A 114,617-nucleotide genomic window follows, 5' to 3' on the forward strand; every position below is an offset into this window, starting at 1 on the left:
CCCGACCAGGCGCGCCGAACGCGTTGACCAGCGCCGGTGGTCGGGTACGGAACCCCGTTCCCGTACCCGCCCACCGGGTCTCACCAACCAGCGGCTCACCGCCATGCGTGGCTGCTCGGAGAACGTGCGGCGTCCGAGCAGCCACGGGATCTTCCTGCCGAGAAGCCCCGCTGGGGAGCCTCAACCTTGGTAGGTCAGTCGCGTTCGACCCTCGCCAATGACTGGGCATGACGTAGCTCAGCTCCGACGGAGGGCAGATTCTAGAGTGGCTTCGCTTTCTCAGTCTCGGGATCGGCTGAGCGAGTGTTTGGCTGCCGTTCTCTCGTCACTATGAGGCCATGGTGACGAGAGAACGCAGGAAGCTTCCCTCATGGGTGCGGGAGGTTGTCCTGGCCGCCAACGGCGGCTTCTGTACGTACTGTGGGAGCTCAGGAACCCGCGCTGAGGTCGTCGACCATGTCGACCCGGTGCGCGCTGCCGGACGGGACGACATCACGAACCTCGTCCCGGCGTGCCGTTCGTGCAACAGCAGCAAGGGCTCACGAGCGCCGCTGGAGTGGAAGGCCGCACAGGAGGAGTTGGTCCGCAACACTCCGGAGTGGAAGTGGGACTCGCTCGATGCACGGACTCCGTGCTTTCCCGAATACGTCCTTTCTCTGACGGAGGCAGGGCTGCTGGAGATCGTTTCGGACGTTCAAGCGGAGGTTCTGGAGGCCGCGAAGGCATTCCAAGCCAGGGCCGCTGAGACCTCGATGGCCCATGCCCGCAGTTTCATTGCCAGCCTGGGCAACGTGGTTGACTCGACCACGCGTGTGAGACTACTGGGCTTCATGAGGCGCCATCTGGACGCCCTTGATGGGACCGGCCAGAGTGCGGCGGCTGGGCAGATGGCTGGCAGGCAGCTGATTTGAACGGGCTGGGGCCACATCCGAGGTCTTCCCCGGCCCCTCATTGCGGTTTGACTACTTACCAGAGAAGCGAATCAGCACTATGTGGCGAGGCGCCAATCCAAGGCGGGTACTGGGGGCCGCACCGAGACGCTGATGTTCCCGGCCCACCGGTGGTTGTTAGCCCTGGTCCGCGGGAGCGAAGTAGTCCCGGAGCATGACGGTGGTCCACTCCGCCTGGCGATGCTCACCGCGCGGGCCCATCTCGCTGAACCAGGGCTTCACTTCGAGGACCGGGGTGCCGTCGACGGCGTCGAGGTCTTCGACGTGGAGGTCCAGGCCGTCGACCTTGAGCAGGCGGCAGCGGGAGACGCCGAGCCAGTTCAGGCGGCGCATGTTGCGGTGGCCGAAGATGCCGACCTCGGGCCAGTCGGGGTTGTCGCGGGGGCGGCGGGCGCCGAGGTTGAGGTCGGTGGGGTCGGTGAGGTGGAAGCGGAAGACGATCTCCAGGTGGGAGAAGTCTTCGAGGCCCTTGGTCGCGTCGGGGGTGAAGAGGGAGTCGTCGAGCCGGATGATGGCCCGGGTGCCGCCCCAGAAGTCGTCCGTGGGTTCGGTCCGGCCGCCCACGACGTGGCCGAGGGCCTCGACTTCGAACGTCTCGCGGTCTGCCATCAGTGACTCCTCATCAGGCGGTTTCGGACAGGTAGGCGGCGGCGCGGGCATCGATCTCGCTCGCAGTCGTGGTTCCGCGCCGGCGGTAGGGGGAGAGCAGGGAGCGCATGTCGGCGGCGGCCTGGCGGGTGCGGCCGGAGCGGATGCCGTCCATGGCGTCGAGGGCCTGCGACCAGGTGGCGCAGGCCTGTTCGATGTTGTTGAGCTGGGAGTGTACGGACCCGAGGTACCCGAGGGTCACGGCGTGGGTGCGGGTGAAGGCGGTCGCTTTGCGGGTGCGGACGCTGCGCTGGAACTCCCGCACCGAGCCGCCCAGGTCTCCTATGTCCCGCAGGGCACAGGCGGTTTCGTGGGCCAGGCTTGCCTCGCCGAAGAAGAACACCCGGTCCGGCTCCTCGATACCGCTGTCGGCGGCGGCGAGGTCGTCTTCGGCCCGCAGCAGCGCCTTGGAGGCGGCGTTCCGGCGTCCGGAGACGGCCAGGCTGCGGGCATGGACGACGCCGAGGAGGGCCCGTTCGCGCGGCGAGGCGAGGGCGTAGCGGTCGCCTTCGACGGATGCGGTGGCGAGGTTCAGAGCCTGCTGGTGGTGGCCGAGGTCGATCGCCTGGTGGGCCATGGCTCGCAGGACGTGGGCGGCCATCGGGGCGTCGCCCGCTTCGGCGGCGAGCTTGACCGCCTCGGTGAAGTAGCGCTGGGCGGTTGGGTGCCGGCCGCCGTCGAAGGCCATCCAGCCGGTGAGGTAGGCGAGTTCGCTGGCCGCCGAGAAGAGTTCGCGGCGGATCCGCTCGTCGGTGAACTTCCCTTGCAGGTAGGCGGTGACATCGGTGGTCAGGTACTGCACCACGGATGTCCAGGCGTGGCCACCGCCGCGCCGCTGGTCGACCTGGGAGAACAGGGTGGTCATCTCGCGGACCGCCGCGAGGTCCCCGCGGCCGACCCGCCGGGTCGCGGTGGCACCACGGGTGGTGCCGCGGTTGGCCATCCGAGGCCACCAGTCATCACTGGGCAGCGATAGGGCGGCCACCGAGTAGACCGCCGTGCCCAGCGCCTGCCTGCGTTCCACGTCCACGTCGGATCTCCCGAGTTCGGCCAGCGCACTCAGGGTATCGGCGTCCCAGTCGGGGGCGCGGGTGGCAGGGGCGGTCAGGCCGATCTCTTCGAGCGTGATGACCTGGTTTCCGAGGGCACGGCTCAGCGCCTCAGCCAAGTAGACGCCGACGTTCCCGGCCGGCTGGACGCCGTTCTTCCACTGTGTGATGCCCGACTTGTTGGTCTCCAGCACCTCACCGTGCTCAGCCGCCACCCTTCTGACCAGGCGTGCGATCGCGTCACCCGGGAGCTTGGTCTCGGTGATGACTGCCCGCAGCTTCTGGTTCGGTTCTCGCCCTGGTGCCAACGCCCACCTCCTGACGGGACGTTAAACCGGATAAACCACTTTGGGTGTCCAGCATCGTACTCCTGGTAGCGGTTCGGCAGTTCACTAACTGCATGCCGCTCCAGTGACTGGCCGCACCGGCCGAGTGGTGGGGGCAGTCCACGCCGTATGGATCTGCTCCCGTTCACCAGCCGCGCGGTGGTCCCCATGTCGAGGGTGCGTGCCGGGACGCTCCGGCCGCGCGGGTCTCGGAGCACCTAAGCCGAGGAGATGATGATGACCGCAGGGACGTTCACCCCGTCGGCCACGACCGACCGGGTGGCGCGGAGGATGCCGTGCCGGTTGGAGACCGTGAAGGCCGCCCGGAGACTGGTCGACGAGACGCTGCGGGGCTGGGGGCTGGGCGAACTCACCGACAGCACGAGGTTGTTGGTTAGCGAGTTGGTCACCAATGCGGTCCGGCACACCGGCTGCACGCGGATCGTCGTGCGGCTCGCGCGGGATGAGCGGACCGTTCGGGTGAGCGTGCAGGACTTCTCCTGTGAGCTCCCCCTCCTCATCCAGGCCGGCCTGAACGAGGAGCGCGGCCGGGGGATGGCGCTGGTCGACAGCATGTCCGATCGGTGGGGCGTGGACCTGAAGCCCTTCGGCAAGGTCGTGTGGGCGCAGGTCACGGCCCGCACGAGACCGGCACGAGCGATGTGACCACGTCCGGTGATCCCGGAGAGCTCCCGCCAACTGGCCGGCGACCGGCCGTGGCGGGGACAGACGGCTCCTGCTGGAGCCATTCCTCGTACTCGCTCAGGAGTGGGAGGAGGTGAACCACATGTCGCACCGCACCGGGGTGGCCGGCTGGCAGGCCCCGCAGCCTCCGCCGCCACCACCTCCCGCGCCCCCGCCGCCCCCGATCCCGGAGCCGCCGTTCCCGGGCCGGTAGGTCGTCAACACCTTGGTGCGGGTCCGCCGAGCGCAATTCGGCGGACCCGCACCAAGCATCCGTACCCCGTCAGGAGAGAGGTCGATCATGTTCCTACCCGTGACCGCTGGTCACGACGATCGAATCGTCGTCCTCGGCGCCGGCCCCTGCGGGCTCGCGTGCGCCGATGCCCTGCGGCAGCTCGGGCACCGCAACTGGGTGGTGCTGGAGGCCCGCGATACCGTCGGCGGCCTTGCCTCCTCCGTAGTAGATGAGGAGGGCTTCACCTGGGACCTCGGAGGGCACGTCGTCTTCTCGCACTTCGGGGAGTTCGACCGGCTGCTGGCAGAACTCTTCAGCAGCGACGAGCTGTTGGTCCACGACCGCTCGTCGTACGTCCGGTTCGGCAACCGCTGGGTGCCTTACCCCTTTCAGCAGCACCTCGGCGCTCTCCCGTCGTTGGACGCGCTCGCCTGCCTGGCCGGGCTCGCTGCCGTGCGGCTGCGTGGCAGGGCTGACCACCAGCGGGCCGCGGACGACTTCGAGAGCTGGCTGCAAGCCGCCTACGGGACGCCGATGGTGGAGCGGTTTTTCGGCCCGTACAACACGAAGGTCTGGTCCGTGGCGCCCAGGGAGATGAGCGCGGGCTGGGTCGCGGAACGAGTTGCGCCGGCCAGCCTCGGTGGAGCCCTTGCCACCGTCCTGGGGCTGCGTCGCCCGCACAGCACGTGGGGCCCGAACGCCACCTTTGCCTTCCCCACCCACGGAGGCACCGGAGAGGTGTGGCGGCGACTGGCCGCCCGGCTCGGCGACCGGGTCCATACACGCGCCCGAGCCGTGGCGATCGATGCGGAGGAGCGCCGCGTCGTCCTGGCCGGCCGGGAGGTCGTCGACTACGACCACCTGGTCACCACGATGCCGCTCGACCAGCTCGTCGCCTGCACCGCCAGCGCGCCGGACCAGGTCCGCAGGGCGGCAGCCCGACTGCGGCACAACACAGTGGCGATGGTGGGCCTCGGGTACCGCGCTCCCACGATGGACCGGCGCTCGTGGCTCTACTTCCCGCACGCCGACGTGCCGTTCTACCGGGCCACCAACTTCAGCAAGTACGCCCCGGCCAACGTGCCCGGCGGCGACACCTCGGCCTACTGCTCGTGGATGACGGAGACCTCGTTCCCAGCCGACCAGTCCTTCGAGCCGGAGGCATTGACACGGTCCTGCGACGAGGCGTTGCGCCGCCACGGCCTGGTGCCCGAGCAAGCACCGCTGGCCAGCGCGCACGTGGAAGTCATCCCGTACGCCTACCCGGTGCCGACACTGGCTCGCGACCAGGCGCTCGCCGAGATCACGCCTTGGCTTGAGGCGCACGGCATCCACTCCCGCGGCCGGTTCGGCACCTGGCGCTACGAAATCGGCAACATGGACCACGCCGTGAAGATGGGCATCGACATCGCCCACCGCCTGGTTACGGGGGCTGCCGAGGAGCTGGTTCCCACGCCGCACAGGGACGCCGCGATGGTCGGCAGTCGGTCATGACAGGACTTCAGGAAGTCCGCTTCGGCGGGCACCGCTTCGCCTTGGACGTCGACCGCTCCTTCGCGGCCGACCAGCTCGCTCACCTGGCGGACTTCTCCGCCACCCTCGGTCGTGTCGGGGAGTGCGAACACCCGCGCATGTCGATTACGGTCCGCCACGATACCGGGCTGTTCAACGACCGTCTGGAGCGCCTGGCCGCGCTGCCGTATCGAACGGTCATTCCGTTCCGTGGAGAGCCGTACCACCTCGCCCAGATCGGCGACGTCACGTGGTGGCGCCAGCCCCACGGCGCGGGCCGGTGTGAGGACCACCTCTACGCCAGGGACCAGGGTGGACGCATTCATATCCTGCTCCGCCCCGGTGCCGAGCGCGGTGAGCGCTATCTGATGCGCGTTATCCGCGAGGCCGCCTTGCGGTGCGCGCAGGAGCGCGGCTGGGCGGTCTTCCACGCGGCGGCCGCTGCAGTTGGCGGCCGCGGTGTGTTGCTCGCGGGTACTTCAGGCGCGGGCAAGACGACCGTGCTGAGCGCCCTTGCCGCGTACGCCGGCGCGGATCTGATTGCCGCCGACCGCGCGGCCGTCGACGAGGAGGCGACCCACGTGCTCGGCGTTCCGCTGTCGGTGCGGATCGGCTCCGGCACCATCGGCGCGCTGCCGCCGGCGATCACAGCAGACCGCCGACTCGCCGTCCCTGATCACCTCGGCCCCGCCGGGAAGGCGGCGCTCACTCCAGCCGAGTTCGCCGGGGCCTTCGGCGTCGCGGTACGGGAGAGCGCCCCGCTCGCACTGGTCGTCATGCCCCAGCTCACCGCCGACCAGCAGCCGCCCACAGCGCGTCCCTTCGACCGGTGCACCGCCCGGCGCCAACTGGCCACCGCCTGCTGCACGCCGTACGACGAAGACTGGCTGGAGCCTTGGCTCACGCCGCAGTCCACCAGCATCGACGCTCTGCAGCAGCAGGCGGACCAGCTGCTTGACTCGCTCGCTGACAGCGTCCCTGTCCTGCACGTGACTGCCGGAGTGCAATGCCCTGACCTGCTCCACCGCCTGGCGGACTGCGTCCTTGGGAGGCTGGGATGAGACCGCAGAGGATCGCACTCGTTGGACCGGTTGCATCCGGCAAGTCCACCCTGGCCGCTGCCATCGCCCACCACACCGGCCTGCCTCACATCGACCTCGACCTACTGTTCTGGGGGCCGCGCTGGACCCCCGTGCCGACCGACGTCTTCCACGACCGAGTTCACCAGGCGATCGCCCAGGACCGGTGGATCACGGACGGCAACTACGGCGGCGATGTCGGCGGAACGATCACCAACTGCGCCGAGCTCACCATCTGGCTCGACCTGCCGCTGCGCACCTGCCTGCCCCGTCTGCTCAACCGCTCGCTGCGACGCGCCTGGCACGGCCACGAACTCTTCGCCGGCAACCGCGAGACCTGGAGCCACCTCATCGCCCGCGACTCGATCCTCTGGTGGGGACCGGTCCACCACCACCGGCACCGTCGCCGCTGGAGGGACGACCTCGCCGCCTCCGGGCGCCCGGTCCTGCACCTGCGCGAGGCCGCGACCCTGGCCCCGGCCCTGCACCACCTCGACCTGCTGCCCGAACGCTGGGAGGCCCGATGCCCCGCGAAGTGATCGCCTCCGTCGTCCGCGTCCCGTGGCACAGCACCCACGGCGGCTACGACCGCCTCCTCGACTACCTCCCTGAGACCCGCCGCATCGGCCCGCCCAGTACCCCGCTCGCCCGGAGCCTGGCCAGCGTCGGACACCTGGTCGGCCGCCGCTTGTGCCCGCTGCCGTTCTATCCGGCCAGGCACTTCGCCACCGACATCCGCATCCTGGCGGACCCCAGGCCCGCCCATGTCCTCTACGGCGACGAGCAGTTCTGGTTCTCCCAACACCGCACCGCCCCAACCGCGGTCACCTACCACCAGCCCGCCCGGCACCTGGCCCGCCTCTTGCCGTCGGCCACGTGGCGCAGCCTCCTCCCGCGAGCGGCCCACGTCATCACCCTGGACCCCACGCAACAGGCGTTCTTCGCCGACCACCTCCCGGAGCAGCGCGTCCACCTCGTGCCCCACGGCATCGACACTGCAGCCTTCAGACCCGGCCAACCACTCCAACCCGGCAATCGGCCAATGGTGTTGACCGTCGGCTGGTGGCTCCGCGATTGGGACGTCTTGGATGCCGTGCACTGGCGCCTGCACCGGCGCTATGGCGACGAAGTCGACCTCGTTGTCGTCACCCGTGAGGCCGCCGCCCACCGCTGGCACCCGGCTGTCCGCGTGCTGGAGAACGTCGCTGAGCCAGTACTCGTCGACCTCTACCAGCGCGCCGCCGCCGTGCTCCTGCCGCTCATCGACGCCACCGCCAACAATGCCCTGCTCGAAGCGATGGCTTGCGGCGCCCCGGTCGTCGCCACCGACGTCGGCGGCATCAGCTCCTACACCGGCTCCGCAGCGCTCCTCACGGAACCGGGCGACCCCGTTGCGGCCACCGAAGCCGTCGAGAGCCTGCTCGCCGAGACCGGCACCGCCGCCGACCGAGCCCGTCGGGCAGCTGCACGAGCCCGTGCCGAGCAGTTCGCATGGCCCGCCGTTGCGGAGCAAGTCCGAGACGTCTACCGAAAGTTGGTGGCTGACCAGTGACACTCTGGTTCGACTTCGCCGTCCCCGTGTTGGTCACCGTCATCCTCGCCCGAGCGATCTGGGCCTACCTCGCCACTGAGAGCAGCGCTCGCTGGCTCCTGACCGTCGCCCGCCGCCACGACCACGCCGCCGCGCCCGCCCCCTGGCTGGTCGTCCTGCTCCCTATGCTCCGGGAACAGGCCGTCGCGCCCGAGACCATCGCGGCCTTCACCTCGCTCGACTACCCACCGGGCCGTGCCGCGGTCGTTGTCATCACCACCGAACGCGAAACCATCGCCCGCGATCAACGCCTGGCCGAAGCCACAGAGTTGGCCAGGCAGCGGCCACTCACTACCGCGGACCTGCGCGGCCTACTCCCAGCCGCCCGCTGCGAACCGGCCGCCCAGGAGCTCACCGCCGCACTCGCCACCGATCGCGGTACCGCGCTCACCGCCCTGGTGAACTCCGAACCCACCACCGCCCAGATCGTCGAAGCCACCCGCCCAACCGCCGGGCCGCTCCCGCTCATCCACCTGCACCAACCGAACCAAGGTGGCCGCAAGGCTGGCCAGCTCAACTACGCCGTGAGCCAACTCGATTCGATCCTCCACGAGTACGGATGGAACCCCGTCGAGGACGCTGCCCAGACCTATCTGGCCGTCTACGACGCCGACGCCATCCCCGACGCCCGCACCCTGCACGCCTTCGCCGAAGCCGCCCACCAGCACCGCGCCCGCACCGGCCGCGCCCCTGAGGCGATCCAGCAACAACGCCTCCCACTCCTCGGCCGCCGACCCTTCCCCGCCGGCGCCACCGGGGCCCTCCTCACCGGCGAGTGGATCTACCAGCTGCGCCGCTCGCTCGGCATCGAGCTGGCCCGCATCTGGCTGCACCACTACCTGACCACCGCGCCCCTTCCCGCCTTCGTGCGGACCGCACTGCGCCCGATGATCTACGGCGTCGGCTGCGGCCTGGCCGTGCAACTGCCCGCCCTCGAAGCCATCGGAGGCTTCCCCGAACCTATGGAAGACCTCGGCGCTGGCCATCGCCTCTCCCTGCTCGGTGCCGCATTCGCTCCGAGCACGGTGGCAGTCCTGGACGAGCCCTACGTGGAGCCTGCCGGGCTGACCAACCTCCATGCCCTGGCCTTCACCGCATCCAGCCGCCCCGACTTGCACGCACGCGCCATTGCCCACAAGGCCTCGACGCTCTCCCGCACTGCCAAGGCCGTTCTGGTCCTACGTGAATGGGCAGACGAGGCCGCCTGGCTGCTGGGCGCCCCGCTCGCCGCTGCCGCCACCGCCAGCGCCTGGTGGGCAGGACCCATCTGGACCGTGATCGCCGCCGCCGGACTCGTACTCCATGGCCCGCTCCTCACCGCCCGGCTCCTCCGCCTCGCGCCCGCCTTGCACGACGCCGTCACCCCGCCTGCCTCGGCCACCCGGCCGCCGACGCCAGGACCGGTGCGCCCAGCCCTACTCATCGCAGCCAGCCCGCTGCAGCCATTCGTACGACTTGTTGGCCCCTGGCGACTCATCCTTCGCAAACTCGCCGGTCGGCCTGCCAAGTTCGGCAAGACTGAGCGCTGATAGATCATCAGGTCACAGGAGAGCACGATGTCCGAGCCCGTCACCGTCACCATCCGCACCGCTGCCAAGGCCGTGGTCCTCCACGCCGGCCAGGTCCTCCTCCAGGCCGCCAACTGGGAGGGCCAGGACTGCTACTTCCTCCCCGGCGGCGGTCAGAACCCCGGCGAGGCCCTCGCCGACACCGCCCGCCGCGAAGTCGAGGAGGAGACCGGCCTCACCATCCAGGTCGAGAAGCTGCTGTGGCTGCGCGAGTACATCGGCGCCAACCACGACCACGCCGACACGGAGGCCGGCACCCACCGCATCGAAGCGATCTTCAAGTGCACCCCGACCAGTGACCCCGGCCGCCTCGGCGGCCACCAGGCCGACGACCTGCAGACCGGCCTCGAATGGGTCCCGCTCGACAAGGTCACCACCGTCAACCTGCTGCCCCACGCCCTCCGCGCTCCCATCGCCGGCCTTGCGATCGGAGACCCGGACACCCCCTACCTCGGCGACGTCGCCTGAGCTCACATGTACCTTGATGGCCGCGTCCCGTCCGGCGCCCGCGAAATCACCACCGGCCAGGCCAACCGCGTCTGGTACGTCGACCAGCCTGCCCCCTACGTCCTCAAGCACTACGGCGACCCTGCCCGAGCCGCCAATGAGGCCGCCGCCCTCCGCCTGCTCGCCGCCCACCACATCCCCGCCCCACGCCTACTCGCCACCGCCCCCGACGACCACCCGGGGTGGACCGCCCAGACCGCGGTCCACCCCGACCCCATACCGGCCGAGCACTTGCTCGACGAACTCGCCGAACCCCTCGTCGCCATCCACCAGATTTCCGGCACCCACTTCGGCCGCCTCGCCGGCGCCCGCCGCTACCCGACCTGGCCCAGCTACCTCCACGACCGCCTCGCCCACTACACCTCCGCAGCACCCCATCTGGCCCCCGAGGCTGCCAAACTCCACGACCAACTCGACGCCCTCGCACCCAACCCAGAACCCCGGCTCCTCCACCACGACCTGCAACTCGGCCACCTGGTCCGCCAACCCGACGGCACCCGCCTCCTCCTCGACTGGGAACTCGCCGCCTTCGGAGACCCCCTCTCCGACCTGGCCCGCCTCGCGGTCCGCCTGCGCCACATCGACACGGCGACGGTCGCGGGCCAGGCGGCCAGCCAAGGCCCGGGCGCGGAGGACCGGCTCGATCTCTACTGGCGGATCCACCGCCTTGCCGACCGAGCCTTGGCGCTTGGTAGCAGGCCCCAGTTCCGGGGGCGTTCGTGACCGCAGCTGCTCCCCTGCGGGCCAATCAGAGCCGCTGGAGCCGCTCCACCGCGTCAGCGAGCACTTCATCGCGCTTGCAGAATGTGAACCGGACCAGCGAGCGGCCGGCTTCGGCGTTGTCGTAGAAGACCACGTTTGGAATGGCGACGACGCCGCAGCGCTCGGGCAGGGTGCGGCAGAACTCCAATCCATCCTTCTCACCGAGTGGGGTGATGTCGGTGGTGATGAAGTACGTGCCCTCGGGGACGACGACCTGGAAGCCGGCGGCTGCAAGGCCGTTGGCCAGCAGATCGCGCTTGCGGAGTAGATCGGCGCGGAAGCCGGTGAAGTAGCTGTCGGGCAGGCGAAGCGCCTCGGCGACGGCGTACTGGAAGGGGCCGGCGCTGACGTACGTGAGGTACTGCTTGGCCGTTCGTACTGCTGCGACCAGCGGAGCGCTCGCTGTTACCCATCCAACCTTCCAACCCGTGAAGGAGAAGGTCTTCCCGGCTGAGGAGATCGAGACTGTGCGCTCACGCATGCCGGGGAGGGCGGCGATGGGGTGGTGGCCAGTAGCGAAGACGAGGTGCTCGTAAACCTCGTCCGTGATTACCAGCAGATCGTGCTCGACGGCGATCTCCGCGATGGTGGCGAGTTCCTCGGGGGTGAGAACGGTGCCGGTGGGGTTGTGCGGGGTGTTGATCAGCAGCAGTCGGGTGCGCGGGGTGATGAGGGAGCGTAGCTCGTCGAGGTCGGGGCGGAACTCGGGCTGCCGCAGGGTCAGCGGTACCCGCACGGCGCCGGCCATGGCGATGCAGGCGGCGTAGGAGTCGTAGAACGGCTCGAAGGCGATGACCTCGTCGCCGGGCTCCAGCAGGGCGAGGAGCGAGGCTGCGATGGCTTCGGTGGCGCCGGCGGTGACCAGGACCTCGGTGTCGGGGTCGTAGGACAGCCCGTAGAACCGCTGCTGGTGCTCGGTGATCGCGGTCCGTAGCTCGGGGATCCCGGGCCCGGGCGGGTACTGGTTGCCACGGCCGGAGAGCACCGCATCAGCGGCGGCTTGGGCGATCTCGTGCGGTCCGTCGGTGTCTGGGAAACCCTGCCCGAGGTTGATGGAGCCGGTGGCCGTGGCCAGCGCGGACATCTCGGCGAAGATCGTCGTTCCCATGCCCGCCAGCCGGCGGTTCAACAGCGGCCTTGCACCCATTGCAGCTCCTCACGACTTGTCGTCAGGCCAATCCTCTGACGGTTGAAGAGCGATGGACAAGCTTTGGTGCCTCTTGTTCGAGCAGCGAGCTCACAAACGCCGCAGTCGGCTTGATGCTCATATGACCTATAGGATCGCGGCCGCGGTCGCTCAACGGCCGCTGGGGCGGGAGAGCTTGGGGGGAACACGTGGACCAGTGCACGGCGATGACCAAGGCGGGCAACCGCTGTCGTCTCCAGCAGATGTCCTGGTACGGCGTCGGCCCGCACCCAGGAGTGTGCACCCGGCACGCCACCCCCGAGCAGACCGCCGCGTCCACCGCACTGCTCGACCGGCCCCTCGACATCGCTACCGCCGATCCCGCGGCCCCGTTCCCCGAGGTGTCCATCACGCCCGAGCGTGTCACTTGCGACGCCATGGGCGGTTGGGTGGCCAAGATCCGCGGTACGAACGAGCGGTACGTGTACGCGCGCACGTTCCTCAACCGAAGCAGTCCGCCGCACGGTTGGCAGCTCAGCGGCAAGGGCCTGTACGAGTGCCGCGAGATCGGCCCGCGCAGCAAGTTCTCGTGCTTCTTCGTGGTCAAGGGGGTGTTCCGTCGTCGGGTGGAGTTGGTGGCGCCGGAAACAGCTGCGCGTATGGCCCGCAGGATGGGCCGACAGAGCGCCGAGTCTTAACGCTCTATCAGCAGCGGCGGGCTTGGTCGGCGCTGGCAGGACTGGTTCATGGCGGTGCAGCCGCTGGGGTGACGGGATCCTGCCCGTCATCCCAGCCCGGAGACCCTTGGGGGCTGGTCGGTGACCAGTTACAACGAGATCAGCGGCGGTCACACGGGCGCCGTCGTTCAGGCCGGAGTCATCCACGGTGGCGTCCAGATCAGCAGCGGGCCTGCTGTGCAGACAGCCTCATTGGTCACGGCTTGGACTGGGCCGAATATCATGAACTGCCCGATGAAGCGGTCCAGCGAGCCTGGTGGCCATCACTTCCACGCTGTGGTCGCGTACAACGCCGGGATCGAGCCGGTCCATGGTGCCAGCGTGTGTGTTCCCGCGCCTGACGCAAACCTTCTCCCCGGGGAGCAGCCGCTGATGCTGGTCCCGGTCGGACTAATTCCGCCTGGCGCGCGACTCGAGGTGGAGATCGGAGACCAAGGCCAGTTCGAGCCGCAGTTTGCTGTGCCGTTGGAGATCCACTTCACGGATGCACACGGCGTCTCCTGGTCTCGCGACGATCAGAGCCGACTCCGCTCCTACCCGGATCAGTAAGGATGCCGTCGCCATTGACAGGGCGGTGGCCCGACCAGCGGGGAGGATCTGAGTGTGCCCCTCAGGACGGGCACGGATGCGAGGGCAACTTAGCGTTTGCGCTTGCTACTTGCCCGTCGTTGCTGTCGTCGGGGACGTGCAGCGGGGATTTTCGGGCCAGCCCAGAGGACGATCGCGGAGGCGAGAGTGCCGGCCCGGCAGGCTGCTTGGTATCGCATGAGGGTGGCGGTGGGGGAGGACAGGATCTCCCGGCCGCTGACGGGGTCCTCGAGATCGAATCCGTAGCTGAACAACACCAGGACGGTCCCACGGCGTTGGGCGGCCTCGCGCCAGGCGGGGGTGGGCAGCGCGGGAATGCGGGCAAGGACGGTGCCGTCGGCGGCTTGAAGGATGAGTGTGGAGCCGTCGGGGCGTAGGCGCAGGTCTTCGACAACGGGGAAGACGGACCCGGGGCCCCACATCCGCCGTAGTCCATGGGCGCAGACCCGGTGCAACTGCGCGTCGATGACGGCATCGCCATCGGCGGAACGGACCAACATGTATGTGTCGGGTTGGATGATGGCGATCGCGCGGGGACCGGAGAAGGCACGGAAGCGATGGGGAAGGAGATCAACGTTGCTGGCGAAGCCAAGCGCAGCGAACCCGGGGTCGGTCGACAATGCCAGGTGTCCGAACATGCCGGCACTCTGCAGCGCCGTGTGCAGCTCTGTCGCTGTGTCAGGTGGTAGCGCGGCCAGCGCGGCGTGACCTTCGGCATGGGTCCTATCGTGGAGGACTTCCCTGAACCGGGCACCGAGGCGGCCGGGCAGGCCATTGCAGATCAGTTCCCATGCTGCCGCCTGTTCCGGGTTATCGGCGAACGGCATGGGCGCGAGCTGGGCCATGAGTGCTTCGAACTCGTGAGCCTCTGTCGGGTCAGTGGCAAGGCTGACACGGGCGCCAATGTGGACCACGCGCAGCATTAGGAACCGGGCGTGGTCGAAGTCGTTGTCCGCGAGCTGGTCAAGGTACGGGCCAGTGTCGTCCATGAGACGGTCGAGCAGTGCCAGCGGCTCATCCTCGCCGGTGAGCACCCACTGCATGGCGCAGACCTGACCGAGGTTGTGAACCAGGTGGTTGACGGAGAACCGATGCAGGGTCCGCGGTCCCAGGTAACGGCGGAACAGGGTGTACTGGGCGTCGGCTTGCTCCCATTTGTGCTGATGGGCAAGTGCTTCGATCAGTAGGCGCTGGACTTCGGCCGACGGGGCACTTGGCGAGTCAGTGATCAGATCGAGGATGGCTGCGGCGGCCTGTTCGGCTTCTCTGGCCTGGCCTTCTTCCATGAGCTGGCCGACTGCTGCGGTTTGGTACATGACGCGGATCTGCGGGCTCTGCGGCAGTTGTGCGGCAAGGAGCTGGAACCGCTCTAGAAGGCTTTCGAGTTCCTGGTGCCTGGGTGCGCGGCGGGAACGGATCTGCAGGATGAGCACGCTCTCGGTGACCAGCCTGACTGCGCGTAGTTGGTGTTCGGATGGCAGCGCGGTCAGGTAGTTGAGGACGTGGGTGAGTTGCCGGCAGATCTGCTCGGAGGCGTCGGCGGCATCCGTGAGCTCGAAAAGGGAGGCGAGCCGGATTCGGGCCTGCGCGGCGATCAGGTCCTCCCGGTCAGGGCTAGCAGTGAGCCAAGCCAGTTCCTGCTCAAGCAGGTTCCGGGCATGGTCGTAGCGGCCGTGGTCGTGGTGGAAGCCAGCAAGGTTGCCCAGCAGGAGCGCGGTGTGGCTAGTAATGACCTCAAGCCGCTCAAGGTGCCCTGCCAGCACTGTGGCGTGCTGAGCCAACTCCCAAGCGCGCTCGCTCTGTCGATGATCGACCGCGGTACATAGCCAGGCGTTGGTGTGGGTGGCAGCCTGCTGCAGCACCGCGCCCGGGTCTGCTTGTTGCTCGAACAGGCGGCGCAAGATCAGCTGCAGCACGGTGTTCATCGACAGCGTGTCGTCGCTCCCGGGCACGGGTACCTGATCTTGGCCGACGGGGAGAGGTGCGTCGGGGCGGACGAACGATACGCCGAACAGCTCCCGCAAGATCTCCCGCAGCGGACTGCTGGCCTCGTCAATCAGGACGACGGACTTGCTGTGGCGGAGCGCCTCGCTGGGCACGAACGCGCTGGCGAACGCGAGATGAAGCGGGATGCGCTGCGGAGCGAAGTAGCAAAGGGCAGACAGCAGCCCAGAGCAGCCCCCCAGCACCTCGGGGCGGTCGCGAGCGCCAGTGTGCAACCGCTCCAGACTCAGATTGACTGCGGCGACCAGGGTCTTCGGATAGCCAACTGGTAGTGCTTTGTCGTCATCCAATGCTGATGACAGCAACCGGGACCGATACTCGCCGATACGTGTCGGATCGATCCCGCATGTCACCAAGTAGCCGGCAGCCAGTTCGATCGCCAGCGGCCATCGCCCCAATGCCTCTACCAGCTCCACCAAGTCCGACCGATGTTGCACGGCCTGCGTGGCGTCAAGTTCCAGACGCAGCACGAGCAGTTGCAGTGCCTCTTCTGCAAGCAGGGCTTCCGTCTCGATGTGCTCATGGACGCCACGCCAGCTCCGTGACAGGGATGTCACCAGTACTTGGCCGCGCCCGAGCCGGGGGAACCAGGCCTGAATCGGTCCGGGGGCGGCGTCGTCGAACACCAGCAGCCACGAGCCTGGTAGCTGCTGCAAGAGCGTGTGGACCTTCTCCCGGATCAGCACGGCATCCGCGGCCTGTTCTCCGGGGGAGTCGCCCAGGTGCGCAAGTAGCCGCGTGAATGATCCGGTGAGCGCCTCCACCGAAGAGGCATCGAGCCAGAACACCAGGTCGTACCGGTAGGCCTCCGAAGCGACATAGGCTGCGGCCAGGCTCGACTTCCCGATGCCGGACAGCCCGCTGATCACGCTCACGGATACGCCTGCCTGGGCCGGAGTACCGTTCAACGCCGCGGTTACCTGTTCGAGCAAGCGAGGCCGGGTGATCTCCGGGATGGGTGGGATCGGCCCAACCACGACCCCGAAGTCCTGTCGACCCAAGGCCGTGACCAAGACCTCATCATCGACCAGCACGCACTTGCGGAAGTGCTCCAAGGTCCATGACGCCGATGCCGGGTCCGCCGCACGCCGCAGCACCTCGGCTACCAAGAACCCCAGCACCAGGCCGCCCGAGCGCGCAGACAGCCCACGGCGGTTCTGCCGTCGTAGATCACGCAGCTGCTCGTTCAAGTCCCCGCGCAGCCCTGCATCGTCCCGCGCGTCGAACACGATGCGGGCCGTTGCCAACCGCGACCACTGCCCCTCCGTCAGCGCCTCAAGGCGCCGCGAGGACACCGGTGCCCCTGCGAAGATCTCTTCCAGCTCGGAGCGAAGTCGAATCGGATCATCACGCAGCACTTGCAGGGCGTCGGCAAGACGCGCACAGCCGCGGTCCGGGGTTGCGTTGGTGACCAACTCGTAGTGTTGTGAGGAGAAGCTGGACACCAGATGCAGGAGTACCTCCATCGCCCGCGGCGCGCTCACGGTCCGACCCGAGGCGGCGCTCTTGACCTGCACCGCCACCAGCGAGTTGCCGTCGGCGTCGACAAGGTCGAAGTCGACCGAGTCCACGTTCTGCGCCGACGTCGCCTCGCCGGGACCCTCAATCCGGCACGCTGCCGCCGGCGAGCTGTCTGATAACGCGAGCAGAGCCTCCAAGGTCCGCAGGTACTGGTACTGATATCCCCGGGCCGCGATCCGGCCTCCGTCGACGCTCATCGTCGCTCTCCCTACCCCAGCGCATGCAGTCTAGGCACCCGCGCAGGCATCGTCCCTCCCTCAAAGCACCCACCACGTCGGTCTTGAGTGCCATGCTGATCAGATGGGGATCGAAGATGAAGAGGCATGGGAGAACGACCAGGTTCTCGGCCAGACCGTCGCCTTGTTCGACCAGCGGGGAGACCAGGAAGCTTTCCAACTGCTCCTAGACGTCACCGCCCTCGACTTTGAGCGCGCGCCGGGTTCAGATTGGACCAACCCGATCGTGAGCGCAGTCCTGTCGGTCGAGAGTCATGTGGTTCCTCTGTTCACAGAGGAGCTGTTCGGGCGCATCAGCGAGACGCTCATGGATGTCGCGCGGCGGAGAGGCCACCATCACACCAGCCGAGTCGAGATCCGGGAAGCCCTTCCGGAGGTTGGTCCGGACTGGCGTACCTACTACGCGGACCGCGTCGGGGCTCGCCCGTCCAACCAGGCTCGCCGTGAACGCACTGCGTCGACTGTCCCAACAGAGGACGGCCTGGCACTGGCGAGCCAACAGGAGCGCATTGTCTACCTGGCACTGAAGGACATCCAGGCTGCCACCCCGGAGGACAAGACCATCGCCATCGCGCCCTTGCCTGGGGTGCGTCTGCGGGCTGGGCACACCTGGTCCCCCGACATCACGGTTTTCGGCAACGGCAGGGTCGTCATCTTCGAAGTTGACGGGCCGCACCACCGCGATGCCCGCCGGTATGCCGACGACCGCAACCGTGACCTCCAGTGGCAGCGGTGTGGCGTGCCCGTCGTGCGGCTGCCGGTTGAAGACCTGGCTGATCGCGATCAGCTTGCTAAGCGGCTCAAGGAAGAACTGATTCGCCACCTTTGGCCGCGCTGAGTCTTCCCGTGCGGACGTGTGGCGGTCTCAGCCGGCGGCACGTCAGGTTGTTGTCAGGGATTGCTGATGAAAAGTCAGACTGGGATCTCGCCGTCATTGCCAGCTCGTCTGATCGAGCGAAGGAGACACGGAGAAGTTGGCGAAGCACCCGATGGACCGCGCCGCTGAAAGGAAGGCGGCAGCGGAGGCACGCATCGTCCAGGAACGAGAGGAGATTCAGGCGCGCGCTGCCAGCCGACGCCAGACCGAGCCGCTCGAGCGTGCGAGCGGCCTGACCCAGGCGCAGCTCGATGCGAACATTGAGGCCGCGCGTGAGACCAGCGAGGGGCACCTGAGAGATCTCATTCCCGATGCGATGCCGTTTCAGAGCGCGCGCCCCGTTTACATCATCAAGCACGCGGTTCACAACGTCCTGAAGATCGGTGTCGGCGGCAGCTTACGCATCCAGCAGCATATAGGCCGGGGATGGCTCCTCCAGCACCTCACAGCCCCAACTCTATTGTCCCGAGAGATCGAGCAGAACGTCTTAGCGGGAATACGAGCCATGGGAATTCCCCGGGCAATGACTGGAGCGGAAATGCCGCAGGGAGGAGCGAGCGAGACCATGAGTGGCGACCGGATCAGCATCAGCGAAGTATGGGAGCTGGTCCAGCAGGAATACCAGCGGCTGACTGAACTTCTTGCCGTTACGATGGGTGCGCACCCGGAACGGCTAGAGATCGTCGCGAGCGTAGACGATCATCTTAGTATTTATGGCCTCGGGCATAGCCTCCCGGAACTCCTCGATCGAATCGATAGTGGCAAGCCGACGATCCTCCACCAGTACGGTCGCAAGGTCGCCGCAATTGTCCCGATCCACGACTTCTACGCCTTGCATGACGCCACCGACGAGATGGCTGCCCGTGACGCGGAAGCCCACCGCAACGACCCGGATACCGACATGGTCGATGTCCTCGCTGTCCTGCTGGGCGAGTCCGCGCGCCGCACTGTCGCCCCTGCGGCAGAGCGTAGACGCGCGCTTTCCCGTTCCCGGCTGACGGAAAATGGCCACGTATGAGTTCATACCACTTCGTGTACCGCTGGCCATATAACTTTCCGCCATACCATCCTGGGAAGAGGCTGCATAATCGTTTCCGTGTTGCGGAGAGCGCGCGCCAAGCTCTCCTTACTATCCCGCAGGAAGATGCCGCCATGCTGCTGCGGACGCTGCTTGGTCGCGACCGGGGCCCGAGATTCAACGGGATAGACGCCACACAGTTCCCGGGGCGCCCGGGACTGTACCGTTTGCGAGTCGAAAGGTACCGGCTCGTGTATTGGTGCCATAATGATCCCAAGAATCCTGCCCGCTCGATAGTTATCCTTGCATCTGTCGTTGACGACCGCACCCGTTACAGGCGCGCGGAGGGCTAGCGGTGGTAGCGGGCGGTGAGCTGGGCGAAAAAGTCGTCGAGTAGGGCTGATGCGCTGGCCCTATTCACGAGTTCCGCACCGCCGAAGCGGTAGACCTCGTAGCCGCGGAGCCGCAACTGCCGGTCTTCGGCGACCAGCTCGGCGTACCGATCGGGGTCGGCACGCTTAGTCTCCAAGTCGGAGTAGTGCTGTGCTCCGTCCAGCTCGATCACGATCCGAATCCGGTTGGGGAACAGCAGGAGGAAGTCCATCCGCTGGCGGCGTAGGGTCGACCCCTTCGGCCCGAGCTCTCGCCGGGTGTAGGGGTCGTAGTGTAGGTACACCTGCGGGATCAGGGCGGGGATGTCAGGCCCGTTGTCGACGTAGCGCTGGCTATAGCGGCGGAGGATCAGCTTCTCCGCATCGTTGTCGAGCGACTGTGCCAGCCGCGCGTAGAGGTTCTGTGAGACCGCAGTCTCGGTCCACGCTTCCAAGCCTTCACGCGCGGCCCACCACTCGGTTAGCTGACGCCAAGTCAGACCGCCTGCATCGAGTGGCCGGTCGTAGACTAGACAGAACTGATCGTTTGCGACGACCTCGATGTCGTTGTTGATTGCATCGCTGAGCACCAACTGATGCTTCGGCCCATCGGCGGCGAATATGAGGTTTTTCGGCTGGCCGGCCACACCAACCGGACCTACCTGGGCTATCAGTTCCCGCAACTCGGGAGCATCGTGCTCCTCGTCTACCCGCATGGCAAACGTCACCAGGTCCGCGAGCTGCTGCCCCTGCAGCCTTTCGACCACGTAGGCGCGCTTGCTCTTGAAAGCGACGTCGTCCGGTGGTTCCGGAGGCCTCAAGCCCATCTCCACACAGATCTCTTCAACCGCATCGGAGTTGAAGCGATCCCTAAAGAACACCCCGATGGCCTCGCGTAGGACACGTACCGTGATCGTCGGCATAGCCATTCCCTTCCCATAGGGCGTCGACTGCATGCTAGGAGTCCAGTAACGGCGGGCCAGGCCCTGGCTGTTGATGTGCGCAAGTTGCGATAGAGCCGGTCGAGTTTTCGGGCTCAGCCCGGAGCCCGGTGACTGTGTCAAGGCCGCCAGCGAGAGATAAGAGGTGGGCACGTTCGGTGAGTCGCGGTGGCTACCGCGAGCGGCTTGGATCAGCTCGCCAGCGAGTAGGTAGACGAACAAGTCGTTACCTAAGCAGCCTTCGGCGCCAGAGGCGCTTCCACCACGGCAGAAGCTCGTGCAGGTGGGTGTGAACGGCATCGAGGTAGGCAGTCTCGTACTGGGCGAGCTCGCTGAGGTCGATGACAGTCGGCGGGACGTTCATCTGTCTATCAGTGGTGATGGCGGGCGCCTCCCAGGCGTCGTGCATTGCGGTGCCAGCCGTCCGGCGGAGGTGTTGGACGAGGTTCTTGTAGGCGCGGCCGACTGCTGGTGACTCGAGGGCGGTCCAAGCGAGATGGTAGGCGAGTTGGGCTTGAATCTCGCGCAGGATCTCCGAGAGACGGACACGTTCGTCCGCAGCCTGATCAGCGTGTCGGCGGCGGATGGCGTACGGCAGTTCCTTGTATGTGGTGTACGCGACGAATGCTTCCGCGAACGCCCTTCGCAGGCGCGCGCGTTCTTCTTCTCGGGATCGGCTCCGGGCAAGCCACAGGTTGATGGTCGCAGTGATGGCGGCCGCGAGGACGGCGCCGGAAACTACTGCGGATGTCAGCGCCCCGGCCCCGGTAGCTGCGGATGCGGGGGCTGAAGCCAGGGAAGATGGGGTTGCCGTCGCGGTGGTTGTCACCGCTGTCGTGGTTGGGGCGAGAGAGGGCGATTCCTGGGTCGGCAAGGTCATGCTGCCCTCCTGGTTCGGTTACATGTTGGCTCGGGTACGTGGTGTGGGGCTTCCTGGCCGGGCCACTCGCCGGTTCGGCGCCACCAGTCCTCCTTGAGAAGGTGCGCGACGATCAGGCCGAGTAGGACCGCGGGTCCGTCCCGAAGTACCCATCGCTGCGCGGCCGGGTCGTACGGATACCAGATGCACAGAGAGCCGTCGTTGTACCGGTGCGGTGACTCGCTCGGGCCGTCGCTATAGATGCGCGGCGTCTGCGGAGAATAGCGGCCGAACACGACGGTGATGGTCTGTCGGGGAATGTCTGGCAGGACGAGACATACTGCAAGGGCAAAGCCTCCGCGGTACCGATGGGGAGGCGTCACTGCTCTGGTGGTCACGCCGCAGGCTTCGACACCATGCTGGAAGGCGAAACGGAGCGCCGGCCTGGCGAACCAGGCCGGTTCCTGCCACGCCGTCCGCCGGCTCACCGGCCCTCAGACACGATGCCGTACGAGCGGACGGTGGGGATGGCTGCGGAAGGGCCGCCGAGCCCAAGAGCTGCGGTGGAGAGGGGGCCGGGCTGCCGCAGCGCACTGATCTTTTGGGCGAGGCTGCTGGGGGACGGATCGTCGATGTACTTGTAGAAGACCTTGGATAGGGCGGAGAGAACGGCATCGCGATCGTCGTCGTGTGCGATTGCCTCCTCCAGTCCAGCGGCTGCTGTACGCAGCCTGCGGGAGGCAGTGTCGCGCGGGACGAGTAGCCGCACGTTCGGCGATACCCCGGCCGGATCGACCGTGGCGTTGCCAGAGTCGACCCGTCGGGCCGCCTTCGTGAGGACCGTGTTCAGCGCGACGGCCATGCCCATCCCGGGCTCGCTGAACTCCCAGGCCCAGACGGTCAGGTTGTGGGAGGAGAAGCCGGGGATCGAGTACTGCTTGTTCCACGCTTTCAGCAGGCGCACGACCCGGCGTCGGGTGCGCTGGAGGGAGGCCCCTCCCGAGGTGAACAGCTTGACATGGCGCTCGGGGTCGGAGGCCTCCCACGTGTCGTTCTTGAGGTTGGGGATCCACAGCCCCGGTGCATCCTTGCGGGTCAGCGCAACGACCAGGTCCACGGTGGGGTCCTGGCCGTCCACGGGCTGGCCGAACGTCAGCTTAGGGCCGCGCTTGGAGGTTCCGCACCGGGCATTGGGGTACACCTCGCGGACTGCAGGGCCCAGCAGCCCGCAGAGCTCGGCCGAGATGTCGGCAGGGGTCTCACCACCGCCGTCGGGTCCGAGCCCAGGGTAGACACGGCGATCGAGGACGAGGCCGCCGTCTCCGTCGCCGACCGGGTGGATGAAGGTGTGCTGTGCCAGTGATCCACTGGCGTAGGTCCGCAGGGCTCCAGGGAACGCCTCGGCCGTGGAGCGGACCAGGGCCAGTCGCTCTCGGGCCTGCGCGAGCGGCTCGGCGTGGGCGTCGATCTGAGAGCGGATATCGTCCAGGATGTCGTGGGTGTGTCCCATCGGTTTCTCGATTCTTGCTACGGGGCGTCAGGGCCCGGCTTCAGACCCGCCACAGCGGGCCGAGCAACCGTGTAGCTGCTCACCAGTACCTGACGTCACATCGCAAGAATCGTCCGACCGAGGGTCCGCGGAAGTACCGGGAGGGCGGTCAGGCGCAGTCGCGGCAGGTGCCGCTGGTGCCGTCGAACCGGCTCGGCGCCAGAACGAGGAAACATCGGTCGCAGACGCGATCCTTGCTCATGCGGGCGCTGACGCAGCCGCAGTGCCCGTCGGGGCATGCGGCGACGCCGCACTGTTCACACGGCGCGGTGCTGACCTCGAACGCCTCCCCGCATGTCTCGCAGACCCACGGTGTGTCGTACAAGGAAGCGCCGGTGCCCGGCCGCGGGACGGAGTACCTGAGCCAGGGGGCGTTGTCCGGGACGAAGACCGCGACCAGGTACTCCTCATCGCACCAGGCAGCCTGTCCGTATAGGAGCTCACTCTGCTTGCCCGAGCGATACTCCACGTAGGCCTTGTCGTGCTGCGCAGTGGTCCCGGTCCGCAGCGCCCTCTCGACAAGGGGGTTGCCGGACTGATCGGTACCCCGGGCCGGGGGGATCAGGCTGCGGGAGACACTGAAGATCGCCGTGCCGTCGCCGTCGAGCAGGACCACCGCACCACTCGCGAGATATTCCGCCGCCCGGACGCAGCACGCCTCACGCGACGCCTGGGAGTAGTGGAACATTTCGACCACATCCGTTGCGGACGGCCCCCGTAGCCGCACGTTCGCGGGAATCTCACTGTCTGGAATCAGTACCCGGGCTGCGAACGCGTCGCATGCAGCATCCTCGAAGGCTTCCGAGTCCTGCCAAGCAAACAGAGCCTGGCCGAGGCTGGGGTCGGTCTGCTGCAGATGGTGCCCCAGTTCGTGCAACGCAGTGAACCCGCGGCGCCGATACGACCGTGAGGTGCCAACCACAAGGGTCGGCGGATCGGTCCGATCTATGTAGCTGCCGGCAACCGAGCATCGGCCTTCCCCGTCCTCGGGAGCCATCAGGATCTGGACGTCCGACCAGCAGCTCAGCTCGGTCAGTGGATCTTCGTGTAGCGCTGCAAGAGAGCCTGGGTGGATTCTCTCGACTGCGGCGAGCATGGCTTGTGCCTGCTGCGGTGCCTCCTCTACGAAGCGGCGCCGCATTACGCACCTGATCCGGCAAGGTCTTCACCGCGCATGAACTGCCGGAGCCGACCTTCCCAGTCTGGTTCTGCGCCGCCGGTTTCGCGGGCAGCCAGCGCGAACGCTTCGTAGCCACCCGTGAGGCGCGCATCCTCTTCACTGACACTCAGCCGCTGAGCCCTACGCCTCCACGCCTGCCGCCAGCGGGGATGTTCCGCTGCTGTCACCAGAGCCGGCGGGAGAGGGCGCACCGTGGCGGCGATGGCTTCAACCGATAGTCCGGTCACTTTCGCGACTGCCTCCACTTGTCCCGGCGCCACGGGTGCCGAACCCCGCAAGATCCTCATCACTTGCGGCTGAGAGAGCCCCAACGCTGTGCCCAGTGCTGGCAGGTCGGGGAGGCTGCCCTTCAAGAGTTCTTTGAGTGAGACGACCTTTGCCGATCCCTCCGCCGCAGGCAGACCGGGCACCGCTCGCAGGGCTTCGAGATCATCTTCAAGGTCAGCTCGTACGTCTTCGGAAGCGCCGAAGACAGGCACAGGAGCGACGCCTTTCCGGGCTCCCGCTGGCACGGATGGTGCTCCGCCGGCCGCCATCTCCGCAGCCCATGCCACGAGATCAGGTTCCCAAGAATCCACTACGCGGTCGAGGACACGCATAGGAATTGGTCCAGACAGCCCCGCCCAAACAGTTGCTTCTACCCCGAACGCAGTGCGGGTGCCGTCTACGACCAGGCTTGCTGCATCTTCGCCTGGAGGGTCGATGGTCACCGGCACAGCCTGCACCTCGCGGGTCGCGAGTGCCAGGATCAGTACGAGGAGACTGGTCTCCTCCCAGCACGCACGCCATACCTGGCCTGCCGCGAGGCGTACTTCCTCCGGAAAGCCGAACCTGGCCAGAAGCCCTTCGTCCGACAACTGCTGTGGCGCCATGGCCGCAGCGGCCAGTTCAAGGAAGCGCTGGGGCACACCTGGTTCACTCATGGAGTCCTCCCGGCTGACATGGCTGAACGGTTCCACCCATGTTTGACGTCACAACCATCGGGGTGTCCGAGGGGCCACAGGTCACTCCACGTCGTGAGTATCGGCGCACAGCCTGATCACCTCCAGTCCCACACCGTGAACGTCCTGCTCTCCAAGCAACTGCTTTAGCTTTTCTCGAAGGCGCTTTACCTTTAGGGACGCCTGGCTTCTGCCGCATCCCAACAGCTCCTGGACCCTAGCTTGCTGGTCGGCGATGGGCAGAAGCAGGCGCTCTTCCGGTGACAACATCCCCACGATTTCCGCTGCGGTGACGGCGTTGTGGAGTTCTTCTTCGGCGGCAACCACAACCTCTTCGGGTGATAGAGCCTCGTCTCGGTGAACGCCCTCGAAGTCGTCCCCCGTGGTAACGATCACCGGGTCGAGCACGGTCGGGAACCGCGCAGCGAAGACCGCGACCAGCTGAGCGATCTCCATCGATCCACCAGCTGCGCTGAGGACAGCAGCGGCCACGGCCACGAGCGAAGCCTTGTCGGCGATTGGCGCCCGACGCGCCGTGCTGGACCACTTCGGTACCTTCACCGCCTGGACCGCGTGCGCGGCAGAGATCAGTTCATCGGTGGCGCCCGACCATGGAGCCCATCCGCTTCCCGTCAGCCTCCATCGCTTGGCGCCGGACTCCCCTTCGGGTACCTGCTCGAAGTTAGGTTCGGAGGACAACACTGCCTCCAGGCGGCGGCGTAGGGCGCCCAAGCCCGTCTGGCGGGCCCTGTCGATCAACCAGTTCCGAATCGACCTACGCAGGATCCGACCCATCGAAGCGTCGTCGGTTGCGCGGCTCAGCAGGTCGGCAGTGAGGGCCTGGACCCGGTCCGCAAGCAAGTCGCCGAGTAAGTCCTCCCAGTCGGCCACCTGCCACCCTGACGCAGGAGTCAGTACGGGAAACCGTCGGCCTTCCTCCCGCATCAACCTGTAGATCAGCTCCAGCCCTTCATGGCCCAGATGGCCAAGACGATGAAGCTCTTCGAACTCGGAGATGGCTGACCTCCCTCCACGGCTGACGGACACGGTACGCCCATGGGCGAGCCTTTGTCCCGATTTCAACTGTCCTGGTGGGGGAGAACTTGCTGGGCGCGGGCGACCTTCGTTGATGAACCTCGGCGGCAGCTGCGCTTGCCAACCTGCTCGGCCTCAGCTCGCCAGCGAATAGGTAGGTGAACAGGGCTTGACCCAGCCGACCTTCCAGCCGGTGAAGGAGAAGGTCTTGCCGGCGGAGGAGATGGCGACGGTGCGCTCGCGCATGCCGGGGAGGGCGGCGAGGGGGTGGTGGGTGCCGGCGAAGACCAGGTGCTCGTAGACCTCGTCGGTGATCACCAACAGGTCGTGCTCGATCGCGAGTTGGGCGATGGCGGCGAGCTCGTCGCGGTTGAGGACGAGGCCGGTCGGGTTGTGCGGGGTGTTGATCAGCAGCAGCCGGGTGCGCGGGCTGATGAGCGAGCGCAGCTCGTCCAGGTCGGGGCGGAAGTCTGGTTGACGCAGCGTCAGCGGGACGCGGATGGCGCCGGCCATGGCGATGCAGGCGGCGTAGGAGTCGTAGAACGGCTCGAAGGCGATCACCTCGTCGCCGGGTTCGAGCAGGGCGAGCAGCGAGGCGGCGATGGCCTCGGTGGCGCCGGCGGTGACCAGCACCTCGCGCTCGGGGTCGTAGGAGAGCCCGTAGAACCGCTGCTGGTGCTCGGCGATGGCCGCCCGCAGCTCGGGGATCCCGGGCCCGGGCGGGTACTGGTTGCCGTGCCCCTCCCGAAGCGCCCGCACCGCAGCCTCGCGGACCTCCTCGGGCCCGTCGGTGTCCGGGAACCCCTGCCCCAGGTTGATCGACCCGGTAGCCGTGGCCAGCGCGGACATCTCCGCGAAGATCGTCGTCCCCATGCCCGCCAGCCGGCGGTTCAACAGCGGCCTCGCGCTCATCGCAGCTCCCCAGGTTCGGTCGTCAGCTCATCCTCCGGTCCGGAAGCGGGTGGCCGCAAGCATGGCCTCGCCAGACGATGGGCAGCCCATCAGCCGGTTGGGCCAATGGGCAGTCAGGCTGGGTATAGAACCGCCGTGTTGGCGCTTGAGTTGGAGCGCGAGCCTGATCCGTTCAACGTCGCTGGCCGCAGTCGTCACCCGCACCGTCTCCGCGGCGGGGGATGCGGTAACTCCCTCGGTGTGCATCCGAGTTATCAGTCGACGGGTTTGTCGATTCGGCACACCGGCCGGCGCGGAATCGGCATAGTGGCACTCGCATACGCATCGCCTAGCCGTTCGAATGCCGACTGTGGAGGGCGGATGGATCCGATCGTGCCGAGCACAGGACCAGCGGGGGTTGGAGAGGGCCGGGGTCCCCACGGCCCCGCTGAGCGATGAGATCCGCCAGTATGCCGCCCTCGGAGGGGAACGAGCCGGTCGAGCTCAGCGCTCAGGCATCCGGCGATGCTCGTGTCTATCAAGCGGGCAGAGACCAGATCATCTCGGAGGGAGACGCCCACCACTACTACCAGGACGGTGTGCGTCATGCGCACCAGGTGGAGGCGAGTTCCTGGGAGGGGGACTGCCCGTACCCGGGACTCGCCGCGTTCGGGCCGGAGCAGTCGCAGTGGTTCTTCGGGCGGGACGAGTTGACCTCGCAGCTGATCGCCCGGCTCGACGAACGCGTTGACCGGGGCGGCCCGTTGGCTGTGGTGGCGCCGTCGGGGGCGGGGAAGTCGTCGCTGCTGAGGGCGGGGGTACTGCCGGCGATCGGCCGCGGCTCGCTGCCGGCGGCAGGCTCGTCGCGGTGGCCGTGCCTGTTGTTCACCCCAACGGCCCATCCACTCACGGCGTTGGCGGATCAACTGGCGCCACTGACCGGAGACAGTGCAGAGCAACTGCTCGCGATCCTGCGGGCCGGGCCGGACGCTGGCGCTGAGCACCTGCGGACTTCGCTGGCCGCCGAAGGCGAAGCGACGTCGCGCATCGTGATGGTCGTGGACCAGGCCGAGGAGCTGTTCACGCTGTGCCTCGACGGCCAGGAGCGAAGCGCCTTCCTGGACGTGGTCGCCCGGCTGGCCGAGGCGCGGCCAGGCGGCAGTGGCCCGAGCGCGCTGGTCGTGTACGGGCTGCGGTCCGACTTCTACACCCAGTGCGTCGCCTACCCTCAGCTCCAGACGGTCCTGCAGGACGGGCAAGTCCTGGTCGGCGCACTGTCCGAGAGCGGGGTCCGGGAGGCGATCCTCTTTCCGGCCCGGGCCGTGCGGCTACGGGTCGAGCCGGGTCTGGTGGACCTGTTGCTGCGCGATCTCGGCACACCGGTCAACGGCGCCCTGGCGGGCGGTCGTCGGCCTGGACAGGAGAGCTACGAGGCGGGGCGGCTTCCACTGCTCGCGCACGCCCTGCGGACGACCTGGCAGAACCGGCACGGCGCCACCCTCACGGTCGACGGTTACCGCGCCACCGGCGGCATTCCGCACGCCGTGGCTACCACCGCCGAGCGCGTCTTCGAACACCTCGGCCCCGAGGCCCAGCAGGCGGCCCGACTGGTCTTCCTGAGGCTGGTCCGGCTCGGCCAGGACACCGAGGACACCCGCCGCCGCATGCCTGCCGCCCGCCTGGGCGCAGGCCCTGACGGGGCTGGCCCCGTGGCCGCGGTCGTGGACGCGTTCGCCCGGGCCCGGCTGCTGACCAGGGAGCGGGAAACGATCGAGATCACCCACGAGGCGTTGTTGCACGCCTGGCCGCGGCTGTCCGGGTGGATCGAGGCGGACCGCGTCGGCAACCTCGTCCGCCAACAGCTCGACGAGGCCGCCGCGGACTGGATCCGCGATCGCCGGGACCCCGGCCTGCTGTACCGCGGCAGCCGCCTGGCGGAGGCCCGCACGTGGGCCGCCGCCGTGCACGACGGGCCGGCCAGCCCCGAAGCCCAGTCGTTCCTCGCCACCTCCCTGGCGCAGGAACGCCGCGCCACCGTCCGGCGCCGACTGGTGGTCACCGTGCTGTCCCTGCTGCTCGTCATCGCCTCCCTGGCCGCCGTGGCGGTCTTCCAGGAGAGCCGCACTGTGCGCGCCCAGCGAAATACCGCCATCTTCGAACAGCTCACCGCCGAGGCCGATCAGCTCCGCGGAACCGACCAGCCCCTGGCGGCCCAACTCGACCTCGCCGCCTACCGGATGCGCCCCGACGACCCGAGTGTCCGCACCAACCTCTTCAGTGACGCGAACGCGGGCCCGGTGACGACCCTGACCGGACACACCGGTCCGGTGGACGGGGTGGCGTTCAGCCCGGACGGCCACACCCTCGCCAGCGCGGGCGAGGACAAGACCATCCGGCTGTGGGACGTCACCGACCCCGACCACCCCAGGCCCCGGAGCGGACCCCTCACCGGCGCCGCGGTTGGCGTCGCCGTGCTGGCGTTCAGCCCCGACAGCCACACGCTCGCTGGCGTCAGCCGCGACAACACCATCCGACTGTGGGACGTCACCGACCCCGACCATCCTGAGTCCCGCGGCCAGATCGTCATCCACAATGACGCCATCGTCACGCCGTTGGCGTTCAGCCCCGACAGCAGAATGCTTGTCACCGACGGCACCGACTCCACGGTCCAGCTGTGGGACGTCACCGACCCCAACCATCCGGTCGAGATCGGGCAGCCAATCACCGGCCACACGAAGGTCGTCTACTCAGCGGCGTTCATCGACCAGCACACCCTCGTAACAGTCGGCAAGGACCGCACCGTCCTGTGGTGGGACATCACCGACCGGAACCATCCGACGCCCAGCGGGCGGCTGCCCCTCAATCTGTCCGGCCCCCTCTGGGCGCCACAGTTCAGTCCCGACGGCCACCTCCTCGCCATCGCGACGAGCGGGTCCGTCCAGCTGTGGAACATCGCCGACCCGAAGCACCCCACGTCCGTGGGGCAGCCGCTTCCCGCTTCGAGTGACTACATCAACTCCCTCGCCTTCAGCCCCGATGAGCACTTCCTCGCCGCCAGCGGCAGTGATCCAACGGTCTGGCTCTGGAACACCACCGACCCCGAGCACACGGATGTCGTCGACCACCCGCCGACCGGCCATAGCGGGGCAGTCTCCGCAGTGGCTCTCAGCCCGGGCGGCCAGGTCATCGCCACCGCAGGCAGCGACGGAACCGTCCGGCTGTTGCAGCAGCCACCGTCCCGTCTGCTCGGCCACACCGGAAAGGTGTACGACGTGGCCTTCAGTCCCGATGGCCACCTGCTTGCCAGCGCCAGTACTGACGGCACACTCCGCTTGTGGAACACTACCGACCCCGAGCACCCGCAACCCGTCGGCCAGCCGCTTGACCCGAAGAGCGGGCAGCTCTATGCGGTGGCGTTCAGCCCCAAGGGCACACCCTCGTCAGTGGCGGAAGCACGGTCCGCTTGTGGGACGTCACCGACCCCACCAAGCCGCAGCAGATCGGTCAGCCGCTCACCGGGCCCACCACCCCGGTCAACTACGTCGCTTTCAGCCCCAACGGGTCCACCCTGGTGATCGGCGGCAGTGCCGACGCGAGCACCTACCTGTGGGATGTCACCGACCCCAACCAGCCGAGATCGCTGGGGCACGTGTCGAGCATCACGTCGGACATCATCACCGCGGTGGCCTTCAGTCCGGACGGCAAGACGCTCGCCACCAGCGACGTGTCCGAATCCACCGCGCTGTGGGACGTCAGCGACCCCACCAAGATCAGGTTCCTGAACTGGAAGCGGAGCAGCCAGAGTGGCGTGATCGACTTCGAGGTGTTCAGCCCCGACTCCCATACCTTGGCCACTGGCAGCTCGGACGGCAGCGTCCAGCTGTTGAACACGGCCGACCTCGATCCCCCGACGACCATCGGCCAGCCGTTGCGGGGTGCCAGCGGTTCGATCACCTCGATCGCATTCAGCCCCGACGGCCACACACTCGTCGTCGCGAGCGCCGACCACACCATCCGACTGTGGGACGTCACCGTCCTCGCACGGCCCACGGTGATCGGCCAGCCGCTCACCGGTCACACCGACATCGTGGAGTCCGTCGCCGTCGGGCCCGGTACACAGAGCCTGACGATCGCCAGCTCCAGCGACGACAAGACCATCCGGCTCTGGACACTGGACGTGCAGCAGGCGATCCAACAGATCTGCGCCACCTCCAGCGACTTCCTGACGGGTCAGCTGCACCAGCGCGCCCCGATCCTGCCAGGTGGCCCACCATGTCGCTGACGGATGATCACCTGCCAGTGATTGCGGTCCCCAGCAGCCCGAGGACATGGGCACTCCTCCACCGCCGGCCCGGCTGTCCGCCGGACCCCGGTCGTCCCGTCCTCGAAGTGGACGATCAGATCCCGCTCCGCAACGAACTGGCAGCCCGACGCGATGGTGACCCGTGAGTCGCCACTTGCTCCGGCCCGTATCGAGGCATGGGGCTCGGCCGGGCGTTCCGTCGCCGGTGACTCCTCCTCCGGGAGGTCATCGATCGCCGCGCTCGGTGATGTGCTGGTCCCGGCCCGCCTGGTACACCCGACCGTGTCCGGATGCCTTCGCGTGCATCTCGATCGGCGTGGCCCGGCTGCCCTCGGCCGCGGTCTCGCGGGCCCGGAGGTCCTCCTCGACCAAGCGCCGCAGCTCCGCCGCGAGCCAGGGTTCAGCGGCCAGCAAGGTGCTCAGCCGCTGACGCCAGTCATCTTCCAGCGCTCGAACGACCTGATCGTCGTCCGCGTCCTGAGCGGCTATCACCATCGATCGCTGGGCGACCAGTTCGGCCTCCACCGCACCGGCGAGGTCCGGATGTACGCGCCGCCATAACGACCCCATCGCCGTCTTGACCTGCTCCCACCCGTCCGTTGCCAGCAGCGTCACCACCGTGGTGGCTGCGGACGAGGCCAGGGTCACGAACTCCGAGTCCATCTGCTCTCCAGATTCGCGCAGTTGTGCCCAACTCTAGGCAGTGCTTCGCCACGCAGTGGCAGAGATCCGAAAGATCCGCGGTACGAACGAGCGGTACGTGTATGCGCGCACGTTCCTCAGTCGAGGCGGCCGGCCGTACGGCCGGCCGCCTCGCGGTAACGGCCGGAGCGCCGACTCCTCGCTGCCCTGTGGGGAGGCCGCCGAGCCAGTCCGGCCCGAGGAGGCCGGGCCGGACTGGCTCGGCGGTGTCAGTGCGACCAGTAGGGGTCGTCGAATATCGCGCACGAGGCGGCGTAGTTCTGCGGCCCCTGGGCGAACCCGCCCTCCATGTTGTTGTCGCTGGTGTCGGTGACATCGCTGATGGTGGCCTCCACGTCGGCGCAACCCTCCCCATCCACTATGAACCTAAGAGTGAACCCCGAGCCGTCCACCTTTACGGACCAGCCTTCAGTCTGGACCGCGTATCCCTTGGCGGACCAGAGCGCCCGGACAATGTCGAGTGCCTCGTGATCCCGCTCCGAGGCGATCCGGACTCGGGCCGCCTGATCGGCGATCATCACCGCCCGGCCCGTCTTCTTGCAGCCGGACGTGCCGCAGAAGCCCGTCAACTCCGGTTCGGTGTAGTAGCTGGCCTCGGCCCACTGGAGCCCCGGGTGGAAGGCTTCCGCGAGATCGGTGAGCTCGGTCTCGATCTGGTGGTGTGCCTGCTCGACCGGCATGGTGGGCTTGTCGGGCTCCGGCCAGACGTACCAGCCGACCAGGAGCGCCAGCAGTACCCCCGGCACGGTCATGCGCCATACCGCGGCCCTCACCACGGAGCTTCCCGGGTGATCGTGTTCCCGTGGCCGCTCACGATCTTCCCGACGTTGGAGAGTGAGTCGCCGCCCTTGTGGTCCTTGCCGAAGTAGTTGTCATGGGAGTCGGTGGTTGACCCGTCGGCCACCGAGAAGCGCTCCGCGCCGAAGTCTTGGCTTGCCGGGTCCGTGCCGAACCACGACCCGGTGTAGTCAGGCCCAGCAACCCCCTGCCCGACGGCCGGCGGCAGCTCGACGGGATCATTTTTGGCCGTGCCGACGTACACGTGATCCGCACCGACCCCGAGCTGCGATGCCTTGTCCACCCCGACGCCCGGGCTGCCGACCAGCACGATGTCGTCGACGGGGAGGCCACCGGGCTGCTGGGTCGCTTTCCCGACCACCAGGGAGCCGTAGCTGTGCCCTATCGCGGTCATGTGTGCTGGCGTGCCCTGGTGGGTGTCCCGGAGTCCGGTGAGGAACTTGTCGTACGCGGGCCCGGCCTGGTCTGCCCGCTCCTCCGTGAGCACCGAGGTGCCGTCCAACTGAGGGGCGTCGTACCCCAGCCAGAACACCGACGCGACGCTCGGCGTGTCGTGGTTGCCCCTCGCACTCTGCACTGCGGAGTCGTAGATGCTCTTCGCCGTCATGGCATCGCCCGCTCCGACGCCGGCCAGGCTGCTGTTCAGCCCGGGCACCAACGACGAGACGTTCCGGGCCGTGTCCGGGTCGCCCCAGGACAGGATCGCGCGGCCCTGCCCCTGGTCACCGATCCCCAGCAACAGCAGCGGCGGGTAGGAGCCCGGCCCGCCACCGCCGGGCAGTTTGCCGTCGAGCCGGTCCTGAATGGTCTGGAAGCCGGAGAGCTGCTCCGTCAGGGCGTCGTGCTTCGTCTGCCATGCGGTGTACTGCGGGTTCTGGATCCCGCGGGCGGCGTTGTACGGTCCGGTGAACTGCGGCGGCTGCGGGCCGAGGCCGGTGAGCTGGGTCTGGCGGTCCTGGATCAGGTTCTTCAGGTTGATGCGGTTGGCCTGGTCCCGGTCGGCGGAGGGGATGCCGTCGAGGTTGCCGATGTCCTGCGGGCGGTTGTTGATCAGGTCGTGCTGCTCCTGGGGCGTCAGGCTGTCCCACCAGGCCTTGACCTGCTTCGGGTCACTGCCCTTCGCGGGGATGTTCTCCCGGTTGTTCTCGGTCTGCTGGTCCGCCCCCGAGGTGGCGGTGTCCAGGCCCTTGCCGCTGGTGGCGTTGTCGGTGAAGTGCTTCAGCCGCGAGGAGATCAACTGGTCGGCCTGGGCAGCTTCGGAGAGCGCCGCACTGACCCGGCCGCCGATGTCGGCGGCCTTGACGTCCGCCTGGTCGCCCGCGTAGGTCGGCGACGACTTGTCCTTGTCCCAGGTCATGCTGCCATCGGGGTTGACGGTGATCTTCGCGGCCTGGGCGTCGTCCAGTGCCTGGATGAGCTTCGCCTGGGCCAGCGCGAACGACTTCTCCGCGTCGTCCAGGGTCGAGCTGATCAGGTTCAGCTCGTCATGGGCGGCCTGCAGCTTGCTGTTGAAGGCGGTGAGGTCACCGTGCACCTGCACGGCGGTGCTACCAGTCCACTCGCCCAGCGGGCTCGTCACTTGGGAACGCCAGTCGTCGATGTGATGACCGAACGAAGTCACCAGCTGCGCATAGGCGAGTTGCGCCCCCGACAGTGACACCAGGTCAGCGTTCTTGAGCGTGGCTATGTCCATGCTCACCTTCCCCCGTCTCTCGTCGCGATCCGTGTCCCCCACGTCGCGCCCCGTACCCTAGTCCGCCGAGTGAGTTCGTGGGCGCATAGGTCTGCAACACCTTGGTGACGAGCGACCTGGCCCCTCCGGCCCCGCTAGCTCGGCTCGTACACCGTCAGCCCCGCGCCCTCCAGGGCCAGTGCCGTGAGGCCGGTGTCGCTGCCCGAGGTGTGCTGCTCGCCGGTGGACCAGAGGACGCCGGTGCCCGCGGTGATGGGGTGGGGGACGCCGTCGGGGCCGCTGACCCAGCCCTCGCCGGCGATGGCCAGGAAGAGCTGGTCGCAGGGGGCCGGGTGGGTGCCGATCGCGCCGCCGGGCTCGATGGTCAGGCAGGTCAGGTGGACCGCGCCGTCCTCGCTGCCGATGGCGACCCGGGTGGCGTGGGCGCCGGTGCTGGCGTAGCGGGCGATCAGCCGCTCGGCGCGGTCGAAGGTGAAGAACTGCAAGGGCGGTCCCGGGGGAGACGGACCTGGCCCGGCCCGCTGGGAGGGCGGGCCGGGCCAGGAATCACAGGTGCGGGCGGGAGGTCAGTCCTCGGCCGGGCCGTCGCCGTCGCCGTCACCCTCGCCGTCGATCTCCTCGATGTCCTCCTGGAGGCCGAGGCGCTCCACGATCCACTGCTCGAAGCCGACCGCCGCCTGGGTCCAGTTGGCGGTGGTGGTGATGAAGTAGTCGATGTTGACGCCGGTGCCGATGATCATCTGGCACTCGCCGATCAGCCGGACGACGCCGTCCTCGTGGGTGTGGGTGTAGACCTTGGGCCAGAGGGTCTCGCGGTTCCACTCGTCGATGAGGTCGAGGATCTCGCCCTTCTGCTCCAGCGTGTACGGCCGGTCGTAGAAGGCGCGGACCGCGAAGAGCTCCTTCTGGTCGCCGCGGAACATGTAGTAGACGCGGAAGCCGTCCCACGGGGCGACGAGGTCACCCTCCTCGTCCACCACGTGCTTGAGCTGCATCTGGTCCAGCAGCTGCGTCACCAGGTTCTGGTCCGGGACCACGATCGGCGGCGGACCGGCCGGACGGCCGCCACCGCCCGCGGGCGGCTGAGGAACGCCGAAGGACGGGATCGACGACGGGTCAATGCTCACGGGGGAGGTCCCTTCAACAGTGCACGAGGGTGGCTGGTGGTGTTCGGGGCCGCCCTTCCAACTGCCTCCCATCCTGCCTCATCCGGGGCCCCGGGCACAGGCACTCAGGGCCCCAGGTCGAGGTCGGACAGCAAGATCGGCTCACCGGGTTGACGACGGCGCTCCGGGGCGGCCGCCCAGTGCGCGACCGGCACCGCTCAGTGCCCGGCCCGCACCGTCAACCGGTCGCCCGCCTCGTCCCGCTCGACCACCACGGTGTCGCCGTCGCGGACGTCGCCGGACAGGATCGCCCGGGCCAGCTGGTCGCCGATCGCGGACTGCACCAGGCGGCGCAGCGGCCGGGCGCCGTACGCCGGGTCGTAGCCGGTGAGCGACAGCCAGTCGCGAGCCGCGTCGGTGACGTCCAGGGTGAGCCGGCGGTCGCGCAGCCGCTGGGCGAGCTTGGCCACCTGGAGGTCGACGATCCGGCTCAGCTCCGCGGAGCCCAGCGGGTCGAAGACCACGATGTCGTCCAGCCGGTTGAGGAACTCCGGCTTGAAGTTGCCGCGCACCGCGTCGAGCACCAGCTCCTTCTTGGCGGTGTCCGGCACCGTCGGGTCGACCAGGTACTGGCTGCCCAGGTTGGAGGTGAGGATCAGGATGGCGTTGCGGAAGTCCACGGTGCGCCCCTGCCCGTCGGTCAGCCGACCGTCGTCGAGCACCTGGAGCAGCACGTCGAAGACCTCCGGGTGGGCCTTCTCCACCTCGTCGAGCAGCACCACGCTGTACGGGCGGCGGCGGACCGCCTCGGTGAGCTGGCCGCCCTCCTCGTAGCCGACGTACCCGGGCGGGGCGCCGACCAGGCGGGAGACCGAGTGCTTCTCGCCGTACTCGCTCATGTCGATCCGGACCATGGCGCGCTCGTCGTCGAAGAGGAAGTCGGCGAGTGCCTTGGCCAGCTCGGTCTTGCCGACGCCGGTCGGGCCGAGGAAGAGGAACGAGCCGGTCGGGCGGTCCGGGTCGGCGATGCCGGAACGGGTGCGCCGCACCGCGTCCGAGACGGCCTGCACCGCGGTCTGCTGGCCGATCAGCCGGCGGCCGAGCTCCTCCTCCATGCGCAGCAGCTTGGCGCTCTCGCCCTCCAGCAGCCGGCCGGCCGGGATGCCGGTCCAGGAGGCCACCACGTCGGCCACGTCGTCCGGGCCGACCTCCTCCTTGACCATCGAGGCGGTGGCCTCCTCGTCCTGCGCCCTCTCCTGGGCATCCGCCAACTGCTGCTCGGCGGCCGGGATCTCGGCGTACATCAGCTTGGAGGCCTGCTCGAAGTCGCCGTCCCGCTGGGCGCGTTCGAGGGCGCTGTGCAGGCCGTCGAGGCGCTCCTTGAGCTCGCCGACCCGGTTGAGGCTCTTCTTCTCCTGCTCCCAGCGGGCCGTCAGGGCGCTCAACTGCTCCTGCCGGTCGGCCAGATCGCGGCGCAGCCGGGCCAGCCGCTCGACCGAGGCGGCGTCGGACTCCTTCTCCAGGGCCAGCTCCTCCATCCGCAACCGGTCGACGGCGCGCTGGAGTTCGTCGATCTCCACCGGCGAGGAGTCGATCTCCATGCGGAGCCGGGAGGCGGCCTCGTCGATCAGGTCGATGGCCTTGTCGGGCAGGAACCGGGAGGTGATGTAGCGGTCCGACAGCGAGGCGGCGGCGACCAGCGCGGCGTCCGCGATCTGCACCTTGTGGTGCGCCTCGTAGCGGCCCTTGAGCCCGCGCAGGATCGCGATGGTGTCCTCGACGCTGGGCTCGCCGACCAGCACCTGCTGGAAGCGGCGCTCCAGCGCCGGGTCCTTCTCGATCCGCTCGCGGTACTCGTCCAGCGTGGTGGCGCCGACCATCCGCAGCTCGCCGCGGGCCAGCATCGGCTTCAGCATGTTGCCGGCGTCCATCGAGGAGTCGCCGCCGGCACCGGCGCCGACCATGGTGTGCAGCTCGTCGATGAAGGTGATGACCTGGCCGTCGCTCTGCTTGATGTCGTTCAGGACGGCCTTCAGCCGCTCCTCGAACTCGCCGCGGTACTTGGCGCCGGCCACCATCGCGCTCAGGTCGAGCGCGACCAGCCGCTTGCCGCGCAGCGACTCCGGGACGTCGCCGGCGATGATCCGCTGGGCCAGGCCCTCGACCACGGCGGTCTTGCCGACGCCGGGCTCGCCGATCAGCACCGGATTGTTCTTGGTGCGCCGGGAGAGCACCTGGACCACCCGGCGGATCTCCTGGTCGCGGCCGATCACCGGGTCGAGCTTGCCGTCTCGGGCGGCCTGGGTGAGGTCGGTGCCGTACTTCTCCAGCGCCTTGTAGGTGCCCTCCGGGTCCGGCGAGGTGACCCGCCCGGAGCCGCGGACCTCGGTGAACTTGTCGAGCAGCGCGGTCGGGGTCGCGCCCTGGCGGGTCAGCAGCTCGGCGACCGGCCCGCCCTCGGCGGCCAGGCCGACCAGCAGGTGCTCGGTGGAGACGTAGGCGTCGTCGAGCTTCTCGGCCCGGCGCCCGGCGTCCTCCAGCACGGCCAGGGTGTCGCGGCCCAGCTGCGGGGCGGAGACGGTGGAGCCCTGGGCGCTGGGCAGCGCCTTGAACTGCTGCCGGGCGGCGCCGATCAGCTGCGGAACGTCGGCGCCGACCGCCTCCAGCAGCGGACGGGCCAGGCCCTCGGGCTGCTCCAGCAGGGCGAGCAGGATGTGCACCGGCCTGACGTCCGGATTGCCGGCGCTGCCGGCCTGCCGGATGGCGACGGACAGGGCGTCCTGCGTCTTGGTGGTGAACTTGCTCGCGTCCATGGCCACGATGGGGTGCTCCTCCAGGTGCTTATCGGCTACTGCTTACTCACTGCACGGTGCTCATCAGATGCTAAGGCAAGTTGAGTCTAACGCGCTCATGTTTGCTGCCTCAAGTATGCGCGGCCTTGGATCTGGTCAGCGCCAGCAGGTCGCGGGCCGGGCCGCCCGGCCGCTGCCCGGCCGGCCAGACCGCGCGCAGCGGCCGGCGCAGATCCAGCTCGGCCACCGGCACCTCGACCAGCCGCCGGGTGGCCAGCTCGTCGGCCACCGCCAGCTCGCTCAGGCAGACCGGCCCGGCGCCGGCCAGCGCCGCCGCCTTGAGCGCGGTGGTGGAGGCCAGCTCCAGCAGCGGTTCGGCCGGCGAGCCGAGCGCCCGGTCCAGCACCTCCCGGGTGCCCGAACCCGGCTCGCGCAGCACCAGCGGGGTGCCGGCCAGCTCGGCCCGGGTGACCGGGGTGCGCCGCCTGGCCCAGGGGTGCCCGGGCGCCACCACCACGGCCAGCCGGTCGGCCCCACCGCCACCCCGGCCAGGCCCGGCGGGGTCCGGGTGCCCTCCACGAAGCCCAAGTCCGCCTCGCCGGCCAGCACCTGCCCGGCCACCGCCTGGGAGTTGGCGGTGCGCAGCGTCACCGCGGTGTCCGGGCGGACCGCGTGCAGCGCCAGCAGCCAGCCCGGCATCAGGTACTCGGCCACGGTCAGTGAGGCCACCACCCGCAGCCGGGCGTCCCGGTCCTCGCGCAGCGCGGCGATCCCGGCGTCCAGCGCCTGGGCGGCCTCCACCACCTGGCGGGCCCACTCCACCACCAGCCGCCCGGTCGGGGTGGGCCGCGAGCCGCGCGGCGAGCGCTCCAGCAGCGGCACCCCGAGCTGCCGTTCCATGCCCTTGATCCGCGAGCTGGCGGCCGGCTGGCTGATCCCCAGGGCCGCCGCCGCCCGCCCGACACTGCCCTGCCGGGCAACTTCGAGCAGCAGTTCCAGCGCGCCCAGTTCGGGCACCAGGGGGGAGAGGGCCATAGATCCAGGTTATGTCCCCATAGGTCCATGGCGGCTACCGGCGCGGGCTCGGCGGGCCGAGGGTGGAGTCATGACCACCCTGCTCGCCCGCCCCGCCACCGCCGCCGCCCGCGGCCCGCTCGACCTGGCCCAGCTCGGGCCCAACTGGTACGCGGCCGTGATGGGCACGGCGATCACCGCCAACGCCGCCGTGGCGCTGCCCCACCGCGTGCCGGGGCAGCTGGGCTTCGCGCAGGCGGTCTGGGCGCTGTCGCTGGCCATGCTGGCGGTGCTGGCCGCGGCTCGGCTGGTGCACCTGACCAGGCACCGGGCGGCGGCCCGCGAGCAGCTGCTGGACAACCCCGCCACCGCGGTCTTCTACGGCTGCCCGCCGATGGCGCTGCTGGCCGTCGGCTTCGGCACCCTGACGGTCGGCGCGCCGCTGATCGGCACCGGCCCGGCGGTCGCGCTGGACCTGCTGCTGTGGAGCACCGGCACGCTCTACGCCGTGCTGGTCGCCGCCGGCCTCCCGTACCTGATGGTCACCCGGCACCGGCTCTCCGCGCTGACCGCCAACCCCACCTGGCTGCTGCCGGTGGTCGCCCCGATGGTCGCCGCGGCGCTCGGCCCGGCGCTGCTGCCGCACCTGCCGGCCGGTCTGCGCCCGGGGCTGTTCTACGCCTGCTACGGCATGTTCGGCGCCAGCCTGCTGGCCGTCCTGGTGATGCTGCCGGTGGTCTTCGCCGGCCTGGTGCACAGCAAGCTGCCCGCCGTGCTGCTCACCCCGTCGCTCTTCCTGGTGCTCGGCCCGCTCGGGCAGTCCACCACCGCGGTCGGCAACCTGGCGGACGCGGCCCGCACGGTGGCGCCCGCGCTGGCCGCCCCCGCGTTGGGCTTCGCGGTGCTCTACGGGGTGGCGATGACCGGCTTCGCGCTGCTCTGGCTGCTGCTGGCCGGAGCCGCCAACCTGCGGGCGCTGGTGCGGCACCGGATGCCGTTCGGCATGACCTGGTGGGCCTTCACCTTCCCGGTCGGCACCTGCGTCACCGGTACGGCGTCGCTGGCCCGGCACACCGGGTTCGCGGGCTTCGGCTGGCTGGCGGTGGGGCTCTACGGGCTGCTGCTGGCGGCCTGGGCGGTGGCCGGCGCGCGGACCGCGAGCGCGCTGCTGGGCGGCCGGCTGCTGCGCGTGGCGGCGTGACGTGCCCCGGCACGACGGATGCCGACGTGACGGATGGTCGTATGACGTGTGGTCACCTGACGGGAATGAACCACCCCTCGACGGCGTCCCGTCTGACGGAGCGTGTGATGATCTGCATCGCGCGACCGACCGAACGGCCGAACGGTACCCGGTTCTCGCGCCCTGCTCCGCCGACTGGCAAGATGGCGGAGGACAGTCAAGTCGGGGGTGGAGTGCGATGGCGGAGCCGGCCGATCCGGTGGGGCACCGCGAAGGGCCCGGCGCCCTGGATCTCGAGCTGGACCCGGCGGCCCGTGCCTTCTACCTGGCCGTGGTGGCCGGCGGCGGCTGGGTGAAGTCCGACGAGGTCCGGCCCGGGGACGCCGCGGCGCTGGACCGGCTGCTGGCCGTCGGCCTGGTCCGCGGCCTGCCCGGCGGCACCTTCTACTCGGTGGTCAGCCCGCGCGCCTTCCTCGGCCGGGCCGGCGGCGCCCTGCGCGCCCGGGCCGCCGAACTGCTCCGCCAGGCCGACGAGATGCCGGCCCTGCTCGACGAGCTGACCCAGGCCTACGAGGCGGCTCCCCGCAGCTACGGACTGCGCCCCGGCGTCGTGGACACCGTCACCGACCGGGACAACATCCGGCACCGGATCGCCCAGCTGGTGGCCGACACCGAGAGCGAGATCCTCACCGCCCAGCCCGGCGGCGACCGCCCCGCCGACCACCTGGCCTGGGCGATGGCCCAGGACGTGCCGTTCCTGCGCGGCGGCGGCGTGATGCGCACCCTCTACCAGCCGGTGGCCCGCACCGACCCGGCGACCAGCTCCTACGCGGCCGCCGTCACCCCGTACGGCGCCCGGATCCGGGTGCTGGACGAGGACTTCCAGCGGATGCTGATCTTCGACCGCAAGGTGGCGCTGATCCCGGCCTCCGCCGACATGGGCAGCGCCGCGTTCGTCTGCGACCCCACCGCGGTCGAGGTGCTGGTCGAGATGTTCGAGCGCGACTGGCAGCGCGCCGAGCGGGTGGCCTGGGGCTCGGCCCACTCGATGCCGGACACCGGCGCCGTGGCCGACCGGATCGCCCGGCTGCTGGCCTGCGGCCTGAGTCGGCGCGGCATCGCCAGCCGGATCGGCCTGAGCGAGCGCACCGTGGCGGCGCACATCGCCCGGCTGCGCCAGGAGTACGAGGCGGAGACGCTGTTCCAGCTGGGCTGGCTGATGCGCGGCCAGGGGGAGCGGGGCGCCGGCGACTGCTGACCCGCCAACCGATCGGTGCGGCCGGGCGGCTGCAGGAACACGCAGCTGCGGAAACCTGCACCGGTCGGCGCCTTGTCGTGCCGCGGCCACTGCGGCACCCTGGCAGCTCAGCTGATCGTCTGTCAGGAAACCGTCCGGCAAGGGGAATCGGGGGCGCCGAACGGTAGCGCAGCCCCTCGCCGGACGGGTCCGCGGGGGAGGAGTACGCGATGGCCGGGCGTTCGCATGTGCTGGTGGAGAGTCAGGTGGTCTGGGGCAAGCCGGAGGCGGACAGCTTCCTGCGGGAGGCCGTCTCGCTCGCCGAGTCCGGTGACCGGGTGATCCTCTACCTGGTCGAGGACGGGGTGTTCGCCGCCGTCTCGGACGGCATCCCGGAGCTGGCCCGGCTGGTGGAGCTGGGGTCCGAGGTCTGGGCCGACGAGTACTCGCTCGGGCACCGGGCGCTGGTCGCGACCCGGCTCTCCCCGTTCGTCCGGGTCAAGGCCGCCGAGGCGCTGGACCGTGTGGTGCGGCAGGCGGACGGGCGGGTGGCCATCCACTGAGCGATCCACTGAGCGGCTTTCGTCTGCGGTCAGCGGGGAGTGGTCAGCGGGGGCCGAGACCGAACGTTCTTCTCTCATGCTCGTCTCATACCCGCAGCTCAGCTGTGCACGGATGACCACAGCGCCGCGGCATTCTGCACGTTTGTGCAGTTGCGGGAATCTGCAGGAGGAACGCCCTTGTTCCCAGGTCCGCGCTTTGTGAGGCTTGGGATACACGCCAAGCCGCCCGGGTAACCGCAACCCGCTGGTGGTGACTCGTCCACCGTTCTCGCACAGGGGCAGAGGTATCTGTGCGAGGGGCCGGGGGACGCCGGGCGGTCGCTATTTGTGGTGATGGCGACCGCGCCCGGTACCAGCGAGGCGTTGCTGCTCCGCCTCGCTGGAAGCACCTCGGATTTGGCGTCAGTGAAGTGGATCCGCCCGGAGACAGGAGACCGAGAGTCCCTGACTCCGGGCCGGATCCGCCCACGGAGTCGACGTCGGTTGCCCGCTCGGGGGGCGGGCAACCGGACCCTCCTCCGTGCTGCCGGTGGCGCCCGCGGCGTGCCGTGCCCGTTCCTGATGAGATGATGCGCCCGAGGCGGTCGTTCGACCGCTGCCAGTCCGGCGCGCAGGGGGAACGGATGGCCGAGATGCCTGACAAGTCCGAGATGCCAGACAGTCCGTCAGCCGCCGCCCGTCCGCAGCCGGCCGAGCCGTCCCCGGGCGAAGCCGGCGCACTCGACAACCTGGTGGGAGGGCTCCCGCTCCCCGGCTACGCCGCCCGGTCGCTCTACCTGGCCGTCCTCGGCGACGGCGGTCAGCTGCCGATGGCCACCGTGCCCGAGCCCGATCGGCCGGTGGTCGCCGAACTGCTGGAGCTCGGCCTGCTCAAGGCCGACCCGGTGGCCGGCGCCTACACCGTGGTCAACCCGCGTTCGGTGGGCGGTCGGCTCAGCGAGGAACTGCGCTCGGCCGGCACCCGGCTGCTGGTCCAGGCCCAGGAGATGCCCGCCCTGCTGGAGGACCTCACCCGGGCCTACGACCGGACCCCGCGCAAGGTCGACCGCTCCGGCGAGGTGCAGCACGTCCACGGGCACGCGGAGGTCCGGGTCCGGATCGACCGGCTGCGCGACGGCGCCACCGGCGAGCTGCTCTCCGCCCAGCCCGGCGGTGCGCTGAGCCCGCAGCTGCTGGACAACGCGGTCGCCGCCTGCCGCTCGCTGCTGGAGCGCGGCGGCAGCATCCGCACCCTCTACGAGCCGGGCGCCCGGGCCCACGCCCCGACTGCCTCCTTCGTGCTGGACGCCACCGAACTCGGCGTGCGCTTCCGGGTGTTGGGCGAGTCCTTCAAACGGATGATGATCTTCGACCGGTCCACCGTGGCGATCCCGTCCGGTCCCGACTACGCCAGCGCCGCCTTCGTCGAGGACCCGGCGGTGGTCGCCTTCCTGAGCGGCATGTTCGAACGCGACTGGGCCCGCGCCGAACCCGTCCAGTGGAGCGCCGCCACCGCCCCCGAGCCGGTCGGCCAGCCGGTCCACCTCCAGGTCGGCCGCCTGCTCGCCCAGGGCCTCACCCAGCGCATGATCGCGTCCCGGCTCGGCCTCAGCGACCGCACCGTCGCCGGCCACATCTCCCGGTTGCGCGAACTCTACGACGCCGAGACGCTGTTCCAGCTGGGCTGGCTGATGCGCGCCGCGAACGGAGACGGGCGAGGGGAGTAGGGGTGACGGGGGACGGCCCGGACGGCGGGAGAACCGCGCCACCGCAGGTGCCGGACGCCGCGGCGAAGGCGCTCTACCGGCAGCTGCTGGCGGGGGGTGGGCTGTTCCACCCGGCCGACGTGCCGGCCGGGGACGCGGTGGCCCTGGAGCAGCTGCGGGTGGCCGGGCTGGTGGTGCAGCAGCAGGGGTACGAGCTCTGGACGGTGGTCGACCCTCGTGCGGCGGCCGCCCGGATGAGTGCTCAACTGCGCTCTGCCGGAATGGACTTGCTGATCCAAGCCGACGCGCAGCCCGGACCGCTGGCGGATCTGGCGGCGGCGTACGAGGGCATGCCGCGTCCGGCGGCCGGCAACAGCGTGATCCAGCAACTGCACGACCTCACCCAGATCCAGCAACGCGTGGAGCAGGCGGCGGCCGAGAGCAAGTGGGAGATCCTGGTCGCAGGACCGGGACCTCGGCACCAGGTGGCGGCCGACCAGGCGAAGGAGACGGCCAGGGGCCTGGTGAGTCGAGGGGTGGCGTTCCGGGTGCTGTACCAGTCCGCGGCGCGGCAGGTGCCCGCAGTCGTGGAGTACGCGGCCTACGCCAGCCGTCTGGGCGTTCGCTTCCGGGTGCTGGACGAGCCGTTCCTGCAGACGATGATCTTCGACCGCAGGGTGGTGGTGGTCGGCTCCCCCGGCACCTTCCACGCGTCCTTCATCGAGGATCCGGTGCTGGTGGGCCTGGTGGTGGACCAGTTCGAGCGCGACTGGGCACGGGCGGAGCGGGTGCGATGGGATGCGCCGAGGGAGACGGACCCGTTGGTCCCACTGCTCGCCCGAGGGCTGACCCAGCGGGCGATCGCCAAGCGGCTGAGGTTGAGCGAGCGGACGGTGGCGACCCAGATCGCCCGGCTGCGGGAGGAGTACGACGCCGAGACGCTCTTCCAGCTGGGCTGGCAGATCCGGGGCGAGCAGCCCGACTCGTGATCCGCCGAGCTGGGCTGCGTACCTCTGGCCGCCTCCGGCTACTTCTGGCCGGCGAGGCTCAGCCGGTCACCGCACCGGTGCTCGGCCAGCTGCTGTACGGGTTGCGCAGGCTGGAGGCCGGGCTGAACTGCTCGCCCGGGGCGGTCCAGAAGCCGTCGCGCAGCGAGAGCGCCATGCCGGCCCAGTCCAGCGCGGTCTCGACGATGTGGCGCAGGCTCTCCTCGGACCAGGTGTCGTCGAAGACCAGCGGGAGCACCGGGGCGACCTGCTCGATGGTGGCGATCAGCGGGTTGTGGGTGATCGCCTCGTCCACCAGCAGCACGATCGGCTTGCGCAGGGCGGAGCCCCAGCCGAGCTCCAGCGAGACGCCGGCGGAGAGCGGCGAGCCGACGTAGGCGAAGATCAGGTCCGCGCTCTGCATGGCCCGGAAGTCGGAGGGCACCCGCGGCTCCGGGGCGCGCCCCTCGATCGTCCACGCGTCGCTGTGGTGCGCGCTGAAGACCGCGGCGCCGCTGTGCAGCAGCGAGCTGCGCAGGGCGGTCAGGCGGGTCCGGCTGGCCAGCGTCACGACGCTGTCGGCCGGCCCGGTCAGCCGCATCAGCGGGGCGGCGAGGAAGACACGGGCCCGGCGGCCTTCGGGGGCCTGGGCTGCGTGCTGGCGCATGTAGGGCTCAGTCATGGCGATGGCTCCGGGGATGGATGGTCCTGCGCTGTGTGGTGTCAGCGCAGGTGAAGCAGTGCGATTGCTGCTATCGCGTCGGGCCGGCCGCACTGGCGGTGCCCGCTCGCTTGATCGATCGTCACTGCTCCCGGTTCAGGGAGTCCACCGCAATGGTGTGTCATATCGCTGACTGGCATCCGGATGACACTGTTGCACGTGCATCTGCTTGATGCATCTGCTCGGGAAGGTGTCATCTTTCTGCCTGGCAGCACGATGCCAGGCCTTGAATGCAAACTGAGCTTGCCTCAGCTGGAGAATCTGGCTTTGATGTTTAGTTGTCCGTGGCTGTCGCAATATGTGATAGACGGTTACGGAGATGGTGTCTTTATAGCAGGTTCATGACAAGGGAGGCATCAGATGCACCGTTCACCTCGATTCACCATTCGCACGCTGGTGGCGGCCGGTTCGCTCGGCGCAGCCATCCTGGTGCCCGGGGTGGCTCTGGCCGCGTCGCAGGACTCCTCTGCCGTAGCCAGCGCGACGGCCTGGCATCAGCAGAGCGTCACTGTTGCTTCCCCGGCGGACTGGCAGTGGAACACCCACGCCGGTTCGACCGCTGTTCCTGCGGACTGGCAGTGGAGCGTTCGTGCCGGTTCCAGCGCTGTTCCTGCGGACTGGCAGTGGAGCGTTCGTTCCAGCGCTGCTCCTGCCGACTGGCAGTGGAACACTCACGCCGCTTCGACCGCCGTTCCGGCGGACTGGCAGTGGACCCACCGCACCGCTTCGACCGCTGTTCCCGCCGACTGGCAGTGGTAGGAGGCCGCCGCGCCAGTGCGGGGTCAGAGTTGTGAGGCTGACTGCTGCGACTGCGGGCAGTCCTGATCAGCGGCGTCGGCCTCACCGTCCTCCGCGTAGAGGCTCTTGGGAGCATGGAGGGCCATCCGCCAGCCGAGCTGGAAGAGGGTCTCCGAGTTGTACTCCTCGCGGAAGTCGGCGATGTGCCGGGCCAGGGTGCGCTCGCTGATGCCCAGGTTGCGGGCGATGACTCGGTGACCGACACCCTGGATCATCATGCGCAGAATGTTGGTGCGCATCTTGGAGATCACCGCGGGAGGAACCTCGGTGGCTCCCAGGAACGGACTGGACCGTTCCCAGAGCCGCTCGAAGGAGTCCAGCATGTAGGCGACGATGGCCTCGTCACTGATGAGTGCCGCCGCCTGCGTGTCCCCCTGAACGGGTATGACGGCGACTCTGCGATCGATGATGAAGAGTCGGCTGAACGGCTCTTCCAGGGTTCTGACTTCCGCTCCGGCGTCGGTTATCCGCTCGACGTAGTGCCTGGTGGGGGCGGAGTACCTGGTGCTGGGGTGGTAGACGATGCGGCGGGCCACCCCGCGGCGCAGCACGGCGATGTCGGCTTCCAGCGCGGCTTGCACGAGGTACTGCCGCCCTCCGCCGCCCGGTTGCGCGGTGAGCACCTCGAACTGCGCCCCCTCCGCCAGGGCGTTCACGCGCTGGTTGATCTCCACCACGCCTTTGACGTACTCCACCGGGCCGCCAGGGTGGAATTCCTTGTTCAGCGACTGATAGGCGTGGCCCAGGTCCTGCATGGATGTGGGCACCAGCACGGCCTGCGAGAGCAGCAAATAGGCCTGCTTCTGCCAAGTAGAGCTAAGCCGTTGGGCAAGTCGATCGGGGTCCGTCGCGGTGACGGTTGCGGGTTTTCCTTGACTGAAAACCAGTAGACCGAGTTCCACGAGTTCGGCGTATGGCCCGGTCGGGTCGGATTCCTCGACCTCAATGGTCCCGCCCGCCGCGATGACCTGGAGATACAGTGCCTTCGCCGCCTCGGAGACGAACTCGACGTGCTCCTTCTCCCCTTCGGCTCCGCCTGTCGAACCCATCCCCTGGCTCCCCCTCCCGGGAAAACTCGATCACCGACGCGATTTGCCAACACAAGTCGGGCTGCACTCTACGCAAACGCGGGAGCGGGTGACACCCCGCCATTCGATGGGGTGCCAACCGCTCCCGTCAAGAACCCTGCCGTGTTCCTGCGCTCCCGTTAACGCCGCGGCCGCCAGACCACCAGCGCGGCCGACTGCGTCGGCGGCTGGTACGGCACCAGGTCACGGCGGTACGACGCGTGCACCGCGGCCTCCCTCGCCTGGAGCGCCGCACCCGCGCCCTCGACGGCGGCGGCGAGCTCGGCGACCCGGGACTGCAGGGCCGCGACCTGGTTCTCCAGCTCGATGATCCGCTTGATCCCGGCCAGGTTGATGCCCTCGTCCTGGGAGAGCCGCTGCACCTCGCGCAACTGCTGGATGTCGCGGGCCGAGTAGCGCCGCCCGCCGCCGCCGGTGCGGTCCGGGCAGACCAGGCCGAGCCGGTCGTACTGCCGCAGGGTCTGCGGGTGCAGGCCGGACAGCTCGGCGGCCACCGAGATCACGTAGACCGGGGTCTCCTCGGTGAGCGCGTAGCCCGCGCCGGCGGGGGCGGTGCGCCGGCGGCGGGGTGCGCCGCCGGGCAGGCCCTCGCCGATGCCGGCGCCGATGCCGGGGCCATTACCGGAGTCATGGGGGTTCATGTCGGGTCACGCTCCCTCCGCCGCCTTGAACAGAGCGGCTCGCGGGTCCTCGGATGCGGTGGCGTCTCGGTACTGCTCCAGTGCGTTCAGGGCCTCGCCGGAAACCTCCTGCGGGACCGTCACTTCGACGGTGACCAGCAGGTCGCCGCGGGTGCCGTCCTTGCGGGTGGCGCCCTTGCCGCGAGCCCGCAGGGTGAGCCCGTTGGCGCTACCGGCCGGCAGCCGCAGCTTCACGGCCGGGCCGTTGAGGGTGGGGACGTCGATGGTGCCACCAAGAGCCGCCTCGGGGAAGGAGACGGGCACGGTGACGGTGAGGTTGTCGCCCTTGCGCCCGAAGACCGGGTGCGTGGTGACGTGGACCGTGACATACAGGTCGCCGGGCTGACCACCGCGCTCGCCCTGGGCGCCCTTGCCCTTGAGGCGGATCCGCTGGGCGTCCTGGACGCCCGCCGGGATCCGCACCTGCATGGTGCGGGCGGAGCTGGCCCGGCCGCTGCCGTGGCAGTCGGGGCACGGGTCGTCGACGATCATGCCGCGGCCCTTGCAGTCCCGGCACGGCTCGGAGAGCGCGAAGGCCCCCTGGCCCCGGCTGACCGTGCCGGCCCCGACGCAGGTCGGGCAGACCCGCGGCGTGGTGCCGGTCTTGGCGCCGGTGCCGGCGCAGCTGCGGCAGGCCGCCTGGCTGGTCATCCGCAGCGGCACGGTGGCGCCGTCCACGGCCTCGTCGAAGCTGAGGGTCACCTCGGTCTCGACGTCCTGGCCGCGGCGCGGCTGGGGCTGCCGGGTGCGGTTGAACAGCCCGCCGAAGACGTCGCCGATGCCACCGCCGCCGCTGGTCTGGCTGCCGTTGAAGAGGTCGCCGAAGTCGAAGCCGTAGCCGTTGCCGCCGGGGCCGCGCATGCCGCCGGCGCCGAACAGGCTGCGGGCCTCGTCGTACTCCTTGCGGCGCTTCTCGTCGGAGAGGACGTCATACGCCTCGGAGATGTCCTTGAACTTCTCCTCGGCCTTGGCGTCGCCCTTGTTGGCGTCCGGGTGGTACTCCCGGGCGAGCTTGCGGTAGGTCTTCTTGATCTCGGCGGTGGTGGCGTCCTTGGGCACGCCGAGGACCTTGTAGTAGTCCTTCTCCACGTAGTCCTTCGTGCTCATGACTCCCAACCACCTCCCGGGGGCGATACGGCGCTGCGGAGCCGCGCGTCACCGGTGGTGACGCGCGACCCCGCAGCACACAGCGTGTCAGTTCTCGGCAGCACCGTCAGCCTCGGGGCCCGCCGGGCCGTCAGCGTCCGGGCCGGCCGTGGACTGGGTGCCCGGCTGCGGCTCGGCCACCGCCACCATCGCCGGGCGGATGATCCGCTCGCCGATCCGGTAGCCCGGCTGCAGCACCTGCACGCAGGTGTCCTCGGTGACCTCCGAGGAGTAGCTGTGCATCAGGGCCTCGTGCATGTTCGGGTCGAAGGGCTCGCCCTCCTTGCCGAACTGCTGCAGACCGAGCTTGGCCACCACGGTCTCCAGGTTGTCGGAGACCGACTTGAAGCCGCCGGTCACCTCGCCGTGCTCACGGGCCCGGCCGATGTCGTCCAGCACCGGGATCAGGGACTCCAGGATGTTGGAGACCGCGATCTCACGGACCGTCAGCCGGTCGCGCTCGACCCGCTTGCGGTAGTTCTGGTACTCGGCCTGCAGGCGCTGCAGGTCGGCGGTGCGCTCGGAAGCCTCGCGCTTGGCGGTGGCGAGCTCGTCGGACCCGACCTCCCCGGCGGCGGCCTTGACGGCCTCCTCCGCGGCCTTCAGGACCGCCTCGTCGGCGTTGGAGTCGTCGCCGGGCTCCACGCCCTGCGGCTTCTCCGTCATGCGGCACCACCCTTGGGCTTCTCGTCGTCGATGATCTCGGCGTCGACGACGTCGTCCTCCTTGGGCGCCTCGGCACCCGCGGCACCGGCACCGGCACCAGCGGCCTGGGCGTCGGCGTAGAGGGCCTGGCCGAGCTTCTGGGCGGTGGTGGAGACCTTCTCCGAGGCCTCGCGGATCGCCGCGATGTCCTCGCCCTTCAGGGCCTCCTTGAGCTCGCCGATCGCGGTCTCGACCTCGGTCTTGACCTCGGCCGGCAGCTTGTCGGTGTTGTCGGCGATGAACTTCTCGGTCGAGTAGACGAGCTGCTCGGCCTGGTTGCGGGTCTCCACGGCCTCGCGGCGCTTGTGGTCCTCCTCCGCGTACTGCTCGGCCTCGCGGGTCATCCGCTCGATGTCGTCCTTGGGCAGCGAGGAGCCGCCGGTGACGGTCATCCGCTGCTCCTTGCCGGTGCCGAGGTCCTTGGCACCGACGTGCATGATGCCGTTGGCGTCGATGTCGAAGGTGACCTCGATCTGCGGCAGGCCGCGCGGCGCCGGCGGCAGACCGGTCAGCTCGAACATGCCGAGCTTCTTGTTGTACGCCGCGATCTCGCGCTCGCCCTGGTAGACCTGGATCTGCACGGAGGGCTGGTTGTCCTCGGCGGTGGTGAAGATCTCCGAGCGCTTGGTCGGGATCGTGGTGTTGCGCTCGATCAGCTTGGTCATGATGCCGCCCTTGGTCTCGATGCCCAGGGACAGCGGGGTGACGTCGAGCAGCAGGACGTCCTTGACCTCGCCCTTCAGCACACCGGCCTGCAGCGCGGCACCGATGGCCACGACCTCGTCCGGATTGACGCCCTTGTTGGCCTCCTTGCCGCCGGTCAGCTCCTTGACCAGCTCGGAGACGGCGGGCATCCGGGTCGAGCCGCCGACCAGGACCACGTGGTCGATCTCGGACAGCTGGATGCCGGCGTCCTTGATGACGTTGTGGAACGGAACCTTGCAGCGCTCCAGCAGGTCGGAGCTCAGCTGCTGGAACTGGGCCCGGGTGAGCTTCTCGTCCAGGTGCAGCGGGCCCTCGGCGGAGGCCGTGATGTAGGGCAGGTTGATGGAGGTCTCGGAGGACGAGGAGAGCTCGATCTTGGCCTTCTCGGCCGCCTCGCGCAGGCGCTGCAGCGCCATCTTGTCCTTGGAGAGGTCCACACCGTGGCCGGCCTGGAAGGTCTTCACCAGGTGGTCGACGATCCGCTGGTCCCAGTCGTCACCACCGAGGTGGTTGTCACCGTTGGTGGCCTTGACCTCGACCACGCCGTCGCCGATCTCCAGCAGCGACACGTCGAAGGTGCCGCCACCGAGGTCGAAGACCAGGATGGTCTGGTCGTCCTTGTCCAGGCCGTAGGCCAGGGCGGCGGCGGTCGGCTCGTTGACGATGCGCAGGACGTTCAGGCCCGCGATCTCGCCGGCCTCCTTGGTGGCCTGGCGCTCGGAGTCGTTGAAGTAGGCCGGGACGGTGATGACCGCGTCGGTGACGGTCTCGCCCAGGTAGGCCTCGGCGTCCCGCTTCAGCTTCTGCAGGATGAAGGCGCTGATCTGCTGCGGGTTGAAGTCCTTGCCGTCGATGGCGGTCTTCCACCCGGTGCCCATGTGGCGCTTGACCGAGCGGATGGTCCGGTCGACGTTGGTGACGGCCTGGCGCTTGGCGACCTCGCCGACCAGGACCTCACCGTTCTTGGCGAAGGCGACGACGGACGGCGTGGTCCGGGCGCCCTCGGCGTTGGTGATGACGGTGGGCTCACCGCCTTCGAGAACACTGACGACGGAGTTCGTCGTGCCGAGGTCGATACCGACCGCGCGTGCCATCTGGATACCTCCACGAGAGTTGAGCTTTACGCGCTCAAGCATGCATGAGGGGCGGGGATGAGTCAACAGGCATGAGCTGGCTCGACTCAACTTTTCTGCCCCGCCGCGTGACCCCTTCCAATTTGCCCCTCATGGGTGAGTATGGGCTTACGTGACTGCCGCCATACCTTGAGCGTCTTCTGAAAAGGTGCTAATGGGCGGTATGGTCCGGCCGGGTGGGCGCCAAGTTACCCACCAGTACAATTGACCGACATGCCCTCACCGCCGCTGGAGTACGGAGAGCCCGGATGCAGCTAGCAGCGATCGTCATCTCACTAACGACCATCGTGGTCGGCGTGGCGCTGTTCGCTCGCGCCATCGCCAAGATCTACCGATTCGTCAGGCTCGGCCAGCCCGTGCCGAAGGGATCGCGGATCAACGACCCGGTTGCCCGGACCGTCACGCTGGCCCGGGAGTTCCTCGGGCACACCCGGATGAACAAGTGGGGCATCGTCGGCATCGCCCACTGGGCCGTCGCCGTCGGGTTCTACGCGCTGATCTTCACCCTGGTCGGCGCGATCGGTCAGCTCTTCGACCCCAACTGGGTGGTCCCGGTCATCGGTGACTGGGCCCCGTACCTGGTGTTCCAGGAGCTGCTCGGCCTGGTGACCTTCCTCGGCATCGCGGTGCTGACGGTGATCCGCCAGCTGAGCCTGCCGAACAAGTCGGGCCGCAAGTCCCGCTTCGCCGGCTCCAACATGGGCTTCGCGTACTTCATCGAGGCCGTCATCCTGATCATCGGCGCGGCGATCCTGACCCTGCGCGGCATCGAGGGCGCACAGCTCGGCGTCAACCACTACGAGGCCTCCTACGTGGTCTCGTACCCGCTGGTGCAGCTGTTCTCCGGGCTGAGCACCGGTGCCCTGCACAACTGGCTCTTCCTGGTCGCGGGCATCAAGATCTCGGTCTCCTTCATCTGGATGATCACGGTCTCGCTGAACACCGACATGGGTGTCGCCTGGCACCGCTTCCTGGGCTTCCCCAACATCTGGTTCAAGCGCAACGCCGACGGTGAGGTGGCGCTCGGCGCCCTGCAGCCGATGACCAGCGCCGGCCAGCCGATCGACTTCGAGGACCCGGCCGACGACGCCGTCTTCGGCGTCTCCCAGGTCGAGCACTTCTCCTGGAAGGGCATCCTCGACTTCTCCACCTGCACCGAGTGCGGCCGCTGCCAGTCGCAGTGCCCCGCCTGGAACACCGGCAAGCCGCTGTCGCCCAAGCTGCTGATCATGTCGCTGCGCGACCACGCCTACGCCAAGGCCCCTACCTGCTGGCCGGTGGCGGCAAGGACATGGAGGGCGAGGAGAAGGCGACCGCCGAGCAGCTGGCGAACGTGCCGGCCGCCGCGCTCGCCGAGGCCGAGCGCCCGCTGATCGGCACCGCCGAAGAGAACGGCGTCATCGACCCGGACGTGCTGTGGTCCTGCACCACCTGCGGTGCCTGTGTCGAGCAGTGCCCGGTGGACATCGAGCACATCGACCACATCGTCGACATGCGCCGCTACCAGGTGATGATCGAGTCGTCGTTCCCGACCGAGGCCGGGACGATGCTCAAGAACCTGGAGAACAAGGGCAACCCCTGGGGCCTGGCCACCAAGGCCCGGCTGGACTGGGTCAAGGAGCTCAAGAAGGAGACCGGCATCGAGGTGCCGGTCATCGGCCAGGACATCGAGCCCGCCGAGGTCGAGTACCTCTACTGGGTCGGCTGCGCCGGCGCCCTGGAGGACCGCGCCAAGAAGACCACCAAGGCCTTCGCGGAGCTGCTGCACACCGCCGGCGTGAAGTTCGCCATCCTGGGCAAGGAGGAGTCCTGCACCGGTGACTCCGCCCGCCGCCTGGGCAACGAGTTCCTCTTCCAGATGCTCGGCGCGCAGAACGTCGAGACCCTGAACGCGGCCCTCGAGGACGCCCCCAAGAAGCGGATCGTGGCCACCTGCCCGCACTGCTTCAACACCATCGCCAACGAGTACCCGCAGCTCGGCGGCCACTTCGAGGTGATCCACCACACCCAGCTGCTCCAGCACCTGATCGACGAGGGCAGGCTGATCCCGGTCAACCCGGTCGAGGGCCTGATCACCTACCACGACCCCTGCTACCTGGGCCGCCACAACAAGGTCTACAGCCCGCCGCGCGAGATCATGGACAAGGTCCCGGGTCTGCGCCAGCAGGAGATGCACCGCCACAAGGAGCGCGGCTTCTGCTGCGGCGCCGGTGGTGCCCGGATGTGGATGGAGGAGCGGATCGGCAAGCGGATCAACACCGAGCGCGTCGACGAGGCGCTGTCGCTCAACCCCGACATCGTCTCCACCGCCTGCCCGTTCTGCCTGGTGATGCTCTCCGACTCGGTGAACGGCAAGAAGAACGAGGGCGCCGCCAAGGAGCACCTGAAGGTGGTCGACGTGGCCCAGCTGCTGCTCGACTCGGTCAAGGCCGCGCCGGTCGTCGAGGAGCCGGAGCCCGTCGAGGCCTAGGGCGAGGCGCGGGCCCAGGTCTGGAACGTCAGGCCTGGGTCGAGGCAGGCCTGGGCCGAGGCCTAGAACGTCAGGCCTGCCTGAGGACTACGTGAGAACGGATGTTTGGGCCGAGCGCGAATGTGCTTGCGGCTCAACGCCTCACATATGATGCCTGCCCCGGGCCAAACCGCCCGGGGCAGGCTGCGTGGGGCTGCCTTTCGGGTCGTCACCAGGCGCCCGCGAAGTCCCGTTCGAGCGTCCGTCAACTGATCAGCAGTCGGTGAGCGGCGCATACCGAGCACCAAGAACCCAACGACGGTCCTGGCAAATCGACAGGCCAGATCGCTGACCGGAACCAAGGGGAGAAACGCACAGATGACCCAGGCGATCATGCTGGTGGGTGGTCAGGGCACCCGGCTTCGCCCGCTCACCACGCACACCCCGAAGCCCATGCTCCCGGTTGCGGGCGTGCCGTTCATCGCGCACCAGCTCGCCCGGGCGGCCGCGGCGGGCGTCACCCGCGTGGTGCTCGCCACGTCCTACCTGGCCGAGGTCTTCGAGGAGCACTTCGCCGACGGCTCTCCCTACGGCATCGAGCTGGTCTACCTCACCGAGAAGGAGCCGCTGGGCACCGGAGGCGCGATCCGCAACGCCGCCGAGGGCCTGACCTGCGGCCCCGACGAGCCGGTCCTGATCTTCAACGGCGACATCCTCTCCGGCCTGGACATCGCCGCGCTGCGCGACGGCCACGTGGCCGCCGGCGCCGACGTCACCCTGCACCTCACCCGGGTCGAGGACCCGCGGGCGTTCGGCCTGGTGCCGACCGACGAGCAGGGCCGGGTGCTGGAGTTCCTGGAGAAGCCGGAGACCCCCGAGCAGATCGTCACCGACCAGATCAACGCCGGCTGCTACGTCTTCACCCGCTCGGTGATCGACCGCATCCCGGCCGGCCGGGTCGTCTCGGTCGAGCGCGAGACCTTCCCCGGGCTGCTGGAGAGCGGCGCGCTGGTCCGCGGCGTGGTCGACACCTCCTACTGGCTGGACCTGGGCACCCCCGGCGCGTTCGTGCGCGGCTCCGCCGACCTGGTGCTCGGCCGGGTCGACTCCCCGGCGGTCCCCGGTCCCACCGGTGAGGCGCTGCTGCTGCCCGGCGCCACCGTGGACCCGGCCGCCGTGCTCAGCTCCGGCACCGTGGTCTCCGAGGGCGCCTCGATCGCGGCCGGCGCCATCGTCGAGGGCTCCGTGGTGCTGCCCGGCGCGGTGGTCCACGCGGACGCCGTGGTCAAGGACTCGATCGTGGGCGCCTACGCGGTGATCGGCGACCGCACCGTGCTGGACGGCGCGGTGATCGGCGACGGCGCCGTGGTCGAGGCCGACAACGAGCTGCCGAACGGCATCCGGATCGCCTGCGGCGCCCGGCTCGCGGTCGGCGCGGTGCGCACCACCGCCGGCCCCGGCGGCTGCCCGGCCGGCGAGACCTCCGCGGCGGCCGTGCACGGGTCGGTGCTGCAGAAGTAGTCGGCGCTTCCTTCCGGTCGCCCGTTCTTCCGTTCGAGGGGTTGCGGCAGTGCGTCACAGCACTGCTGCAACCCTTCGGCGCATCCGGTCCAGGTACGCCTTTGCGGGTACCTTCGGAGGGTGGCTGGGAACGGATATCAGAGCGGGTGGGGCGGCGACCGGCGGTACGCCGGTGACCAGGCGGGGAACACCCTCCCCGACCAGGGCGGGTACGGGGGGTACGGCTCCGGGTACGGGGCTCGGCCCGACGGCCGCACCATCGACGGCGGCCGGGCTCGGCACGACGAGCCGACCCGGTACGACCTCGATGCCCGCTACGGCGAGGGCGCGGGCGTCGGCGCTGGCAACGACGATGGCGCGGGGCAGCCGTACTACTACGGCTCCGGCGCTGGCTCCGGCGCTGGTTTCGGCTCCCGCTCCGGCGCCGGCTCCCGCTCCCGTGACGACGAGGGTGCCGGGGAGCCGTACTACTACGACGAGCAGGCCGGCGGCCAGGACCGCGTCACCACCTACCGGGCCGGCGGCCGCACCGCACCGCGGACCGGCGGCCCGCGGCTCGCCTGGCGTGACCTGCTGTTCGGCATCTACCGGGCCCCCGCCCGCACTTTCGACCAGATGCGCGACCACCAGGCCTGGCTGCCCGCGATCACCGTCTCGCTGCTCTACGGCGTGCTCGCCGTGCTCGGCTTCGGCGACACCCACAACGAGGTGGTCGGGGCCACCTTCTCGGTGGCCGCCTGGTCGCTCTTCGGGGCGGCGCTGGCCTTCACGGTGGCCGGCCTGATGCTCGGCTCGGTCACCTATGCGCTGGCCCGCCAGTTCGGCGGTGACGGCCCCTATGCGTCGACCGTCGGGCTCGGGGTGCTGATCGGCTGGACCACCGACGTGCCCCGGCTGGTGCTGGCGCTCTTCCTGCCCTCGGCCAGCCCGGTGGTGCAGGCGCTCGGCTGGGTCAGCTGGCTGCTCTGCGCGGCGCTGCTGACCACCCTGGTGCGCAGGGTTCACGACCTGCCCTGGGGCAAGGCGGCGGGCGCGGCGGCCGTTCAGCTGCTGGCGCTGCTGGTGCTGATCAAGCTGCCGACGCTGGGCTGAGCGGGTCGGTGCTGCGGCGCTGAGCGGGGTCGAACCCGGGCCGAATAGGCTGGACCGTCCCAGCCGACCCGTCACCACCTCGGAGACCCCGTATGACCCTCCCCACCACCCGTGTCAGCTTCCCCGGCGGAGCGGTGGCCGGCGAGTCCACCGTGCTCGCCGTCCACCAGCTCGGCCACGGCCGGTACGGGGTCGTCACCGCGGACACCCCGTTCCACCCGCTCGACCACACCTGGCCCGACCAGCCCGCCGACACCGGCACGCTGACCGTGGCGGGCGCCGAGCTGGCCGTGGTGGACTGCCTGACCGCCGCCGTCGGCCCCGAGGACGGCGAGCACGGCGAGCTGCTGGTGGGCGCCGACATCCCGGTGCGGCGCGGCGACGAGGCCTGGTCCTGGCTGGTGCTGCACGTGGTCGAGGAGCAGCCCGCCGAGCTGGTCCCGGGCGCCCCGGTGGCGCTCGCGGTGGACGCTGAGCGCCGGGCCGCGCTGAGCGCCGCTCACACCGGCTGCCACCTGCTGGCGCTGGCCCTCAACGAGGCGCTCGCCGAGCGCTGGCGCAAGGACCCGGGCCGTGCCGACGCCTTCGGCAACCCGGACTTCGACAGCCTGGCGATGGCCTCGTCGGTGATGGACACCGAGGCCAGCACCGACACCTACCGGCTCGGCAAGTCGCTGCGCAAGAAGGGCTTCACCACCGACGCCGCCGACGGCCTGCCGACCCTGGCCGACGCGCTGCCGGCGATCACCGCCGCGGTCAACGAGCGGCTGGCCGGCTGGGTGGCCGCCGACGCCCCGGTGCGGATCGAGGTGCCCGGCCCCGAGCTGACCGCCCGCCGCAACTGGCACTGCGAACTGCCGGCCGGCTCGGCGCGCATCGCCTGCGGCGGTACCCACCTGCACCGCCTGGGCCAACTGTCCGCACTGGAGACCGAGTTGACGCTCTCGGAGGACGGCAGCGAACTGATCGCGGTGACCCGCCCCAAGCGGGTCTGACGACCTTCGCCGAACGTGAACGCTTAGACGTTCGTCCGGTGGAAGTTGAGGTACGAGCGGGACGGCGTCGGTCCGCGCTGCCCCTGGTAGCGCGAGCCGTACCGCTCGGAGCCGTACGGGTGCTCGGAGGGCGAGGAGAGCCGGAACAGGCAGAGCTGCCCGATCTTCATGCCCGGGTAGAGCTTGATCGGCAGCGTGGCCACGTTCGACAGCTCAAGCGTCACATGGCCGCTGAAGCCCGGGTCGATGAAGCCCGCCGTCGAGTGGGTCAGCAGGCCCAGTCGGCCGAGGCTCGACTTGCCCTCCAGGCGCGAGGCCACGTCGTCCGGAAGCGTGATCACCTCGTAGGTGGACGCCAGCACGAACTCGCCGGGGTGCAGGATGAACGCCTCGTCCCCGTCCGGCTCGACCAGCCTGGTCAGGTCCGGCTGCTCCTGCGAGGGGTCGATGTGCGGGTAGCGGTGGTTCTCGAAAACCCGGAAGAACCGGTCCAGCCGCACGTCGATGCTGGACGGCTGGACCATGGCGGGGTCGAACGGGTCGATGACGACCCGGCCCCGGTCGATCTCGGCGCGGATGTCTTTGTCGGAGAGCAGCACGCCACGAGGTTACGTGGTCAGCGGCCGTCTCCCAATTTTCTCCACGCCCCGGCACTGCCGCGGACCCACCCGCAGCCGCCCACCGGCGGCCGCGAGAGGGCCCACCCGGCGCTACACGAGCCGCAGCGCCCTTGCCAGTTGCCCCTCGGACAGCACGCTCGGATCGGCCGGCACCGCACTGCGCAGCCGCCCGCACTGCGGACACCTCAGCAGCCGCTGCGGCCCGAGCCGCCCCGCCCCGAGGTTCCGCATCGGGAACGCGCTGATACTGAACAGGTGCCCCTCGGCACAACGAACAACGGTCCGCCGCTCCATCGATCCCCTTCCCGGACTTCCCCGGCCCGGCCCCCGTACACCGCCGGGCCACGACAGCCGTCACATTAGGGGACCATCCCGACATCCCGCCCCAACTCGCCGCCCCGCCCGCGAACCCTCACGACGCCCACCACCCCTCCACGCCCCACCCCCGGCAACCCGGTACGGAGCCCCCTCGGGGATGGGGTACAGTGGAGCATGATCGAGCCGTTCCTGACGGGTCGTCACGCGGGCGTAGTTTAATGGTAGAACATGAGCTTCCCAAGCTTAGAGCGCGAGTTCGATTCTCGTCGCCCGCTCAGAAGGAAAGCCCCAGGTCAGCGACCTGGGGCTTTCGCATTCAGCCACCACCCCCGTCGCCGGGCGAAGCCCCGGTGATGGCCTGCATCTCCCGCCCGGTGATCTCCTGCAGCGGCAGGCCGTCGCAGTTGCCGAGGACTACACCGACCCAGCCGGTGTACGGGTAGATGTTCCAGTTGGCGCTGACACCGGGGTTGCTACCGCCGCGCCCGAACACCCACTGGCCGTTGACGATATGGACCGGCATGTCGTAGGCCCCGAACGACGAACCGCCGTGGGGGATCTTGGCCCCGGTGAGCAACTCGGCCCAGGGCCGGTCCAACAGCGTGCCGTCGCCCAGCGCGCGTGTGAACCGGACCAGATCCGGCGCGGTGGCGAAGCCGCCGTTCCCGGGGGCGTCGATGAGGCTGCGGCCCGGGTTCTTGCCGAGTACGTCCGTGGACGGGCTGCCCTTGTCCAGATTGCGGACCGCGTCCACCTGGCTGCCGTCGGCCAGCGTCATGTACGGGTGCGCGAGGTGCTCGTCGGTGAGCCACTGCGGCCTGGTGTAGAACGCCGAGCCGGTCATGCCGCAGCGCCCGAAGATGTTCTCCTGCACGTAGTCCCAGTACGTCTTGCCGCTCACGGCCTCCACGATCAACGCGGGGATGCCGACATCGGCGCCGGAGTGGCTGGTGCGAGTGCCGGGGGCAGCCACCAGCTTGGACTGCCGAACCCACTGCTCGTAGTACTCGTGCACCTCCTCCTGGCTCTGGAAGATGCGTTGCACGTCCTCATCCGGGGTGTCCAGCCCGGAGGCGCCGGAGAGCAGGTGGTGGATGGTCACCTGCTCGGCGATGTCCTTGGCGTAGCCCTTCAGGTGGGTGCCCACCGCGTCCGACAGGCTCAGCTTGCCCTGCTGTGCCAGCTGCAAGACGGCCACCGCGCCGAACGGCTGGCCCGCCGAGCTGAGGCTGAACGCGGTGCCTTCGTGATTGCGGATCCCCTTCTCCCTGTCGGCCATGCCGTAGCTGCGGGACAGCACCGTCTGGCCCCGGTGCGACAACAGCACCACGCCGGAGAACTTCCCCTCGGCGGCCAGCTTCGCCACGTACTGGTCGTAGGCTCCGCCAGGACGGGTGGCCGGTGGGATGTCGGAGTCGGTTGGGGCCGGGTCGACTTGGCCGGGTCGAGCGCCCACCAATGGCGCGCCGGCTGCCACCACGCCGACGGCCGCCAATCCGCTCCACCCGAGCAGCCGCCGCCGATTGATACCACGTACGGAATCCGAGTCCATGATCACGGTCCTTTCCTGATCGACAGATCGACCGGTGCAGGTCTACCGGCGACCGCTATCGGCAACCGATCACCCACCCATGTGGTTCTCGTGACTCCACTGAAGTCGGAAGACTGTTGTGATGGCGTGTGCGATTTTCGATACGCCCGCGATACGCCGAATCCCCGGCAGCAAGGAACTGACGCATGCCGGCAGTGCGATGGTCCTGCCGCTGGTGATCGCGACAGCCCGGTTACGGCAGGGGCTGGACGACTCGTCGGTGAATCAGGGTCCAGGGGCCATGCTTGGGGCCGACGCCCGCGGCGTGCCGGGAAGTCGAATCGTGACGAGGAGACCGCCGGTGGGGCGGGGAGCGAGGTCGATGGTCCCGTCGTGTGCCCGGACGATGCTGTGCACGATCGCCAGCCCGAGGCCGACCCCGACATGTTCGTCGGTGCGTGTGCGTTCCGTTCCGCGTTGGAAGGGTTCGGTGAGGGTCGGTAGGAGTTCCAACAGGAGCGGAGGGCCGGTGTTCTCGACCCGCAGCACGCTCGCGTCGTGGTGCGATTCGGTGTGGATCGTGACGGTGCCGCCGCAGGGGAGGTTGTGGACGATGGCGTTCTGGACGAGGTTGGTCACCATCCGCAGAATGAGCGCCGCGGAGCCGAGTGACTGTGCCTTCTCGCCGGTGACGTCGAGCGTGATCTGGCGCTTTTCGGCGAGGGGAAGCAGCGTTTCGGTGGCTTCTTCGGCGATGAGGGACAGGTCGACGGGCTCGCGGGTGAAGCCCTTGCGGTCGGCGCGGCTGAGCAGCAGGAGGGCCTCGGTGAGGTCGATCGCCCGCGTGTTGACGGTGTGGAGGCGTTCGATGAGTTCGCCCTGGTCCCGCGTGGGGTCGTTGCGGGCGAGGTCGAGGAGTGTCTTCGAGATCGCCAGCGGGGTGCGCAGTTCGTGGGAGGCGTTCGCGGCGAATCGTTGCTGTTCGGTGACGTGGGATTCGAGTTGTTCGAGCATGTTGTCGAACACGTCAGCGAGTTCGCGGAATTCGTCTTGGGGACCTTGCATGCGGATCCGGTGGGACAGTGATCCGTTCGCAGCCGTCCGGGCCGCGTCTGCGATCCGTGTGAGTGGTGCGAGCATCCGGCCCGCGAGGATCCATCCTCCCAGGAGGCCGAACGCCAGCAGGAAGGCCAGTGCTATGGCCGCGGCGGGGGCGAACACGCGCACGAGGAGGTAGCGGTTGGGTGCGACCCCGAGAAGGCCCTGGGGGCTGTCGGGTACGTAGCGCAGCAGGAACACCCATACCACGGCCAGCAGGAGAGTGCCGGCGATGAGGAGGAATCCGGCGTAGCTGATGGTGAGTTTCAGGCGGGCGCTGAGCCCTGGGCGCCTATTCACGAGTGCTGCCGGGGTGGATTGTGTCCATGCCGGTGCCGATTCGGTAGCCGACGCCAGGCACCGTGGCGATGAGCCATGGTTCGCCGAGTCGTTTGCGCAGGCCGGAGACGGTGATGCGGACGGCGTTGGTGAAGGGGTCGGCGTTGGCGTCCCAGGCCCGCTCCAAGAGTTCTTCGGCGCTGACGACACCGCCTTCGGCGGCGACGAGGACTTCGAGCACGGCGAACTGCTTCCGGGTGAGTGCGACGTAGCGTCCGTCGCGGAAGACCTGCCGACGGAAGGGGTCCAGCCGCAGGCCCGCGATCTCGCTGACCGGGGGTCGGGCGTGCGCGCGTCTGCGGTCCAGCGCCCGCAGCCGCATGACGAGCTCCCGGAGCTCGAACGGTTTGGTGAGGTAGTCATCGGCGCCGAGCTCGAACCCGGACGCCTTGTCGTCGATCCGGTCGGCAGCGGTGAGCATGAGGATCGGGATGCCGCTGCCGGAGGCGACGATTCGTCGGGCGATCTCGTCGCCGGAGGGGCCGGGGACGTCGCGGTCGAGGACCGCAAGGTCGTAGGAGTTGACGCTGAGCAGTTCCAGAGCGGAGTTGCCGTCGCCGGCGATGTCGGCGGCGATCGCTTCCAGCCGGAGACCGTCCCGGACGGCTTCGGCCAGGTAGGGCTCGTCCTCCACGATCAACACGCGCATACCTGGAGCCTAAGCAGCACGGCATATCGCCGACGTATGCTTCTTCACCCAGCTCGGACCCGGCTTCGCCGTCGTCCGCCGCGACGGCGCCTCCGAACTCGCATCCCGCTCCTTGGACGTCCGCCGGCAGAAGCGCTACCAGCTCGCCGTCGAATGCCGCCACCCGCCCGTGACCGTGCCATCGGCCGGCTGTTCCGGCGCGTGCCAGATCCGTGCCAGAACGGGCGGCGAACGATGGGCAGCGGCGGCCAAGGCCAGGAGTCCCGGAGGGTCGACTTGAGCCGCGTTGTCGCAGGTCAGAGTTGTTTTTCGGCCTGATGACCCAAGGATTCCCAAGCTCAGAGCGCGAGTTCGATTCCCGTTGCCCGCCCAGAAGGAAAGCCCCAGGTCAGCGGCCTGGGGCTTTCGTGTTGTTCGGACCAATTCGAGGCCGTCTCGTGCCAAGGCGCCTCAAATCATGAGGTCAATTGCTAGCGATCCGCGTCAGCTATTGCCGGGCTGGCCGGTCTGTGTAGCCCGCTGACCTCCGGCGAGGAGGTCATCCCCTGCTCAGACCGTCGCTTCGAGGGTGACCGAGATGTTCCCCCGGGTGGCATTCGAGTAGGGGCAGACCTGGTGAGTGGTTTCCATGAGCTGGTCGGCGGTGGCCTGGTCCAGGCCGGGCAGGTGTGCCAGCAGTGCGACGCTCAGTGAGAAGCCTCCGTTGTCCAAGGCGATCAGGCTTACCGTGGACCTGATGGTCGACTCGCCCAGCCTCACCTTCTGCTGGCCTGCTATCAAGCGCAGCCCGTTGTGGAAGCACGCGGCGTAGCCGGCGGCGAAGAGTTGCTCGGGGTTGGTCTTGTCGCCACCGGGGCCGCCCATCTCCTTGGGGACCGCGAGGAGTTCGTCGAGCACCCCGTCGGAGGTGCGGACCTCTCCGTTGCGGCCGTCGCCGGTCGAGAGCGCCTCGGTGGTGTAGAGCACGGACACGGGGTCTCCATTCACAGGCATTCAGAAAGGGTGGAAGGGTTGTCGGTTGCCGGGCGGGTGTGTCCGTCCGGGGTTGTGATTTGGGCGAGCAGGGTCAGCGCGGTCTGTGAGGCAGAACCCGCCATGGCGGTTACTGCGACGAGTCGCTGTCCCTGCTCGTTCGGGACGGGCATGGCCTGCTGGGTGACGTCCATCGGTCCGACGAGCGGATGCCGCATCCGGTAGGCCGCGGTGTCCCAGGCGCGGACCCGGTGCGCGGACCAGAGGTCGGTGAACTCCGGGCTGTGCATGACCAGTTCACCGATCAGCGCGGCCAGCAGCGGATCGTCGGGGTACCGGCCGACGGCGAGGCGCAGTCTGCCCACCGCGTCTCGGGCCTTCTTCGGCCAGTCCTCGTACAGCTCGCGGGTATGGGCGTCCCGGAAGACCAGCCGCGCGGTGTTGGGACGCTGGGCCGGGTCCTGCGGGCTCTTCGGATCGAGGTGCCCGGCGAAGAGCGCATGCCCGGTGCGGTTCCAGGCCAGTACGTCGCTGCGGCGGCCGAGCACGATGACCGGAGTGTCCCCGAAGGCGTCGATCAGCTGCCGGGTCGTCTCGGTGATGCCCTCGGGTGCCGGCGGCTTGCGGGTTCGGTCATTGCCGCCCCTGCGCCCGACATCGGCAAGGTCGTGCAGGTGACGGTGTTCGGTCTCGTCCAGGCGAAGTGCCCTGGCGAGAGCGTCCAGCACCTCCGTCGATGCGCCCCGTGACAGTCCCTGCTCCAGCCTCGTGTAGTACGACTCGCTCACCCCCGCCAACCGGGCAAGCTCGTCCCGGCGCAGTCCCGGCACCCGCCGCCGCTCATCGAACTCCGGCAACCCGACGTCCGACGGCTGCAGTTGTGCCCGACGCGTCCGCAGGAACCGTCCCAACTGCGACTTGCTCTTCATGGACTTGAGTATGGATACGGGCGGCGAGGCGTGCCTGCCCCTGCCAGTGCCAGGCAACGCGGCTTGAGGCGGGGCCGGTCGGCTCAGGAGGTCGCCGCGGGGACGAGGTGGTCGAGTCCCTGTGCACTGCCCGTCGCGGCCTCGGTCGAGCGCGGCAGCATGGTGCTCTCGTAGGCGCGGACGGCGTCGTCGACGCCGGCTTCGGTGACGAGGGCGTGGGCGAGGTCGGAGCCGTCGAGCATGGCGAGGTTGGCGCCCAGCCCGACCGGGGGCATCAGGTGCGCGGCATCGCCGAGCAGCGTGACGCCGGGGACGTGCTCCCAGGTGTGCGGGGCGGGCAGGACGAACAGGGGCCGGTTGGTGAACCCGCTGTCGCTGTTGCGCAGGATGTAGCGCAGGCTCTCGTCCCAGCCGTCGAACATCCTCAGCAGGTGCGTCCGCACGGCCCGTTGGTCGCCGAGGTCGATACCGGCAGCCGCGTGCCAGTCCTGCGGCACGCGGACCGCGATGTAGGCGCGGATGTGGCCGTTGCTGTTGCGCTGGGCGACCAGCGACCTGCCGACGCCCTTCGCCAGCATCGATCCGTTGCCGACCAGCCGCGCGAGGTCGGGATGGCGGGTGTCGCAGTGGTCGAACCCGGTCTCGACGAAGGTGACGCCGGTGTAGCCGGGTGCGGCCTGCGACAGGGCCGGGCGCACGCGCGACCAGGCGCCGTCGGCACCGACCACCAGGTCGAAGTCCTCGGCGGTGCCGTCACCGAAGTGCAGCCGGCAGGTGCCGTCCGTCAGCGGGGTGACCCCGCTGACGGCGCGGTCCCACCGCACCGTGCCCTTGGTGATCGAGTCCAGGAACAGGCCACGCAGTTGGCCTCGGTCTATCTCCGGTCGGCCGCCGGCGGCGGACGGCGGCTGATGCTTCAGGAGGGCGGCGGAGGCGGGGTCGAGCACGCGCCACTCGTCCCTTCGGGGCGGGCGAGGGCGTTGAACCGGTCAAGCAGCCCGGCCGAACGCAGGGCGGCCTGGCCGGTGTCGGGGTGCATGTCGAGCGTGCCGCCCTGCGGGCGGGCGTCGGCGGCGGCCTCGCGTTCGAAGACGGTGACGGAGCGGCCGTGTTGCTGGAGGACGCGGGCGCAGGCGAGGCCACCGAGGCCGGCGCCGACGATCGCGATGCGGGGATCACGAGCAGAGGTCATGGAGTGTCCCTCGGGGGGTGGTTGGGGAGCCGGGAGGTCCGGCATCACCAAGAAAGCACACTCGATAAATAAGTGCAATGGCTAAACTTTCGTAGCGGATGCACTTCGGGGTATGGTGGGCGAGTGACCGAACCGACCGGGCGCCGCGAGCGCAAGAAGGCCCAGACTCGCCAGTCCCTGGCCGACGCCGCACTCGAGCTCTTCCTCGAGCGCGGCTACGACCAGGTCGGCGTCAAGGACGTCGCCGATGCCGCCGACGTCTCGGTGACCACCCTGTTCAAGCACTTCTCCGGCAAGGAAGCCCTGGTCTTCGACCAGGACGACGACTTGGAAGCAGCACTCGTCGCCGCCGTGCGCGACCGCACCCCGGGCCAGTCGATCCCGCAGGCGCTGCGCGAGCACATCCTGCTGAGACAGACCCAGTTCGCCGTCCACACCACGGACCCGCGGTTCGCCGATTTCACGCGCATGGTGCAGGAGACCCCGGCGCTGCGCGACTACGCCCAGCGCATGTGGACGCGCCACGAAGCGGCCCTGGCGCGGGCCATCGCCGAGGCTGTCGGCGCCCCCGAGGACGACGTCAGCTGCGCCGCCCTGGCTCGTTTCGCCCTTGAGGCCCGCGGCCTCATCCTGCGGCACGCCGAGCCGCGCCGTGCCGCCGACGAGGCCTTCGCGTTGCTCGAACACGGCTGGACGGCCTCCCACCCGGGCAACTGACCCGGTCTGCACAGCGCCTTGGCTCGGACGGCCGTGCCATGCGACGGTTCCGCCCGGGTGGTCAGCCCGCAGTGGTTCCGTCCGTTCTCGGCAGCCGCAGGGTGAAGACCGAGCCCTCACCGGGCCGGCTGGCCGCGGTCACCGTGCCGCCGTGGGCGTGCGCGAGCTGGCGCACGATGGCCAGCCCCAGGCCGCTGCCGCCGGTCTGCCGGCTGCGGGACTTCTCGGCACGCCAGAACCGGTCGAAGACGTGGGGCAGTTCATCAGGGCCGATACCCGTGCCGGTGTCCGTCACCTCGATGACCAGCTCCTCGCCCACCGGGCCGGCTGCGACCGTGACGCTCCCACAGCGCGGCGTGTGCCGCACCGCGTTGTCCACCAGGTTCCCGACGGCTTGGCGCAGCCGCACCGGGTCGGCCACCAACTCGGCTTCCCCGTCCGTGGGCAGCACGCTCAGGAGCACGCCGGCGGCCTCGGCCCGGGCTCGGTGGGCCTCGGCGACCTGGTCGAGGAGCTCGGCGATCCGGACCGGCTCGCGGTGCAGGCGGAAGCTGTCCGCGTCGGCCGCCGCCAGGTCTCGCAGATCGTCGATGATGTGCTGAAGCAGAAGCGCCTCCTCCAGCAGCGACGCCATCAGTGCCAGGTCAGGGGTGGCCACGCCGTCCTGGGTGGCCTCCAGCCAGCCGCGGATGTTGCTGAGCGGCGTGCGCAGTTCGTGCGCGACATCGCTGACCATCGCCTTGCGCTGCTCCTCGATCCGCTCGCGGCGCTCCGAGAGGTCGTTGAACGCGGCGGCCAGGTAGCCGATTTCGTCGTTGCCGGTCACCGGGACGCGGGCGTGCGGTTCGGTGGGGTGCTGGGCGGCGTCGGTCAGCGCGCGCAGCGGCCGGACCAGCCGGGTGGCGAGGAGGACCGAGAGCGCCACCGTGAGGGCCAGGACCAGGCCGGTGACGCCGGCGATGCGCAGGGCTCCGGCTCGGGTCAGGTGGAAGGCGGGGATGGTGGTTCCGTTGCTATCGCTGATGAACAGCAGTGCGGCGGGAGCGACATAGGGAGCGAGTTGCTGACGACGGCTGGAGTCGACACAGGCTGCCACGGCCTGATCGGCGCGGTCGGCATCCGGGTTCGGCAGCGGGGTGGGCGTGACCGCGGGAGCGACAGCCGGGCTTGGCGGGATGACGGTACCGGGGGAGGGCGTCCCGGGGCTCTGCACCCGGGGGCTCGGCACCACCCCGCTGGGGCCGATTCCGAGCTTGACCGGCCCCAGCCCCTCGGGCGACAGGCAGGCGTCGACCAACTCGCCGAGCCTGCTCAGAGCCTGCTGCTCGGTCGGGGTGGGAGCGGAGAGCCGAGGGAGGCCGCAGGTCGCGGAGGTGCCGTCGTCGGGGGCGAGCCCGGCGACGGTCACGTTCGGTCGGCCGCTGGGGTCGGTGCCGGTCTCGGCGGCGAATCCGCGCGTGCGCAGGCAGTCGGCGGTCGCGCCGGCCGCAGAGCGCAGCTGGGTGCGTTCTTCGGCGGAGAGGGCGAACGGCCCGACGGCGCGCGGGTCGATGCGGGTGGTGCCGCTGTTGGGTGCCAGCGTCTGGTCCACGTCGAGCGGGTCGATCACCGCCGACGCCTTGGACGGGACCGGCGACGCGTGCGGGGCGGCGGAACCGCCGATGGGTCGGCGGCTCTGGTCGGTCAGCGCGATGTGACGGCCCGTCCGCTTCGTCAGGTCCGCCAGCACGGGGCCGATGCCGTCCCAGTTCTGGTGGGTCGCGGCGAAGCCGAGCAGGGTCTCGTAGATGCCGGCGTCGCCGGAGAGGGTCTGGACCTGTTCCTGCTGGATCTCCTGCGACGTGGTGTTCACCGCCAGCCAGGCGGTGGCGGCGACCGAGCACACGGCGACCAGGATCGAGGCGGCCAGCAGCCGGACCAGCAGGCTCTTGCGCAGCGGTACCCTACGGCGCACAGTGGCGTCCGCCCGTGCCGTCGGTGAGCTTGTAGCCGACTCCGAAGACGGTCAGCAGCCGCACCGGGTGCCTCGGGTCGGGTTCGATCTTCCTGCGCAGGTTCATGATGTGCACGTCGATGGTGCGCTCGGATATGTACTGCCCGAACCCGCCGGTGCCGCCCAGTAGTTGCGCCCGGCTGAAGACCTGCTCGGGGTGTGCGGCCAGGGTGCGGAGCAGCTCGAACTCCCCTGGCGTGCACGGCACCAGGGTGCCGGCGACGCGGACCTCGTGGCGGTCGGGGTCCACCGTGAGCTCGCCGACCCGCAGCACCGGGTCGGCCGGCGCCCTGCGCTGCGCCCGCTGCGAGCGCCGGAGCAGGACACGCACCCGGGCCATGAGCTCACGGGGGCTGAACGGTTTGGTCATGTAGTCGTCGGCGCCCAGGTCGAGTCCGAGCAGCAGGTCGTCCTCGGCGGACCGGGCGGTCAGCACCAGGATCGGGAGTTCGGACTCGCGGCGCAGGATGCGGCACACGTCCAGGCCGTCCACCCGGGGCATCATCACATCGACGATCAGCAGGTCCGGTTCACGTCGCCGGACCTCGTCGATCGCCGCGCGTCCGTCGTGGACGACGGCGGCGGTGTGGCCCTCCAGCTCCAGATAGCGGCGGATGAGCTCGGCCTGTTTCGGGTCGTCCTCGGCCACCAGGACATATGCGCTCACCCTTTCGATCATATGGGGCGTGAGCTGCCATCAGATGGGGCCGGCAGGCCACGTCATCAGAATCGAAAGACATCCTGACAGGTTCCAAACATCCATTGGCGATCATCGCAGCCATGCCGAAGTCAACTGATGATCGCCCCCAGCGTCGGGACCGCCGGCTGCTGCGGACCGCGGTGCTCTCCGCCGTTCTGGTGCTCCCCCTGGGTGCGCTGACGGCGTGCGGTTCCGGCTCGGGTACGCGGAGCAGCGCACCCGGCGCCGGCGTGGCCTCGCTGCCGAGCGCCGCGGCTCCGAGTTCGCCCGCCGCGGGCGCAGCCCCCGCGACCGGCGCGACCGGCGGCGACCCGGCCCCCGCGACCGGCGGCGACCCGGCCCCCGGGGCGAGCGCGGCCTCGGGCGCCCCGTCCCCGCCTCCACCGCCGACCGCCCCCAGGAGCGGCTGGACGACAGCCCTGCGCGCGACGGCCAGCTCTGGGACGCCTACTACGCCTGCCTGGGCGCCAACGGAGTCCCCCTGACGGGCGGGATCGCCCCGGCCGGACAGCCCATGCACAAGATGCCGCCGCCGGGCGCTGCCATCCCCAAGGCCGCTGAGGCGGCCTGCCAGTCCAAGATGCCGCTGCCGCCGCCGCAGACGGATCCGAAACTCAACCCGAACTACGGCGCCGATTTCAGCGCCTGGGTCAACTGCATCAACGGCAAGGGGTTGAAGGTCAAGGCCTATGGCACCCCGGGCAGCGGGGACAGCGGGTGGAGCTACGACGGGCAGCCCACGATGCCCCAGCCGCAACAGGAACAGGTGATACAGACCTGCAAGATGGAGGCATTCAGTGGCAGCGGGCACTGACGCGGGGAACGCCGACATCGACGACGTCCCCGCCACCGATCCACCCCCGCGGCGAACCCGCAGGCGGCGCGTGGCCGTGATCGTCGCCCTTGCCGTGACATTCGGCATCGGAGCAGCGAGCGCGGTGGGGCTGAGCAGCCGGCAGAAGCCGCACGCAGCCGCGAGCAGCGGCGCGCAGGTGCACACGGTCGCCGTGGTCAAGACGGACCTGTCGAACACTCAGACCATGAGCGGCACCCTGGGGTTCGGCACGGCGCAGACCTTGACGGGCGCGAAGCAGGGCATCATCACCGCGCTCCCCGCCGCCGGAACCACCGTGACCAGGGGCCAGCAGCTGTACCGGGTGAACGACCAGCCGGTGCCGCTCTTCTACGGCGGCACCCCGCTGTTCCGGCCCCTCGACAAGCCCGGCCTGGTGGGCCGGGACGTCCAGGTGGTCGCGAGCAACCTGCAGGCTCTCGGCTACGACGTGGGAACGCAGCCGAAAGTCGGCAGCGTGATCACCCAGCCCGCTGCCGACCCGGCACCCGGCGGCAGTGCGCTGTCGCCGAAGGACGGGGGAGGGACGGCGGCTCCGGCCGGCGGGAGCAGCACGGGTGCGCCCAGCGGCGGGCCGACCAGGGCTCCAGCCGCCCCGACTGCTCCGACTGCTCCAACCAGCCCGACCGCCGCAGCCGGTGCGCCGGCCGCGCCGACCCAGACCACGGTGGAATCGGGCGACGGGGTCGTCACCGGTTCCCTGATCGCTGCGATCAAGCGTTGGCAGAAGGCTGTCGGACTGCCGCAGACGGGAAGTCTCGGCATCGGCGATGTGGTGGTGCTGCCCGGCGCGATCCGGATCGGCGCCCTGCAGACCCAGCTCGGTGAGCAGGGGGCGGAGGCACTGATGTCGGTCACGCCGACCGACAAGGTGGTGACCGTGCCCGTGGATCCGGCGAACGTCGGCTCGATCAAGCAGGGCGACAAGGTCACCATCAGCCTGCCCGACAGCTCGACGACACCGGGAACGGTCAGCGGTGTCGGCACCGCCGTCAAAGGAAACGCCGCAAGCAACTCCGCTGCGGGCGCCGGGCCGGGCGGCCCGCCCACGGTCGATGTGACCGTGGCCATCGACGACCCCTCGACGGTGAAGGACTTCGACTCGGCCACCGTCCAGGTGGCCTTCGTGTCGGCGACCGCGACCGGAGTGCTGGCCGTTCCGGTCGGCGCGCTCCTCGCCCTCAGCGGCGGCGGCTACGCCGTGCAACTCACGGGCAGCGGCGGGCTGGTGGCGGTGCAGACCGGCATGTTCGCGAAGGGCATGGTGGCGATCACCGGCAACGGCATCACTGCGGGCACCCAAGTGGTGACCGCCGCATGACGCCGGTGCTAGTGGTGCGCGGGGCCGGGATGGCCTATCCGGGCGGGGTCAAGGCCCTGGACGACGTCTCGCTGACCATCGACGAGGGCGAACTGCTGGCCATCCTCGGACCGTCCGGCTCGGGAAAGTCCACCCTGCTCAACATCATGGGCACCCTGGACCGGCCGACCAGCGGCACCGTGGAGATAGGCGGCCACGATATCGCGCAGCTCTCCGACCGCCGACTGTCCGCGCTGCGCGGACGCTGGCTGGGGTTCGTGTTCCAGCAGTTCCACCTCACGGACGGCCTCAGCGCCGTGGAGAACGTGGCCACCGGGCTGCTCTACGCCGGAGTGCCGCGCCGCCGACGGGGCCCGATGGCACTGGAAGCGCTCGGCCGGGTCGGCCTGGCACACCGTGTCGGGCACCTGCCGCACCAGCTCTCCGGCGGCGAGCGGCAGCGGGTGGCGATCGCCCGGGCGCTGGTCAACGAGCCTGCCCTGGTGCTCGCGGACGAGCCCACCGGCGCCCTGGACACGGCCAACGGCAGAGCGGTCCTGGCGCTGCTGACCAAGCTGAACGACGAGGGAACCACCATCGCGATCATCACCCACGACCGCGGCATAGCTGAACTGATGCCCCGTCAGATCGAGATCCTGGACGGGCGCTTGGTGTCCGACGGCCGTACCGGGGCCGGCGCATGAGCAACGGCGGCACTCATCGCAGCGGTTCTCACCGCGACGGCACTGGCCGCGGCGGCACGCACAAGTCCGTCGCGAACCGGACCAAGCCGGTGCGGTTGGCCCCGGCCGACGTTCTCGGCCTCGGACTGCTGGGCATCCGCACCCGGAAGGCGCGTGCGGCGCTGTCGGCCCTGGGCATCTCCATCGGCATCGCCACGATGATCATCGTCATGGGCATTCCGGCGTCCAGCCAGGAGGCCCTGCTGGAGCGGCTGTCGGCGCTGGGCACCAACATGCTGCAGGCTACGGCCGACCCCGGCCAGAATCCTCCGGTGGTCTTCCCGCCCGAATCGCCGGACATGGTCGCCCGGATCGGCCCGGTGACCGTCGCCAGTGCGGTCGCCAACACCAACACCGTCGTCGCACGCTCTGACAAGGTCGACCCCGACAACGACACCGGCCTCGCCGTACTGGCCGGCAAACTGAACCTGCTGCAGGCGATCAACGGCAAGGTCCAGTCGGGCCGCTTCCTGGACGCGGCCACCGAGCGGTTCCCCACCACGGTGCTGGGCTCCGCGGCCGCCTCCCGACTCGGCATCACCACTCTGCCGACCGATCGACCCGGCCCGCAGGTCTACATCGACAACCACTGGTTCACCGTCATCGGGATCCTCGCTCCCGTGCCGCTGGCTCCGGACATCGACCACTCGGTACTGGTCGGCTGGGACGCCGCGAAGGCCCAGCTGGGCTTCAACGGCAATCCCACCGTGATCTACGTCCAATCCCGGGAGTCACAGATCGAAGCGGTCCGCGCGGTGATGCCCGCCACCATCGATCCACAGCAGCCGGGCCTGGTGCAGGTCAGTCGGCCCTCCGACGCGCTTGCCGCGAAACGGGAGACCCAGACCGCCTTCTCCGCGCTGTTCCTCGGCCTCGCGGGCGTGGCCCTGCTGGTCGGGGGCATCGGCGTGGCCAACACCATGGTCATCTCGGTGCTGGAGCGGCGCAAGGAGATCGGACTGCGCCGGGCACTGGGCGCCAACCGAGGGCAGATCCGTGGTCAGTTCCTCGCCGAGTCGGTGGCGCTGTCCGGGCTCGGCGGTGTCGCCGGCACTGCCATCGGCGCCCTCGTGACCTTCGGCTACGCCACCTCGCAAGGCTGGCCACTGGTCATCCCGCTCCAAGTGCTGCTCGGCGGCATCGGCGGGGCGGTCGTGGTCGGCGTGGTGGCAGGCGTCTACCCGTCGATCCGCGCCTCACGGCTCACCCCTACCGAGGCGCTGGCCTCGACCTGATCGGCCGGCGAGACGGCGGGTGCCAGGCCGAGGGGGTGGGGTTGTGGGAGAGGTCGATGGTGCGCGTGCGGTGGTAGGCGCGGGTGTAGTGGGGGCGGCGAGTGGGTGGGAGAGCGGGGTCGGCGAGGGCGGTGGTGAGGTCGATGGCGCGGATGGGGGTGGTGAGGTCGATGAGGGTGGGGGTGACGGTCAGGTGCCGGATGTGCCAGGAGCCGTCGGCACGGGTGAAACGGGTGCGGGAGAGCAGGCCCTCCTCGGTGGTGCCGCGCGGGGTGCGATGCCGGGCGAGGAGGTTGCCGTGGCCGTAGACCACCCAGGTGCCGTTGACCCGTTCGCATGGCTGGACGGCGTGGGTGTGGTGGCCGAGGATCAGGTCGATCGGGAGTGCGGAGGTCAGTTCCGCGGCCAAGGAGAGTTGGCGCGGGCTGGGTTGGTGATGGTGTTCCCGTCCCCAGTGCAGGCTGAGGATCACCACCTCGGCGCCCGCCCGACGCGCGCGGTGGACCTCGTCGTAGGTGCGGTCGCCGATCAGGTTGGCCAGCCACGGCCGGTCCGTTGGCCGGACCCGGCCGTTGAAGCCGTAGCTGTATGACAGGTGGGCGACCGGGACGCCGTTGACGTCGATGATGTTCGGCCGGTCCGCCTCCGCCTGGCTGCGGGCCGAGCCGCTGTGCCGCAGGCCGGCGGCGTCCAGGGCGTCCAGGGTTCGGCGTACACCGGTTTCGCCCTGGTCCAGCGCGTGGTTGGACGCCGTCGAGCAGCTGTGGAAGCCCAGGTCGGCCAGGGCCGTGGCGAGCTGCGGTGGGGCGGCGAAGCGCGGGAAGCCCAGGAACGGTCCCTCGGCTGCCGCGAGTGGTGTTTCGAGGTGGCAGATCGCGAGGTCGGCCCGGGAGACCGCCGGTCGCAGTCCGGCCAGCATCGGCCCGAAGTCGAATCCGCCGGTGCCGGTGCCGGTGCCGGTGCCGGTGCCGGTGCCGGTGGCCTCGGCGTCGAGGGCGGCCTGCTCGATCAGCGGGGGATGGATCAGGACGTCGCCGCCGGCGACCACGGTGAACTCCATCCCGCCATGGTCAGCCCTCCGGGTAGAGGACGAACAGGGTGCAGCCGGTGGTGGTCTGTGGGACGTGCGAGGAGCCGGCGGGGCAGTGGATGAAGGTGCCGGCGGGGTAGTCGCGGTGGCCGTCGTTGAAGGTGCCGGAGAGGACGAACACCTCCTCGGGGCCCGGCTCGTGGACGTCGGTGCCCTGCCAGCAGGTGTTCGGGTCCATCTCCAGGACGTGGGCCGTCGCGCCGTCGTCCCCGCGCCACAGCGGGCGCAGGCGGATGCCGGGGAACAGCTCCCGGATCGGGGCGTCCTGGACGTGGGACCAGGTGAAGGCGAGTGCGTTCGGTTCCGGGGTGTTGGTGGTCTTGGTCGTCATGAGGTCAGCTTGGCGGACCACGGCTGTGCGGCCGAGTGTCAGGAAAGACATCAGCGAGTACTTTTCTGACAGGGGATCTTGGGGTTTGGGGATCTCAGGACTTGGGACTTGGGGCCTTGGGATCTGGGGATCTGGGGATCTGGCAGGGGGTTTGTGACGTGCATCGAGTGGTGGCACTGGTTCGCCCGCCGCAGTCGACGTTCGAACTAGCCTGCGCGGCCGAGGTGTTCGGGCTGGAGCGCCCTGGGGTGCCGGCGCGGTACGCGTTCAGCGTGTGCACGGAGCAGCCCGGCCCGGTGGCCACGCTCGCGGGCTACGAGATGCTGGTGGCCGAGGGGTTGGACGCGCTGCGACGGGCGGACACCGTGATCGTCCCGGGCTGGCTGCCAGTCGAACGGCCGCCCTCGGACGCGGTGGTCGAGGCGCTGCGGCGTGCGCTGGAGCGCGGGGCGCGAGTGGTGAGCATCTGCTCCGGCGCGTTCGCGTTGGCGCACGCCGGGCTGCTGGACGGGCGGCGGGCGACCACGCACTGGGCCACGGCAGGGAAGTTGGCCGAGGAGTTCCCGGCGGTGCAGGTCGACCCGGATGTGCTGTACGTGGACCACGGTGAGGTGGCCACCAGCGCGGGCGCGGGGGCCGGCATCGACCTGTGCCTGCACCTGGTCCGCGTCGACCAGGGTGCCGGGTACGCGGCCCGGGTCGCGCGGAGCATGGTGATGCCGCCGCACCGCGAGGGCGGGCAGTTGCAGTACTCAGCGCCCCCGAACGCGGGGCAGCTGGACGGCTCGCTCGCGCCGCTGCTGGACTGGGCCACCGGGCGGCTCGGGGAGCCGCTGGCAGTCGCGGACCTGGCGGCGCACGCGGGCGTCTCGGCGCGCACCCTGGCCCGGCGGTTCGACGAGCAGCTCGGCACCAGTCCGGGGCACTGGCTGCTCGTGCAACGGATCACCGCGGCCCGGGAGTTGCTGGAGTCCTCCGACCTCCCGCTGGATGCCGTCGCCCGCCGCGTGGGCCTCTCCTCGGCCACCAACCTCCGCCGGCGCTTCCTGGGGGCGCTGGGGACCACGCCGGGTGCCTACCGCCGAGCGTTCCGGGCGTAGGGCATGCCACTCGGGCGGAATTGGACCGGGACAGCCGGACGGGCCGGTGGCTAGCCTTGGGCCTAGTCGATCTTTGGAGGCCACCCGTGCACCCTGAACTCGCCGCCGATCTCAACCATTTGCCCGCGTTGCTGGAGGAGGTGCGGCAGCAGGCCGTGGCCTTCCTGGCGGGGCTGGACGAGCGGGCGGTGATTCCGGAGGCGGAGCAGGCGGGGAAGCGGGCGGGGGAGCAGGCGGGGGAGCAGGCGGGCTCGGTGCCGCTGGCGGGGAGGGCGGCGGGTTGGGTGGCGGGGTGCGGGCGGCGCTCACGGAGTTCGGCGAGCGCTGGCAGCCGAGGCTCTCGGCGAGTGCCGGGCCGCGCTACTTCGGGTTCGTCACCGGTGGCGCGACCCCGGCGGCGCTGGCCGGCGACTGGCTGACCGCCACCGTCGACCAGAACTCCAACTCCGCGCTGGACCCGGCCGGTCAGCAGCTGGAGCGGGAGACGGTCGGCTGGCTGCGCGAGCTGTTCGGGCTCTCGGAGGCGCACAGCGGCACCTTCGTGAGCGGCGCGACGATGTCCAACACGGTGGGGCTGGCGGTCGCCCGGGAGTGGCTGGGCGAGCGGCTCGGCGTCGATGTGGCCGAGGACGGGGTCGGTGCGCTGGGGCGGGTGCGGGTGCTGTCGGGGAACGCGCACTCCAGCGTCGCCAAAGCGCTGTCGGTGCTGGGGCTGGGGCGCGCGGCGCTGACGCCGGTGGCCGCGCTGCCGGGCCGGGAGGCGGTGGATGTGGCCGCGCTGGAGCGGGCGTTGGCCGAGGCGGGCGGTCCGTGCGTGGTGGTGGCCAACGCCGGCACGGTGAACACGGTGGACTTCGACGACCTGCGGGCGATCGCCGCGCTGCGCGAGCGCTACGACTTCTGGCTGCACGTGGACGCGGCGTTCGGCGCCTTCGCGGCGCTGGTGCCGGAGCACGCGGAGCTGGTGGCCGGGCTGGACCTGGCCGACTCGGTCTGCGTGGACCTGCACAAGTGGCTCAACGTGCCGTATGACAGCGCGGTGCAGTTCACCCGCCGCCGCGACCTGCAGGCGCGGGTGTTCCAGAACGCGGCCGCCTACCTGGGCCCCTGGGCGAGGACCCCGACCTGGTGCATCTGACGCCGGAGAACTCGCACCGACTGCGCGCGCTCGCCGCCTGGTTCACGTTGCGGGCGTACGGGCGGGCCGGCCACGCGGAGATCGTCGAGCGCTGCGTGGCAGGTGCCCGGGCGCTGGGGGAGGCGGTGGCCGGGATGGCGGGGCTGCGGCTGCTCGCGCCGGTGCGGCTGAACGTCGTCTGCTTCACGCTGGCGGCGGACCCCACCGCCGAGCGACTCGCCGCGCTCGCCACGGAGTTGGCCGGGGACGCCTTCGTCACGCCGACCCGGTATGCCGGGCAACCCGCGCTGCGGGCGGCGTTCAGCAACTGGCGGACCACCGAGGCGGACGTCGAGCGGACGGCGGCGGCGCTGGAGCGGGCCGTGGCGCGCTTGGGGGAGGGCGGGTAATGAGGGCGGGTAATGAGGGCGATTAATGCGGGAAATTAATGGATGCGATTAATGAGGGCGATTAGTGGCGGTGGGTGGAGGCTGGTGGCGACTGGGGCGCGATTAATAATGCGCATTAGGTTAATGGGGGGCATTAAGGTGCCTTGAGGTGCCTTGAGGTGCGTTGAGGCTGCACTGAACGGTCAGGCGGCGGGTCTTGGCGGCCGACTGGACCTAATGCGAGCCATTAATCGGGTGCATTACGACGATTCGTCATGTAATGCTCCACCCATGCCGATTGCTGACGTGTCCCCTGGAGTGTCCATCGCCTACGAGACGTTCGGGGACCCGGGGGACGCGGCCGTCCTGCTGGTGATGGGGCTGGGCGCCCAGATGCTCGGGTGGGACGAGGCACTGTGCCGGGAGCTCGCCGGGCGGGGGCGGTATGTGATCCGCTACGACAACCGGGACTGCGGGCTGTCCACCAGGTTCGACGAGCACCCGGTCGATGTCGGGCAGTTCATGGCACTGGTGAGCGCGGGCGAGATCGCGGCCGCGTCCGCCCTGGTGCCGTACACGATCCAGGAGGTGGCCGACGACGGCCTCAACCTGCTGACCGCGCTGGGGATCGAGCGGGCGCATGTGGTGGGGTCGTCGGTGGGCGGGATGCTCGCCCAGGTGATGGCGATCAGTCGGCCGGAGCGGGTGCTGACGCTGACCTCGATGATGTCGTCGACCGGCGAGCCCGAGTACGGCAAGGCCACCCCCGAGGCGCAGGCGGCGATCGCCGCACCGCGGCCGGCGGACCGCGAGGGGTTCATCGCGGCGGCGGAACGCGACCTGGTGTGGGCGTCCAGGCGCTACGGGGACCCGGCGGTCCTGCGCGACCTGGCGGCCCGGAGCTACGACCGCGCGTACTACCCGGCCGGGGTCGGGCGCCAGCTCGGGGCCGCCACGCTCGGCGGCTCGCGGGCGGATGCGCTCCGCGAACTCAAGGTGCCGACGCTGGTGATCCACGGCCTGGACGACAGCCTGATCGACCCGAGCGGCGGCAAGCGCACCGCCGAACTGGTGCCCGGAGCAAAGCTGCTGCTGCTCCCGGACATGGGCCACGACCGCCCCCGCCCGCTCTGGCCGCAGCTCATCGGCGCCATCGAGGCCCACACGGCCTGAGCGGCTCGCGCCGCTTGGGCGACGCCGTGGGCGGTGTGGGCAACGCCCCGGGCGGTGTGGGTGATGGCCCGGGCCGTGGGTGATGCCCCGGTCCGCTTGGGCGGCTCGCGTTGCCTTGGTGAAGCCTACGCATCGCCTGAGTGGCTGCCACCGCCGGGCGGCTCCCACCGTCTGAACGGCTCCCACCGTCAGAACGGCCCGCGCCGGCTGGGCGGCCCGCGCCGGCTGGGCGGCTCACGCCGTCTGAGCGGCGTCCCCGGGCCGTGTGGGTCGTCCCCATAGGGCTGAGCCCCTCGAACGGCGTTTGGGTTGGCAGGTACGGTTTGGCCCATGGATGTTTCCGGAGCAACCGCCGCCGACGCAACCGCCGTCAAGGGCGCGGCACGCCAACTGCTGGCGAAGGTGAGCGCAGCAGGCCTGACCCTGGAAGGCGTTGCCGACGAAGGCGGGTTGACGGTCGCCCAGGTGCGGGACCTCTTCCCGCACCGGGACGAGCTGCTGACCGCCCTGCTGATCGACGCCTACAACGAGTCGGGCGCCGCGATGGAGCACGCCGACCAGGGCGCGGTGGCGGCCGGCGCGTCGGCGGGTGCCCGGCTGCTGGCAGTGACTCGGGCGCTGCGGGCGTGGTCGTTCGCCAACGCGGCCGAGTTCACGCTGGTCTACGGCTCGCCGGTCCCCGGCTACCACGCGCCGCAGGACACCGTGCCGCCCGCCTCCCGGACGCCCGCCGTGCTGGCCGGAATCGTCCGGGCAGCCCTGGAGGCCGGTGAACTGACGCCGCCCAAGCGCCAGTTGACCAAGGATTCGCTGCTGCTGCCGGAGGCCGTGCAGCTCTTCGGCGGGGTGCCCGGGGCGCCGTTCGCGGACGTCGTCGAGCGCGGCATCGTGCTGTGGAGCAGCCTGGTCGGGCTGCTGGTGTTCCAGGTCTTCAGCCGCACCCATGACAGCGTCCGCGACGAGTCCGCCTTCTTCGACTTCGCCATCGCCGTGGCGGCCGAGGGCATCGGCCTCGAGGTCCCGCTCGGCGAGACCGCCACCGGCTGACACCGGCTGACACCGGCTGGCACCGAGCAGCAACACCACCGAGCAGCAACACCACCGATCAGCAGTCCCACCCACTAGCCCCACCCACTAGCCCCACACCGTCCGCCGCACCCCGGCAGTGACGGGGAATCAGGCCGTGAACACCACAAGATCCCTCTGTTTCACCATCTCCGCACTGTCGTCGTACGCCGCGCTCGTCTACCGCCTCTGCCAGGTGCGGGGCAGCCGACGCGACAGTGCCTACCGCACCCTGGTGGTCACCCTGGTGCTGCAGTGCCTCACCTTCACGATGGGTGCCGTCGCCACGGGGAGCAGGAGCTTCCTGGGCGTTGGCAACCTCGCCATCCTGGTGATGCACGTGTCGGCGGTGGCGTTCTGCGTCAGCGCGCAGATCATCCTGCTGCGCTGGGCGAGCGACGCCGAGGTGGCAGCCCGGCAGTCCCGGTACTGGCTGATCGCCGGCAGCGTCGTCTGCGTGCTGCTGGTGGCGCTGTTCTTCGCCGCGGACGGTCCGAACCGGCCGGCCGACGACTTCAACGGCAGCAGCCGCCCGCTGCTGCTCACCTACCTGCTGGTCTTCATCGTGTCGCAGGCGGTGCCGTGCGTGACGATCTTCCGACAGGTCCGCGCCTACGCCGGGGTGGCGGGTTCGCCGTCGCTGCGGCAGGCGCTGCGGCTGCTCTCGGTGGCCGCGGTGCTGCTCTTCCTCTACTGCACGGCCCGGACGGTGAACATCCTCACCCTCGCGTGCGGGGTCGACATCGGCGTCTGGCAGCTGGCCGCTTCGGTGCTCAGCGCGGTGGGGATCGTCATGCTGTCGCTGAGCCTGACGGTCTCCTCGTGGGGCACCGCGGCGGCGAGGCTGCTGGAGTGGGCGCGCAGCTACCGGGCCTACCGGGTGCTCTACCCGCTCTGGCGGGACCTGTACGAGTCGTCGCCGGACATCGCCCTGGAGCCGCCGCGAGTCAGGGTCTCCGACCTCAACTACCGGCTGCACCGCCGGGTGGTGGAGATACGGGACGGCTGGCGGGATCTGCGCCCGTACATCGACCGCGCGACCAACAGCGATATCGACCGCGCGACCAGCGGCAGTGGTGTGACCGACGCCGACGCTGCGACCAACGCCGACGAGTCCCGGCAGGCCTTCGCGGAGGCGGCGCAGATCCATCAGGCGCTGCGGGCCAAGCAGATCGGCAGCATCCCGGATGACAACAAGGACGCCGCCGACTTCGAGGACCGCGACACCGACAACTTCACTGCGGAAGTCGCCTGGTTGAGCAAGGTCGCGGTTGCCTACCGTAAGCTGGGCGGCACAAGTTGAGAGCTCCCGCCCGGTCTGTACCCCCGTCAGACCGGGCGGGTTTCTCATTTCCCAGGGTTTCCCCTGGGCCCCCAGGTTTCCCCGGGTTCCCCCTCGTCCCCCCGTTTTCCTCTGTCGGTCGGACGGGGACGTGCCCCGTCCGACCCGGGCTCGGACCGTCCCCCGACTGCCGAGCGCAGGCCGATGCGACTGACAACCAACTCGGCTACCCCCGTGAGCGGAGTTAGCTGACAGCTATCGGCAAGGTCCACCGTGTCGGAGTCCGGCTTGATTGTCAACTGGCAGTTAATCTGCGAAACTGACGGATAGCCAAGGGCTATACCAGGGAGGTTGACGGGGGAGACCTGGATGTCCGAGTCCGAGACTGACGAGCGCCCGATGCTGGCGGTGCGTCTGGACGACCTCTTCAAGACGGTCCGCCCCAAGGGCAAGCACTGGACCAACGCGGAGGTCGCCGAGGAGCTGAAGCTCCTCAACCCCGATCTCAAGGTCGGCGGCGTCTACCTGTCCCAGCTGCGGACCGGCAAGCGCTGCAACCCCACCCCCGACCTGCTGACCGCCCTGGCGCGGTTCTTCGGCGTGTCGGTGGCCTACTTCTTCGACGACCAGGTTGCCGAGTCGGTGCTCAGCCAGGTCGCCGCCATCGAGGCGCTGCGGCAGGCCGGCGTGCGCGCGGTGGCGATGCGGGCGGCCGGGATGAGGAAGGAGAACCTCCAGGCCATCACGGCGATCATGGACCAGTACCGCGAGATGCAGGGCCTGCCGCCGGTCACCGACGGCGCGGAGCCCGAGTGAGGAGACCGCGGCGGTGATAGGCAGCAGAAGCGGCTGGACGGCCCGCCAGGCCCGCCGCAGCCAGCTCAAGAAGCTCCGCAAGGCCGGTGCCCGGCGGATCGCCGAGCTGGGCCTGCCGGAGGCCGCCGACGTGGCCGAACTCTGCGCCTACCTCGGCGAGATCCGCCAGCGGCCGATCCTGCTGGTCCCGATGCCGATGCCCGCCTCGCACCCGTGCGGCATGTGGGTCGCCGCCCGCGACGAGGACCTCATCTTCTACGACGCCAACACGACCGGCGCGCATCAGGAGCACATCATCTTGCACGAGCTGGGTCACATCATCTGCTGCCATCGCGGGGCGGGCGGGCTGGACGAGGCGAGCGCCCGGCTGCTCTTCCCCGACCTCGACCCCGACCTCGTGCGCGACATGCTGCTGCGCGCGACCTATGACGACGTCCAGGAGCAGGAGGCGGAAATCATCGCCTACCTGCTCTCGCAGCGGATGGGTGCGGACGCGGACGCCCCGGCCGAGCGGACCGGGGACGGTACGGACCCCGGAAGCGACGCCATGCGCAGCCGGATCGAACGAACGCTGATCTAGCGGTTCTGAGGCCCCCGGGCAGACGTCACCCTCGGACTACGTCACCCCCGGACAGACGTCACCGCCGGACCGCCATCACCTCCTGCGCCAGCACCGACACGGCCCGCCGGATGTCCGCCTCGCGGTGCTCACTGGTGACGAAGAAGCGCAGCCGGGCCAGCCCCTCCTCGACAGCGGGGTGGAAGATCGGGTCGGCGATGACGCCCCGCTCGTACAGCCGGTCCGCGACCCGCAGCGTGCGCGCCGAGTCGCCGAGCAGGCACGGCACGATCGGCGTGCCCGCGCTGGCGCCGGTGGCCAGGCCGGCCGCCCCGGCCAGGCCGAGGAAGAACTCCGCATTGCGCCGCAGCGCGGCCACCCGCTCCGGCTCGGCGGTGATCAGTTCGGTGGCGGCCAGCGCGGCGGCCGCGTTGGCGGGGGTCAGGCCCACGCTGTAGACGAAGCCGGGCAGTGTGTGCCGCAGCCACCGCACCATCCGGGCCGAACCGCCCAGGTAGCCGCCGCAGCTGGCGAACGCCTTGGAGAGGGTGCCCATCCAGAGGTCCACGTCCGCCCGGTCGACGTCGAAGAACTCGCCGACGCCGCGCCCGAGTCGGCCCACGGTGCCGATGCTGTGCGCCTCGTCGACCATCAGCAGCGCGCCGTGCCGCTTCTTCAGAGCAATCACGGCGGGTAGGTCCACCAGGTCGCCGTCCATGCTGTAGGCGCCCTCGACGGCGATCAGCACCCGGCGGAACCGGGAGCGGTTGAGTCGCAGCAGGTGCTCCAGCTGCTCCATGTCGTTGTGGGCGAACGGGCGTCGCGCCGCGCCGGACAGGGCGCAGCCCTGCAGGATGCTGTCGTGGGCGAGCGCGTCGTGCAGGACCAGGTCACCGGCGCCGACCAGGTGCCCGATCGCGGTGACGTTGGTGGCGTGGCCGCTCACCAGTGCCAGGCAGTCCGGCACGCCGAGGAACCGGGCCAGCATCTGCTCCAGACGGACGGTCAACTCCCGTTCCCCGGAGAGCACTCGGCTCGCGGAGACCGAGGTGCCGTACCGCTCGACGGCCCGTTGCGCGGCCTCGTTGACGGCCGGGTGGCCGGACAGGCCGAGGTAGTTGTAGCTGCCGAAGGACAGGTAGCCGCGGCCGTCGACCACGGTGGTGTCGCGGATGGTGCCCTGGTGGACCCGGAAGTACGGGAAGTCCGCGCCGCTGCCGGTGATGGCGCTCAGCCGCTCCTCGAACTGCCGCACCTCGGGGAAGTCGTCGACCCGTGCGGTCGCCCTCGCCCACTCGGTGCCGCGCTGTCGGGGCACGGAAACCACGGGGACGAGCGGTGCGGTGTGCCGCGGGTCGGCCAGGGCGATCAGCTGCCCGATGGTGAGCTCGGGGGAGAACAGCTCGGCGGCGTCGACGCCCGGCAGGCGGTTGGTGATGTTGACCTCCAACTCCTGCAGCATCAGGGAGTCGAAGCCGAGGTCACCGACCAGGGTCAGCCGCTCGTCGAGGTCGGAGAGCGGGAAGACGCCGACCCGGGAGATCTCCCGGAGCACGATCTCCGCTGCGGAGGCCCGAGTTGGCGGCACGGTGGCCTGCCGGGGCGCGGTCGCTACGCGGGCCGATTGGCTTGCGGCCTGCCGGGGCACGTTCGCTTCGCGGGCCGAATCGGCGGTGCGTTGGCGGGGTACCGTCGCTTCGCGGGCCGATTCGTCCACCGCCCAGTGGCGGCGCGGGGCGAGCGGGCTCGGCGGCAGGGTGACCGGGGGTATGCGCTCCGGTGACGGACGCAGCCCGGCACCGGTGACCGCCTGCTCGGCGAGCCGGGTCAGCGCGGCCATGCGTTCCGCCTCGGGCAGCGAACTCGGCGCCGGGACAGCGGCCTTGGCCAGCTCACCAAGCCGCGTCAGCTCGCCGAGCCGCCCCGAGCCAACCCACTGCCCCGGCCCGAGCTCGCCGCTGCGGCCCGCCGTCACGGCGTCGGCCGCCGCGGTCAGCTTGGCGATGGCGTCGGCGGCGTCCCGGGCCACCAGGGCGAGCCGCTCGGCCAGCGGTGCCCGGCGCGCCAGGGTGTCGGCGACGGCGGCCAGCGGCAGCCGGTCGTCGGCGAGGGCCTGCGCCAACTCCCTTGCGTATCTGGTGAGTCCGCCACGGTCGCGGGCACTGGCGAGCAGCAGCTGCGGCCCGGGCTCCGCACCCGCCGCCGCCCCCGGCACGGGAACCGCGCACTCCTCCACGACCAGGTGAACCCCGGTGCCGCCGAAGCCGAACGCGCTGACGCCGGCCCGGCGCGGCTGCCCGGAGGCGGGCCACGGGGTCGGCGCGGTCGGGATGGTGAGCCGCGCGTCGTCCAGCGCTGCACGGTCGGCCGGCTCGAACTCCGGCTGCGGCGGGATCACTCCACGCTGCACGGCCAGGACCGTCTTGATCAGCCCGGCGATGCCCGCGGCATTGAGCGCATGCCCGACCACGGCCTTCACCGCGCCCAGGTACGCGGGCGCGGCCTGCTCCCCGCGCAGTTCGCGCAGCACGCCGATCTCGACCGGATCGCCGACCGTGGTCCCGGTGCCGTGCGCCTCCAGGTAGTCCACCGCGGCGGGTGCCAGGCCCGCATCGCGGTACGCCCGCCGCAGCGCCCGCAGTTGGCCGGCCGCCTGCGGATGCATACCGCCGGCCACCGTCCCGTCGTTGGCGGTGCCCACGCCCCGGAGCACCGCGTAGACCCGGTCGCCGGCCGCCAGCGCGTCGGCCAGCGGCCGCAGCACCAGCACCCCGGCGCCCTCGCCCAGCACGAAGCCGTCGGCCTCGGCGCCGAAGGGCTGGCAGCGGCCGCTGCGCGAGAGTGCGCCGATCCGGCTGAGGCCCACCAACAGATCGGGGGTGAGGTTGAGTTGGGCACCGCCCGCGATCGCGATCCGGCACCGGCCGGCCCGCAGCGCGAACACCGCGTTGGCGACGGCCATCAGCCCGCCGGAGCACGCCGAGTCCAGCGCATAGCTCTCGCCGTGCAGGTCCAGCACCGAACTGACCGTGTTGGGGCCCATGTTGAGCAGCAGTCCGGCCACCGAGCTGCCGTGCAGCCCGTCCACGGCGCGGGCCGCCTCCAGCCACTGCGGGTCGCTCGGCCGGGCGCCGAACTCGCCGCCGGCCAGTTGGCGCATCCTGAGTTGAAGGGTGCTGATCTCGCGGTAGCCGCTCTCGGTGAGCGCGGTGATGACCGAGGTCTCCTCGCGGTCGAACCCCTCGGCCTCCCACCCCGCGTCCTGGATCGCCTCGCGGGCCAGATCGATCAGCAGCCGGTGCTGCGGGTCCATCGAACGGGCCCGGCGCGGTGGGATGTTGTAGTGCACCGCGTCGAAGTGGCCGACGTCCGGCAGCAGCGCCATGGTGTCCGTGTAAGAAGCGGACGTGTCACGGATGTTGTCGCTGCGGAAGGCCGCGCTGTGCCACCGCGAGTCGGGGACGCTGCCGAACTGCGGCTGCGGGTCGGTGAGCAGCCGCCAGTACTGGTTCAGATCCCGGGCGCCCGGGAACCGGCAGGCCATGCCGACGATGGCGATGTCGTCGGGTCTTGAGCCGTTCGCTGTCATCGCGCGCCGCCGACTCTGGCGCGCCACCAGGCCACCGTGGCCTCGATCTGCTCGTCGAGTGGCGTGGCCCGGAGGGCGAACTCGCCTTCGTACGCGCTGGAGTCGATGACGAAGGGGCGGTCGAACTGGTAGCGGATCTCCTTGAGTTCGCGGATCAGCGGCGAGACCAGCGACATCACGCCCAGGACGGCCGACGGCACGGGACGCACCGCGACGGGGGCGGTCCCGGCTTCGGCGGCCAGGCGGTTCACCATCTCCCGGGTGGAGTGCGGGGGTTCGGTCGGGACGTGCCAGGCGCTTCCCCAGGCTTGCTCTTCACCGGCGACCTCGGCCAGCGCGGCGGCCACGTCGGGCAGGTAGCTCCAGCTGTGCGGGACGTCCGGGTCGCCGAGGGCGGAGACCGGCTTGCCGTGCAGCAGCTTCGGCATGACGCGGGCGGCGAGGTGGCCGCCGTCGGTCACGCCGGGGCCGAAGAAGTCCGAGGCGCGCACCTCGACGGCCTTGATCCGGCCCTGCTGGTGGAGGCCCCGGGCCTGCTCCCAGAGGGCAGCGCGCACCCGGCCCTTGGTGCCGGTGGCGGCGAGCGGCAGGTCCTCGGTCAGCGGGCCGTCGACCGGGCCGTAGCCGTAGAGGTTGCCCAGCAGCACGAGGACAGCGCCGGTCGCCTCGGCCGCCGCGCAGGCCGACGCTGCCAGCGGCGGCCAGTCGCTCGCCCAGCGGTGGTACGGGGGCGAGGCGCAGTTGAAGATCGAGGCCGCGCCCGCCGCGGCCTCGATCAGTCGGGCGCTGTCCGTAGCGTCCAGCGCGACGTGCTCGATGCCGGGCTCCGCGGTGCCGCCCGACCTGGTGACGACCCGCACCGAGTGCCCCTGCCCGGCCAGCAGGCGAGCGGTGGCGGCTCCGGCGGGCCCGAATCCTATGACGAGTTGAAGACTCACATGCGCACAGTAGCGCGAGAACGATGAGACTCTGTCAGGACCGGGCCCGCCCTGGGCAATGTCGGTTGACCTGCGGCTTTGCGAGGGAGGCCTATTCGGGCAGGCGCTCCAGGATCCAGCTGCCCAGTTCCTCGGTCATGGCGGAGTGCGGGGTGTTGGTCGAGGAGAAGATGTAGTCGTCTACCTCGAACTCGTCGGCGGAGAGCTGGTCGATGTCGGCGTAGACGTCCGCCTGCTGGTCGAGGTTGCGGACGGCGAGCGCACTGACCGAGGGGACGAAGCAGATCGACTCGGTGCCCGGCTCGATCTCCACCTTGCCGGTGATCTTCAGCTTGTTGCCGGCGATGCCGAAGGTCCCCAGGGTGCCGCCGGGCGCGCCGTCCAGCTCGGGCAGGTCGTTGGTGACGACGCGCTTCTCGGAGAGCAGGCCCTTGAGGCGGGCCACCTCCTGGTTCTTGCCGGCGGACTGGGTGCGCAGGGTGGTGCCGTTGAACCAGCCGGAGGTGACCTTGATCGCGTCGACGCCGGGCTTCACACCGTTGCCGCTGCCGTTCCCGGTGCCGTTGGCGACGGCGAGCAGGCGCGGGATGCGCGGCCACTGGCCCACGCGCTCCAGCTCCGCCAGGAACTTGGTGCGCAGCGGGTCCTGGCGGGGCGTGCCGTCGGCGGTCTCGATGTGCCGCCACAGCAGCTCGCGGGCGGCCGGACTGTTGATCTGCTGCGACATCTGCGGGGTGGCCTTGAGGAAGTGGGCCAGGCCCTGCAGGGCGATCGGGATCCAGGCGCCGCGGTGCGGGCTGTCGAAGGAGAGGTAGACACCGACCTGGTGGTCGATGCGTTGCTGTTCCATCTTGGCCAGGGCGTAGCGGGTGACCAGGCCGCCCATGCTGAACCCGCCGACCAGCAGCCGAGTGTCGCTCATTTGCTCGGCGCGGGCCCGCATGATGCAGGCAGTCGCCGTCTCGGCGTTCTTCAGGATCGAGGCGCTGCGCTCGTCGTAGCCGATCAGGATCAGGTCCCGGCCGCGTCGACGCAGCTCCGAGATGAACGGGTAGCCGGTGCGCTCCAGGCCGTGGTAGAGCTCCTTGAGGCTGCTCGGGCCCGTGTTGAAGCCGTCGGACAGGATGACCGGCCTGGTGACCCCCTGGTTCCGCTCGCCGTAGTACACCCAGGCGGTGCCGCCGGGCAGCTGCCAGGTCTCGTTGGGCTCGGGCGCGGCCGGGATCTCCGGCGCAGGGGGCGGTGCGAGGAAGCCGAAGGGCTCGATCACGGGCTCGTTCTGGTCGGGCAAGGTGGGTCCCTTCAACGGGTGAGGGTGGCCCCGCAGTCGACTGCGGTGCGGGGCGAGCCGGGGGTGGTGGCCCGGCGGTCCGGACCCGCACCTACCCACCCCGGCTTGCTCGCCATGCACGCGTCACTCCTTTGAGTGAATCCTGATGGATCGTCAGACAAGAGTCACAACTGCAGTTCAGTGCGCGGCCGTTCAGCCGCCGCCCGGGGCGCAGCGAACCCGGGTTAAGGGTGGCGCCGGCCAGGTGGGCGCGGGGTCTCTCGGTGGCCACTCACTGGAGCGCGGACCGCGGCTTCGGCTCCTGCTCCGGCCGGCCTGTCAGCGGCACACTCCTGACGCGCGATCGCCCGCCGCGTCGGCTGTGTCGGCTGCGTCGGCGGCGAAAATCGCTGTCCGGTCGCCAAGCAGGCTGATAGACATCCGGCGTGCAAAAGACTCTGGACTTCCCCGACCTGCTGCGTTTGCTCGACGATCGGGCGACGGCGTTCCGTGCGGCGGTCGCCGCCGCGCCCAGCCTCGACGTGCAGGTGCCGACCTGCCCCGAGTGGACGCTGCTCGACCTGGTGCAGCACATCGGCGAGGGGCGCCGCGCCTGGGCCGCCACCATCGCCGCAGGGCCTGACGCCACGATCAAGTCCGCAGCGCCGGGCGCTCCGGTCGCACCTCGGGAGCGCGAGGCCCAGCAGGCCTGGCTGGCCGCATCGACGCAGGAGCTGGTGGATGCCCTGCGCGAGGCCGGCCCGGAGCGCGGTTGCTGGACGTGGTGGGGTGCGTCGCAGTCGCCGCAGACCTGTGGTGCCGTCGCCCGGCACCAGCTCCAGCAGATCGCGGTGCACACCTACGACGCCCAACTCACCATGGGCGCACCGCAGTCGCTGCCGGTCGAGGTGGCACTCGACGGTGTCGAGGAGTTCCTCTCCACCTGCTGCGCGACGCCGAGCGCCTGGCCGCACGAGCCCACCGCCTTCGACTTCCACGCCACCGAGGGCCGCTCCTGGCGCCTCACGGTCGACGGCGACGGTGCCCGCTTCACCCGCATCCCCGCACCCGGCACGGCATCCGGCACGGCACCCGCCACCGCTGCCGGCGCCTCCGTCCACGGCACGGCCAGTGAGCTGGTCCTCTTCCTGTACGACCGCATTCCGGCGGACTCCCTGGGGATCGACGGAGACGCAGGGCTGTTCGACCTGCTCCGCGCCTGGGAGCCGGAGGAGTAGGACGCGACGACGCGCCACCCCGTCCGCCCCGAGCGCATGCCTGCGGCCGGCGGCTGCAGCTCTCAGGAGCGCCGGTGACCTCTCCTGTGTCGGTGTCGACCTGCTCGGAGGCGGTGTCGAACACGACCGGGAAGGCGGTGGCCAGCCTCATCCCCGCCCGCGCGACCTTCGGCAGGGTCTTCAGTGATCTCGCAGGGCGAAACGCGCTGTGCAGCCGTCGCCGGCTGCACAGCGGCTCCCTCAACTCACCAGCTCTTACCGGCCTGTTCGCGGATCGTGTGGTTGATCCGGTTGAAGAAGTTGGTCATCGCGATCTCCAGGATGATCGCGTTCAGCTGCTCCGCACTGAAGTGGTCGACGGCCGCCTCCCAGATCTCATCCGTCACCCCCGGCGCGCCGTCCTGGATGCGGGTGGCCGCCTCGGTCAGTGCCAGCGCCGCCCGCTCCTCCTCGGTGAAGAACGGCGTCTCGCGCCAGGCGACCACGTGGTGCAGCCGCTCGTCCGTCTCGTGCGCCTTCTTCGCCCCCGCCACGCCGGCGTAGACGCACGGCGCGCAGCCGTTGATCTGGCTGGCGCGCAGGTGGACCAGGGACAGCAGGCCCCCGTCGACTCCCCCGGCCCCAATGGCCTTGTGGAGGTGCGTGATTGCGGTGATCAGGTCGGGGCTCGGGGTGCCCTTCACGCGTGCTTCCATTTCTCCTGCTCCTTCATCGGTTACCTGCGCCCGTCCGGGCCCGTCATCACCCATGACGGAGCAGAACCGGAAGGGGTAACACGATGGCCGGCACCGACCCGATGGCCGAGGCGTTCGAGGCCCAGCACGACCGGCTGCGCGCCGCGGCCTACCGCCTGCTCGGCTCGCACGCCGATGCCGAAGACGCCGTCCAGGAGGCCTGGTTGCGTCTTTCCCGCCAGAACGCAGGGACCATCGACAACCTGGCCGGCTGGCTGACCACCGTGGTCGGCCGGATCAGCCTGGACGTGCTGCGATCGCGCCGGACCCGCCCCGAGACGGCCTACGACGGCCAGTTGACCGAATACCTGGTGGTGCCCATCGACGACGGCCCGGCGCCCGAGGAGGACGCGCTGCTGGCCGATTCGGTCGGGCTGGCGCTGCTGGTCGTGCTCCAGTCCCTCGGTCCGAGCGAGCGGTTGGCGTTCGTGCTGCACGATCTGTTCGCGGTGCCGTTCGACGAGATCGGCACGATTCTCGGCAAGTCGACCGCCGCCGCCAAGATGCTCGCCAGCCGCGCCCGCAAGAAGGTGCGGGGCAGCGAGCGGCCAACTACCGTGACACGGGCGCAGCGTGAGGTGGTTGAGGCGTTCCTCGCGGCAGCGCGCGACGGCGACTTCGAGGGGTTGCTGCGGGTGCTCGACCCCGAGGTGAAGCTGACCGTCGACACCCCCGCCGGGGTGGTCGTCACCCTCGGCGCCACCAGGGTGGCCGCCGGCGCGCAGCTGGCCGCCGACGCGGCGGTGCGCGGGCGAGCGGTCCTCGTCAACGGCCTGCCGGGAATGGTGTCTTGGCGCGCGGACGGGACGCCGCTCTCGGTCATCGCGTACACCGTTGCCGACGGCCGGATCACCGAGATCACGGTCGTGGTCGACCCGGCCAAGCTCGCGGCGATGGGTCTGCCGGACTCGGCGTGACCCGGACATGTGGCGGGCCCGGAACGCGATTCCCCGGGCCGCCACAGGCGTGTTGACGGTTCGATGGCAGTGAATCTCCTGAAGTCGCCTCCAGTTCGACCTACTTCGCCTCGCTTCGACTTCCACGCAACCGAGGGCCGCTCCTGGCGTCTGACGGGCGACGGCGACGGCGCCCGCTTCACCCGCATCCCCCAGCCGACGGCGGTGGCGGGTCGGTTCGTCCGGGGCCGGGTGGCAAGGTGGCCGGGGATTCGAGCTGCCACGAGCTGCCAGCGGCGCTTCTCAGGCGCGGTGGGCGGTGACGGACCAGACCGGGAAGAGCAGCCGGCTTTGTTTGTCATTAGGCAGGTTGTCAGCGAACTCCCGCCCGCCGAGGACGCTCAGCGCGTCAACGATCTGGTGGAGGACGTCCCGGGTGAATCTCGCGGACAAGGTGTAGGTGGTCTGCCGCAGACTGGTGATCGACCAGCCCGCACCGGCGAAGGTGGCGCGCAGCTCCTGCTCGGAGCAGCGGTTGGGCGACACGATCTCCTTGGGCACCAGGTCCGAGAAGCAGATCACGTGCAGGGTCGCCCCCGGGGTGGTGGCTCGATGCAGCGTGGCGAGGTACTGCGCTCGCTGCGCTGGCTCCAACCCGTGGTAGAGGGCGCTGTCGATCACGGTGTCGAAGTGGGCGTCCGCGTCGAGCCCATCGAGTGTGATGGCGTCGGCGACGACGAACCGCACGTCGAGGCCGAGCGCCGTCGTCAGTTCGGTGGCACGCGTGATGGCGTTGGGGGAGACATCGATGGCCGTGACGCGGTGCCCTCGCGCTGCGAGGAAGCGGGTATTCTCGCCCAGGCCGCAACCGACATCGAGCACCTGGCCGCGGAATCCGCCGGCTGGCTCGATCTCGACCAGCGCCGGCTGGGGGCCTTCGATCTCCCAGGGGATGATGTCGCCGCAGATCTCTCGCAGCGGGGAATCGGGGCCGTACGGCGAGTCGCCGTTGTAACCGGAATCGAAGCGGATGTCGGCCAGTCTCGGGCTGGCTTCTGGCATGGTTCTTCTCCCGGATCCTTTGTCGCCGATGGCGAGGATTCAGAGTGGCTGGGAGCAGCAGTTTGATTACAGATTTTATTGCTTGCGGCCGTCCCTGGGGAGGCGCGTGACAGCGATGTGAAAGCGCATCAGGGCGCTTGATGTGCTTTTCGCGCCCTGAGGATGCCCAGTTGGCGGCTCAGTGGGCGGCACTCGCGTCAGGCCGCTTTGACCTGGAGTTGGCACCAGATTTCCTTGCCGACGGTGCCGAGCGGCCGGACGCCCCAGGACTCGGCCAGCAGGTCGACCAGGAACAGGCCGCGTCCGCCGTCCCGTTGGCAGTGCTCCTGGAGCACGGTGAGGCCGAGCGCGGCGCCGTCGGCCACCCCGATGTGCAGCCGGTCGCCGTGTAGTCGCCAGGCGACGGCGGCGCTCTCCCCGCCGTGCAGCAGCGCGTTGCCGACCAGTTCGGAGAGCACCAGGCAGGCGTCGTCGGGGTCCAGACCGTGGGCGGTGAGCTGGTCGTGGAGGCGGTGGCGCGTGGAGCTCAGGGTGGAACGGACGACGAGCGCGACGAGGTCGAAGGAGTCGACGGAGTCGGAGGAGGAGTACGGGTGCTCGTCGTGGGACGGGCTCGGCAGCGGAACAAGACGCATGAAGGTCTCCAGTCCTGTGGGATCAGCGCCCCCCTTGCCCCGTGTGTGGTGGCCCGCCCCCGGCCGGCCGGTCTGCGCGTATCGGCCGACGGGGGCGGGCGGCCCGCGCGGCCGCTTCCCCAAGCTCAGCCGCGCGGGAGTGATGTGGCGGTGGGTGGTCCCGCCCGCGGCGACGGGGGCGCCTGGCGGGCGGGACCCTAATTGCGTCGGCCAACGCCCTTTGGCCGACGCGGGGTTGGCCCCTCCTCACCACATGAGGGGCCGAACCCGCAGAGACACCCGGCTCTGCGGGAGATTTGGAGATTCGCGGGTCGCTAGGCGGCCCGGGCCTGGAGGGAGCGGTGGACGACGGACGACAAGCTCGCACTCAGGGACAGTTCGACCCGGGTGTGCAGCTGCCTCATCAGGCGGAGGGTGGCGTCCAGCTCGGGAGCGGTGACGCCCGTGCGCGAGGTCACCTGGCGGTCCAGCCGGCGCCCGAGGGTGCGCAGTTCGGACAGGGCGGCGGCCTGGTCGAACGGCTGAGGGGAGAAGGCGGCGTTCACGGTGAATCCCTTTCGGTCGGGAGTTGACCGCTTAGTGAGGGGTGGGCTTCAACTTGGTTGGGCAGTGGGGTGGTTGGGGGTGGCGGTCAACCTCGGCGCTCACACTTTCGAGTGAAGAACGAGCCGGGCATCACGCCCTTCCAATGGGCTCGGCATGGGCCAAGTCGGCTGTGATTGCGCTGACTTGGATGCGCTGGGGCCGCCGGTGTGGCGGTGTGGCGCTCCATGGCTACTCCTCTCCGAAGCGGTTCCGCTACCGAGAGCACACACTGTCCTCTACGATTTGAGTGTCTTCAATCGGCCAGAGCAGAAGGAAGAATGTGCCAATGAACCGGCTCCTCCTGCCCGCCACCGCTCCGCCGCGAGTTGAGTTTGCCACCCAACTCCGGCTGATGCGTGAGGCATTGGGACTTACGCAGGCTCAGCTAGCCGACCGGACTGAGTACTCGTCCGTCCACATCTCGGCGGTGGAAACCGGTCGCAAGCCTCCCACTCTTCGGTTTGCGAAGAGCATGGATCGCGCGTTCGACTCGGGGACCAAGTTCGTCGAGCTGTTCGGGCGCATCCACGGACACTCCCTGCTCCAGGGCTTCCCGGAATACACGGCGTACGAGCGCAACGCGACCGCCGTCCGCCTCTTCGAGACCTGCGTCATCCCTGGCCTGCTCCAGACCGCCGAGTACGCGGCGGCCTGGGAGTCTGGCTACATTCAGCGCGGGAAGATCACTCAAGACCAGGCCAACGGCCGAGTAGACGTCCTGATGGATCGCCAGCAGCTGCTAATGAAAACTCCGAGCGTTGGGCTGTACGCCATCATGGACGAGACGTGCCTCCGGCGTCCGGTTGGCGGACGCCTAGTGATGATCAATCAACTCCGAAGCCTGGAAGAACTCGCCAGTCGACCCAAGACGATCATTCAGATCGCTCCGGAGTCTCTGGGGGAGGCTCACCCGCTCCGCCACCCGCTGACGCTGCTGACGATGCCCGGCGGCGTGATGCTCGGCTACACCGAGACGCTCCAACGGGGCCTTCTGGAGCGGGACAGCGACACGGTTGCCTTGTGGGCCAGCGACTACGATCAACTTCAGGCGGAGGCACTATCACGGGCCGCCTCACTGTCGATGATCCGCAGGCTACGAGAGGACCTTGAACGTGAAGCTTGATCTGTCTCGCACCACCTGGCGCAAGAGCAGTTATTCGGGAGGCGGCGGCCAGTGCGTCGAGGTGGCCGCCAACATCCCCGGTGCCGTCCCCGTCCGCGACTCCAAGGATCCCGAGGGCCCGGCCCTGACCTTCACCCCCGAGGGCTTCGCCGCCTTCGTGGCGGGCGTGAAGGGCGGCGAGTTCGGCGCTGCCTGACGAACTCCTCACCACAACAAGCCCCTGTGCGGCCGCTCGACGGCTCCACAGGGGCTCTGCTTTGCTCATGTTCGGCTGACGGTCTACCAACATCTGCAAACAGGCCGCATCCTGGCTGAGAAGCGCGACCCGAGAGGAGATCCCGTGATCAGCCTCGAGCGGTTCAAGTCCAGCTACAGCGGCAACGGCGGCCAGTGCGTCGAGGTGGCCGCCAACATCCCCGGTGCCGTCCCCGTCCGCGACTCCAAGGACCCCGAGGGCCCGGCCCTGACCTTCACCCCCGAGGGCTTCGCCGCCTTCGTGGCGGGCGTCAAGGACAGCGAGTTCGGCGTCGCCTGACCAACTCCTCGACACACTACGGTCGGTGCCGCGCGCCGGTGTCCGCCCTGCGGCACCGACCGCTGCCACCCAATAAAGCTGATCATCCCGCTGACTACCCGTCAGGTGTAAGCTCCATAGCTCCTTGTAGTTGCGTCTCGAAACATAGGGGCAGCCATGGGCCGCGCATGGGAAGCCGATCCATCCGCCGCGTTTGCAATGCGCTTGGGAAAGTCCGCGAAGGAGCTAGGAGCCTCTGACGGTCGGGACGAGTGCCCGGATATCTGGCAGCTCGACAATGGTGATATCGCGGTGATAGGCCGGGATCTCACGGAGGACTACCGAAGCCGCCTTCCCGAGAGCGTTTCCCTCGCTTCGGACGAGTGGCTGGTCGTCATCCCCGGAGCCATGCTCAGCGCGGCGAAGGCAGACATCCCGGATGCGTGATCGTCGTACCCCGGAATTGCGGCCCGAGTGGGGTGACAGGCTCGTCCGGGAGGACTACAAGCGGGACTTCCGTGAGCGTGACGCCCAGGTGAGGGACGCGGACTCCTGGAAGCTCGAACGCCTGCAGTACTTCGAGGAGCAGGGCAGCCCGAGTCGGGAGGCGCTGCGCCGGGGTGACTGGGAAGAGGCGCTGCGGCTGTTGGACGAGCGGTGCGGCTCCTTGCGCGCGATCGGCCGGGCGGATGAGGAGCGCCGCTCTGTCTTTCACCGTGTGCGGGTGATCGAGGAGCCGTTGACCGCATATCTGCAGTGGGAGTTGCACTCGCTGCGGATGCGCGCTGAATGCGGCGAGAGAGTCCGCATCATCCGTGCCGACGATCTGGCCGGCGCGGAGGAATTCGGCCGGTTGCCGGAGCTGGTCGTCCTCGGTGGTCGCACATTGTTCCAGGTGCTGTATGCGGAGACGGGGATTCCGATCGGGGCGGTCCGCTACACCAACCCCGAAGTCGTCGAGCGCTGGGGCCACTACATCAAAGATCTCTACGAGGCGGGCGAGGACGTACAGGCCTACTTCGACCGCGAGGTCGCGCACCTGCCCCCGCCGAGCCCAGGGACGGAGTAGGCGATCAACGAGCACAGTGGGAGCCCAGACGGCATCGGCAACACGCGCAACGAGCTCTCGGGGACGTCGCGCAATGCCGTCCAGGCGAGGAACGTGAGCGGGGGCATCCACTTCCACGATGCTCCTGACCGCGAGAGCCCTCCAACTCCTCGCCAGCTACCGGCCGATGTGCGCGGCTTCGTCAACCGCGTCGACGAACTCCAGGAGCTGAACGCGGTCCTGGCCGACGAAGACGGGGACCCGTTCGTCGTCTCGGTGTTCGTCATCGCCGGCACCGCCGGCGCCGGCAAGACCTCGCTCGCGCTGCGCTGGGCACACCAGGCCCGCGACCACTTTCCGGACGGACAGCTCTACGTCAACCTGCGCGGCTACGACCCGGGGCAGCCGGTCACCGCCCACGAAGCGCTGCACCGGTTCCTGACCTCGCTAGGTGTCCACGCCCAATCCGTCCCGCAGGACCTGGATGCGGCCGCCGCGCTCTACCGCTCCATACTGGCCGAGCGCCGCGTCCTGGTGCTCTTGGACAACGCCGCCACGGTCGGCCAGGTCCGCCCCTGCTACCCGGCAGCGCCGGTTGCCTGGTTGTCGTCACCAGCCGCAGCCGGCTATCCGGTCTCGCGGTGCGTGACGGCGCCCGCCGACTCACCCTGGGGACCCTGCCCGAACCGGAAGCCGTCGCTCTGCTACGCGCCATCACCGCCGGTTACCGCCCCCAGGACGACCCCGACAAGCTCACCGAGCTCGCCCGACTCTGTGCCCAACTGCCCCTCGCCCTGCGCATCGCCGCCGAGCGCGCCGCCAGTTTCCCCCACATGTGACTGGACGAGTTGATCGCCGACCTGCGCGACGAGTCCGCCCTGTGGGACGCCCTGAGCGTGGGAGACGACGAGGAAACCGACGCCGTCCGCACCGTGTTCGCCTGGTCCTACCGCGCCCTACCCGACCAGGTCGCCCGCCTGTTCCGCCTCCTGGGCCTCCACCCAGGCCCCGAGTTCGGGCTTCACGCCGCAGCCGCCCTCGCCCACCTCACCGCCGGCCGCACCCGCCAACTCCTCGACTCCCTGGTCGGTGCCCACCTCGTCGAACAGACCGCACCGGACCGCTACCAGTTCCACGACCTGCTGCGCGCCTACGCCACCGACCAAGCCCAACACGAGGAAGCCCCCGCACAACGGCAAGCTGCGCTGCGCCGCGTCCTGGACTGGTACCTGCACACCGCCGATGCCGCTCAGCAGTGGCTCGCCCCGGCCGAAGACCACCTGCCGCTCGCCCCGCCGGCCGACGGCGTGCAACCGCTGGCCTTCCCCGACTACAACTCAGCCGTGGACTGGGCCGAACGCGACCGCGCCAACCTCCTGCAGGCCGTCCGAACGGCCGCCGCCACCGGCGAGGACCAGCTGACCTGGCAACTGGCCGCCGTGCTCTGGAACGCGCAAGCACCCTCAGCACCGGGCGCGGACTGGCCCTCCGTGGGCCACATCGGCCTGGCGGCAGCAGAACGCCTGGGCGACAACACCGCCCGGGCGCTGCTGCTCACCGATCTCGGCATGGGCTACACCCGGCTCAACTCACTCGACGAAAGCCTGGAGTACCACCACAAGGCACTGACGATCTGGTGCGACCTGGGGGACCGGCTCAGCGAGGCACACTCGCTCAACCTGCTCGGCCTGGTGCACCTGCGCAGGCGGCAACTGACCGAGGCCGCAGAGTACTTCGAGCAGGCCATTACTGCCTTTCGGCTGCAGGGCGCCGCACACTGGGAGGCCACCACGCTCTCCAACCTCGCCAGTGCCCACTACCGCGCCGGACACATCCCGCAGGCGACGGCCACCATCGACCAAGCACTGACGGCACACCGCACGTCGAACAACCAGCGAGGCGAGGGAAATGCGCTGCACCTGCTGAGCAACCTGCAACGCGAGCAGGGGGCCGTAGACGCGGCCCTGGCATCGGCTCATGGCGCAGTGGAGATCGCGCTGAGCCTACGCGCCCACCGACTGGAGGGCTTCTGGCTCATCACGCTCGGGGATGCCCAGCGGGCCAACAGCCTGTTGGCCGAAGCGTTGGACTCCTACCAGCGCGCTGCCGTCCTCCACCGTCGCCTCGGCGACCGCAGCCGGGAGGCGTTGGCCTGGCATGGCGTCGGAGAGACGTACTGTCAGCTCGACCGCGAGGCAGAGGCGACCAACTTCTACCGCCAGGCCGCCACTGCTCATCACGAACTCGGTGACGCCTGGAACGAGGCACTGAGTCTGGACGGTCTCGCACAATCCCTGCGGAGCCACGATCCACAAGCGGCCCGGCGGCATTGGGCCGAGGCACTCAGGCTGCTGGCCGACTACGACGACCCGCGCGCGGCAGCGCAGCGGGACCGGATCGAACGCCGGCTGGAGACGTGATGAAGAGGTGCGCGATCCCGCCACCAGCGGAGCCGTGATCCGCTGAGCCGCCATCGGCCTCACGACCCGGTGGCGCCCCGGGTGAGGAGTTCCATGAGGTGTCCGTCGGGGTCGCGGAAGTAGGTGCCCCTGCGGCCTTCGATGTGCTTGCTGCGGTAGATCTGCCCGCTGTCCCGGCATGCCGGATCGCCGTAGTGGGTGATTCCGCCGTGCTGGATGCGGGCGAGGGCGGCGTCGAACTCCTGATCGCCGAGCATGAAGGCGTAGTGGTGCGGCTCGAAGTCGTCCGACTGGTCGTAGTCCAGGCTGACCTGGTTGGCCAGCCTGACCGGCGTGAAGTGGGCCAGCGGCGGATCGACACGCAGGCCGAGGATGTCGGCCAGGAACTGCGCCGAGGCTTGCGGGTCACGGGCGGGGACGATGGTGTGGTTCAGTTCCACGGTCATGGCGACTCCTTTTCAGGGACGGGGCTGCACATGGTGGGGTAGCACCGGGCGGGTGGGCCCGCGGGCTCAGGCGAGGGCGGCGACCAGCAGGGCGAAGGCGGCGATGATGACGGCGACGCGGGCGTAGTGGTAGCGGTCCCAGCGGTTCATCTGCTCCTTCCAGTCCGCGGGCCGGTTCTCGGGGGTCCACGTCTTGCCCCGGTTGTTGATCGGGACGAGCAGCAGGACCGACATGATCACGCTGACGATCAGCAGCCCGCCGGCGGTGACGACCAGGCCGGCGCCGTGGTGGTGCCATCCGGCGACGGCCCAGATCGCGCTCAGGACGAGCGAGCCGATGTACCAGAACGGCATCAGGGCGCCGAGCATCCGGCCCCCGTGGGCACGGCCGAGTTGGTTGCTGTCGTCGGGGAGGGCGTTGAGGATCCGGTTGACGACGAAGGCGACGCAGAACTCCACCCCGACCATCACTCCGGTGACCACGGTGGTGACGACTTCGAGTGCGCTGAGCATGATGACCCCCTGGGATCTAGCGTTGCTAGCTGATGATGCAACGCTAGTACTGCTGCCGCTCACTTGTCTAGCGGTGCTAGGATCGAATCATGTCGGTACAGGAACGCAAGCAGCGTGAACGGGCGAACCGCGAACGCCTCATCGTGGCGACAGCCCGTGAACTCGCCGAGCAGCAGGGCTGGGACGCGGTCACCACCCGCCGGCTCGCCGAGCGCATCGAGTACAGCCAGCCCGTCCTCTACAGCCACTTCAGTGGCAAGCGCGAGATCATCGGCGCCGTCGCCCTGGAGGGTGCCGCCGAGATGGCCGCGGCGGTGCGGGCCGCGGCCTCCGTCGCGGACGGCCCGCGCGCCCGGGTCATCGCCCTCGCCCGCGCCTACCTCGACTTCGCTGCGCGCAACCCTGCGGTCTACGACGCCCTGTTCCAGCTCGACGGCGGCCTGGCCTTCGCGGCCGAGGACACCCCGGAGCCGCTGAAGGACGCCTTCGCCGCCCTGCTGGAAAGCCTCGGCGAGGTCGCCGGGGACGGCGTCCAACCGGGATTGTTCACCGAGGTGTTCTGGGCGGCCTTGCACGGGCTGGCCACCCTGACCCGGGCGGGACGGCTGCCGCCGCCGGAAGCCGAGCGGAGGGTGGAGCTGCTGGTGGACCGGCTCGCCGTGGTCTGACGCACCATCCCGGCGGGCACGCAGCGCGCAACTGGCGGCCGGTGCGGCGGTGCGTGGGCTAGCCGCCATCGTCAACGGCCTTCCGGTAGTGGTGTCCTGGCGCGAGGACGGTACGCCGCTGCCGGTCATCGCGTACACAGTCGCCGCCGGCCGGATCGCCGACACCACCGTCGTGGTCGACCCCGCCGAGCTCGCCGCGATGGGTCTGCCGGACTCGGCGTGATCCGGACATGCGGCGGCCCGGGGCGCGAACCCCGGGCCGCCGCATGCTTGTTGGCGTTTCATCCGTCACCCCCGGCGCGCCGTCCTGGATGCGGGTGTGCTCGACCCCTCGACGCCGAGGTGAAGCTGACCGTCGACACCCGGCCGGGACTTCGCGGGAGCGCGTCCAGCAGCTGGGCGAAGTAGCAGCCGCGCTTGGTGACTTGACCGATCCGCTCGGGAATGGTCGGGACTGATACGGATCGCGATGGTGCGGCATCAGTGGTTCGGATAGGGGGTCGGATAGGGGTTCGGCAGGGCCTGAATACGTACCGGGTCCGGATTGACGGTCTTCTGACAAGCCTGTTTTGCTCGAAGCGCGGCGAGCTCACCTGACTGCGGATCGGATCCGACCACGGGACCGTTCGGGTGAGTTGACGCAGCATCATGTCCTCGCCGAGTTCGCACCACCGGCTCCGCCCGCGCCGCCGACCCCAGCGGTGCGGTTTCGTTGAGAGAGGATCTCCCCCACAGTGAGTAACTCCACCTTGCGTGGCGTGGTCCGCGCCGCCGTCGTCGGCGCCGCCGCGCTGTCGCTGGCCTCGGGCGTCTTCCTGGCCGTCACCCCCGCATCGGCCCACGTCGTCCCCGCCGGCGACGCCACCTCGACCGTGCACGTCGCGCGCCATGGCGTGATGCACACGCTGAGCCAGGCCGCCACCCACCGGGCCGGACTCGCGGCGTCCGACGACAACGACCTCAACTACGCGGGTGGGCACGACGGTGTGGGCGTCAATGACGGCCACGCCGAGGTGTACCTGGTCTTCTATGGCTCGCAGTGGGGCAAGAAGGGCACCGACGGCCACGGCAACGCCACCTTCTCCAAGGACCCGGACGGTGCCGCGCCGGTCGCGCAGCAGATGTTCAAGGGCATCGGCACCGGCAACGAGAAGTGGTCCGCCGACCTCACCCAGTGGTGTGACGGCCCGAACGTGAAGCTGGGCGCCAGCAGCTGCCCGGCGAACGCCAGCTTCATCCCCTACCAGAAGGGCGGCGTGCTGGCCGGTGTCTGGTACGACAACTCGGCCGCGTCGCCGGCCTCCGCCTCTGGTCACCAGCTGGGCGAGGAGGCGGTGAAGGCGGCCGAGCACTTCGGCAAGACCACGACCGCCTCGAACCGGCACGCCTACTACGTGATCATGTCGCCGCACGGCACCAACCCGGACAACTACCAGGACCCGGGCACCGGTTACTGTGCCTGGCACGACTACACCGGTGACGACAGGCTCACCGGTGGTGGCGCGGTCGACTCCCCGTACGGCCCGCTGGCCTTCAGCAACCAGCCGTACAACATGGACAAGGGGACCGACTGCGGCGTGGGCTACGTCAACAAGCCGGGCACGCTGGACGGTTGGACCATGACCATGGGCCACGAGTGGCAAGAGATGATGTCCGACCAGTTCCCGTACGGCGGCTGGTCGAACTACGACGGCGAGGAGAACTCCGACGAGTGCGCCTGGATCCCGGCCGGCAAGGCGGGCGGCGCGGCCAACGTCGCCATGGGCACCGGCACCTTCACCGAGCAGGCGAGCTGGTCGAACGACACCCACTCCTGCGCGATCACCCACGCGATCCTGCACTGATCGCACCTCCTGACCCGCTGCCCGGCGCGCTCGGTGTGATCCGGACATGCGGCGGCCCGGGGTGCGAACCCCGGGCCGTCACACGCTCGTTGACGGTTCTACGGCAGTGAGCCTCCCGAAGTCGCGTCCAGCTTCACCCACTTCGCTTCGCTGGGCACACCGTTCGCGTCCAGCAGGAAGAGCATGTAGTACCCGGGCGGCGCGGCGTTGGTGCTCGGCGGGCTCTGCAGCGTCAGCTTGTTGCCGTCGCGCTTGGCGATCTGCAGCTCCACATGGCGCTGGGCGGTGTCCACCGAGTGCGTGGAGGTGATCGGTGACATCAGCACGGCGCGGGTCACCTGGCCCTGGGTGGACGAGGTGACGTCGAAGCTGCGGTTGTACCGCACCCCGTCGGTCGGCGCCGAGTCCAGCTTGGGCCGGGTACCGCTGTGCAGGTACCACGGCTCGTAGATCTCGATCGTGCCGCCGTTCTCCGTCTTGATGTTCGGATTGTTGGCGATCTGCTGCAGCTCGTCACCGGTGATCATCACCCGGCCGTCCGGCAGGATCACGGCGTTGGAGTGGTAGCCGCGCGGCAGCCGCTGCACCGGGCCGAGCTTCCAGTTGCCGTCCTTGTCGCGCATCTCGGTCTGGCGGTACTTCAGGTCCGCGTTGGGGTTGTACGCCCCGTTGCCGTAGTCGCGGATGTCGAAGGCGCCGTTGACGGTGAAGAGGTTGCCGTCCGGGAAGATCAGGGTGTCGTCCTGGGTGCGGCCGAACGCCCGCGGGGTGTCAGTGGACCACTTGCCGCCGGAGAGCTTGTAGGTGTTGGGGTCGCTGCGGTTGCCGCCGAGGATCAGCACCGAGTCCGGCCCCTTGGCGCCGTTGGGCAGTGCCACCGCCGAGCCGTAGTTGCGGTTCGTTACCCCGGGGTCCAGCTTGTCCGGGCGGGGCGGCAGGTCGGCCCGGCTCTCGTTCTTGGTGTCGAAGACCCACTGCTGGCTGGGCACCCGGCCGAGGGCGTAGATCTTGCCGTCGTTGAGCGAGAAGAGCTGCGGATAGTCGGTGGTGAACGGGGCGTCCGCGCCGAACCGGTCGACCGGACCCATCGGCACCTTCTTGGAGTCGTAGACCACCGGGTCCTTCTTGGCCGGGAACCGCTCCACGATCGGGGTCGGGGTGCCCCAGCCGATCTCCGACTGGCCCGACATGATCAGCTGCCGGCCGTCCGCGCCGGTCACCACCGACGGGTACCAGCGGCCGACGGACATGTCGGGGTTCTTGGTCCACTTCTCCGTCCACGGGTCGAAGATCAGCGACAGCTTGGCGCCCGCACCGCCGTTGCCGCCCAGGTTGCCGCCGAAGATGCCGACCATGCCGTTGGCCAGGTAGGAGTGCCCGGCGCAGAAGAACGGCGCGGGCCGGTTGGCCCCGGTGCCGTCGTCCAGCACCACGTTGGGCGGCGGCACCGCCGTGAAGGCGTTGGAGCCGGTGCCCAGCGACGGGTCCCAGAGGTAGGCGCGGCCCTTGTTGGCCGAGCCGATGATGTTGGTCGGCGCGGGCTCCTGGGTCGGGTCTGTCTCCACCGGCTCGAACGAGAAGAGCAGCACCTTGCCGGTGGGCAGCAGCGCGACGTGGTCGCCGTACTCGGGCGAGGTGAAGTAGTCGGTGAACTTGCCGAAGACCGACGGGTCGAACTTCTTGTTGAGCTCCGCCTGGGTCTTGGTGAGCATCTCCAGGCGGTGCACCCGGATCGGGAGCGGGTAGCCGTTGTCCGGCCCGCCCTCGGCCCGGGTGTGCGCGGCCTCCCGGAGGCCGGCCCGGCTCTCCAGGCGCTGCCAGGCCAGGTAGCCGGCCTCCTCCGGGCCGAACGCGCGCACTTCGTCGGCACGGGTCTCGGCCTGCACCTGGGCGGCGGTGATGGGCTGCTCGTCGGGGCTGGTGGTGGCGGCGCCCGCGCTGAGCGGGACGGCCAGGGCGGTGGAGGCGGCCACGGCGGCGACGGTGCAGGCGCGCAGCAGAGCGGCCAGCCGGCGTCCTGGTGGCACGGCGGTACGGGACATGGATTTCCTTCACGATGAGGGACGAATGGCGGCCCTGACTACGCTCGGTAGCGGAAAGTGAGGGGCTTCGGCACCCCTGGCGGATGCCGCCGCGGTGGCGTGCGCGCAGCCGTGACGGCCGGATTCAGAGCCGTGTTCAGTCTTATGACCAGCGTGAGTTGCTGTCGCGTCAGATACCGCCAACGGGTGGCCCGGGTACCCGTCTGATGGCTCGTCGGTCGCCCGGCTCAAGTAGGTCGCATACGGTCATGATTACCGACCGCCATCAGAGAACCGTCATCAGAGAACCGTGGAGGCTCCATGCCCGTCGACCTGCCGTTGCGCGAGAACGAGGACATCCAGGGGATGTGCTCGCCGGATTCAAGAAGGACCAGATGGTTCTGCTGATGCTCTCCTTCCAGGACGGCATCAAGGCCCGCAGCTGGCTCCAACGGCTGACCCCGCGGATCGCCACCACCAGACAGGTGGCCGCCTTCAACGAGGCCTTCAGCCAAGCGCGCAAGCGCAGCGGTGGCGACCCCACCGGACTCAAGGCGACCTGGATGGGCCTCAGCTTCACCTACTCCGGCCTGCAGATGCTGCTCGGTCGGGAGCCCTACCCATCGGCCGACCCCGGGACCACCCTCGGCGCCTTCCAGCAGGGCCCGGTGCCCAGGGCCGACAAGATCGGCGACAAGGGCGACAGCCACCCGAGCCACTGGCTGTTCGGCAACAACAAGACCGAGGGCCTGATCCACGCGGTGCTCACCATCGCCTCCGACACCGTCGAAGACCTGAACGCCACGGTCACCGAGCAGCGCGAGCTGGCCGTCAGGTACGGCGTCTCGATCATGTTCCAGCAGAACGGCGCCACCCTGAAGGGCAGCCGGCGCGGCAAGGAGCACTTCGGCTTCAAGGACGGCGTCAGCGAGCCGGGGGTGATCGACTTCGACGAGCCCGACCCGCTGATGCCGGAGTGGGTCAAGGACCACCCGGGCACCCGGCTGATCCCGGCCGGCGAGTTCGTGGCCGGCCACCCCAAGGTCGGGGACGCGCCCAACACGCTGCCGCAGTGGGCGTTCAACGGCTCGTTCCAGGTGGTCCGCCGGCTGGCCCAGGACGTCCCCGGCTGGTGGGCGCAGATCGCCCGGCAGTTGGAGCCGCTCAAGAAGGCCAAGGCGATCCCCGACGACGCCACGGTGGAGTGGGTGGCCTCCCGGGTGGTCGGGCGCTGGCGCTCCGGCGCCCCGGTGGCCAACTGCCCGCTCGCCGACAAGCCGTACGACACGGTGGCCGCCAACGACAACAACATCAGCTTCCTGAACGACCTCGAAGGGCACCTCACCCCGCTCTTCTCGCACCTGCGCAAGACCAACCCGCGCGACGCCCTGCAGGAGCACCCGGGCGACGATCCGTTCCCCGAGAACCCGATCATGGACCGGCGCCGGATCATGCGGCGCGGCAGCCCCTACGGCGCGCCCTTCGACCCGGCGTCCGAGGGGCCCGGCGGGCCTGACGAGCCGCGCGGGCTGCTCTTCATCTGCTACCAGACCGATCTGATCGACCAGTTCGAGTTCATCCAGAACCGGTGGATCGACAACCCCGACTTCCCGCCCAACCGTGGCGACGACGACGAGCCCGGCCCCGACGCCATGGTCGGCTTCAACGGCACGGTCAACTGGGAGCACGCCGGCGGCGAGCCGGTGCAACTGGGCTTCGAGCGGTTCGTCCGCACCGAGGGCGCGGTCTACGCGTTCCTGCCGTCGATCACCATGCTCAAGGCGCTCGGCGAGGGACGGCTGCCGGCCGACATGCCGCCGGTCGGGCAGCCGGTGGACACCTTCCTGGCGGTGCCCGACCGGCAGCGCACGGACGGCAAGAGCTGGTACTGGGTGTTCCGCACGGTCGCCGGCGGACAGCAGTACCGGGCGATCACCATCGCCGACGGCAACCAGCACACCGACCGCAAGGAGACCGACGACCAGCCGATCGGCAACTGGGCCTCGTTCACCGACATCACCCAGGTGGACTGCCTGCTGCCGTTCCCGGACAAGCAGAACGTCGACAACAAGACGTCCTACTGGGTCTTCCACAGCGCCAACGCCATGCAGCGCTACCGGGTGGTCTCGATCGCCAACGGCCGCGACCACCAGGACGTCATGGAGCGCCCCGACGCCCCGCTGAGCACCTGGCCCGCGCTCACCGGGGTGGCCCGGGTGGACTTCTTCCTGCCGATGCCGGACCGGCAGCGGAGGGACGGAGTGAGCATCTACTGGGTCTTCCACACCCTGAACGGCCAGCAGTTCCACCGGGTGATCAGCATCGCCGACGGCGAGCAGCACGCGAACCAGATCCTCCGCTCCGACCGCCGGCTCTCCGCCTGGAGCTCGTTCGCCGGGATCGACAAGGTCACCACGATCCTGCCGATCCCGGACATGCGGGAGGTGAACGGCAGGTCCTGGTACTGGGTCTTCCACCGGGACCGCTACCGGATGATCTCGATGCTGAACAGCGGCGGCCACGACGACCAGATCGAGGTGCCGGACCGGTCCACCACGCTGTGGAGCTCGCTGACGGTGAACTGACGCAGCATCACCAGTAGTTGTGCCCACCGCCGAGGGCGACGAAGGCCCGGATCCTCGCGTCCTCGGCGGCGGCACGCCACACCAGCGCGCCATGGGCCGGCGGCAGGCCGGTCAACGGGCGGGTGGTGACCCCGGGGTGGCAGTAGTGGCGGAACAGGCCGGCGTGGGTGGGCCAGACCAGGCGGCCGGTGGCCACCTGGTTCAGCGCCTCCTGGTAGGTGCGGGCGGCCCCGGCGCCGGGGGACCCCATGGCCGGGTGAGCCGCCGCGAAGTCGGCCGCGAGGGTGGTCAGCGGGGTGCCGTTGAGGCAGCCGAGGAATCCGATCCGCAGGGTGCCGACCACGCCCTGGGCCACCGTGCGGGCCTCGTCGAAGGCGTCACCGAGCGCCTGGTAGGCGGCGCCCAGGCTGTCCCTGGTGTGCTCGCCGAGCCGGGTCAGCTCCACCCGGCGGCTGGTCCGGGTGAACAGCGGTGCGCCGAGCCGGCGTTCCAGCGACCGGATCTGCTGGCTCACCCGGGACTGGGGCAGCCGCAGCCGCTGCGCGGTCCGGCCGAAGTGCAGCTCCTCGGCCAGCGCCAGAAAGGTCTCGATCTCCCCCAGATCCACGGCTCCCCCACGATCGCCCAACGGCCCGGGAGCGATCATCCGCCGAGGCCGCGACGGCCTGCAACACCGGTCCGGGCAGAGGTCTCGACCAATGGTTCGGCTGCTTGACTTGGGGTTCAATCGGTCTTGCGTTTCAGCAGGTGACAGGCTTCCTGTAGTGCAGATTGGTACAGACCTGTTGACCTGACGCGGCGGCAGGGCCTACCTTCGGCGCAGTCCGCGGAAGCAGGGCGGACCGGGTGCGCACCCGGTCGGGCCCAGGTACACCTCCCCCCACTCAACGCCCGGCCGCCCCACACCGGTCGGACGTGACCCCTGGAGCGACCATGCCCGAACGCGCAGCCGCTGCGCGGCAGACCGAGCGTCCGACGACCGCTCGACGCCCCCTTCGCAACGCCACCGCGCTGGTCACCGCCACCGCCCTGGTGGCCGGAGCCGCCGGCCTCGCCACTCTGCTGGGCGGCACCGCCGCCACCGCCGCCGGCACCAACCTGCTGACCAACGGCGACTTCGAGACCGGCACGCTGACCGGCTGGAACTGCTCCGGCGGCCTCGGCAGCATCACCACCAGCGCCCCGCACAGCGGCAGTTACGCACTGCAGGCCGCCGCCTCGGCCTCGGACACCGCGCAGTGCTCGCAGACCGTCGCCGTCATGCCCAACACCGCCTACAGCCTGTCCGGCTGGCTGAAGGGCGACTACACCTACCTCGGCGTCACCGGCACCGGCACCACCGACACCAACACCTGGGGCTCCAACGCCAATTGGGCCAACCTCAGCACCACCTTCACGACCGGGGCCGGCACCACCTCGGTGACGGTGTACGTGCACGGGTGGTACGGGCAGGGGACGTACTACGCGGACGACCTGGCGCTGACCGGGCCGGGCGGCGGCGGTGGCAGCACCAGCGCGTCTTGGACGTCCTCGTCCAGCCCGACGCGGAGCGCGACCCCCACGCCCACCTCGACGCCTTCGTCCACCCCGACGCCGACCCCGACGCAGAGCGCGACCCCCACGCCGACCCCGACCGCCACCTCCTCCGGCGGCACCGCGCCCGGCGGCGACGGCCTGGTCTCCACCCCGACCGGGGTGAGCGCCAAGGTGCAGAACAACACCGTGACGCTCAGCTGGGCGGCGTCCACCGACGGCGCGCAGAACGGCAACGTCCCGGTCTACTACGTCTACAGCGGCGCCAACCTGGTCGCCACCTCGATGGGCACCACGGTCACCGTCAGCTCGCTGCTGCCGAACACCGCCTACAGCTTCACCGTTCAGGGCTATGACAAGGACGGCCACAAGAGCGCCCAGTCAGCGCCGGCCCCCGCCACCACGGGCGCCGCGCCCACCGGTGCGGTGAAGTCCGCGTACTTCGCGCAGTGGGGCATCTACGGCAACGCCTACTACCCGAGCAGCCTGGCCAAGACCGGCGCGGCGTCGGGCCTGACCACGGTCACCTACGCGTTCGAGAACATCGATCCGACCAATCTGAGCTGCTTCGAGACCGTCAAGGCCGCCGACACCAACGACGCCGACCCCAATGCGGGCGACGGCGCGGGCGATGCCTTCGCCGACTACCAGAAGTCCTACACCGGCGACATCAGCGTGGACGGCAGCACGGACGCCTGGAGCCAGCCGATCAAGGGCAACTTCAACCAGATCCGCGAGCTGAAGGCGAAGTACCCGAACCTCAAGTTCACGGTCTCGCTCGGCGGCTGGACCTACTCCAAGTACTTCTCGGACGTCGCCGCCACCGACGCCTCGCGGAAGAAGTACGTCTCCTCCTGCATCGACATGTTCATCAAGGGCAACCTGCCCACCGGCATCTCGGGTGACGCCTCCGGCGGCACCGGCTCGGCCGCGGGCATCTTCGACGGCATCGACATCGACTGGGAGTACCCGGCCTCGGCCGGCGGTCACACCGGCAACCACTACTCGGCCGCCGACACGGCCGACTACACGGCACTGCTCGCCGAGTTCCGCAACGAACTGGACGCCTACGGCTCCGGCATCGGCAAGCACTTCCTTCTGACCGCGGCGCTGCCCAGCGGCCAGGACAAGATCACCAACGTCCAGACCGACCAACTCGGCAAGTACCTGGACTACGGCAACCACTAGGTCTACCAATGTAGTTTTGTCTTATGAGCGATGACCTGGTGAGGCTGGCGCAGTGGGGCAAGCTCGATGGGCAGAACTGGGCGGGCTTAACTCGTCTGTCCACCGAGGAGGCCGAGGGAGAGCTATCGGAGTTGGCAACTGATGATCCGTCACAGCGCCGATTCGTGACCGGCAGGGACATCAAGAGCACTGACGAGCAAGAGAAGGACGACCGGGAGTACGTAGAGGCCCGTGGCGGCCGGTACGTCTACACCTACACCGAGCCCGACACTTCCGCATGGAAGCGCAAGCGGGTACGCCTGCCGGATGGCGAGGTGGTCTACCGTGTAGTGCGCCCGGTATTCGAAGGCGCCTTGACCGACCTTAAGGCGGGAAAGACGCCCACCGGTGAGCGCCTTGACGGCCTCATCGTTTACGACATCGACCGGCTCACACGCGATCCACGCCACTTGGAAGACGCAATCGAAGTGGTGCAGCACTACGGGCGGCCGATCATCGACATCACGGGCACTCTCGATCTACTGACCGACAACGGCAGGGCCATGGCGCGTGTCATCACTGCCATGAACAACAAGTCGTCTGCCGACACGTCACGCAGAGTCGTGCGCAAGCACAAGGCCATGCAGCAGAAGGGCATACCCGGTGGCGGTCCGCGTCCGTTCGGATGGAACGAAGACCGCCGCACCCTGCACCCTGAGGAGGCAAAGCTCCTACGGGACGCGGCGAAACACCTGATCGACGGGGGCACCTTCTATTCGATCCTCGCCCGCTGGGAGGCCGAGGGCGTCCGCACCTCTGTGGGCAACCCCTGGACCTACCGGGCGTTCAAGAAGTCGATGAGTAACCCGCGCATCTGCGGATACCGCTCCCGCGTAGACATCGAGTTCGACCCGGAGACCGGCACCGAGAAGAGCCACACCACCATCGTGTATGACGACCAGGGCCAGCCGGTCATAGGGCTGCACGAGCCGATCCTGACCGTCGAGCAGTGGCAGGCCGTCAGGGACATCATCAAGGAGAGCGCCGAACGGGGCGCCGGCCACAACACCCGTGCCTACCTTGCCACCGGAACCCTGCGATGCGGCAAGGAGGACTGTGGCGCCAAGCTACGGGCGATGAAGGCCAGCCCGAGCCAGAAGAAGCCGGAGGGCTACTACTTCTACCAGTGCCCCGCCAGGTCCACACGCCATGGCTGCGGTGGTGTGCGCATCAACGGGCCGGAGGCCGATGAGCTGATCCGCAAGCTGGTGATCGCCAAGCATGAGGAGGAAGCAGCCGAGCGAGATGCCGTGACCGCCGAGGAAGTCTGGCCGAGCGAAGAGAAGTTGACCAATGTTCGCGAGGATATCGCCGATGCCAGGCAGGCCCGCCGCAATCGGCAGATCAGCGCGGAGCGCTACTACCAGGACCTTGCCGAGTACGAGGCCGAGGAGCGACGCCTCCTGAAGGAGCGCGGTGCCTGGCAACGCAGGGCTCGCGCCCATCATGGCCAACCGATCGACATGGAGGCGGAGTGGGACCGCCCTGGCATCACGCTGGCGGACAGGCGCGCCTACCTGGAGAGGGCGTTCACCGCAATCGTAGTTCTGCCGGTGGGACGGGGCAGCCGCGCACCACTACGTGACCGGCTGGTCCCGATCTACCACGACAAGGCGTAGCGGGACCAGCCGGACAGCTCACACATCCGGTGGGAGGGGGCGGCGGGGCGCACCCCGGTCCGCGATCTTGAGATCCAGGACCGAGTTCATCCGCCGCCATTTCTCATCCGACCACCGAGGCGCACGACGTGCCTGTTCCCTGGCCCACCGCCAATCCTCGTCCTGCTCCTGTCCGTCAAGGCCATCGGCCGGAGCACACCCCGTCGGCTCAGCTTCCATGATCCGCCCCCGTCTGCCACCCCTGGTCAGACCCTCCGGGTCCCCGCCGCGCCCCACCCACCCACCCGGGGGTCAGGTGGTCGCGGGCAAGCTCCCGGGCCCGGTGCAGGTCTTCAGCGATACCGGCAGCGATCAGCGCTTCCGCCGGGGAGTGCCCCAGCCCCGCCAAACGCCACTCACCCACCACCACCGTTTCGCGCTCCGCGTCCACCAGGCGCCCCCGCTTGAAGCGAGCACGATCCGCCTGCAACCTGCCGAACGTGGTGGAGTACACCCGCGTCTTGGTCAGGCAATGGCCCCGAAAGCCCAAGGCGTGTGCCCACAACCGCAGATGCAGATGCGCGAACTCCGCCAGGCCCCCGAGCCGCCACGCCGTCCCCACCAACGCCCGGATGTGGTCCGGCACGCGAAGAAAGCCGATCTCATCGGCACGAACGATCCGGTGATCCAGCGCCCCCGACGCATCCGCGCTCTTCGTCGTGTACTTGGCCAGATACGCGGCCACCCGCTCATCCACCACCCCACCCGGGCCCGTCACCGGATGCACCTCCACCTGAGCCCCGAACCGCAACGCCCCCACCGCCACCGCCTCCGACACCGGCACCCCCACCGACACCGACGCCGCAGCCGGCCGCACCAAAGACGCCAGTAACTCTGAGGACGCCCATACGGGCGGCTCATATTTCAAGACCGCCGGACCCTCCGTGGCACTGATCGCAGCACCCGGACCAAGCGCCCCGGGGTCCATAGGTCCATCGAGCCTCAGCACCGCATGGAAGTGCACCGCGCCCCTGCGCTGGTATTCGGCGACCTTGATTGCGGAAAGCCGCAGGACCCGGCGCACCGCCCCCTTGCCAACCCCGCCGACCACGCCAAGCCGGTAGTACATGGCGTCCATGAACCCGGACCACAACCGGCCCGCGTGCGCGTGCCACAGGACGTGCTCGGGATAGTCGTAGCAAGCCGGGCACAGCGGCTGGCCCACCACCGGCGCACCCTCGGCGTGATGCTGCCCACAGCCCAGCGGCAGCCCGTGAACGCAACCCCCATCCCGGGGCCGCACACACCGCCCCACCCGATGCACCCGACCGAAGGACGGAGCCGTCAGCGTGACGAACACCATCGGATGCGCCGTCACCGTGTCCGGGACACCCTTCCCGCCGACAAGCCCGGCCTTCACCAACTGCCAGGCATCACCCTGGTACTGGCGCGAGCACGACGGACACACACTCGCCCGCCGGTTGCGGCAGCGCATTGCCAACCGCCCGCCCGGCTCACCCTCGCTGCTGTACTCACGCAGCAGCTCACCCGACATCGCATCAAAGGTGGACGACCGTCCGGCCACGTAGACCGGGTGGGCACACCCGCCGGTCGCCTCGATCTGCTCCAACCACCGGTCCAGCCGGGGCATCTGCCCCAGCCGCACCAAGTCCCGATCTACTGCCGACAGTCGCCGCAGGCGTTCCTGCTGTTCAAGGTAGGCCCGCCGCGCCGACGGGTCCTCGAACGGATTGCCGTTCATGGGGGATGACTCCAAGGAGAACCGGGCCGCCCCGGCCACACCAGGCACCAGGGCCCGGCATGACCGAGAACGACAAGGGATGAGGGGGCTGGGAAGGGGTCGTCGGCTGGTCGCATGAGAACTCCAGTTCGATTAGAGAGACCGATTGCTATCCGTGCGTGAAGCGCGTCACGAGCCAGGAGACAGCGTTGCCGGCGGGGTCACCCAAGTGGCTCTGCGCCATGTAGAAGCCCCACAGACCGACCAAGATCACCTGCCAGATGTACAAGATCCGGGTCCGCAGGAAGACGACGACGAAGACGCCCAGGAACAGGGCCAGGCCCAGTTGACTGGTCATTCGCCACCCACCCCGCCCACACTCGCCGGGTACAGGTCACGCATCGCCGGAGTCAGGTGCGCGAACTCCTTAGCGACCTCCTCTGCCTGGCGCGGCGTGATCGCGTGGGTCCGAGCCCGACGCCAACCACCACCCGGAGCACCGAGCGCGACCGCCAGCCCCGGGAAGTCCTCGGAGATCATCTGCGCCGCATCCACGGCCGTGCCGTCGACGTCGCCAAGCACCATTTCGGCAGTGCCTTCGTCCATGACCCGGAAGCAGACCCGCCCGCCCAGCTGTGCGCGAAGCGAGGTCACCCCCTGACCCAGCTCGGACCCGAACCGCTGCCCGGCCAGCACCAGATGCACCCCCAGCGCCGCACCCAGCTGACCGATCCGCAGCATGGCGGTCGACACCCGGGCAACCTCCGCCCTATCGGCCGTGGACGCCATCAGGTACAGCTCGGCCACCTCATCCACGAGCACGATCACCGGGACAGGCCGCTCACGCTCCGGCAACTCCCAAACCGAACGCACCCCCTCCATCCGGCACAACGCCATCCGACCAAGCAGGATCTCAACCAACTGATCGAGCAGGTCCGCCGCCTCACTGCGGTTGGTGGCAAGCGCCGTCAGACGCGGCCCGAACAGGGACAGCTCCATGCCGCCTTTCAGGTCGAGTCCCACCAGCGCCACCCGCTGCCGAGCCCACTGGTGAACGAGTGCGGCGAGCATCGTGGATTTGCCGGAACGCGTCGCACCGACGATCAGCCAGTGCGGCACCTTGCGCAGGTCGATCCGCCACCACGCCCCGTCATCCCAGATCCCGACCACCGCCGACAACAGCCCCGCTGAACGCGTCAGCGGCGTGAACGGCATCACCAGTGGATCCCACGCCAGCGCCGACAGTCGCACCGTCCCTCGCTGCTCGGACACCGCCCGCACCGAGAACACCCGCCACGCGTGCGCCATCGACTCAGCCGCCGCCACGTACTCCTCCGGCGTCTGCCCAGGGTGCATCCTCACCTCGACGACCAGGCCACCCAACTGCCAACGCGGAAAGCCCATTCGAGGCTTCACCGGCCGAAGCGCCCGACCCTTCAACACCACCCCGCCAAGCACGGCCAGCGCAGGCCGCCGAGCCACCGACAGGCCTTGCAAATCAGCCAGCCGACGCCACGTCCACACCACCCGCAACACCGTCGACGGGAACCCCCACACCGCCCACCACGCGTGCGGCACCCTGCGCTTCAACCACGGCGACACGATCGCCAACACGACGCACACACCGATTGCCGCCGCCAACGCCCATATCCCGTAGGGGAATTGAGTGGGCTGGGCACCCCCGACCAAGTTCATGTTGCTCATGCCTTCACCTCCTGAGACTCTTGTGCGATTTGGTTGATCACGTCCATCTCGACCACCAGCGAGCGGCAGATCTGATCGGCCAGCGTCTGGCGCCGGTAATGCACCACCGGCCGCAGGAACCCGAAGAACACCGACCCGATGTCCACCACATGCAGCACCGAGCGCATCACCGACCGGGCCGGACCCAACGGGGCGGCGGTGTCCTCATCCACCGTCACAATCCGCATCAGGCGTTGTCCGAGCGACTGACCGGTGCGACCGCGCAGCGCTGCCTGCCACACCAGAAACGCCAGCGGGAGCACCCAGTAGAAGAACCGGAACAGCGGCTGCATCTGGATGCCGACCAGCAGCGCCAGCGCCTGAATCAGCGCGAACGGCGGCCGAGCGAGATACAAGACCACCGAATAGGCCTGCATGATCCCCATGGCGATGCTGATCTCCACCAGCGTGGCCATGGCCCGAGTCGACCAGTCCGCCAGCCCCGGCACAGCGGGCCGACGCTCCCGACCCGGCGACGGGCGCCGCTCACCCACCAGCGCCCGCCATCCCTGAAGATCCGTCATCAGGCGTCACCGCCCAACTCCAGCGGCGGCAGGTCAATCCCGTTCTCCATCGCCAGGTTGAGTAGTTCGGTCTCCAGATCGTTGGCGAGGCTGGCAGCGTCCGCCGCCATCAGAGCGGTGATCGCGAACAGGAA

At 69.6% G+C, this 114,617-nt stretch carries 101 protein-coding genes, 1 tRNA gene and 5 pseudogenes (2 of these 107 running past the window's edge); 54 read left to right on the forward strand and 53 right to left on the reverse strand.

Annotated elements, in window-relative coordinates; translation table 11 throughout:
- A protein-coding gene (locus tag E6W39_RS21845; protein WP_141634955.1) for a relaxase/mobilization nuclease domain-containing protein crosses the window boundary here: on the forward strand, positions 1-27 show its final stretch. It extends 1,725 nt beyond the left edge of the window; the window shows 27 of its 1,752 coding nt (coding positions 1,726-1,752); its start codon lies beyond the left edge, outside the window; the stop codon is at positions 25-27.
- A 311-nt stretch (positions 28-338) separates the two neighbouring features.
- A complete protein-coding gene (locus tag E6W39_RS21850) occupies positions 339-911 on the forward strand; it encodes an HNH endonuclease (protein ID WP_141634956.1) in 573 nt (190 codons plus the stop codon).
- Between the two features lie 156 nt (positions 912-1,067).
- Here the strand turns inward: E6W39_RS21850 and E6W39_RS21855 are convergent, their stop codons facing one another.
- Both E6W39_RS21855 and E6W39_RS21860 read right to left on the reverse strand, forming a co-directional pair.
- On the reverse strand, positions 1,068-1,559 hold the full coding sequence (locus E6W39_RS21855) for a TrmO family methyltransferase domain-containing protein (RefSeq protein ID WP_141634957.1): 492 nt from the start codon (positions 1,557-1,559) through the stop codon (positions 1,068-1,070).
- A 13-nt stretch (positions 1,560-1,572) separates the two neighbouring features.
- Complete coding sequence (locus E6W39_RS21860; RefSeq protein ID WP_228718278.1) at positions 1,573-2,955, reverse strand: Tat pathway signal protein; 1,383 nt, start codon at positions 2,953-2,955, stop codon at positions 1,573-1,575.
- Between the two features lie 321 nt (positions 2,956-3,276).
- Here E6W39_RS21860 and E6W39_RS21865 point away from each other — a divergent pair, with 321 nt between their 5' ends.
- The 8 genes from E6W39_RS21865 to E6W39_RS21905 all read left to right on the forward strand — a co-directional run bounded on the left by E6W39_RS21865 (position 3,277) and on the right by E6W39_RS21905 (position 10,872).
- Positions 3,277-3,639 (forward strand): ATP-binding protein, encoded by a 363-nt coding sequence (locus E6W39_RS21865; protein WP_181799384.1) that lies wholly within the window; start codon positions 3,277-3,279, stop codon positions 3,637-3,639.
- A 331-nt stretch (positions 3,640-3,970) separates the two neighbouring features.
- The gene (locus E6W39_RS21875; protein ID WP_228718279.1) at positions 3,971-5,386 is read left to right on the forward strand and encodes a protoporphyrinogen/coproporphyrinogen oxidase; all 1,416 of its coding nucleotides are present in this window, start codon (positions 3,971-3,973) and stop codon (positions 5,384-5,386) included.
- Between the two features lie 41 nt (positions 5,387-5,427).
- A complete protein-coding gene (locus E6W39_RS21880; RefSeq protein WP_141634960.1) occupies positions 5,428-6,465 on the forward strand; it encodes a P-loop NTPase family protein in 1,038 nt (345 codons plus the stop codon).
- Complete coding sequence (locus E6W39_RS21885; protein ID WP_228718280.1) at positions 6,462-7,022, forward strand: P-loop NTPase family protein; 561 nt, start codon at positions 6,462-6,464, stop codon at positions 7,020-7,022. Before E6W39_RS21880 ends, E6W39_RS21885 begins: the two co-directional genes overlap by 4 nt.
- Entirely contained in the window at positions 7,007-8,035 is a 1,029-nt protein-coding gene (locus tag E6W39_RS21890; RefSeq protein ID WP_141634961.1) for a glycosyltransferase family 4 protein, read from the forward strand. The genes E6W39_RS21885 and E6W39_RS21890 overlap by 16 nt, the downstream gene beginning before the upstream one ends.
- On the forward strand, positions 8,032-9,603 hold the full coding sequence (locus E6W39_RS21895; protein ID WP_141634962.1) for a glycosyltransferase family 2 protein: 1,572 nt from the start codon (positions 8,032-8,034) through the stop codon (positions 9,601-9,603). The genes E6W39_RS21890 and E6W39_RS21895 overlap by 4 nt, the downstream gene beginning before the upstream one ends.
- A 27-nt stretch (positions 9,604-9,630) precedes the next feature.
- Positions 9,631-10,110, forward strand: a complete 480-nt coding sequence (locus E6W39_RS21900; protein WP_141634963.1) for an NUDIX domain-containing protein — start codon at positions 9,631-9,633, stop codon at positions 10,108-10,110.
- A 6-nt stretch (positions 10,111-10,116) separates the two neighbouring features.
- Positions 10,117-10,872, forward strand: coding sequence for a phosphotransferase family protein (locus E6W39_RS21905; protein ID WP_141634964.1), 756 nt, complete (start codon positions 10,117-10,119; stop codon positions 10,870-10,872).
- A gap of 25 nt (positions 10,873-10,897) precedes the next feature.
- Here E6W39_RS21905 and E6W39_RS21910 read toward each other — a convergent pair whose 3' ends face one another.
- On the reverse strand, positions 10,898-12,058 hold the full coding sequence (locus E6W39_RS21910; protein WP_141634965.1) for a pyridoxal phosphate-dependent aminotransferase: 1,161 nt from the start codon (positions 12,056-12,058) through the stop codon (positions 10,898-10,900).
- 188 nt (positions 12,059-12,246) lie between these two features.
- Here E6W39_RS21910 and E6W39_RS21915 point away from each other — a divergent pair, with 188 nt between their 5' ends.
- Both E6W39_RS21915 and E6W39_RS21920 read left to right on the forward strand, forming a co-directional pair.
- A complete protein-coding gene (locus E6W39_RS21915) occupies positions 12,247-12,735 on the forward strand; it encodes a hypothetical protein (protein ID WP_141634966.1) in 489 nt (162 codons plus the stop codon).
- 120 nt (positions 12,736-12,855) lie between these two features.
- Entirely contained in the window at positions 12,856-13,323 is a 468-nt protein-coding gene (locus E6W39_RS21920; protein ID WP_141634967.1) for a hypothetical protein, read from the forward strand.
- A gap of 89 nt (positions 13,324-13,412) precedes the next feature.
- Here E6W39_RS21920 and E6W39_RS21925 read toward each other — a convergent pair whose 3' ends face one another.
- Positions 13,413-17,084 (reverse strand): NB-ARC domain-containing protein, encoded by a 3,672-nt coding sequence (locus E6W39_RS21925; RefSeq protein ID WP_141634968.1) that lies wholly within the window; start codon positions 17,082-17,084, stop codon positions 13,413-13,415.
- A 103-nt stretch (positions 17,085-17,187) separates the two neighbouring features.
- On the opposite strand from E6W39_RS21925, the gene E6W39_RS21930 reads away from it, so the two are divergent.
- Both E6W39_RS21930 and E6W39_RS21935 read left to right on the forward strand, forming a co-directional pair.
- On the forward strand, positions 17,188-17,961 hold the full coding sequence (locus E6W39_RS21930; RefSeq protein ID WP_141634969.1) for a PDDEXK family nuclease: 774 nt from the start codon (positions 17,188-17,190) through the stop codon (positions 17,959-17,961).
- A gap of 136 nt (positions 17,962-18,097) precedes the next feature.
- Positions 18,098-19,018, forward strand: coding sequence for a hypothetical protein (locus E6W39_RS21935; protein WP_141634970.1), 921 nt, complete (start codon positions 18,098-18,100; stop codon positions 19,016-19,018).
- 349 nt (positions 19,019-19,367) lie between these two features.
- On the opposite strand, the gene E6W39_RS21940 is transcribed toward E6W39_RS21935, so the two are convergent.
- The 7 genes and pseudogenes from E6W39_RS21940 to E6W39_RS21970 form a co-directional block, all read right to left on the reverse strand.
- Positions 19,368-20,345: a hypothetical protein gene (locus E6W39_RS21940; RefSeq protein WP_141634971.1), complete on the reverse strand. Its 978-nt coding sequence runs from the start codon at positions 20,343-20,345 to the stop codon at positions 19,368-19,370.
- Positions 20,346-20,556: 211 nt separating this feature from the next.
- The gene (locus tag E6W39_RS21945; protein WP_141634972.1) at positions 20,557-21,210 is read right to left on the reverse strand and encodes a hypothetical protein; all 654 of its coding nucleotides are present in this window, start codon (positions 21,208-21,210) and stop codon (positions 20,557-20,559) included.
- Between the two features lie 463 nt (positions 21,211-21,673).
- Complete coding sequence (locus E6W39_RS21950; RefSeq protein ID WP_141634973.1) at positions 21,674-22,699, reverse strand: nucleotidyltransferase family protein; 1,026 nt, start codon at positions 22,697-22,699, stop codon at positions 21,674-21,676.
- Positions 22,700-22,847: 148 nt separating this feature from the next.
- Positions 22,848-23,834, reverse strand: coding sequence for an ImmA/IrrE family metallo-endopeptidase (locus tag E6W39_RS21955; protein ID WP_181799385.1), 987 nt, complete (start codon positions 23,832-23,834; stop codon positions 22,848-22,850).
- A gap of 44 nt (positions 23,835-23,878) precedes the next feature.
- Positions 23,879-24,841, reverse strand: coding sequence for a hypothetical protein (locus E6W39_RS21960; RefSeq protein WP_141634975.1), 963 nt, complete (start codon positions 24,839-24,841; stop codon positions 23,879-23,881).
- Positions 24,842-24,922: 81 nt separating this feature from the next.
- Positions 24,923-25,750, reverse strand: coding sequence for a hypothetical protein (locus tag E6W39_RS21965; protein WP_141634976.1), 828 nt, complete (start codon positions 25,748-25,750; stop codon positions 24,923-24,925).
- Positions 25,751-26,050: 300 nt separating this feature from the next.
- Positions 26,051-26,806: pseudogene (locus E6W39_RS21970) on the reverse strand (aminotransferase class I/II-fold pyridoxal phosphate-dependent enzyme); the annotation flags it as partial.
- A gap of 449 nt (positions 26,807-27,255) precedes the next feature.
- On the opposite strand from E6W39_RS21970, the gene E6W39_RS21975 reads away from it, so the two are divergent.
- Both E6W39_RS21975 and E6W39_RS21980 read left to right on the forward strand, forming a co-directional pair.
- Positions 27,256-30,360, forward strand: coding sequence for a WD40 repeat domain-containing protein (locus tag E6W39_RS21975; RefSeq protein ID WP_220140249.1), 3,105 nt, complete (start codon positions 27,256-27,258; stop codon positions 30,358-30,360).
- Positions 30,249-31,067 carry a WD40 repeat domain-containing protein gene (locus E6W39_RS21980; protein ID WP_141634978.1) on the forward strand — a complete coding sequence of 273 codons (819 nt, stop codon included), beginning with the start codon at positions 30,249-30,251 and terminating at the stop codon, positions 31,065-31,067. Before E6W39_RS21975 ends, E6W39_RS21980 begins: the two co-directional genes overlap by 112 nt.
- Positions 31,068-31,313: 246 nt before the next feature.
- Here the strand turns inward: E6W39_RS21980 and E6W39_RS21985 are convergent, their stop codons facing one another.
- The 7 genes and pseudogenes from E6W39_RS21985 to E6W39_RS22015 form a co-directional block, all read right to left on the reverse strand.
- A complete protein-coding gene (locus E6W39_RS21985) occupies positions 31,314-31,751 on the reverse strand; it encodes a hypothetical protein (protein ID WP_141634979.1) in 438 nt (145 codons plus the stop codon).
- A 248-nt stretch (positions 31,752-31,999) separates the two neighbouring features.
- Complete coding sequence (locus tag E6W39_RS21990) at positions 32,000-32,542, reverse strand: hypothetical protein (protein WP_141634980.1); 543 nt, start codon at positions 32,540-32,542, stop codon at positions 32,000-32,002.
- A 17-nt stretch (positions 32,543-32,559) separates the two neighbouring features.
- Positions 32,560-34,281, reverse strand: coding sequence for an alpha/beta hydrolase (locus tag E6W39_RS21995; protein WP_141634981.1), 1,722 nt, complete (start codon positions 34,279-34,281; stop codon positions 32,560-32,562).
- A 134-nt stretch (positions 34,282-34,415) separates the two neighbouring features.
- Positions 34,416-34,766, reverse strand: a complete 351-nt coding sequence (locus E6W39_RS22000) for a cupin (RefSeq protein ID WP_141634982.1) — start codon at positions 34,764-34,766, stop codon at positions 34,416-34,418.
- Positions 34,767-34,847: 81 nt separating this feature from the next.
- A complete protein-coding gene (locus tag E6W39_RS22005) occupies positions 34,848-35,408 on the reverse strand; it encodes a type III secretion system chaperone family protein (protein ID WP_141634983.1) in 561 nt (186 codons plus the stop codon).
- A 197-nt stretch (positions 35,409-35,605) separates the two neighbouring features.
- Positions 35,606-38,200: an ATP-dependent chaperone ClpB gene (gene clpB / locus E6W39_RS22010; RefSeq protein WP_141637883.1), complete on the reverse strand. Its 2,595-nt coding sequence runs from the start codon at positions 38,198-38,200 to the stop codon at positions 35,606-35,608.
- Between the two features lie 109 nt (positions 38,201-38,309).
- Positions 38,310-39,214 (reverse strand): annotated as a pseudogene (locus E6W39_RS22015) (LysR substrate-binding domain-containing protein).
- Between the two features lie 70 nt (positions 39,215-39,284).
- On the opposite strand from E6W39_RS22015, the gene E6W39_RS22020 reads away from it, so the two are divergent.
- The 5 genes from E6W39_RS22020 (at position 39,285) to E6W39_RS22040 (ending at position 44,847) form a co-directional block, all read left to right on the forward strand.
- On the forward strand, positions 39,285-40,394 hold the full coding sequence (locus E6W39_RS22020) for a TDT family transporter (protein WP_141634984.1): 1,110 nt from the start codon (positions 39,285-39,287) through the stop codon (positions 40,392-40,394).
- Positions 40,395-40,611: 217 nt separating this feature from the next.
- A complete protein-coding gene (locus E6W39_RS22025) occupies positions 40,612-41,631 on the forward strand; it encodes a LuxR family transcriptional regulator (protein WP_141634985.1) in 1,020 nt (339 codons plus the stop codon).
- 209 nt (positions 41,632-41,840) lie between these two features.
- Positions 41,841-42,173 (forward strand): hypothetical protein, encoded by a 333-nt coding sequence (locus E6W39_RS22030; protein ID WP_141634986.1) that lies wholly within the window; start codon positions 41,841-41,843, stop codon positions 42,171-42,173.
- Positions 42,174-42,805: 632 nt separating this feature from the next.
- The gene (locus E6W39_RS22035; RefSeq protein ID WP_228718281.1) at positions 42,806-43,879 is read left to right on the forward strand and encodes a LuxR C-terminal-related transcriptional regulator; all 1,074 of its coding nucleotides are present in this window, start codon (positions 42,806-42,808) and stop codon (positions 43,877-43,879) included.
- A 2-nt stretch (positions 43,880-43,881) separates the two neighbouring features.
- The gene (locus tag E6W39_RS22040) at positions 43,882-44,847 is read left to right on the forward strand and encodes a LuxR family transcriptional regulator (RefSeq protein WP_141634987.1); all 966 of its coding nucleotides are present in this window, start codon (positions 43,882-43,884) and stop codon (positions 44,845-44,847) included.
- Positions 44,848-44,905: 58 nt separating this feature from the next.
- On the opposite strand, the gene E6W39_RS22045 is transcribed toward E6W39_RS22040, so the two are convergent.
- Positions 44,906-45,526, reverse strand: a complete 621-nt coding sequence (locus E6W39_RS22045; RefSeq protein WP_141634988.1) for a TIR domain-containing protein — start codon at positions 45,524-45,526, stop codon at positions 44,906-44,908.
- A 399-nt stretch (positions 45,527-45,925) separates the two neighbouring features.
- On the opposite strand from E6W39_RS22045, the gene E6W39_RS22050 reads away from it, so the two are divergent.
- On the forward strand, positions 45,926-46,324 hold the full coding sequence (locus E6W39_RS22050) for a hypothetical protein (protein ID WP_141634989.1): 399 nt from the start codon (positions 45,926-45,928) through the stop codon (positions 46,322-46,324).
- Between the two features lie 23 nt (positions 46,325-46,347).
- On the opposite strand, the gene E6W39_RS22055 is transcribed toward E6W39_RS22050, so the two are convergent.
- The 5 genes from E6W39_RS22055 to dnaK form a co-directional block, all read right to left on the reverse strand.
- Positions 46,348-47,412: a hypothetical protein gene (locus tag E6W39_RS22055; protein ID WP_141634990.1), complete on the reverse strand. Its 1,065-nt coding sequence runs from the start codon at positions 47,410-47,412 to the stop codon at positions 46,348-46,350.
- A 158-nt stretch (positions 47,413-47,570) separates the two neighbouring features.
- Entirely contained in the window at positions 47,571-48,092 is a 522-nt protein-coding gene (locus tag E6W39_RS22060; RefSeq protein ID WP_141634991.1) for a heat shock protein transcriptional repressor HspR, read from the reverse strand.
- A gap of 6 nt (positions 48,093-48,098) precedes the next feature.
- Positions 48,099-49,238, reverse strand: a complete 1,140-nt coding sequence (gene dnaJ, locus E6W39_RS22065; RefSeq protein ID WP_141634992.1) for a molecular chaperone DnaJ — start codon at positions 49,236-49,238, stop codon at positions 48,099-48,101.
- 87 nt (positions 49,239-49,325) lie between these two features.
- Positions 49,326-49,943 (reverse strand): nucleotide exchange factor GrpE, encoded by a 618-nt coding sequence (gene grpE, locus E6W39_RS22070; RefSeq protein WP_101380787.1) that lies wholly within the window; start codon positions 49,941-49,943, stop codon positions 49,326-49,328.
- Positions 49,940-51,781, reverse strand: coding sequence for a molecular chaperone DnaK (dnaK, locus tag E6W39_RS22075; protein ID WP_141634993.1), 1,842 nt, complete (start codon positions 51,779-51,781; stop codon positions 49,940-49,942). The genes grpE and dnaK overlap by 4 nt, the downstream gene beginning before the upstream one ends.
- 287 nt (positions 51,782-52,068) lie before the next feature.
- Here dnaK and E6W39_RS22080 point away from each other — a divergent pair.
- From E6W39_RS22080 to E6W39_RS22095, 4 genes and pseudogenes are all read left to right on the forward strand, one after another.
- Positions 52,069-54,290, forward strand: a pseudogene (locus E6W39_RS22080) ((Fe-S)-binding protein).
- A 357-nt stretch (positions 54,291-54,647) separates the two neighbouring features.
- Positions 54,648-55,712: pseudogene (gene manB / locus E6W39_RS22085) on the forward strand (mannose-1-phosphate guanylyltransferase); the annotation flags it as partial.
- 198 nt (positions 55,713-55,910) lie between these two features.
- Positions 55,911-56,882, forward strand: a complete 972-nt coding sequence (locus E6W39_RS22090) for a Yip1 family protein (RefSeq protein ID WP_141634995.1) — start codon at positions 55,911-55,913, stop codon at positions 56,880-56,882.
- A 92-nt stretch (positions 56,883-56,974) separates the two neighbouring features.
- Positions 56,975-57,877, forward strand: coding sequence for an alanyl-tRNA editing protein (locus E6W39_RS22095; protein WP_141634996.1), 903 nt, complete (start codon positions 56,975-56,977; stop codon positions 57,875-57,877).
- Between the two features lie 23 nt (positions 57,878-57,900).
- Here the strand turns inward: E6W39_RS22095 and dcd are convergent, their stop codons facing one another.
- Positions 57,901-58,476 (reverse strand): dCTP deaminase, encoded by a 576-nt coding sequence (gene dcd, locus E6W39_RS22100; RefSeq protein WP_101380793.1) that lies wholly within the window; start codon positions 58,474-58,476, stop codon positions 57,901-57,903.
- A gap of 111 nt (positions 58,477-58,587) precedes the next feature.
- Positions 58,588-58,728 carry a hypothetical protein gene (locus E6W39_RS22105; protein WP_407658436.1) on the reverse strand — a complete coding sequence of 47 codons (141 nt, stop codon included), beginning with the start codon at positions 58,726-58,728 and terminating at the stop codon, positions 58,588-58,590.
- A 291-nt stretch (positions 58,729-59,019) separates the two neighbouring features.
- Between E6W39_RS22105 and E6W39_RS22110 the strand changes: the two genes are divergently transcribed.
- Positions 59,020-59,090 (forward strand) — tRNA-Gly (locus E6W39_RS22110).
- 41 nt (positions 59,091-59,131) lie between these two features.
- Here E6W39_RS22110 and E6W39_RS22115 read toward each other — a convergent pair.
- The 7 genes from E6W39_RS22115 to E6W39_RS43595 all read right to left on the reverse strand — a co-directional run bounded on the left by E6W39_RS22115 (position 59,132) and on the right by E6W39_RS43595 (position 65,525).
- A complete protein-coding gene (locus E6W39_RS22115) occupies positions 59,132-60,181 on the reverse strand; it encodes a serine hydrolase domain-containing protein (protein WP_267286703.1) in 1,050 nt (349 codons plus the stop codon).
- 450 nt (positions 60,182-60,631) lie between these two features.
- Positions 60,632-61,744 carry a sensor histidine kinase gene (locus tag E6W39_RS22120; RefSeq protein ID WP_141634998.1) on the reverse strand — a complete coding sequence of 371 codons (1,113 nt, stop codon included), beginning with the start codon at positions 61,742-61,744 and terminating at the stop codon, positions 60,632-60,634.
- Entirely contained in the window at positions 61,737-62,432 is a 696-nt protein-coding gene (locus E6W39_RS22125) for a response regulator transcription factor (RefSeq protein WP_141634999.1), read from the reverse strand. Before E6W39_RS22125 ends, E6W39_RS22120 begins: the two co-directional genes overlap by 8 nt.
- Before the next feature lie 549 nt (positions 62,433-62,981).
- Positions 62,982-63,404: an organic hydroperoxide resistance protein gene (locus E6W39_RS22130; protein ID WP_141635000.1), complete on the reverse strand. Its 423-nt coding sequence runs from the start codon at positions 63,402-63,404 to the stop codon at positions 62,982-62,984.
- Between the two features lie 11 nt (positions 63,405-63,415).
- A complete protein-coding gene (locus E6W39_RS22135; protein WP_141635001.1) occupies positions 63,416-64,333 on the reverse strand; it encodes a helix-turn-helix transcriptional regulator in 918 nt (305 codons plus the stop codon).
- An 83-nt stretch (positions 64,334-64,416) separates the two neighbouring features.
- The gene (locus E6W39_RS22140; RefSeq protein ID WP_323809064.1) at positions 64,417-65,280 is read right to left on the reverse strand and encodes an FAD-dependent oxidoreductase; all 864 of its coding nucleotides are present in this window, start codon (positions 65,278-65,280) and stop codon (positions 64,417-64,419) included.
- The gene (locus E6W39_RS43595) at positions 65,250-65,525 is read right to left on the reverse strand and encodes an FAD-dependent oxidoreductase (protein WP_323809065.1); all 276 of its coding nucleotides are present in this window, start codon (positions 65,523-65,525) and stop codon (positions 65,250-65,252) included. The genes E6W39_RS22140 and E6W39_RS43595 overlap by 31 nt, the downstream gene beginning before the upstream one ends.
- 123 nt (positions 65,526-65,648) lie before the next feature.
- Between E6W39_RS43595 and E6W39_RS22145 the strand changes: the two genes are divergently transcribed.
- Positions 65,649-66,242, forward strand: coding sequence for a TetR/AcrR family transcriptional regulator (locus E6W39_RS22145; protein WP_141635002.1), 594 nt, complete (start codon positions 65,649-65,651; stop codon positions 66,240-66,242).
- A 61-nt stretch (positions 66,243-66,303) separates the two neighbouring features.
- Here E6W39_RS22145 and E6W39_RS22150 read toward each other — a convergent pair whose 3' ends face one another.
- Both E6W39_RS22150 and E6W39_RS22155 read right to left on the reverse strand, forming a co-directional pair.
- Entirely contained in the window at positions 66,304-68,196 is a 1,893-nt protein-coding gene (locus E6W39_RS22150; protein WP_141635003.1) for an ATP-binding protein, read from the reverse strand.
- The gene (locus tag E6W39_RS22155) at positions 68,186-68,902 is read right to left on the reverse strand and encodes a response regulator transcription factor (RefSeq protein WP_228718282.1); all 717 of its coding nucleotides are present in this window, start codon (positions 68,900-68,902) and stop codon (positions 68,186-68,188) included. The genes E6W39_RS22150 and E6W39_RS22155 overlap by 11 nt, the downstream gene beginning before the upstream one ends.
- Before the next feature lie 217 nt (positions 68,903-69,119).
- Between E6W39_RS22155 and E6W39_RS22160 the strand changes: the two genes are divergently transcribed.
- Genes E6W39_RS22160 through E6W39_RS22175 form a run of 4 tightly spaced genes read left to right on the forward strand, consistent with a single transcriptional unit; the run spans position 69,120 to position 73,066 of the window.
- A complete protein-coding gene (locus E6W39_RS22160) occupies positions 69,120-69,749 on the forward strand; it encodes a hypothetical protein (protein ID WP_141635005.1) in 630 nt (209 codons plus the stop codon).
- Positions 69,733-71,109: an efflux RND transporter periplasmic adaptor subunit gene (locus E6W39_RS22165; protein WP_228718283.1), complete on the forward strand. Its 1,377-nt coding sequence runs from the start codon at positions 69,733-69,735 to the stop codon at positions 71,107-71,109. Before E6W39_RS22160 ends, E6W39_RS22165 begins: the two co-directional genes overlap by 17 nt.
- Positions 71,106-71,792 (forward strand): ABC transporter ATP-binding protein, encoded by a 687-nt coding sequence (locus tag E6W39_RS22170; protein WP_141635006.1) that lies wholly within the window; start codon positions 71,106-71,108, stop codon positions 71,790-71,792. Before E6W39_RS22165 ends, E6W39_RS22170 begins: the two co-directional genes overlap by 4 nt.
- Positions 71,789-73,066, forward strand: coding sequence for an ABC transporter permease (locus E6W39_RS22175; protein WP_141635007.1), 1,278 nt, complete (start codon positions 71,789-71,791; stop codon positions 73,064-73,066). Before E6W39_RS22170 ends, E6W39_RS22175 begins: the two co-directional genes overlap by 4 nt.
- Here the strand turns inward: E6W39_RS22175 and E6W39_RS22180 are convergent.
- Together E6W39_RS22180 and E6W39_RS22185 are read right to left on the reverse strand one after the other, a co-directional pair.
- Positions 73,041-74,126: a CapA family protein gene (locus E6W39_RS22180; protein WP_141635008.1), complete on the reverse strand. Its 1,086-nt coding sequence runs from the start codon at positions 74,124-74,126 to the stop codon at positions 73,041-73,043. The two genes, E6W39_RS22175 and E6W39_RS22180, sit on opposite strands and share 26 nt — an antisense overlap.
- A gap of 10 nt (positions 74,127-74,136) precedes the next feature.
- Positions 74,137-74,487, reverse strand: coding sequence for a cupin domain-containing protein (locus E6W39_RS22185; RefSeq protein WP_220140250.1), 351 nt, complete (start codon positions 74,485-74,487; stop codon positions 74,137-74,139).
- Positions 74,488-74,654: 167 nt separating this feature from the next.
- On the opposite strand from E6W39_RS22185, the gene E6W39_RS22190 reads away from it, so the two are divergent.
- From E6W39_RS22190 to E6W39_RS22225, 7 genes and pseudogenes are all read left to right on the forward strand, one after another.
- Positions 74,655-75,587 (forward strand): helix-turn-helix domain-containing protein, encoded by a 933-nt coding sequence (locus tag E6W39_RS22190; RefSeq protein WP_228718709.1) that lies wholly within the window; start codon positions 74,655-74,657, stop codon positions 75,585-75,587.
- Between the two features lie 86 nt (positions 75,588-75,673).
- Positions 75,674-77,114 (forward strand): annotated as a pseudogene (locus E6W39_RS22200) (pyridoxal phosphate-dependent decarboxylase family protein).
- Positions 77,115-77,384: 270 nt separating this feature from the next.
- Positions 77,385-78,266 carry an alpha/beta fold hydrolase gene (locus tag E6W39_RS22205; protein ID WP_141635012.1) on the forward strand — a complete coding sequence of 294 codons (882 nt, stop codon included), beginning with the start codon at positions 77,385-77,387 and terminating at the stop codon, positions 78,264-78,266.
- A 330-nt stretch (positions 78,267-78,596) separates the two neighbouring features.
- Entirely contained in the window at positions 78,597-79,313 is a 717-nt protein-coding gene (locus E6W39_RS22210; protein WP_141635013.1) for a WHG domain-containing protein, read from the forward strand.
- Positions 79,314-79,449: 136 nt separating this feature from the next.
- The gene (locus E6W39_RS22215) at positions 79,450-80,634 is read left to right on the forward strand and encodes an MAB_1171c family putative transporter (RefSeq protein ID WP_141635014.1); all 1,185 of its coding nucleotides are present in this window, start codon (positions 79,450-79,452) and stop codon (positions 80,632-80,634) included.
- Between the two features lie 348 nt (positions 80,635-80,982).
- Positions 80,983-81,429, forward strand: coding sequence for a helix-turn-helix domain-containing protein (locus E6W39_RS22220; RefSeq protein WP_141635015.1), 447 nt, complete (start codon positions 80,983-80,985; stop codon positions 81,427-81,429).
- Between the two features lie 13 nt (positions 81,430-81,442).
- Positions 81,443-82,009: a toxin gene (locus E6W39_RS22225; protein WP_141635016.1), complete on the forward strand. Its 567-nt coding sequence runs from the start codon at positions 81,443-81,445 to the stop codon at positions 82,007-82,009.
- 58 nt (positions 82,010-82,067) lie between these two features.
- On the opposite strand, the gene E6W39_RS22230 is transcribed toward E6W39_RS22225, so the two are convergent.
- The 3 genes from E6W39_RS22230 to E6W39_RS22240 all read right to left on the reverse strand — a co-directional run bounded on the left by E6W39_RS22230 (position 82,068) and on the right by E6W39_RS22240 (position 87,806).
- Entirely contained in the window at positions 82,068-85,532 is a 3,465-nt protein-coding gene (locus E6W39_RS22230) for an aminotransferase class I/II-fold pyridoxal phosphate-dependent enzyme (protein WP_267286766.1), read from the reverse strand.
- A 41-nt stretch (positions 85,533-85,573) separates the two neighbouring features.
- Positions 85,574-86,515, reverse strand: a complete 942-nt coding sequence (locus E6W39_RS22235; protein WP_141635017.1) for an NAD-dependent epimerase/dehydratase family protein — start codon at positions 86,513-86,515, stop codon at positions 85,574-85,576.
- Between the two features lie 91 nt (positions 86,516-86,606).
- Positions 86,607-87,806 carry an esterase/lipase family protein gene (locus E6W39_RS22240; protein WP_141635018.1) on the reverse strand — a complete coding sequence of 400 codons (1,200 nt, stop codon included), beginning with the start codon at positions 87,804-87,806 and terminating at the stop codon, positions 86,607-86,609.
- 425 nt (positions 87,807-88,231) lie between these two features.
- Here E6W39_RS22240 and E6W39_RS22245 point away from each other — a divergent pair, with 425 nt between their 5' ends.
- Positions 88,232-89,023 carry a maleylpyruvate isomerase family mycothiol-dependent enzyme gene (locus E6W39_RS22245; RefSeq protein ID WP_141635019.1) on the forward strand — a complete coding sequence of 264 codons (792 nt, stop codon included), beginning with the start codon at positions 88,232-88,234 and terminating at the stop codon, positions 89,021-89,023.
- Between the two features lie 245 nt (positions 89,024-89,268).
- Here E6W39_RS22245 and E6W39_RS22250 read toward each other — a convergent pair whose 3' ends face one another.
- Positions 89,269-89,718, reverse strand: coding sequence for a carboxymuconolactone decarboxylase family protein (locus E6W39_RS22250; protein ID WP_141635020.1), 450 nt, complete (start codon positions 89,716-89,718; stop codon positions 89,269-89,271).
- Positions 89,719-89,801: 83 nt separating this feature from the next.
- Between E6W39_RS22250 and E6W39_RS22255 the strand changes: the two genes are divergently transcribed.
- Entirely contained in the window at positions 89,802-90,674 is an 873-nt protein-coding gene (locus E6W39_RS22255) for a sigma-70 family RNA polymerase sigma factor (protein ID WP_141635021.1), read from the forward strand.
- Between the two features lie 282 nt (positions 90,675-90,956).
- Here E6W39_RS22255 and E6W39_RS22260 read toward each other — a convergent pair whose 3' ends face one another.
- From E6W39_RS22260 to E6W39_RS22270, 3 genes are all read right to left on the reverse strand, one after another.
- The gene (locus tag E6W39_RS22260) at positions 90,957-91,715 is read right to left on the reverse strand and encodes a class I SAM-dependent methyltransferase (protein WP_141635022.1); all 759 of its coding nucleotides are present in this window, start codon (positions 91,713-91,715) and stop codon (positions 90,957-90,959) included.
- 197 nt (positions 91,716-91,912) lie between these two features.
- A complete protein-coding gene (locus E6W39_RS22265) occupies positions 91,913-92,350 on the reverse strand; it encodes an ATP-binding protein (protein WP_141635023.1) in 438 nt (145 codons plus the stop codon).
- Positions 92,351-92,664: 314 nt separating this feature from the next.
- Positions 92,665-92,895, reverse strand: a complete 231-nt coding sequence (locus E6W39_RS22270; protein WP_141635024.1) for a hypothetical protein — start codon at positions 92,893-92,895, stop codon at positions 92,665-92,667.
- Between the two features lie 326 nt (positions 92,896-93,221).
- On the opposite strand from E6W39_RS22270, the gene E6W39_RS22275 reads away from it, so the two are divergent.
- The 7 genes from E6W39_RS22275 to E6W39_RS22300 all read left to right on the forward strand — a co-directional run bounded on the left by E6W39_RS22275 (position 93,222) and on the right by E6W39_RS22300 (position 98,040).
- Complete coding sequence (locus E6W39_RS22275; protein WP_141635025.1) at positions 93,222-94,058, forward strand: helix-turn-helix domain-containing protein; 837 nt, start codon at positions 93,222-93,224, stop codon at positions 94,056-94,058.
- The gene (locus E6W39_RS22280) at positions 94,042-94,254 is read left to right on the forward strand and encodes a DUF397 domain-containing protein (protein ID WP_220140251.1); all 213 of its coding nucleotides are present in this window, start codon (positions 94,042-94,044) and stop codon (positions 94,252-94,254) included. The genes E6W39_RS22275 and E6W39_RS22280 overlap by 17 nt, the downstream gene beginning before the upstream one ends.
- Before the next feature lie 144 nt (positions 94,255-94,398).
- Entirely contained in the window at positions 94,399-94,593 is a 195-nt protein-coding gene (locus E6W39_RS22285) for a DUF397 domain-containing protein (protein ID WP_141635027.1), read from the forward strand.
- A gap of 156 nt (positions 94,594-94,749) precedes the next feature.
- On the forward strand, positions 94,750-95,019 hold the full coding sequence (locus tag E6W39_RS22290; protein ID WP_141635028.1) for a hypothetical protein: 270 nt from the start codon (positions 94,750-94,752) through the stop codon (positions 95,017-95,019).
- On the forward strand, positions 95,012-95,641 hold the full coding sequence (locus E6W39_RS22295) for a DUF6879 family protein (protein ID WP_141635029.1): 630 nt from the start codon (positions 95,012-95,014) through the stop codon (positions 95,639-95,641). Before E6W39_RS22290 ends, E6W39_RS22295 begins: the two co-directional genes overlap by 8 nt.
- Before the next feature lie 93 nt (positions 95,642-95,734).
- Positions 95,735-96,472 (forward strand): hypothetical protein, encoded by a 738-nt coding sequence (locus E6W39_RS43600; RefSeq protein ID WP_323809066.1) that lies wholly within the window; start codon positions 95,735-95,737, stop codon positions 96,470-96,472.
- A complete protein-coding gene (locus E6W39_RS22300) occupies positions 96,469-98,040 on the forward strand; it encodes a tetratricopeptide repeat protein (protein ID WP_323809067.1) in 1,572 nt (523 codons plus the stop codon). The genes E6W39_RS43600 and E6W39_RS22300 overlap by 4 nt, the downstream gene beginning before the upstream one ends.
- 59 nt (positions 98,041-98,099) lie before the next feature.
- Here E6W39_RS22300 and E6W39_RS22305 read toward each other — a convergent pair whose 3' ends face one another.
- The gene (locus E6W39_RS22305; RefSeq protein ID WP_141635030.1) at positions 98,100-98,486 is read right to left on the reverse strand and encodes a VOC family protein; all 387 of its coding nucleotides are present in this window, start codon (positions 98,484-98,486) and stop codon (positions 98,100-98,102) included.
- A 66-nt stretch (positions 98,487-98,552) separates the two neighbouring features.
- Complete coding sequence (locus E6W39_RS22310) at positions 98,553-98,999, reverse strand: DUF1772 domain-containing protein (protein ID WP_141635031.1); 447 nt, start codon at positions 98,997-98,999, stop codon at positions 98,553-98,555.
- 89 nt (positions 99,000-99,088) lie between these two features.
- Here E6W39_RS22310 and E6W39_RS22315 point away from each other — a divergent pair, with 89 nt between their 5' ends.
- The 3 genes from E6W39_RS22315 (at position 99,089) to E6W39_RS22320 (ending at position 101,511) form a co-directional block, all read left to right on the forward strand.
- Positions 99,089-99,667, forward strand: coding sequence for a TetR/AcrR family transcriptional regulator (locus E6W39_RS22315; RefSeq protein WP_141635032.1), 579 nt, complete (start codon positions 99,089-99,091; stop codon positions 99,665-99,667).
- Between the two features lie 49 nt (positions 99,668-99,716).
- A complete protein-coding gene (locus E6W39_RS39565) occupies positions 99,717-99,890 on the forward strand; it encodes a hypothetical protein (protein WP_181799387.1) in 174 nt (57 codons plus the stop codon).
- Between the two features lie 511 nt (positions 99,891-100,401).
- Positions 100,402-101,511, forward strand: a complete 1,110-nt coding sequence (locus E6W39_RS22320) for a hypothetical protein (RefSeq protein ID WP_141635033.1) — start codon at positions 100,402-100,404, stop codon at positions 101,509-101,511.
- 98 nt (positions 101,512-101,609) lie between these two features.
- On the opposite strand, the gene E6W39_RS22325 is transcribed toward E6W39_RS22320, so the two are convergent.
- Positions 101,610-103,553 (reverse strand): galactose oxidase early set domain-containing protein, encoded by a 1,944-nt coding sequence (locus E6W39_RS22325; RefSeq protein WP_141635034.1) that lies wholly within the window; start codon positions 103,551-103,553, stop codon positions 101,610-101,612.
- Positions 103,554-103,801: 248 nt separating this feature from the next.
- Between E6W39_RS22325 and E6W39_RS22330 the strand changes: the two genes are divergently transcribed.
- A complete protein-coding gene (locus E6W39_RS22330) occupies positions 103,802-106,117 on the forward strand; it encodes a Dyp-type peroxidase (RefSeq protein WP_323809068.1) in 2,316 nt (771 codons plus the stop codon).
- Positions 106,118-106,124: 7 nt separating this feature from the next.
- Here the strand turns inward: E6W39_RS22330 and E6W39_RS22335 are convergent, their stop codons facing one another.
- Complete coding sequence (locus E6W39_RS22335) at positions 106,125-106,724, reverse strand: LysR family transcriptional regulator (protein ID WP_228718284.1); 600 nt, start codon at positions 106,722-106,724, stop codon at positions 106,125-106,127.
- Positions 106,725-107,050: 326 nt separating this feature from the next.
- Between E6W39_RS22335 and E6W39_RS43605 the strand changes: the two genes are divergently transcribed.
- On the forward strand, positions 107,051-108,838 hold the full coding sequence (locus E6W39_RS43605) for a glycosyl hydrolase family 18 protein (protein WP_141635036.1): 1,788 nt from the start codon (positions 107,051-107,053) through the stop codon (positions 108,836-108,838).
- 23 nt (positions 108,839-108,861) lie between these two features.
- Positions 108,862-110,496 carry a recombinase family protein gene (locus E6W39_RS22345; RefSeq protein WP_141635037.1) on the forward strand — a complete coding sequence of 545 codons (1,635 nt, stop codon included), beginning with the start codon at positions 108,862-108,864 and terminating at the stop codon, positions 110,494-110,496.
- Positions 110,497-110,704: 208 nt separating this feature from the next.
- Here the strand turns inward: E6W39_RS22345 and E6W39_RS39570 are convergent, their stop codons facing one another.
- The 5 genes from E6W39_RS39570 to E6W39_RS22375 form a co-directional block, all read right to left on the reverse strand.
- On the reverse strand, positions 110,705-112,237 hold the full coding sequence (locus tag E6W39_RS39570; protein WP_228718285.1) for a replication initiator: 1,533 nt from the start codon (positions 112,235-112,237) through the stop codon (positions 110,705-110,707).
- Between the two features lie 148 nt (positions 112,238-112,385).
- Positions 112,386-112,574 carry a hypothetical protein gene (locus E6W39_RS22360; RefSeq protein WP_141635039.1) on the reverse strand — a complete coding sequence of 63 codons (189 nt, stop codon included), beginning with the start codon at positions 112,572-112,574 and terminating at the stop codon, positions 112,386-112,388.
- Positions 112,571-113,920 carry an FtsK/SpoIIIE domain-containing protein gene (locus E6W39_RS43060; protein WP_141635040.1) on the reverse strand — a complete coding sequence of 450 codons (1,350 nt, stop codon included), beginning with the start codon at positions 113,918-113,920 and terminating at the stop codon, positions 112,571-112,573. Before E6W39_RS43060 ends, E6W39_RS22360 begins: the two co-directional genes overlap by 4 nt.
- Positions 113,917-114,483, reverse strand: a complete 567-nt coding sequence (locus E6W39_RS22370) for an RDD family protein (RefSeq protein WP_141635041.1) — start codon at positions 114,481-114,483, stop codon at positions 113,917-113,919. Before E6W39_RS22370 ends, E6W39_RS43060 begins: the two co-directional genes overlap by 4 nt.
- Positions 114,483-114,617 carry the 3' portion of a hypothetical protein gene (locus tag E6W39_RS22375; RefSeq protein ID WP_141635042.1) on the reverse strand. It continues 99 nt past the right edge of the window, so only the last 135 of its 234 coding nucleotides appear in the window; the start codon falls outside the window, past its right edge; it ends in the stop codon at positions 114,483-114,485. The genes E6W39_RS22370 and E6W39_RS22375 overlap by 1 nt, the downstream gene beginning before the upstream one ends.

Source organism: Kitasatospora acidiphila (genome assembly GCF_006636205.1).
GTDB lineage: Bacteria > Actinomycetota > Actinomycetes > Streptomycetales > Streptomycetaceae > Kitasatospora > Kitasatospora acidiphila.

Coding starts and splice junctions, on each gene's coding strand:
- E6W39_RS21850 (WP_141634956.1), top strand. CDS start 339: ATGGTGACGAGAGAACGCAGGAAGCTTCCCTCATGGGTGCGGGAGGTT.
- E6W39_RS21855 (WP_141634957.1), bottom strand. CDS start 1,559: ATGGCAGACCGCGAGACGTTCGAAGTCGAGGCCCTCGGCCACGTCGTG.
- E6W39_RS21885 (WP_228718280.1), top strand. CDS start 6,462: ATGAGACCGCAGAGGATCGCACTCGTTGGACCGGTTGCATCCGGCAAG.
- E6W39_RS21890 (WP_141634961.1), top strand. CDS start 7,007: ATGCCCCGCGAAGTGATCGCCTCCGTCGTCCGCGTCCCGTGGCACAGC.
- E6W39_RS21900 (WP_141634963.1), top strand. CDS start 9,631: ATGTCCGAGCCCGTCACCGTCACCATCCGCACCGCTGCCAAGGCCGTG.
- E6W39_RS21905 (WP_141634964.1), top strand. CDS start 10,117: ATGTACCTTGATGGCCGCGTCCCGTCCGGCGCCCGCGAAATCACCACC.
- E6W39_RS21910 (WP_141634965.1), bottom strand. CDS start 12,058: ATGGGTGCAAGGCCGCTGTTGAACCGCCGGCTGGCGGGCATGGGAACG.
- E6W39_RS21925 (WP_141634968.1), bottom strand. CDS start 17,084: ATGAGCGTCGACGGAGGCCGGATCGCGGCCCGGGGATATCAGTACCAG.
- E6W39_RS21930 (WP_141634969.1), top strand. CDS start 17,188: ATGGGGATCGAAGATGAAGAGGCATGGGAGAACGACCAGGTTCTCGGC.
- E6W39_RS21940 (WP_141634971.1), bottom strand. CDS start 20,345: ATGCAGTCGACGCCCTATGGGAAGGGAATGGCTATGCCGACGATCACG.
- E6W39_RS21945 (WP_141634972.1), bottom strand. CDS start 21,210: ATGACCTTGCCGACCCAGGAATCGCCCTCTCTCGCCCCAACCACGACA.
- E6W39_RS21950 (WP_141634973.1), bottom strand. CDS start 22,699: ATGGGACACACCCACGACATCCTGGACGATATCCGCTCTCAGATCGAC.
- E6W39_RS21955 (WP_181799385.1), bottom strand. CDS start 23,834: ATGCTCGCCGCAGTCGAGAGAATCCACCCAGGCTCTCTTGCAGCGCTA.
- E6W39_RS21960 (WP_141634975.1), bottom strand. CDS start 24,841: ATGAGTGAACCAGGTGTGCCCCAGCGCTTCCTTGAACTGGCCGCTGCG.
- E6W39_RS21975 (WP_220140249.1), top strand. CDS start 27,256: ATGCCGCCCTCGGAGGGGAACGAGCCGGTCGAGCTCAGCGCTCAGGCA.
- E6W39_RS21985 (WP_141634979.1), bottom strand. CDS start 31,751: ATGGACTCGGAGTTCGTGACCCTGGCCTCGTCCGCAGCCACCACGGTG.
- E6W39_RS21990 (WP_141634980.1), bottom strand. CDS start 32,542: ATGACCGTGCCGGGGGTACTGCTGGCGCTCCTGGTCGGCTGGTACGTC.
- E6W39_RS21995 (WP_141634981.1), bottom strand. CDS start 34,281: ATGGACATAGCCACGCTCAAGAACGCTGACCTGGTGTCACTGTCGGGG.
- clpB (WP_141637883.1), bottom strand. CDS start 38,200: ATGGACGCGAGCAAGTTCACCACCAAGACGCAGGACGCCCTGTCCGTC.
- E6W39_RS22020 (WP_141634984.1), top strand. CDS start 39,285: ATGACCACCCTGCTCGCCCGCCCCGCCACCGCCGCCGCCCGCGGCCCG.
- E6W39_RS22025 (WP_141634985.1), top strand. CDS start 40,612: ATGGCGGAGCCGGCCGATCCGGTGGGGCACCGCGAAGGGCCCGGCGCC.
- E6W39_RS22030 (WP_141634986.1), top strand. CDS start 41,841: ATGGCCGGGCGTTCGCATGTGCTGGTGGAGAGTCAGGTGGTCTGGGGC.
- E6W39_RS22035 (WP_228718281.1), top strand. CDS start 42,806: ATGCCTGACAAGTCCGAGATGCCAGACAGTCCGTCAGCCGCCGCCCGT.
- E6W39_RS22045 (WP_141634988.1), bottom strand. CDS start 45,526: ATGACTGAGCCCTACATGCGCCAGCACGCAGCCCAGGCCCCCGAAGGC.
- E6W39_RS22050 (WP_141634989.1), top strand. CDS start 45,926: ATGCACCGTTCACCTCGATTCACCATTCGCACGCTGGTGGCGGCCGGT.
- E6W39_RS22055 (WP_141634990.1), bottom strand. CDS start 47,412: ATGGGTTCGACAGGCGGAGCCGAAGGGGAGAAGGAGCACGTCGAGTTC.
- E6W39_RS22060 (WP_141634991.1), bottom strand. CDS start 48,092: ATGAACCCCCATGACTCCGGTAATGGCCCCGGCATCGGCGCCGGCATC.
- dnaJ (WP_141634992.1), bottom strand. CDS start 49,238: ATGAGCACGAAGGACTACGTGGAGAAGGACTACTACAAGGTCCTCGGC.
- grpE (WP_101380787.1), bottom strand. CDS start 49,943: ATGACGGAGAAGCCGCAGGGCGTGGAGCCCGGCGACGACTCCAACGCC.
- dnaK (WP_141634993.1), bottom strand. CDS start 51,781: ATGGCACGCGCGGTCGGTATCGACCTCGGCACGACGAACTCCGTCGTC.
- E6W39_RS22095 (WP_141634996.1), top strand. CDS start 56,975: ATGACCCTCCCCACCACCCGTGTCAGCTTCCCCGGCGGAGCGGTGGCC.
- E6W39_RS22105 (WP_407658436.1), bottom strand. CDS start 58,728: ATGCGGAACCTCGGGGCGGGGCGGCTCGGGCCGCAGCGGCTGCTGAGG.
- E6W39_RS22125 (WP_141634999.1), bottom strand. CDS start 62,432: ATGCGCGTGTTGATCGTGGAGGACGAGCCCTACCTGGCCGAAGCCGTC.
- E6W39_RS22135 (WP_141635001.1), bottom strand. CDS start 64,333: ATGAAGAGCAAGTCGCAGTTGGGACGGTTCCTGCGGACGCGTCGGGCA.
- E6W39_RS43595 (WP_323809065.1), bottom strand. CDS start 65,525: ATGACCTCTGCTCGTGATCCCCGCATCGCGATCGTCGGCGCCGGCCTC.
- E6W39_RS22170 (WP_141635006.1), top strand. CDS start 71,106: ATGACGCCGGTGCTAGTGGTGCGCGGGGCCGGGATGGCCTATCCGGGC.
- E6W39_RS22175 (WP_141635007.1), top strand. CDS start 71,789: ATGAGCAACGGCGGCACTCATCGCAGCGGTTCTCACCGCGACGGCACT.
- E6W39_RS22180 (WP_141635008.1), bottom strand. CDS start 74,126: ATGGAGTTCACCGTGGTCGCCGGCGGCGACGTCCTGATCCATCCCCCG.
- E6W39_RS22185 (WP_220140250.1), bottom strand. CDS start 74,487: ATGACGACCAAGACCACCAACACCCCGGAACCGAACGCACTCGCCTTC.
- E6W39_RS22205 (WP_141635012.1), top strand. CDS start 77,385: ATGCCGATTGCTGACGTGTCCCCTGGAGTGTCCATCGCCTACGAGACG.
- E6W39_RS22210 (WP_141635013.1), top strand. CDS start 78,597: ATGGATGTTTCCGGAGCAACCGCCGCCGACGCAACCGCCGTCAAGGGC.
- E6W39_RS22220 (WP_141635015.1), top strand. CDS start 80,983: ATGTCCGAGTCCGAGACTGACGAGCGCCCGATGCTGGCGGTGCGTCTG.
- E6W39_RS22230 (WP_267286766.1), bottom strand. CDS start 85,532: ATGGCCTGCCGGTTCCCGGGCGCCCGGGATCTGAACCAGTACTGGCGG.
- E6W39_RS22250 (WP_141635020.1), bottom strand. CDS start 89,718: ATGGAAGCACGCGTGAAGGGCACCCCGAGCCCCGACCTGATCACCGCA.
- E6W39_RS22255 (WP_141635021.1), top strand. CDS start 89,802: ATGGCCGGCACCGACCCGATGGCCGAGGCGTTCGAGGCCCAGCACGAC.
- E6W39_RS22260 (WP_141635022.1), bottom strand. CDS start 91,715: ATGCCAGAAGCCAGCCCGAGACTGGCCGACATCCGCTTCGATTCCGGT.
- E6W39_RS22265 (WP_141635023.1), bottom strand. CDS start 92,350: ATGCGTCTTGTTCCGCTGCCGAGCCCGTCCCACGACGAGCACCCGTAC.
- E6W39_RS22275 (WP_141635025.1), top strand. CDS start 93,222: ATGAACCGGCTCCTCCTGCCCGCCACCGCTCCGCCGCGAGTTGAGTTT.
- E6W39_RS22290 (WP_141635028.1), top strand. CDS start 94,750: ATGGGCCGCGCATGGGAAGCCGATCCATCCGCCGCGTTTGCAATGCGC.
- E6W39_RS22295 (WP_141635029.1), top strand. CDS start 95,012: ATGCGTGATCGTCGTACCCCGGAATTGCGGCCCGAGTGGGGTGACAGG.
- E6W39_RS22305 (WP_141635030.1), bottom strand. CDS start 98,486: ATGACCGTGGAACTGAACCACACCATCGTCCCCGCCCGTGACCCGCAA.
- E6W39_RS22310 (WP_141635031.1), bottom strand. CDS start 98,999: ATGCTCAGCGCACTCGAAGTCGTCACCACCGTGGTCACCGGAGTGATG.
- E6W39_RS22315 (WP_141635032.1), top strand. CDS start 99,089: ATGTCGGTACAGGAACGCAAGCAGCGTGAACGGGCGAACCGCGAACGC.
- E6W39_RS22325 (WP_141635034.1), bottom strand. CDS start 103,553: ATGTCCCGTACCGCCGTGCCACCAGGACGCCGGCTGGCCGCTCTGCTG.
- E6W39_RS22330 (WP_323809068.1), top strand. CDS start 103,802: ATGATTACCGACCGCCATCAGAGAACCGTCATCAGAGAACCGTGGAGG.
- E6W39_RS43605 (WP_141635036.1), top strand. CDS start 107,051: ATGCCCGAACGCGCAGCCGCTGCGCGGCAGACCGAGCGTCCGACGACC.
- E6W39_RS22345 (WP_141635037.1), top strand. CDS start 108,862: ATGAGCGATGACCTGGTGAGGCTGGCGCAGTGGGGCAAGCTCGATGGG.
- E6W39_RS39570 (WP_228718285.1), bottom strand. CDS start 112,237: ATGAACGGCAATCCGTTCGAGGACCCGTCGGCGCGGCGGGCCTACCTT.
- E6W39_RS22360 (WP_141635039.1), bottom strand. CDS start 112,574: ATGACCAGTCAACTGGGCCTGGCCCTGTTCCTGGGCGTCTTCGTCGTC.
- E6W39_RS43060 (WP_141635040.1), bottom strand. CDS start 113,920: ATGAGCAACATGAACTTGGTCGGGGGTGCCCAGCCCACTCAATTCCCC.
- E6W39_RS22370 (WP_141635041.1), bottom strand. CDS start 114,483: ATGACGGATCTTCAGGGATGGCGGGCGCTGGTGGGTGAGCGGCGCCCG.